Genomic DNA, 90,635 nt, shown 5'->3' with positions numbered 1-90,635 from the left:
CCTATGTGTATAAGAGTCAGGAGCCCCCCTGGAGATACGGGACATCGTGCTGCCCGAACCCGGCCCCGGCCAGGTCCGGGTGCGGCTCGCCGCCGCCGGGGTCTGCCACTCCGACCTCTCCCTCACCAACGGCACCATGCGGGTCCCCGTACCCGCCGTCCTCGGCCACGAGGGCGCGGGTACGGTCCTCGCCGTCGGGGAAGGAGTCACCCATGTCGCCCCCGGCGACGGGGTGGTGCTCAACTGGGCCCCGTCCTGCGGGCAGTGCCACCACTGCTCGATCGGAGAGGTCTGGCTCTGCGCCAAGGCGCTCACCGGGGTCGGGGCCGTGTACGCCCACGACGCCCAGGGCGCCGAACTGCACCCCGGGCTGAACGTGGCCGCCTTCGCGGAGGAGACGGTCGTCGCGGCCAACTGCGTCCTGCCCGCCCCCGCCGGGATCCCGCTCGCCGAGGCCGCGCTGCTCGGCTGCGCGGTCCTCACCGGCTACGGAGCCGTCCACCACAGCGCCCAGGTCCGCCCCGGCGAGTCGGTGGCCGTCTTCGGAGTCGGCGGCGTGGGTCTGGCCGCCCTCCAGGCGGCCCGGATCGCGATGGCGGGCCCGATCGTGGCCGTGGACGTCTCCCCGGACAAGGAGGAACTGGCCCGGGCGGCCGGGGCCACGGAGTTCCTGCTCGCCTCCGAGACCACCGCCAAGGACATCCGCGCACTCACCGGCGGCCACGGCGCCGACGTGGCCGTCGAGTGCGCGGGCCGGGCCGCGAGCATCCGCGGCGCCTGGGAGTCCACCCGGCGCGGCGGCCGCACGACGGTCGTCGGCATCGGGGGCAAGGAGCAGCAGGTCACCTTCAACGCCCTGGAGATCTTCCACTTCGCACGCACCCTCACCGGCTGCGTCTACGGCAACAGCGACCCCGCCCGCGACCTCCCGGTGATCGCCGCCCACGTCCGCGCGGGCCGCCTCGACCTCGGAGCCCTCGTCACGGACCGCATCACCCTCGACGGCATCCCGGCGGCCTTCGGCGCGATGCTGGCCGGCAAGGGCGGCCGCTCGCTGGTGGTCTTCTAGGGCCCGCCCCGCCCCGTCCGGGAGGCCCGCCCTGGGCCTCCCGGTCAGGCGCCGCCAGGCGTCGGCAGGCACGGCCAGGCGCCGCCGTCAGGCGGTCTCCCGCAGCGCCGCGTACTGGAGGGCCAGGCCGTCCAGCAGTGCCGCCAGGCCCGTCTCGAAGGCGCCCTCGTCCACCTCGCGCTGGCGTTCCGCCAGCAGGTGGGCCTGGCCGAGGTGCGGGTAGTCCGACGGGTCGTATGCCGTCTCGTCGTCCACGAAACCCCGGGCGAAGGAACCCACCGCCGAGCCGAGGATGAAGTACCGCATCAGCGCACCGATCCGGGTCGCCTGCGCCGGCGGCCAGCCGGCCGCGGTCATCGCCCCGAAGACGGCGTCCGCCACCCGCAGTCCGGCCGGCCTGCGGCCCGGTCCGCGGGCCAGTACCGGCACGATGTTCGGATGGTCGGACAGGGCGGCCCGGTACGAGTGCGCCCAGTCGCGCAGCGCGACCTGCCACTCCCGGCCGTCCCCGGGCTCGAACATCGACAGGTCGACCCGCGCGCTCACCGCGTCCGCGACCGCGTCCAGGATCTCGTCCTTCGTGCGGAAGTGGTTGTACAGCGAGGGCCCGCTGACTCCCAGCGCCGCCGCCAGCCGCCGCGTCGAGACGGCCTCCAGCCCCTCGCCGTCCACCAGGACACCCGCCGCCTCGACGATGCGGGATCTGCTGAGGAGGGGCTTGCGCGGTCTGGCCATGCGCCACATAGTAAGGCCTGCCGCATTTAAACTAGCGGTGGTAATTAATGGCGCAGGCCAATGCCCGCTCACGTCCCCGCCCGATCCCGTATCGCCCGGAGGTGCCCGGTGAACCTGGAGCTCAGCGAGGAGTAGTCCGCCGTCCGTGATCTCGCCCGTGCGTTCACCGAGCGCGAGATCGCCCCGTACGCCGCCGAGTGGGACCGGGCCGAGAGCGTGGACCGGGCCGTCGTGAAGAAGCTCGGCTCCGTCGGCTTCCTCGGCCTGACCGTCCCGGAGGAGTACGGCGGCTCCGGCGGGGACCACCTCTCCTACGTCCTGGTCACCGAGGAACTGGGCCGCGGGGACTCCGCCGTGCGCGGCATCGTCTCCGTCTCCCTGGGCCTGGTCGCCAAGACCGTCGCCGCCTGGGGGAGCGAGGAGCAGAAGCGCTCCTGGCTGCCCCGCCTGTGCTCGGGTGAAGCCCTCGGCTGCTTCGGGCTCACCGAGCCCGGCACCGGCTCCGACGCCGCCGCCCTCACCACCCGCGCCCGGCGCGAGGGCGACTCGTACGTGATCGGCGGCAGCAAGATGTTCATCACCAACGGCACCTGGGCCGACGTGGTCCTGCTCTTCGCCCGCACGAACGAGGACCCCGGCCACCGCGGAATCTCCGCGTTCCTCGTGCCTGCCGACACCCCGGGCCTGACCCGCCGCGAGATCCACGGCAAGCTGGGCCTGCGCGGCCAGGCCACCGCCGAACTCGCCCTCGACGGCGTGCGCGTGCCCGCCTCCGCGATGCTCGGCCCCGAGGGGAAGGGCTTCTCCGTGGCCATGTCGGCCCTCGCCAAGGGCCGGATGTCCGTCGCCGCGGGCTGCGTCGGCATCGCCCAGGCCGCACTGGACGCGGCCGTCTCCTACGCCGCCCAGCGCGAGCAGTTCGGCAAGCCGATCGCCCACCACCAGCTGGTCCAGGAGCTGATCGCCGACATCTCCGTCGACGTGGACGCGGCCCGCCTGCTGACCTGGCGGGTGGCCGACCTGATCGACCGCGGGCTGCCCTTCGCCACCGAGTCCTCCACGGCCAAGCTCTTCGCCTCCGAGGCCGCCGTGCGCGCCGCGAGCAACGCCCTCCAGGTGCACGGCGGTTACGGCTACATTGACGAGTACCCGGCCGGCAAGCTGCTGCGCGACGCCCGCGTGATGACCCTGTACGAGGGCACCAGCCAGATCCAGAAACTCCTCATCGGCCGTGCCCGCACGGGGGTTTCCGCCTTCTGAGCACCTGAAGTTCCTGAGTACGTACGTGAGTACGCGCACGGATGTGCCGCGGCCCGGCCCGCCCGAAGCTGGACCCATGAACGAGACACAGGTCAAGCAGCAGAACACGGGGGCGTACTACGGCCAGGCCGTCGCCTCCTTCGGCATCGCCATCGGCGCGGTGTCCCTGGGGATCTACAACATGGAGGCCGACGGCTGGGTCCGCGCCTTCCTCGGCATCGCGGTCCTCTACCTGACCACCTCGGCCTTCACCCTCGCCAAGGTGATCCGCGACCGCCAGGAGGTCACCCAGATCGTCAGCCGGGTCGACCAGGCCCGGATGGAGAAGATCATGACGAGCTACGACCCCTTCGCCACCCCGAAGCAGCCCACGCCCCAGGATCGCTAAGCGCTTGCTCACCGCCCTCCGGTAAGCTGTTCATTCCTACAGGCCGAAGAGGGTGAGCGAGCGATGGACAGCGTGGAGGAGATCGGCGGCTACCGGCCGTGGTCGGAGGTCACTCCCGACGCGGCGCGGCGGCTGCTCGTCGCCGCCGTGGAGGCCTTCGCGGAGCGCGGGTACCACGCCACCACCACACGGGACATCGCGGGGCGGGCCGGCATGAGCCCGGCCGCGCTCTACATCCACTACAAGACCAAGGAAGAGCTGCTCCACCGGATCAGCCGGATCGGCCACGACAAGGCCCTGGAGATCCTGGACACCGCGGCCGCCGGCCCCGGCAGCGCCGCCGAGCGGCTCGACGCGGCCGTACGGTCCTTCGTGCGATGGCACGCCGCACATCACACCACCGCGCGCGTGGTCCAGTACGAGCTCGATGCTCTCGCTCCGGAGCACCGCTCCGACATCGTGGCCCTGCGCCGGCAGAGCGACGCGGCCATCCGCCGCATCCTCGCCGACGGCGTCGCGGCCGGGGAGTTCTTCGTCCCCGACGTCCCCGGCACCACCCTCGCCGTGCTGTCGCTCTGCATCGACGTCGCCCGCTGGTTCAGCGCGGACGGCCGCCGCACGCCCGACGAGGTCGGCGCGCTCTACGCCGGCCTCGTGCTCCGCATGGTCGGCGCGGCCTCGGGCGCGGCTCAGAAGTAGTAGCGGGACACCGACTCCGCCACGCACACGGGCTTCTCGCCGCCCTCGATCTCGACGGTCACGGTCGCCGACACCTGGACTCCGCCGCCCGCCTCCACGACCTCGGTGATCAGCGCGGTCGCGCGCAGCCGCGACCCGACCGGCACCGGCGCCGGGAAGCGCACCTTGTTCACCCCGTAGTTGATGCCCATCCGCATGCCCTCGACGCGCATGATCTGCGGCACCAGGCTCGGCAGCAGCGACAGGGTGAGGTATCCGTGCGCGATGGTGGAGCCGAAGGGTCCGGACGCGGCCCGCTCCGGGTCCACGTGGATCCACTGGTGGTCCCCGGTGGCGTCCGCGAAGAGGTCGATCCGCTTCTGGTCCACCTCCAGCCAGTCGCTCGGGCCGAGCGGTGCGCCGATCCCGGCGGTGAGCTCCTCGGCGGACGTGAAGATCCTCGGCTCGGACATACCCGTACCTCTCCCTGGCGAATAAGCGCTTGCTCAGCATGCTGGGGCCGTCATGGATCTGTCAACGACGTACCTGACACCGAATCCCGGCCCGGCCGATTACCCTCGGTGGTGTGCCGCAGATTCCCGAGAAGGTCCATGAACTCACCGTCGGCCAGCTGTCCGCCCGCAGCGGCGCGGCCGTCTCCGCACTGCACTTCTACGAGGCCAAGGGCCTGATCAGCAGCAGCCGAACCTCCGGCAACCAGCGCCGCTACACCCGAGACGCGCTGCGCCGCGTGGCGTTCGTGCGGGCCGCCCAGCGCGTGGGCATCCCCCTCGCCAGCATTCGCGACGCGCTCGCCCAACTCCCCGAAGGCCGCACCCCCAACCGCGAGGACTGGGCCCGGCTCTCCGAGAGCTGGCGCGCCGAGCTCGATCAGCGCATAGCCCAACTCGGCCGCCTGCGTGACCATTTGACGGACTGCATCGGCTGCGGATGCCTCTCTCTGGAGACCTGCGCGCTCTCCAACCCGGACGACGTCTTCGGCGAACGCATCACCGGTTCCCGGCTGCTGTGACCTCCTGAGCACGGGCCGCCGCGACCAGTTCGGCGTTGGACCGCGCCACCCGCCCGTCCGGCAGGTGCAGCACGTCTCCTACGCCGATCCGCGCCCCGGTGCCGTACCGCGCGGCCAGCCGCAGCACCGGCCAGGCCGCCGCCTCCCGCCCGAACAGCAGCACCGGCACCGGCGGCAGCCGCCGCAGCAGCTCGGCGACCGGCCCCGGGTCGGCGGAGCCCAGCTCCACCACCAGCCGGACCCGCGCGGGGTCCCGTACCGGCCACGCGAGGAACCGCGCCAGCGGGCCGGGGGGCCCGCCCACCGGGTCCTTGGCGTGCACTGGGTCCTCCGGGTGGGTCGGGTCCTTGGCGTCCACGGGGGCTTCCGGGTGGGTCGGGTCCTTGGCGTCCACGGGGGCTTCCGGGTGGGCCGGGTCCTTGGCGTCTGCCGGGGCTTCCGGGTGGGTCGGGTCCTTGGCGTCTGCCGGGGCTTCCGGGTGGGTCGGGTCCTTGGCGTCTGCCGGGGCTTCCGGGTGGGCCGGGTCCTTGGCGTCCGCCGGGGCTTCCGGGCCCGCCGTGCCCACCGGGTCCTTCGCGTCCACCGGGGCCTCCGGGCGGGCCGAGCACTCCGAGTCCACCGAGCACTCCGAGTCCACGGTGACCTTCGAGCCCACCGGGACCTTCGAGTCCACCGGGACCTCGGCGCCGACCGGGACCTCGGCGCCGACCGGGACCTCGGCGTCCACCGCCACCCCGCGCTCCAGCAAGGCCTCGGCGAGCTCGCGTGCTCCCGGCTCCGCGAACCGCACCACCGCCCGGTCCGGCAGCACCGTCCAGCTCCGCACCCGCGCCAACCGCTCCGCGTGATCCGGCTCGGCCCCCGCGCTCACGGCCACCGAGACCGCCACCCCGCCGCCAAGGCCCGCGCCGCGCAGGGCCTCCAGCAGCGGCCCGACCACGCGGGGCGAGAGGCTCTCGCGGCCGCACGGGGTGCGTGCATGGACCAGTACCTCCCGGGCCCCGGCGGCAACCGCCGCCAGTGCGGCATCCACCAGGTCTTCGGGGCTCATCGGGACGGCCGTGCCGTCGGCGGCGCCCCGGGAGCCGTTCAGCGACACCACGAGAGTCGGCTCCGGGCGCCCCGGCCCCCGCGACACGCACTCCGGCCCCGACCGCGGTTGCCCGGACCACGCCGGGCTCTGCCCGGCACGCACGGGCTCCGTCGGCGCCGGGTCAGGTGCCTCCGTCGGCCCCGATCCCGTCCCCGCCCGGCTCACGCCGCGCCCGCCAGATCGGCCCCTTGGAGCGCCGTGTCCGCGAGCGCCGGTCTCGGCACCACGATTCCGCAGCCCGCGCACACCGGCCCGTCCCACGCCCACCCGGCGCCGGCCGAAGCCCCGGCAGGCCCGCCCCCGGCTCCGCCGATCCCACCGACCCCATCGCCACCCGTACCGCCACCCGCACGCCCGCCGCCGCCCGGCCCGACCGCCGAAGCCCGCGCGCCCGCGGACGGCGCCGGCCAGTGCAACTCCCGCGCCCCGCACACCGGACACCCCGTCCCCGGCTCCGACTCCAGCGCCTCCACCAGCCGTCTCAGCACCTCGCCCAGCGCCCCCTGCGGCCGCACGCCCGGATCGGCGCACCGCACCACCGCGTCCCCGCTGCCGCTCCACGCCCACTCGGGCCGGCGCAGCCCGTCGTGCTTCTCGCGCCGCCGGCGCTCCGCGAACTGGCGTTCGTACTCCAGCCAGACCGCCCGCGCCTCCTCCAGCTCCTCCAGCGCGGCCACCAGCCGCGACGGGTCCGCCGCCCGGTCCTCGGGGCCGATCCCGTGCCGGTCGCACAGGTGCCACCAGGTCGCGCGGTGCCCGTACGGGGCGAACCGCTCCAGGCAGCGGCGCAGCGAATGGCGCCGCAGGGCCCCGTCGTTGCGTGCGTCGCGCACCTGATGGGCCAGACTCCGGAAACCCGCCATCACACCTTCACCTCCGCCGAGCGCCCAGCACCGGGCGCCGTGCCCGCCGCGCTGTGTTCCCCACAGGACCGGCGCCGTGTGCCCAACATGCCCGGCCCGGTGCGGGCGCATGCGGGGGCGGTCGAGGCGTGCGGGTGGCACATGGCCGGAACTCAGCGCCCCATGCGCCCCGCGGCCACCACCAGCCGGGCCAGCTCCTCGTGGCAGATGTCGCTGTGCGCCCCCGAGGGGGCCCCGCCGCGCCGGACCACGGAGCCCGCGTCCACGCTCACGCAGCCCGCGGCGGGCAGGCCGTCGCGCAGTGCCGCGTCCAGGGTCAGCCGCGGGGTTCCCGGCACCCCCCGCACCCCGTCGTGCCCGATCGCGCCCCACCGCTCGTCGAAACCCAGCAGACCGGCCGAATCGCCGGCCATCCGGGAGGCCAGCGGATAGAACACCTTGAGGGAGGAGTCGTAGGGCGAGTGGCAGGCCGTCAGCGGACCGTCGACCCTGCCCTGCAGTCCGTGCAGGGCGCCTCCGCGCCCCCGGTCGTGCGGCAGGCTGTCGGCGAACGCGTAGTGGGAGAAGGCCCCTTGGAGGATGGTCAGGGACTTCACGTTCCGCGCGCCGGACGGCAGCCCGCGCAGCGAGAAGGAGACCAGCCGGCCGCCGAAGCTGTGCCCGATGAGGTGCACCCGCAGGGCCGGGCGGCGGCCGGCCAGCTCCGCCAGCAGCGGCCCGAGGCCGTGTTCGCCGACCACCCCGGCCCGCGCCTTCATCTGGTAGTACGTGGCCTGGCGCAGCACCTCCTTGGCGCCGTTCCACAGCGTTCGCGTCCCGCCGCCGACCGCGAAGCCGGCGTCGGTGCCGACGCCGACGCCGGGGGAGTCTCCGTCGCCCGCCCCGTCCCCGGGGAACGTGGCGCCCGCCTCGGACAGGGCCTCGGTGAACTCCCGGCACACCCGCAGGACGTCCCCGCTGAGGAAGTCCGGCACCTCGGGCGGGGCGAAGGCCGCCGCCAGATCGTCGCCGGTGCCCACCCCGTCCACCCCGGCCAGCTCCCGTACCAGGGCGCCGAACTCGGTGAAATCGCCCTCCCGCGTGGGCCGTTCCTCCAGCAGCTCGGCGATCCGGTCCAGCTCCGCCGCCCGCCCCGGCCAGAAGCCGCCGAGGGCCTGCCGGGTGGCCGGGTCCAGGGCCGTCCCGTGGCCCGGCCGACCGGCACCCCCCGGCGCGGCGCCACGGGCGTCGAAGTCGGGTATCGGCTCGTCCGAGAACCGGATCGAGGGCCACACCACTCCCACGTACCCCAGCCGCACCCCGGTCCCCACCAGATCCGCGAAGGGGGCGTAGAAGCGGTCGAAGAGCCGGATCGCCGTGGACCGGTCGGAGTTCCATCCGTGGGCGAAGACCAGCAGGTCCGTGGCCTCGATCCCGAAGACCGCCTCGCGCGCGCCCGGGCCCGCGTCGCCCTGAGCGTCGAAGGTCAGCTCCACGTACGGACGGGCCCCGATCGCCGCCGCCGCTCCCGCCGCCATCCCCGTGGCCCCCGCAGGCACCGTCCCGCCGATGTGCACCATGACGCCCCCCTCCACGCCGTGTACCTGCCCGCAGCATCCTGCGGAACAGGCCGCCCGGCCAGCCCCTGCGCACCCACCGGTTCACGGATACAGCAGGTACTCCTCCCGCACTGCCGCGAACCCCGCCAGCCCCGCCGCCCAGTCGCCCGCGACCTCGTCCACGCCCGCCCCCGCGTCGATCATCCGCCGGACCCGGTCCGAGCCCGTCAGCCGGTCGATCCACTGGTCGGAGCGCCACGCGAAGCCGCTCCACGCCCGCCGCGCCGTGACCAGCAGTCCGATCCCGGCCCGTACCGGATCGAAGGCCTCCCGGTCGTGGACGAGCAGCCGGACCCCGCCGCAGGTCTTGCCCGCGTGCTTGGAGAAGGAAGGCGTGAAATAGGCCTCCCGGAACCACACCCCGGGCATCTCCAGCGCGTTCGCCGCCTCCGCCCACCGCCGGTCCACGCCCTCCGCCCCGACCAGCTCGAAGGGGGTGGTGGTACCGCGCCCCTCCGACAGGTTCGTCCCCTCGAACAGGCAGGTCCCGGCGTACGCCAGGGCCGTGCCCGGCGTCGGCATGTTCGGGCTCGGCGGCACCCAGGGCAGCCCGGTCTCCTCGAAGAAGGACTCCCGCCGCCACCCGGCCATCCGCACCACCCGCAGCCGCGGGGCGGGGCCGACGGAACCCCGGAGGAACTCGCCCGCGAAGAGTCCGGCCAGCTCGCCCGCCGTCATCCCGTGCGCCAGCGCGATCGGCTCCCGGCCCACGAAGCTCGCGTACGGGCGCTGCAGGACGGGCCCGGCCGCCCGCCGGGCGCCGACCGGGTTGGGGCGGTCCAGCACCACCACCGCCTTGCCGGCGAGCGCGGCCGCGCGCATGCAGTCGTAGAGGGTCCAGATGTAGGTGTAGAAGCGGGCGCCGACGTCCTGGATGTCGAAGACGACGGTGTCGACGCCGGCCGCCGTGAAGACGTCCGCGAGCCGCTGCCCGCTCTTGTCGTACGTGTCGTACACGGGCAGCCCGGTCGCCGGATCCCGCCCGGCCCCCTCCGAACCGCCCGCCTGGGCCGTGCCCCGGAAACCGTGCTCGGGGCCGAACACCGCGACCAGGTCCACGCGTGCGTCGGCGTGCAGTACGTCGACCAGGTGGCGGGCGTCCGCGGTGATCCCCGTCGGGTTGGTGACCACCCCGACCCGCTGCCCGGCCAGCTCGGCGTACCCGCCCGCGGCGAGCCGCTCGAACCCGGTCCGCACCCGGCCGGCGGCCGCGCCCGCCGCCTCCGCCCCGCGGGCCCCCGCCCCCAGGGCGCCCGCGGCACCCGCCGCCCCGGCCAGACCCAGCAACCCGCGTCGCGACAGCGTCATCGCGCCAAATTAGGGCTCCGCACCCTTCCACCCGGACATACCGACTGGTTAGTCTGCCCGTGATCCGGCCGGCGCGGGCAGGCACGGCCAGGCGCAGGCAGCATCGGCAGCCCGCGCGGTCACCAAGACGGCAAGCAGCCACCAAGGCGCCACCACACGAAGGGCGGACACGTGAACGCGTTCCAGGACCAGCGAGTCGTCGTCACCGGCGCGGGCGGCGGCATCGGAGCCGCCCTCGCCCACCGCTTCGCCGCCGAGGGGGCGACCGTCGCGGTCAACGACCTCGACCCCGCCAAGGCCGCCGCCGTCGCGGACGCGATCGGCGCCCGGGCCGTCGCCGTGCCCGGCGACGCCTCGGCCGTGGTCGCGCAGGCCCGCGAGGCGCTCGGCGGCACCGTGGACGTCTACTGCGCCAACGCGGGCCTCGCCTCCGGCGGAGACGCCTTCGCCGACGAGGCCGTCTGGGAGGCGGCCTGGGACACCAACGTCATGGCCCACGTGCGCGCCGCCCGGCTGCTGCTGCCCGACTGGCTGGAGCGCGGGAGCGGCCGGTTCGTGTCCACCGTCTCGGCCGCCGGACTGCTGACCATGATCGGAGCGGCCCCGTACAGTGTCACCAAGCACGGCGCGCTCGCCTTCGCGGAATGGCTCTCGCTGACCTACCGCCACCGCGGGCTCCAGGTCCACGCCATCTGCCCGCAGGGGGTCCGGACCGACATGCTCACCGCCGCCGGATCGGCGGGCGAGCTGGTCCTCGCGCCGACCGCGATCGAGCCGGAAGCGGTCGCGGACGCACTGTTCGACGGCATGGAGAAGGGCCGGTTCTTGATCCTCCCGCACCCCGAGGTCGCGGACTTCTACGCGTCCCGCGCCACCGACCCGGACCGCTGGCTGAGCGGCATGAACCACCTCCAGCGCAAGTGGGAAACCCGATGACCGCACCCACCACGCCAGCCACCACGCGGCCGGACCCGTCCGCATCGGAATCCCAGGCCCCGGCCGCCCCCGCCCCGCCCGCCCGCTACGCCGCCAAGCCCTGGCTCGGCCTCCTCAGCCCGGTCCAGCGGGCCCCGATCACGCCCCCGCCCAGCGTCCTGCACGCCTTCCGCGCCGCCGTCGGCCGAGCCCCCGGACGCACCGCGCTCGCCTACTTCGACGGCCGCCTCACCTACGCCGAAGCCGACGCGCTCTCCGACTCCCTCGCCGGCCACCTCGCCGCCCACGGCACCCGCCGCGGGGACCGGGTCGCGGTCATGCTCCAGAACACCCCGCACTTCGTGCTCGCCGTCCTGGCCGCCTGGAAGGCCGGGGCCGTCGTGGTCCCGCTCAACCCCATGTACAAGTCCGGCGAGGTCGGCCACATCCTGCGCGACTCCGGGGCCACCGCCCTGGTCTGCGAGGCCCGCGCCTGGTCCGCGTACCTGCGCGGGGCCGCGCACGGGACAGCCGTACGCACCGTCCTGACCGCCTGCGACCTGGACTTCCAGACCCGCGACGACGTACGGGTCCTCCCGCCGGGCCGCCCGGAGCAGGCGGCCGACGCCGCCGATCTCCACGCCGTGGCCCGCCGGGGCCATCCCGCCCCGCCCGACCCGGACCTGACGGCCGCCGACACCGCCCTCATCAGCTACACCTCCGGCACCAGCGGCACCCCCAAGGGCGCCATGAACCCCCACGGCGCGCTCACCCACAACGCCGTGCGCCAGGTGACAGGCCACCCCCTCCCGGAGGGCGCCGGCTACTTCGCGCTCGCCCCGCTCTTCCACATCACCGGCATGGTGTGCGAGCTCGCCGCCTGCTTCACCAACGCCGGCACCCTGGTCCTCGCGCACCGCTTCGACGCCGGAGCCGTCCTCGACGCCTTCCTCGAACACCGCCCCGCCTACACCGTGGGCCCGGCCACCGCCTTCATGGCGCTCGCCGCCCAACCCGGCGTCACCCCCGACCACTTCGCCTCGTTCCAGGTGATCTCCTCCGGCGGCGCCCCGCTCCCGCCGGCCCTGGTCGAACGCCTCCGCGCCGCCCTCGGCTTCTACCTGCGCAACGGCTACGGCCTCACCGAGTGCACCGCCCCCTGCGCCTCCGTGCCCGTGCACCGCGAAGCCCCCGTCGACCCGGCCTCGGGCACCCTCTCCGTGGGCGTGCCCGGCGCCGACACCCTCGTACGGATCCTCGACGAGAGCGGCGCCGAGGTCCCCTTCGGCGAGACCGGGGAGATCGCCGTACGCGGCCCCCAGGTGGTCCCCGGCTACTGGGGTCTGCCCGCCGACACCGCCAAGGCCTTCCCCGGCGGCGAACTGCGCACCGGAGACGTCGGGTTCATGGACCCCGAGGGCTGGCTCTACGTGGTCGACCGCAAGAAGGACATGATCAACGCCTCCGGCTTCAAGGTCTGGCCGCGCGAGGTGGAGGACGTGCTCTACACCCACCCCGCCGTCCGCGAGGCGGCCGTCGTCGGCATCCCGGACCCCTACCGCGGGGAGAGCGTGAAGGCCTACGTCAGCCTGCGCCCCGGTGCCGATGCCGACCCGGCGGAACTGTCCGCGTACTGCGCCGAGCGCCTCGCCGCGTACAAATACCCGCGCCGGGTGGAGATCCTGCCTGTCCTTCCGAAGACGACGAGTGGCAAGATCCTGCGACGGGAACTGCGCGAACGCGACCACGGCTGAAAACGGCCGCACCGCGTCCGCACGGGCCGCACACGCCAGGACCACGAAAGGGAGGCGACAGCCATGGCCGCCAAGACCACGACGGAGACCGTCGGGGCGCACGAGGCGCCGGTACCGCGCCGGCTGCTCGCCGTCGCGACCAGGCTGTTCGCCGAGCGCGGCTACGACCGGACCTCGGTCCAGGAGATCGTCGAGGCGGCCGGGGTCACCAAGGGCGCGCTCTACCACTACTTCGGATCCAAGGACGATCTGCTGCACGAGGTGTACGCGCGCATGCTGCGGCTCCAGCAGCAGCGGCTCGACGCGGTGGCCGATTCCGACGCGCCGGTGGAGGAGCGGCTGCGCGCCGCGGCTGCCGACGTGGTGGTCACCACGATCGAGAACCTGGACGACGCGGCGATCTTCTTCCGCTCCATGCACCAGCTCAGCCCGGAGAAGTTCAAGCAGGTCCGGGCGGAGCGCCGGCGCTACCACGAGCGCTTCCGCGCGCTGGTCGAGGAGGGGCAGGCCGCCGGGGTCTTCTCCGACGCCACCCCGGCCGACCTGGTGGTGGACTACCACTTCGGCTCCGTCCACCACCTGTCGACCTGGTACCGCGAGGACGGCCCGCTCACGCCGCAGCAGGTAGCCGACCACCTCGCGGACCTGCTGCTACGGGCCCTGCGTCCGTAGCGAGCACGGGGTAGTCGGTGTAGCCCTCCGGCCCGGACACGTACATCAGGAACTCCGGCCGGAGCTCGTTGAGCGGGGCGCCGGTGCGCAGCCGCTCCACGAAGTCGGGGTTGGCGAGGAACCCCCGCCCGAGCGCGACCAGGTCGGCGCCGCCGGCCAGGAGCGCCGCGGCCCGCGGCCCGCCGCCGTCGGAGGCGACCTCCTCGTGGGACAGCCGGGGGTTGGCGATCAGGGCGCCGGGCCAGGCCGCGCGGATCTTCCGGAAGAGGGGCTGGTCCGGGTCGGCGTGGACCAGGTGCAGGTAGACGGGCCCGACCTCCGCCAGGGCCTCGACCAGCGCCGGGTAGATCTCCTCGGTGTCGCCCTCCTCGACGCCGTTGACGTTCACCCCGGGGGAGATCCGTACGCCGACCCGCTCGGGGCCGATCGCCTCGGCCACGGCCCGCACCACCTCGGTGGTGAACCGGATCCGGCCCGCCACCGACCCGCCCCACCCGTCGGTGCGCAGGTTGGTGTTCCGCGCCAGGAACTGGTGGAGCAGGTGCCCGTTGGCGGAATGCACCTCCACCCCGGCAAAGCCCGCCTCGACGGCATTGCGGGCGGCGGTCGCGAAGTCCGCGATGGTCGCCTCGATGTCCTCGGGCGTCATCTCCCGCGGGTCGACGGCGTCCTGGAGCCCGCCGGGGGTCTGCAGCGGTTCCGGGAACCGCACCGCCGAGGGGGCGAGCGGGACGTGCCCGCTGGTGTCGGGGTGCCCGACCCGGCCGCCGTGCTGCAGCTGGAGGAACATCCGCCCGCCGGCGGCGTGCACGGCGTCGGTGACGCGGCGCCAGCCGGCGATCTGGGCCGCGCTGTGGATGCCGGGGATGTTCGGGTAGGTCTGCCCGACGGCGCTCGGGGTGGTGCCCTCGGCGATGATCAGACCGGCCGAGGCGCGCTGGGCGTAGTAGGCGGCCATGAGGGCCCCGGGGACCCCGTCGGCCCCTGCCCGGTTGCGGGTCAGCGGCGCCATGACCAGGCGGCTGGGGAGCTCCAGGCCGCCGAGGCGGGCGGATTCGAAGAGACGGGATGTGGCGGGGACCTGCTGTGTCTGCGTCATGCCGGTACCGTAAAACCTGACGCTGATGTCAGGTTCAAGTCGGGACTCGGGACGGAGTGCACATGCGGATCGGTGAGTTGGCGGCGCGCACCGGGGTCAGCGAGCGTTCGCTGAGGTACTACGAGACCCAGGGACTGCTGGTCTCCGACCGGACGCCGGGCGGCCACCGCGACTACACGGAGCGGGCCGTGGACCGGGTCATCCGGATCCAGGAGCTCTACGCGGCCGGGCTGCACAGCGCGAAGATCGGGCAGATCCTGCCCTGCATGCGCGATGCGGACGGTGGGCCGAACGTACGGGCCACGCCCGCGCTCGTCGCCGAGCTGACAACGGAACGGGACCGGATCGACCGGCTGATCGCCGATCTGCTCCGGTCCCGCGAGGTGCTGGACGAGGTCATCGAGGCGGCGGCGGGCCACCCCGGTACCGGCACCGCCGCCGCCGCGCCGATGGCCGCGGAGACCTCCTAGTGCTGTGACCGGAAAGGTTCACCGTGTCACGGCGCCCGGCACGGCACCTCGCCGCGTTGTCGGTCCACGACAGTACGTCCAGTACGAGTCGCGGTCCTCCGCCTTGCGATGCACCGCACCGGACACCGCGACCCGGCAAACCTTTCCGGCCACAGCACTAGCCGAGCGGCGCCACCTCGCGGCCCCAGGTCTCCTTGGCGACGACGGCGAAGGAGATGTACCAGGCGACGCCCGCGGTGAAGAGGCCGAGGAAGCCGCCGGTGTGGCCCAGCGCCGTGCTCTGCGCCAGGTCGCCGAGGGCGAGGAACAGGAAGGTCAGCGCCAGCGAGACGAACAGCACGCGGTGCGCGACGTCCAGCTTCATGGCGGCGATCGACATGTACGCGGTGAAGATGAACCAGGCCACGAGGAACCAGCCGGTCGCCACGTGCGCCTGGTCCGCCGGCAGCGTCGGGACGACGAACTTCACGTAGCCGGCGAAGGACATCCAGAACGCGCCATACGAGACGAACGCCGTGGTCCCGAAGGTGTTGCCGCGGCGGAACTCCATGATGCCCGCGACGAACTGCGCGAGGCCGCCGTAGAACAGCGCCAGCGGCAGGACGACGGCGCTGAGCGCGGCGTTCGAGATCAGCCCCGAGTTGAAGAGGCTGAGCACGAAGGTCGTGAGGGCGAACGCCGCCAGGCCGAGCGGGCCGGGGTTGGCGACCTTTGCCGCCGGAGCCGCGGACGCGGTGACGGGGGAGGCCGTGGCGTGCGGCGCGGCGGCGGGGGCCAGGGTGGAGCTGGGCATGGCGGAGGGCACTTTCACTGGGGGAAATACCGAATATATCGGACTTCCCGAGTGGTCTGGACCATTAAAGGTCCGCTCCCGCGGGACCGAAGTCCCCCGCCACGCCCGCCGGACGCCACCGGTACCGCTTCAGGTACCGGTACCGGTACCGCTTCGGCTACCGGTACCGCTTCAGCTCCCGGTGCGCGAGCGAGCGCTGGTGCACCTCGTCCGGCCCGTCCGCCAGCCGCAGCGTCCGCGCCGCCGCCCACAGCTCGGCCAGCGGGAAGTCCTGGCTCACCCCGCCCGCACCGTGCAGCTGCACCGCGTCGTCCAGGATCCGCACCACCGCCCGCGGGGTCGCGATCTTGATGGCCTGGATCTCGTTGTGCGCGCCCCGGTTGCCGACGGTGTCCATCAGCCAGGCCGTCTTCAGCACCAGCAGCCGCAGCTGCTCCACGGTGACCCGGGCGTCCGCGATCCAGTTCTGTACGACGCCCTGCGCGGCCAGCTCCTTGCCGAAGGCGGTACGGCCCACCGCGCGCCGGCACATCAGCTCGATGGCCCGCTCCGCCATGCCGATGAGCCGCATGCAGTGGTGGATCCGCCCCGGCCCGAGGCGGGCCTGGGCGATGGCGAAGCCGCCGCCCTCCTCGCCGATCAGGTTCCCCGCCGGGACCCGGGCCCCGTCGAAGACGACCTCCGCGTGGCCGCCGTGGTCGTGGTCCTCGTACCCGTACACCGTCATCGCGCGCCGGATCTCGACCCCCGGAGTGTCCCGGGGCACCAGGATCATGGACTGCTGGCGGCGCGGTTCGGCGCCCCCGGGGTCGGTCTTCCCCATGACGATGAAGACCTTGCAGTCCGGGTTCATGGCCCCGGAGATGAACCACTTGCGGCCCGTGATCACGTACTCGTCGCCGCTCGCGGAACGCTCGATCCGGGTCTCGATGTTAGTGGCGTCCGAGGAGGCCACCTCCGGCTCGGTCATCGCGAACGCGGACCGGATCTCCCCGGCCAGCAGCGGCCCCAGCCACTGCTTCTTCTGCTCCTCGTTCCCGAACTGCGCGAGCAGCTCCATGTTCCCGGTGTCCGGAGCCGCGCAGTTCGTCGCCGTCGGCGCCAGGTGCGGGCTGCGACCGGTGATCTCGGCGAGCGGGGCGTACTGGAGGTTGGTCAGCCCGGCGCCGAACTCCGCGTTCGGCAGGCTGTGCTCGTTTACAAAGAAGAGGTTCCACAGTCCCTGACGGCGCGCCTCGGCCTTCAGTTCACCGAACACGGCCGGGGTGTCCCACGGCGAGGCCAGCCGCGCGCGCTGCTCGGCGGCGACGGGTTCCGCCGGGTAGACGTACTCCTCCATGAACGCGAGGAGCCGTCCGCGGAGTTCCTCGGTGCGGGCGTCGAATGCGAAGTCCATCGGGGGTTCCTCAGCCTTCCTGGAGGGTGGTCAGACCGTGCTCGATGAAGACCGGAACCAGCTCGCCGATCCGGTCGAAGCCCGAGCCGACGGTCTGCCCGAGCGTGAAGCGGTAGTGGATGCCCTCGAGGATCACCGCGAGCTTGAACCAGGCGAAGGCCGTGTACCAGGCGACCTGCGAGGCGTCCCGGCCCGAGCGGGCCGCGTACCGCTCGATCAGCTCGGCGGGCGCCGGATGGCCGGGCGCCCCGCTGGTCGTGCTGACCGGGGAGTCGGTCAGCCCCAGGTCGGAGCTGTACATCACCAGCAGCCCGAGGTCCGTCAGCGGATCGCCGAGCGTGGACATCTCCCAGTCCAGCACCGCCCGGATCCGGTCCGTGCCATCGCCGGGGTCGCCGATGAGCACGTTGTCCAGCCGGAAGTCCCCGTGCACCACCGTGGGCGCGGGGGAGTCGGGCAGGGCGCGCCCGAGGGAGCCGTGCAGTTCGTCGATCCCGGCGAGCTCCCGCCCCCGGGAGGCCGCGAGCTGCTTGCCCCAGCGGCGCAGCTGCCGGTCCAGGAAACCCTCGGGCCGCCCGAAGTCGCCCAGGCCCACCGCCTCCGGGTCCACCGCGTGCAGGTCGACCAGGGTGTCCACCAGGCCCAGCACCGCCCGCCGGGTCCGCTCGGGGCCGAGGGCGGCGAGCTCGCCGGCCGTCCGGAACGGCACCCCGTCCACATACTCCATCACGTAGAACGGCGCTCCGAGCACGGCCTCGTCCTCGCACAGCAGCAGCGGCTCGGGCACCGGCACCGCGGTGCCGTGCAGCGCCCGGATGACCCGGTGCTCGCGCCGCATGTCGTGCGCGGTGGCCAGTACGTGCCCCAGCGGCGGCCGGCGCACCACCCACCGGGAGCTCCCGTCGCCCACCTCGTACGTGAGGTTCGAGCGGCCGCCTTCGATCAGCCGGCCGGTCAGCGGCCCGGCCGCGAGGCCCGGCCGGACCTGGTCGAGATGGGCGCGCAGCCGCTCCAGATCGAGGCCTCGCGGGCCGGAGGGGGCCGCGGAGGGGGCCGCGGAGGGATCCGGGGATGGAGCCGGGCCCGGGGCTGAGGTCATGGTGCGCGCCTCCGTACGGAGTTGACGACGGAACGATCGAGACCCATGATGCCGACCAGTCGGTATGTCGTCCAGTGTGTGAGCCGAAGGGACCTCAACCTCCCGCCCCGCCCGCCCGCCAGGTCAGGCGTGGCAGAGGATCGGCGTCCCGCCGTTCATCACCGTCATGTCCCGCAGCACCGCGAGGATGTCCAGCGGGACCCCCTCGGGCTCCCCGGCCAGTTCCGCGTAGGCCCGGTGCAGGTTGGCCACGAGCCGCTCGCTCTCCCGCCAGGCGGCGAACTCCCCGAGATCGGCCTGCCGGGCCGTCTCCAGCGGGGTCAGCCCCTTCGCACGGCCCTCCCGGGCCAGCTCGGCCACGTACCGCAGATACCCCTCGGTGGCCTCGTACGCACCGGGATCCGTCAGCGGCCCGTGTCCCGGTACAACCGTCTCCGCACCGAGCGAGCGCAGCAGCTCCAGCGCCCGCAGCGAACCGGCCAGCGAACCCATCGCCAGGAACGGCGTGCCCTCCGCGAAGACCAGGTCGCCGGTGAACACGATCCGCTGCTCGGGCAGCCACACGACGGAATCGCCCGTGGTGTGCGCGACGCCCGGGTGGAGGACCCGCACCTCGGTCTCCCCGACGTGCAGCGTCATCCGGTCGCCGTACGTCAGATCGGGCGCGGTGATGGCCGGCGAGCCGAAGTCGGTCTCCGGCCAGATCCGCTCCAGCTGGCGCCCGGCGGCGAGCTGCTCGGAACGCGCGTTCTCGTGCCCCAGGACCAGCGCCTCCGGGGCGAACACGCCGTTGCCGTAGGTGTGGTCGCCGTGGTGGTGGGTGTTGACCACCGTGCGGGGGAGCGGAGCCCCGGCGGCCAGGACCGCCGCGCGCAGGGCCAGCGCCCGCCGCTCGGTGGCCGCCGTGTCGACGAGCAGAGTGCGGCCGCCGCCGGTCACGAAGCCGGCGTTGTTGAGGCACCAGCCGCCGTCCGGCTGCACGTAGGCGTACACCCCGGGCGCGGGCTGGACGAGGTACGGCTCTTCGGCGGGCATCCGCGCTCTCCCCGGTTCGACGTGACGGGCCTTCGGCATCCTGCCAGTCGCGGCGTCCCGGGGGAGGGGGAACTCCGTCAGCGCCCGTCGGCGCCCGTCAGCGCCTGTCAGTGGTCGTCGTAGTGTCCGTCGTGCTCCGCGTGCCGGTGCCCGTCGTGCAGGTAGTCGACGTGGTCCCCGTGCCGGACCGAGTCGTGACCGCAGTCCGTGCCGTGGGCGTGCTCGTGGGCGGTGTGCGGGGCGTGCCCCGCGGGCTCGCATTCGTCCCAGTGCCCGGAGTGCTCGCGGTGCAGATGGCCGTCGTGCGCGTAGTCGACGTGGTCGCCGTGCTCGACCACCCGGTGGCCGCAGTCGGGACCGTGGGCGTGGGCGTGCTCCTGGGCGGGGTGTTCCTGGTGCAGAGTCGTCATGAAGCCGACGCTAGTGCGGAACGACCCGGATCGCCCCTTGTGTCCGCTGCGCGCCCGGGTGGCGTCACAACGCGGACCATCGGTTCGTCGGCTCACACGATGAGCGCCATCGCGAACACCGCCAGGCCCACCGTGCACGCCGTCGCGGCCAGCGCCGCACCCGCCGTGAGCCCGGCCGGCCGCGCCGCCGCCAGCTCCCGCACCCGCCGGTGCGCCACCCACATGAACGCCAGCCAGAGCAGCGCGATCACCGCGACCCCGGCGACCGCCACCAGGGAGCCGCCCGCCGCGTTCAGCGCCTGGCGCAGCGCCAGTACCGCCACCACCGCGCACGACAGCGTCGTACGCCGCCACGCGAGCCGGGTCCGCTCGGGCTGCAGGCCCGCGTCGCGGCCGCCGGGGCCCTCGCGGTCGGCGGCGTCGGCCGGGGCGCTCACCGCCCCTTCGTCCAGCCCAGCAGTACGACCACCACCATCGCCACCGCGACCAGCCCCACCCCCAGGCTCAGCACCACCGGGAACCGGGACATCGGCAGGTCCCCGCCGCGCCGCATGGCCAGCTCGCACCGCACCCAGTGGTTCACCGCGCGCAGCGCGCAGGCCGCGCCGACCGCGAGCAGCGCGATGGCCATCCCCACGCGCACCGCCCACCGCAGGTCGGGCAGGAACTGGTCCACGGCGAAACCGCCGCCGATCAGGGCCAGGGCGGTCCTGATCCAGGCCAGGAAGGTCCGCTCGTTGGCCAGCGAGAAGCGGTAGTCGGGGGTCTCGCCCTCGTCCCTCACCCGAGCCGGCGCGAACCACAGCCGCACGTCCTTGACGAAGTCGATCACCCGCCCAATCTACTGGCGTCCCGTCCTACCGGCGCCCGGAGCGGATCTACCGGCGCCCGGAGCGGAACTCCAGCAGCCTGCGGTACGCCTCCAGCCCGTCCGGCACCCACGGCCAGGAGCCGTCCGAGACCCGCCGCGCCACTTCCTCCTCGGGGAGCCACGCGTGCCAGGCCACCTCCGAGGCCTGCGGCACGACCGGCAGCTCGCAGCGGACCTCGTGCACGTAGCTCCACCAGGCCCCGCCCGGGCCCTCGTGCAGGAACTTGAACAGCGGCTCGGGCTGCTCCAGCCCGGTCACCCCCAGCTCCTCCTCCGCCTCCCGCAGGGCCGCCTCCGCGTAGCTCTCGCCCGCGCCGACCACCCCGCCCACGAACATGTCGTAGTTCGAGGGGAAGACCAGCTTCGAATCCGTCCGCCGGTGCGTGAAGATCCGCCCCTGCCCGTCCCGGGCCAGCACGAACACGCAGCGGTGGATCAGCCCGGCCGCGTACACCTCGCCCCGCGGGGCGCGCCCCGTCACCCGGTCCTCCCGGTCCACCACGTCCAGTACCTCGTCGGCCGCGCTCATGCCGTGATCTCTCCGCTCCTGTTGACTGGTTACCGCTCCGTAGCAAAGGATCGCCCCACCACCGACGGAGGACGGGTTCGCAATGACGTACGACGCAGACGTGATCGTGATCGGGGCCGGGCTCGCGGGCCTCGTGGCCACCGCCGAGCTCGTCGACGCCGGCCGCAAGGTCATCCTGCTCGACCAGGAGCCCGAACAGTCCCTCGGGGGCCAGGCCCACTGGTCCTTCGGCGGCCTGTTCTTCGTCGACTCGCCCGAGCAGCGCCGCATGCGGATCAAGGACACCCGCGAGCTGGCCCTCCAGGACTGGTCCGGCACCGCCGGCTTCGACCGCGAGGAGGACGCCTGGCCGCGCCGCTGGGCCGAGGCCTACGTGGACTTCGCGGCCGGCGAGAAGCGCCCCTGGCTGCACGCCCAGGGCGTCCGCTTCTTCCCCGTCGTCGGCTGGGCGGAGCGCGGCGGCTACGACGCGAACGGCCACGGCAACTCCGTCCCCCGCTTCCACATCACCTGGGGCACCGGCCCCGGCCTCGTGGAGCCCTTCGAGCGCCGGGTACGGGCCGGGGTGGCCCGCGGGCTGGTCCAGCTGAAGTTCCGCCACCGGGTCACCGGGCTCTCCCGTACGGCCGGCACCCTCGACACCGTGACCGGCGAGGTCCTGGCCCCCTCCGACGCCGTGCGCGGCACCGCGAGCGGCCGCGAGGCCACCGGCGGTTTCTCCCTGCGCGCCCAGGCCGTGATCGTGACCAGCGGCGGCATCGGCGGCAACCACGACCTCGTACGGGCCCAGTGGCCGACCCGCCTCGGCACCCCGCCCGCACGGCTGCTCTCCGGGGTCCCGGCCCACGTGGACGGCCTGATGCTGGGCATCGCGGAGGGCGCGGGCGCCAGCCACATCAACAAGGACCGGATGTGGCACTACACCGAGGGCATCGAGAACTGGAACCCGATCTGGGCCAGGCACGGCATCCGCATCCTGCCCGGCCCGTCCTCGCTCTGGCTGGACGCCACCGGCAAGCGGCTGCCCGTACCCCTCTTCCCGGGCTTCGACACCCTCGGCACGCTCGACCACATCATGAAGACCGGCCACGACCACACCTGGTTCGTCCTCAACCAGCGCATCATCGGCAAGGAGTTCGGGCTCTCCGGCTCCGAGCAGAACCCGGACCTGACCGGCAAGTCGGTCCGCGGGGTCATCGACCGCGCGCGCCAGGCCGTCCCCGGACCGGTGAAGGCCTTCATGGACAACGGCGCCGACTTCGTCGTCGAGAAGGACCTCTCCGCGCTGGTCCGCGGCATGAACGCGATCACCAAGGACGGACTCCTCGACGAGGAGACGGTCCGCCGCGAAATCGTCGCCCGCGACCGCGAGATCGCCAACCCCTTCACCAAGGACCTCCAGGTCACCGCGATCCACAGTGCCCGCAAGTACCTCGGCGACAAGCTGATCCGCACCGCCGCCCCGCACCGGATCCTGGACCCCGCGGCGGGCCCGCTGATCGCCGTCCGGCTCTCGATCCTGACCCGCAAGTCCCTGGGCGGCCTGGAGACCGACCTCTCCTCCCGCGTCCTGACCGCCACGGGAGAACCCCTCCCGGGCCTCTACGCGGCGGGCGAGGCGGCCGGCTTCGGCGGTGGCGGCGTCCACGGCTACCGGGCCCTGGAGGGCACCTTCCTCGGCGGCTGCATCTTCTCGGGCCGCGCGGCCGGCCGCGCGGCGGCCGAGGCCGTCTCCTGATCCCGGCCCGACCCGAAGGGCACGCCTAAGGCAGGGGCAGGCGGGTCACCAGGCGGAACCGCTCCGCCACGACCGGGGTGTCGTCGTCGACCGTGAAGTGCGGGTCGCCGATGGCCTCCCGCATCTGCGGGCCGTGCCAGAACTCCTCGTGGCCGGAGCGCCATTCGGCCACTGACGTGAACCCCTCGCCCTCGTCCAGCGCGTGCTGGAGCCCCACGTCCGCCAGGCGCAGGACCCGTACGTCCGTCACCTCCAGGACACCCACCGGACGCTCGGCGGAGTCCACGATCACCATCATCTCGCCCGCCACCGGCAGCGGGTCCCCCGCCGCCTCGTAGTCGGCGAGGACTCCCGTGGTCGTGGTCTTGGCCCCGCTCAGAACCGCCGCCACCAGCAGGTCGCGCAGCGGCCCGGGGGAAGCGAACTCGATGGGCGGAAGATCTTCGTAGGCCGTCATGGATCCCACCCTACGGTCCTCCGCGCGATCCGGCCCGAACAGCGGCGCGCCCTGCCGACAACCTGCCACGAACCGGAACAACCGCATCAACTCAACGGCCCGGAACACCAGTTGAAACGAGCCACGCGGTGGACTGGACCTTGACGCGGAGCTGTGCGTACCGCTTTGCTGTGCGTGATCTTCCGGCCACACCGTCCAACCGCCCGCGTCCTGGAGGGAATCCCGCGGATGTCGCCCCCTCCGCCGCCCCTCGGCCGCACCCGCAAGCGGGACGCCCAGCTCTTCGACCCCGCCCTCTGTGACACGGAACTCGTCGACGTCCGCGCCCAGTTCACCCAGGGCCGGTGGGCCAAGGCCCGCACCCTCCTCGTCGCCACCGGCGACGACTGGGACCGCCGCGGGCACCGCTTCGTCGTCCTCGCCGAAACCCCGGCCGCCACCGCCTGGGCCCGCGAGTGGCTCCTCGCCGAACCGGAGAGCGCCGACGCCGTCACCCTCCTCGCCTGCGCGGCCGTCTTCGGCGCCCTGCGCCGCAAGGGCACCCCCGAGGCCGCCGAGGAGGCCTGCCGCCGCGCCGCGGCCCTGCTCCCGGCCGACCCCACCCCCTGGCTCGGCCTGCTGCTCCTCACCCGCGCCTTCGGCACCGAGGAGGAGTTCAGCCGCCACTTCGACCAGGTCCGGGCCCGCCACCGCGAACACCACCACGCCCACCACCTGATGGTGTCCCGACTGGCCGAGCGGGCCCCCGCCGCCGGCCGCGACCCCCTCCACGAGGTGTATGACTTCGCCGCCTGGGCCGCCGAGGAGTCCCCGGCCGACTCCCCGCTCGCCGTCCTCCCCGTCATCGCCCACGCCGAGCGCTACCGCGTCCTCGCCGCCGCGCAGGGCCACGGCCCGGACGCCGGAGCCGAGCACTGGTCCGGCCGCCGCGCCCGCCAGGTGCTGCGCTCCGCCTTCGACTGGTGGCTGGAGTGGGAGCGCGAGGACCACCCCCGCAACCGGGTGGACCTCAACTTCCTCGCCCACGCCAAGCTCTGCGAGGGCCGCCCCGCCGAGGCGGCCGCCCTCTTCCAGCGCATCGGCAGCCACGCCACCCGGGCCCCGTGGTCCTACCCCGACCTCGACCCGCACAAGGCCTTCCTCGCCGCACGCCGCGCCGCACTCGGCACCGCCTGACCCCGGCCCAGCCGGACCCGCCCCGCACGTACCGCTCAGCCGGCAACGCCCAGCCGGACCCGCCCAGCACCTACCACCCAGCACGTACCGCCCAGCACGTACCGCCCAGCACGTACCGCCCAGCACCTACCACCCAGCACCTACCACCCAGCACGTACCGCTCAGTCCCCGCCCCGAAAGGACACCCCCGCCATGCCGACGGGCAGATCCACCACGCTCACCGACCCGGCCGGCCAGGCCGAGATCCGTACGTACAAGGGCCAGGACCGCGCCCTGCGCGCCGACCGCCTCGGCACCGCCGGCCTGCTGCTCTCCGTGCTCGCCGCGAGCGCGCCCCTGATGGTCGTCGCGGGTGTCATGCCCACCACTTACGGGGTCATGGGCATCGTCGGACAGCCCCTGCTGTTCGTGATCCTCGGCGCCGTCCTCGCCCTCTTCAGCATCGGCTACGCCGAGATGAGCCGGCACGTCCACAACGCCGGAGCCTTCTACGCCTACATCGCACGCGGACTCGGCCCCACTGCCGGCGCCGGCGCCTCGCTCGTCGCCCTCGTCGCCTACAGCGCCATGCAGGTCGGCGTCTACGGCATCCTCGGCTTCGAGATCTCAGGCCTGTTCGCCACCTACCTCGACACCGAACTCGCCTGGTGGATACCGGCCCTGGCCGCCGTCGCCCTCACCGGTGCGCTCGGCTGGCTCAAGATCGACCTCAACGCCAAGGTCCTCGGCGTCCTCCTGCTCATCGAGGTGCTCCTCGTCGTCGTCTTCGACGTCGCCGCCCTCGGCAAGCCCGGCCCCGAGGGCCTCTCGCTGCACGCCTTCAACCCCGAGACCCTCACGGGCGCGGGCCTCGGCACCGCCCTGTGCTTCTGCATCGCCGCCTTCGTCGGCTTCGAGCAGTCCCCGGTGTACGCCGAGGAGACCAGCAAGCCGCACATCGTCGTCTCCCGGGTGATGTTCCTCGCCGTCGGGTTCGTCGCCCTCTTCTTCGCCCTCAGCGCCTGGGCCATCAGCGTCGCCACCGGCCCCGGCGAGGTGGTCAAGGCCTCCACCGAGGCCGGCCCCGGCCTGCTCTTCCAGCTCACCGAGAGCCGCCTGGGCGCCACCTTCACCGACGTCCTGCACATCCTGTTCGTGACCGGCATGTTCGCGGCGATGCTCAGCTTCCACAACGTCGTCTCCCGCTACGCCTTCGCCATGGGCCGCGAAGGCCTGCTCCCCGCCGCCTTCGGCCGCACCAACGCGGGCACCGGAGCCCCCGCCACCGGCTCGCTCCTGCAGACCGTGATCTCCGTCCTGGTCGTCCTGGCCTTCGCCCTCACCGACGACACGCCGACGGGCGACCCCACTGTGCCCGTCCTGCACCTGTTCACCTGGATGGGCAGCGTCGGCGCCCTCGGCGTGACCCTCCTCATGGCCACCGCCTCCTTCGCGGTCATCGCCTTCTTCGTCCGCCGCGGCACCGCCGGCGCCCAGCTCTGGCGGCTCGGCGCGGCGGGCGTCGCCGGCCTCGCACTGCTCGCCATCGCCGTGTACACCGTCAAGGACTTCGGTGTCCTGGTCGGCGCCGAGGAGGGCTCCGCGCTGAGCTGGGCCCTGCCCGGCATCATCGCCGCCGCCGCGGTCGCGGGCCTGGCGTACGGGCTCTTCCTGCGCTCCGCCCGTCCCGCGGTGCACGCCCGCATCGGCCTGGGCAACGAGGCCTTCCGCCTCGACCAGGCGGCGGAGTCGGAGTCGGCCGAGGCCGCGGTCCCGGCCCCGCGCGGCTGACCCGTACCGGACGTACGACGAAGGGGCCCCGCCGCAGCGGGGCCCCTTCGTCGTACGTCCTTCGTGCGTGAAAGCGGCGCTCAGGCGCTCAGGCCTTCTTGACCACGCTGGACTTCAGCTGCATGGCCCCGAAGCCGTCGATCTTGCAGTCGATGTCGTGCCCGTCGACCCCGTCGATGAGCCGGATGTTGCGCACCTTGGTGCCGGCCTTGATCCCCGAGGGGCTGCCCTTGACCTTGAGCGCCTTGACGACGGTCACGGTGTCGCCGTCGTTCAGCACGTTCCCGACGGCATCCTTCACGACCTGCTCGCCGGCGTCCCCGCCGGTCTCGGCGTCGCTCTCGGCGGGCACCCACTCGTGACCGCACTCGGGGCACACCACGAGCGCGTTCATCTCGTAGGTGTACTCACAGGAGCATTTCGGACACGCGGGAAGGTTCTCGTTCACCGGCCCAGAATATCCCGAACCCGCCCTGCACGGTTCGCCGCGCGATGTTCCCCAAACGCAGAAAACCCCACGTGAAGTGGGGTTTTCGCTTGGTGTCCGAGGGGGGACTTGAACCCCCACGCCCGATAAAGGGCACTAGCACCTCAAGCTAGCGCGTCTGCCATTCCGCCACCCGGACAAGGTGTCTGTCTCGCGTCCCTCGCGGGCCGTTCTGACGTGGAAAACATTACCAAACATTCCGGGGTCCTCGATCACACCCCCCGGCGGCCGGGGATCGCCCTTGGGGGAAGCGGCCCGGGGCGCGAGGATGGAGTCAGTTCGGTACTGATCAGTGGGAGGAAGCAGCGTGAGCGAATCGGGCGCGGGCAGGACCGTCTCCGGCGAGGACGAGGTCGTCGACCTCTGCCGGGACCTCATCCGGATCGACACCAGCAACTACGGGGACCACTCCGGGCCCGGCGAGCGCAAGGCGGCCGAGTGGGTCGCCGAGCAGCTCGCCGAGGTCGGGCTGGAGCCGCAGATCTTCGAATCGCACAAGGGGCGCGCCTCGACCGTGGCGCGGATCGAGGGCGAGGACCCCTCGCGGCCGGCGCTGCTGATCCACGGGCACACCGACGTGGTCCCGGCCAACGCCGCCGACTGGACCTACGACCCCTTCGCCGGCGAGATCGCCGACGGCTGCGTGTGGGGCCGCGGCGCGGTCGACATGAAGGACATGGACGCGATGACGCTGGCCGTCGTGCGCGACCGCATGCGCAGCGGCCGCAAGCCCCCGCGCGACATCGTGCTGGCCTTCCTCGCCGACGAGGAGGCGGGCGGTACCTACGGCGCCCGGTACCTGGTCGACAAGCACCCCGGCCTCTTCGAGGGGGTGACGGAGGCGATCGGCGAGGTCGGCGGCTTCTCCTTCACCGTCAACGAGAACCTGCGGCTGTATTTGGTGGAGACCGCCCAGAAGGGCATGCACTGGATGCGGCTCACGGTCGAGGGCACCGCCGGCCACGGGTCCATGACCAACAACGACAACGCCATCACCGAGCTCTGCGAGGCCGTGGGGCGCCTGGGCCGCCACACGTGGCCCGTACGCGTCACCAAGACCGTCCGGCACTTTCTGGACGAGCTCTCGGACGCGCTGGGCACCCCGCTCGACCCGGACGACATGGACGCCACGCTGGCCAAGCTCGGCGGCATCGCCAAGATGGTCGGCGCGACCCTGCGCAACTCCGCCGCCCCGACCATGCTCGGCGCCGGCTACAAGGTCAACGTCATCCCCGGCCAGGCCACCGCCCACGTGGACGGCCGCTTCCTGCCGGGCTACGAGGACGAGTTCTTCGCCGACCTCGACCGGATCCTCGGCCCGCGCGTGAAGCGGGAGGACGTCCACGCGGACAAGGCACTGGAGACGGACTTCGACGGCAAGCTCGTGGACGCCATGCAGACCGCCCTGAAGGCGCACGACCCGATCGCGCGCGCGGTCCCGTACATGCTCTCCGGCGGTACGGACGCCAAGTCCTTCGACGACCTCGGCATCCGCTGCTTCGGCTTCGCTCCGCTCCAGCTTCCGCCGGAGCTGGACTTCGCCGGGATGTTCCACGGCGTGGACGAGCGGGTGCCGGTGGAGGGCCTGAAGTTCGGCGTACGGGTGCTCGACCGGTTCATCGACGAGTCCTGAGTCGCGTGGACGACGGAGTAGGGCGTAGCTAACGCCCGGAAATCGGGAAGGTGTGCGGAATCCACTGAGAAGAGTGAATGCGCTCATACGCTCGTAGCCCCGGTGATCCCTCCTCGTTACAGGTGGTGCGGTCCGCGGCTGGGACCGCGCTTGCCTACTAGGAGGAACAATGCTCAAGAAGGTTGCCGCCGCTGCGGCTGTCACCGGTGGTCTGGTTCTCGCGGGTGCGGGTCTGGCTGTCGCCGACGCGGGTGCTCAGGGTGCGGCCATCGGCTCCCCCGGTGTCGCGTCCGGCAACGTCATCCAGGTTCCGGTTCACGTTCCCGTGAACGTCTGCGGTAACACGGTCTCCGTGATCGGCCTGCTGAACCCGGCTTTCGGCAACACCTGCGTCAACGCCTGACGTTTCTGAAGTTCTCGGCCCCGGAGCGCATTCCAGCGCTCCGGGGCTGCCGGGCTTTACGGGCCCGATGACGATCTTTCGGCGTACCGGGCGGGGGAGCCTGTGCGGCCAGTGCGCCGACCGGGCGTGCACGTGCGTGCGCGTGCACGACGCACACACCAGGGGACGAAGTACAGATGCGACGACAGGTACAGGTCACCGGCAAGAAGACCTTGATCACCATGGCGGCCGCGGGGGGTCTGCTCGCGCTCGGAGGGGGTTACGCACACGCGGACTCCGGCTCATCCGGCCGCGCCGCGCACTCACCGGGACTGCTGTCCGGGAACGCCCTCGAGGCACCCGTGGACGCACCGCTGAACGCCTGCGGGAACACCGTGACGGTGGTGGGGGCCCTGAACCCGGCCTTCGGGAACCGCTGCGCGAACCTCCCGGGCCGCGCCGGACACCCGCAACATGCCGAGCACCCGCAGCACCCGAACCACCCCGAACACCCGGGCAACCCGCACGAACCGTGCGACGAGGACACCGGCCCGGGGCATCCGGAACACCCGGGCGGGCCCGGGGATCACGACGACCCGGGCGGGCCCGGGGGTTATGAGAACCCCGGCGACCACGGGAACCCGGGTGGTCCCGGCGATGACGGCAACCCCGGCGGTCCCGGGGGCGACGGGAACCCGGGCGGTCCTGAAGACGGCGGCAACCCCGGTGGTCCCGGCGACGGCGGCAACCCGGGCGGCCCCGACGACCACGGCACCCCCGGCGGTCCGGGGACCGGGCAGCAGCCCGGGACTCCCACCGGCCCCGGGTCCGGTACCGGTACGGGACCCGGCACCGGATCGGTGACCCCCGTGACGCACCCCGCCCAGGGGACCGGTACCGGTACCGCTTCGACCCCGGCCGGGGGACTCGCCGCTACGGGCTCCGGTGACGTCCTCACCGCCGGGGTGCCCCTGGCCGCGGGCATGCTGCTGGCCGGCGCCGTGCTCTACCGCCGGGCGCGCGGCGCGGCCTGACGGTTCCTCACGATGCGGGTCCCGCCACGGGGACCCGCATCACCAGGTCGCGCGGACCTGGCGGATGATCCGGCGGCGCAGTCGCACGCGGCGACTGCCGTCCCGAAGCAGGGTCAGCCGGTCGAGCTCCCAATGCCCGTACTCGGCGTGTTCGGTCAGCAGGCGGGTCGTTTCCTGACGTGGAACCCCACGGGGCACGTACAAGTCGACAAATTCGTATTCCGGCATCGCATCTATTGTGCCGCGAGAGCCCCGCTACGGATAGCGTCTGCACTATGTCTGATGCCGCTCTGCCCACTGTTGCCGAGGTACGCGCCGCCGCCGAGGCGGTCAAGGCCGCGCTCGACCGTCACCTCGCCGCGGTCGAGAGCAGGATCGGGGACGATGATCCGGACGTCTACGCCGCGTTCAACGAACTCGCCGCCGCCGCCGAGGAGTACGACGAGCTCCTCTACGACCGCTACGACGAGGTCACCCCGTTCGAGATTCCCACGCCCGAGGACGGCCTCCCGTACACCGGGCCCGCCGAACCCGCCGCCTTCAGCGTGCTCATCCGCCGCGACTACGCCGTCGTCGAGCCCGCGCGCCTGATTGCCCAGGCCGAACGTGTCGTCGCGCACGACCGCGAGGCCGAACTCGCCCACGACGGCGGCACCGCCGACGCGCTCGGCGTTCTCTTCGGCGAGTACGAGCCGGATGAAATCGCCTCCCGGGCCAAGGACTTCGGGCTGGAGGAGGGCGATTCCACGCTGTGGATCGCCGCTTCGGAGGAGGTCGCGGAACCGGGGGAGTGGCTCGGTACGCCCTTCGCGCACATCGATCCGCAGGACGTGATGCACCGGTTCGACGTCAGCTCGGTCTTCGACGAGGACGACGAGGGTGACGACGAGGAGGACGCCGAGGACGGCCGGCCGGCCGAGCGGGGTCTGACCCCGGCCTGAACCGGCCCCGCGCGACGCCCCGTACGGAAACGCACCGCGGCCCCCGTCCCACCCGGGACGGGGGCCGCGGCGCGTCCGCTACTGGGGCTGCGCCGACGCCGAGGCCACGAGCGCCCGCAGCAGACCCGCCAGCCGGGTCGTACGGGGCTTCGCCGGGACCTCCGCGACCGCGTGCGGGAGCGCCTGGTCCACCCCGTGCACCACCGACAGGTGCCGCTCGGCCCGCCCGAACGCCGTGTACACCCAGTCACGCGACAGGGCCTGGGCCGCGTCCCCGGGCAGGACGACGACGGCCGCGGGCCAGCGCGAGCCGACGGCCTGGTGCGCCGTCACGGCCCAGCCGTGCCGCACCTGCGACTCCACCCGCTCCTTCGGTACGACGATCCGCGCGCCCGCGGCTCCGGCCAGGTGCAGCCCCTGGGCGTCGGCCGACACGACCCGGGCCGACAGCGCCCGCCCGGCGGCGGGCACGTGGACCACCCGGTCACCGGGGTCGAAGCCGCCGAACCGGCCGGGGCCCGGGTTCAGCCGCTCTTTGAGGGCCGCGTTGAGCGCGCGGGTGCCCGCCGGGCCGCCGTGGCCCGGGGTGATCACCTGGACGGCGTCCGCCGGGATCCCGAAGGCGCGGGGCACCGACTCGGCCACCAGCTGGACGGTGCGGTGCACCGCCTCCCCGGCGTCGCGGACCGGGACGATGACGACCTCCTTGCCGGGGGCGTCGACCTGGTTCAGCTCCCCGGCCCCGACTCCCGAGACCAGCTCGCCGATCGGGCCCGGGTCCGGGATCCGGGAGACGAGCTGCGGGCAGGCACGGGCGGCGAGCACATCGGCGAAGACCCGGCCGGGACCGGCGGAGCCCAGCACCGCGGGGTCGCCGGACAGCACCAGGCGGGCCCCGTCGGGGACGGACTCCACCAGCGCGGCGGCCGTCTCCACGTCCAACTGCGGGGCGTCCAGGACGATGAGCAGGTCCAGCGCGAACTGCCCGTCCGCGTCCCGGCCCGGGCCCTCGGCGCCGGCCAGCAGGCCCGCCACGGTGACGGCGTCCTCGGCCGGGGCGTGCGCGGCCAGGCAGGCCCGCAGGCCGAACTCCCGGGCGGCGGCGAGCAGTGCGCGGGGTTCGGCGCGGGCGGCCTCGCCGCCGGTGTGGGTGAGCAGCCCGTGCCCGGCGGCGGCGCGGATCAGCTCGGCGCCGGGGCCGGTGGCGGCCTTGTCCCAGTCGGCAGGGTCCGTGAAGGTGTTGGCGAGCCGGGCCAGACCCTCGGCGAGGCTCTCCTCGGCCATGGCGGAGCCCTCCAGGCCCACCAGGGTCCGTACGAGCTGCTCTTCCCCCTCGGCGGACTCCGCGACGGGCGGCCCGACCGGCTCCTCGAAGGCCAGCGCGGCACCGTCGCCGACGGCCGCCTCCAGGGCCTCCGCGGGGTCCGGCACGCCGTACTGGGCGAGTGCGGACTCCAGGGTGGGGGCCTCCAGCACGGTGTGGCCCTTGGCCGCGGCCTGCGCCAGCAGCCAGCCCACCAGGGCGGCGGCCCGCCGCTCGTCGCCGGGGCCGGTCGCCTCGGCGCCGAGCAGGGCGCGGGCGAAACCGTCGGCCTGGGTCGGGCGGACCCCGGCGACGGCCAGCAGCCGCCAGGGGGACTCGACGAGCTGCTCGGCCGCGTCCTCGCCGAGGGCGGCGGCGGTCTGCGGGGCGAGGGCCTCGGGGGCTCCGCCCCTGGCCAGCACGGCGCGGATCGCCTGGACGGCGTCGGGGGAGGGGGCGTCCGCCTGCGGCGCGGGCGCGGGCGCGGGGGTGCGCGCCGGGGCGGGCGCTGGAGCGGGCTCCGGCCGGCGGGGCGCCGGGGGCGCGTCGAACCGGGCCGGGGGCGTGCCGCCGCCCTCCACGGCCCGTACGGCGGCCAGCAGGTCGGCGGCCGTGCCGCTGAGCTTGGCGCCGGCCTCCACGGGGGCTTCGCGCTCCGCCTTGCGGCGGGCGATGCGCTCCCGCTCGATCTTCTGCGCGGCCAGTTCCGCCGCGGCTTCGCTGAGCTGGGGCTTGGCCTCGGCGGCCCCGTCCGCGGCGGCGTCCCCACCGGTCCCGCCGGCCGCTTCCGGGTCTGAGCCCGCTTCCGCATCCGCTTCCGCTTCCGGGTCGCCGGTGGTGGGCCCTGCGGGGCTTTCCCCCACCCCGCCCCTTCCCGCAGTGCCGATATGCGGCTCCGCCGCGTGGCGGGGCTCCGCCCCCGGACCCCCGTCCGGCCCGGCGGCTTCGCCGGGGCCGTCCAGCAGGGCTTCGCCCTCGGCGGCCTCGGGCTCGGCCTCGGGCGCGGGTCCGGGCCCGGCCTCGCCGGATCCGTCCGGCCGGACGGCCGGCTCCGGCTCCGCCGCCGAGGGCCCGGCTTCGCCGGAAGGGTCACTGTCGGCCGGGTGCTCCGTGACGGCTGCGGGGGCCGCCAGGTCTTCCGGGGCGGGGGCAGCGGCGGGCGCCGGGTCCTCCGCGGCAGCGGCGTCGGCGGCGGTGTCGCTCACAAGGTGCTCCAGTCCTGATCGGGGTAGCGGTGGACGGGCGCCGAGACGTCGTCCAACGCTTGGCGGATCTCCTCCGGAAGACTAAGGGCCTCCACCGACAGGGCCGCCCCGAGCTGCGCCGACGTACGCGCGCCGACGATCGGCGCGGCCACCCCGGGGCGGTCCCGGACCCAGGCCAGGGCCACCTGGAGCGGGGTGACCGCCAGGCCGTGGGCGGCCGTCGCCACCGCGTCCACGATCCGGCTCGCCGGCTCGTCCAGGTACGGGTCCACGAACGCGGCCAGGGTCTCCGAGGCGCCCCGGGAGTCCGCCGGGGTGCCCGCCCGGTACTTGCCCGTCAGGACGCCCCGGCCCAGCGGGGAGGAGGGCAGGAGGGAGACCCCCAGGTCCAGCGCGGCCGGGACCACCTCCCGTTCCACCCCGCGCTGGAGCAGGGAGTACTCCATCTGTGTGGACGCCAGCCGGGTCCGTACCCCGGGCGCCGCGAGCTGCCAGGTCGCCGCCTTCGCGAGCTGCCAGCCGCTGAAGTTCGACACGCCCGCGTACCGCGCCCGGCCGCTGCTCACCGCGATGTCCAGCGCCTGGAGGGTCTCCTCCAGCGGGGTCCAGGGGTCGAAGGCGTGGACCTGCCAGAGGTCGACGTAATCCGTGTCCAGACGGGCCAGGGAGTCGTCCAGGGCGGCGAGGAGGTGGCCGCGCGAGGCGTCGAAGCGGCGGTCCGGGTCCGCGACGCCGCCGGCCTTCGTCGCGATCACCAGGTCCCGCCGCGGGACGACGGAACCGATCAACTGCCCGAGGAGGTACTCCGCCTCCCCGCCCCCGTACACGTCGGCGGTGTCCACGAGCGTGCCGCCCGCGTTCCAGAACGTCTTCAACTGCGCGGCCGCTTCCGCCTCGTCCGGTCCGTCCGCCGACCGGCCCCAGGTCAGTGTGCCGAGACCGATCCGGGAGACGCGCAGTCCGGTGCGGCCGAGATGCCTCTGCTCCATGAGGGCTGAGACTACTGCGGCGCTGACGCGGGGCACCCGGGCGCGCTACAGTCCCCGCAGACCCACGTTACTGATCGGTAAACAGGCAAGGGGACCACACATGCGGCTCGGCATCAATCTCGGCTACTGGGGCGCTGGCATGGACGCCGACAACCTGGCCGTCGCGCAGGAGGCCGACCGCCTCGGCTACGACGTCTGCTGGGCCGCGGAGGCCTACGGATCCGACGCCCCGACCGTGCTCGCCTGGGTCGCCGCCCAGACCGAGCGCATCGACGTGGGCTCCGCCATCCTGCAGATCCCGGCCCGCCAGCCCGCAATGACGGCCATGACGGCCGCCACCCTCGACTCCCTCACCAAGGGCCGCTTCCGGCTCGGCCTCGGGGTCTCCGGACCCCAGGTCTCCGAGGGCTGGTACGGCGTCAAGTTCGACAAGCCGCTCGCGCGGACCCGCGAGTACGTGGAGATCGTCCGCAAGGCGATGACCCGCGAGCGGCTGTCCTACGAGGGCGAGCACTGGACCCTGCCGCTGCCCGGCGGGCCGGGCAAGCCGCTCAAGCTGACCGTGCACCCCGAGCGCGAGCACATCCCGCTCTACATCGCCGCCATCGGGCCCAAGAACCTTGAGCAGACCGGCGAGATCGCCGACGGCGCCCTGCTGATCTTCCCGGCCGCCGAGCACCTGGAGGCGACCGCCCTCACGCACATCCGGGCGGGCCGCGAGAAGGCCGGGCTGACGATGGACGGCTTCGACGTCTGCCCGACCGTGCCGCTCGCCCTCGGCGAGGACGTGGCCGGGCTCGCGGACATGTTCCGCCCGTACACCGCCCTGTACGTGGGCGGCATGGGCAGCCGCAAGCAGAACTTCTACAACCAGCTCGCCCAGCGCATGGGCTACGAGAAGGAAGCCGCCGAGATCCAGGACAAGTACCTGGCCGGCGACAAGCAGGGCGCGGCCGCCGCGGTCCCGCACTCGCTGATCGACTCCACCACCCTGCTGGGCCCGGTGGAGCGCATCGCCGACGGGATGCGGGCCTACGCCGAGGCCGGGGTCACCACCCTGACGCTCGCCCCGGCCGGCTTCACCCTGGAGGAGCGGACCGCCGCCCTGCGCGCCGGCGTCGAGGCCATGGAGCTGGCCGGCCTGGCCTGACCGCCGCCGGACGGAGTCCGGCGCGGCCGCCCCAAGCCGGCGAAACCGTGCGAGGGCGGTGTGGAGAAGGAGAAGCCTGCGGCCGTGGTGGGGGCTCGGGGGGTCTTCCCCGCCACGGCCGACACAGCCAACAACGCGCCGGGCGGCCCGCGGGTTACGCGCCGCGGGCCATCTCGGGGCATCGTTCATTCGGACGAGTAGCGCGCCCCGCGGGTTGCCCGCCCGGGCGGGCGGAGTTTGACTCGGAACATGCTCTCTGCCCGCAGCCTGTTCCAGGAGATCGTCGAGAACGACGACTCCTTCCAGCTGTTCTGCTCCATCGCCGCCAGCGGGGAGTCCCAGGGCGGCTGGGAGAACGCCCGGATCGCGGCCCTGGTCCCCGACGGCATGCGCGACCTCGCGCCCAAGATCACCCGGCACGGCGCCGACGAGGACAAACACGGCCGGATCTTCAACGCCCTGCTGCGCAAGCGCGGCCTGCCGCCCGTCCCGGTCCCGCCCGAGACCGACTACACGATGCTGCTGGAGCGGCGCGGCATCGGCCTCGCGCACGAGAAGCTCCGCCGCGACGAGCCCCTGACCGAGGAGGACATCGTCGTCTACCTGGCGCACAGCCGGGTCACCGAACAGCGCGCCGCCGATCAGATGGACATGCTGGTCAAGTACTTCGGCGACCACCCCGAGGTCGGCCGGGCCATCCGCATGATCAGCCACGACGAGGACAACCACCTCGCCTACTGCCACGAGGAGTTGCTGCGCCTCGCCCGCGAGGGCCACGGGCCGGTCATCCACCGGGTCCTGCGCGAGAGCGCACTCGCGGAGATCGCCGTCTACCGCGACGTCAGCCTCGCCGTCATGGACCACATGGGCCGGCTGCTGCGCTGGCCCGCCCCGAAGGCGGCCCTGCTCGCCACCGGGATCCGCGGGATGTACGCGTACGAGCGCTTCAGCGGCTGGCACCGGATGATCGACCTGCGCGTGCCGGAGCGCCGCGACGCCCTCGGCGGCGCCGCAACACCCGAATTCGCCTGAGCCCGGCCCGGGCCGCCTAGTGCTGTGGCCGGAAAGGTTCACCGTGTCACGGCGCCCGGCACGGCACCTCGCCGCGTTGTCGGACCACGACGGTACGTCCAGTACGAGTCGGGGTCCTCCGCCTTGCGATGCACCGCACCGGACACCGCGACCCGGCAAACCTTTCCGGCCACAGCACTAGAGCCAGCCGCGGCGCTTGAACATCCGGTGCAGGCTCACGCACAGGGTCACCATCACCAGCACCACCAGCGGATAGCCCCAGGGCTGCTTGAGCTCCGGCATGTGCTCGAAGTTCATCCCGTAGATCCCCGCCACCATGGTGGGGACCGCGGCCATGGCCGCCCAGGCGGAGATCTTGCGCATGTCGTCGTTCTGCCGGACGCCCATCTGCGCCAGGTGCGCGGCCAGCGCGTCCGAGAGCAGCCGGTCCAGGCCCTCGATGTACTCGTTCGCCTTCGTCAGGTGGTCCGCGACGTCGCGGAAGAACGGCTGGGCGCGCTCGTGCACGAAGGGCACGTTCCCGAAGGCGAGCCGGTCCATCGGCTGGAGCAGCGGGCTCGTGGCCCGGCGGAACTCCAGGACCTGCCGTTTGAACCCGTAGATCCGGGCGGCGGTGTTCTTGCTGTCCGCGGGATTCGGCGAGAAGACCTCCGCCTCCAGCTCCTCCAGATCCGCCTGGAGCTCGGAGGCCACCTCGATGTAGTGGTCCACCACGGCGTCCGCGACCGCGTACAGCACCGCCGTGGGGCCGTGCTTGAGCACCTCGGGGTCCTGCTCCAGCCGGTGGCGCACGGCGGCCAGCGCGGCCCCCTCGCCGTGCCGCACCGTGACCACGAAGGAGTCGCCGATGAACACCATCAGCTCGCCCGTGGTCACCGTGTCCGAGGCATCGTCGTACATCACCGGCTTGAGGACCACGAACAGCGAATCGTCGTAGACCTCCATCTTCGGCCGCTGGTGCGCGGTCAGCGCGTCCTCCACCGCCAGCGGGTGCAGTCCGAACTCCTGGCTGACGTGCTCGAACTCCTTCTCCGTCGGCTCGTGCATGCCCACCCAGAGGAAGGCGTCACCGGTGGCCCGCGCCTCGTCGAGGGCGTCGGAGAAGTCGTCGGGCGCCTCGGAGCGGCGGCCGTCGCGGTACATGGCGCAGTCCACAATCACTCGCGCATTGTTCCCTGCCCGGGCCCCGTCCGCACGCCGGCGGCACCGCATACCCTTCTGCCATGGCCACGCTGATCCTCGTACGACACGGGCGGTCCACCGCCAACACCGCAGGGCTGCTCGCCGGATGGACCCCGGGGGTGACCCTCGACGAGCACGGAGCCGCACAGGCCGCCGCGCTGCCCGGGCGGCTCGCCGCGGTGCCCCTCGCCGCCGCCGTCACGAGCCCGCTGGAGCGGTGCGCCGAGACCCTCGCGCCGCTGCTGGCGGCCCGGCCCGGTCTTGCGCTGCACACCGACGAGCGGATCGGCGAGTGCCACTACGGCGACTGGTCGGGCCGCAAACTCTCCGAGCTGTCCGAAGAACCGCTGATGCGCATCGTCCAGCAGCACCCCTCGGCCGCCGCCTTCCCCGGCGGCGAGTCCATGCGGGCCATGCAGGCCCGCGCCGTGGACGCCGTCCGCGACTGGAACGCGCGGATCGAGGAGGAACACGGCACGGACGCCGTGTTCCTGATGTGCTCGCACGGCGACATCATCAAGTCCCTTGTCGCGGACGCCCTCGGCATGCACCTGGACCTCTTCCAGCGGATCCACGTCGACCCCTGTTCGGTCACCGCGATCCGCTACACGCCGACCCGGCCCTTCCTGCTCCGGCTCGGCGACACCGGCGACTTCGCCTCCTTCGCACCCCGCGAACCGGCCTCGCCGGACGCCGCGGCGGCCCAGGACGCCGCGGAAGCGGGCGGCGAGGCGGTCGTAGGGGGCGGTGCGGGCGCGGTGTGATCGAACGGCGCAGTAGGGTGGACGGGCCAACCCATGGGCGCAGCCCTGCCCCTGCCGCCGACGCTTGGAGACTGGACGTGCCCCGTCAGGTGTTCCTCTACGACCCACCGGACCGTTTCGTGGCCGGCACGGTCGGCCTGCCTGGACGCCGTACGTTCTTCCTGCAGGCCTCCACCGGTCCCCGCGTCACCTCCGTCTCCCTGGAGAAGACCCAGGTGGCGGCGCTCGCGGAGCGGATGGAAGAGCTGCTGGACGAGGTCGTACGGCGCACCGGGGGCAATGCCCCCGTCCCGGCCGTGGCCCCCGCCGAGGCGACCGACACCGCACCCCTGGACGTCCCCGTCGAGGAGGAGTTCCGCGTCGGCACCATGGCCCTGGCCTGGGACGGCGAGGACCAGCGCATGATCGTCGAGGCGCAGGCCCTGGTGGAACTCGACGCCGACTCGGAGGAGGACCTCGCCGAGGCGGAGGAGCGGCTGCTCCAGGACGAGGAGAACGGGCCGCCGATGCTGCGCGTCCGCCTCACCGGCGCCCAGGCCCGGGCCTTCACCAAGCGGGCCCTGGACGTGGTCAACGCGGGCCGGCCGCCCTGCCCGCTGTGCAGCCTCCCGCTGGACCCCGAAGGGCACGTCTGCCCGCGCCAGAACGGCTACCGGCGCCAGGCGTGAACGCCACGGGGGAGCTGGAAGAACTGCTGGCCCACGGGGAACTCACCGTCGTCGGCCGGATCCGGGAGGCGTCCAACGCCGTCCTGCTGTGCACGGTCACGCACGGGGGCGTGAGCACCGACTGCGTGTACAAGCCGGTCAAGGGCGAGCGCCCGCTGTGGGACTTCCCCGATGGCAACCTCGCCCAGCGCGAGGTCGCCGCGTACCTGGTCTCCGAGGCCACCGGCTGGGGGCTGGTGCCCCCGACCGTGCTGCGCGACGGACCGTACGGCGAGGGCATGGTCCAGCAGTGGATCGAGACGGGGGAGTCCCCGGAGGCGGAACTGCTCGCGCTCGTGGAAGGCGAGGAGGCCGGGGAGGGCTGGAAGCCGGTCGCCTTCGCCGAGGTCGGCGAGGGCCGCACCGCGCTCCTCGTGCACGCCGACGACGAACGGCTGCGCCGGATGTCCGTCCTCGACGCGGTGATCAACAACGGCGACCGCAAGGGCGGCCACCTGCTGCCCGCCCCCGACGGACGGCTCTACGGCATCGACCACGGAGTGACCTTCCACACCGAGGACAAGCTGCGCACCCTCCTGTGGGGCTGGGCCGGGGAGCCGCTGACCGGGGAAGCGGGGTCCGTCCTGACCGCCCTGGAGGCCGCACTGGCCGCCGGGCAGCCCCTCGCCACCCGACTGGCCGAACTGGTCACCACCGCCGAGCTGGCCGCCGTACGGGCCCGCGTGGCCCTGCTGCTGCGCACCGGGAGGCATCCGCAGCCCTCGGGGCAGTGGCCCGCGATCCCGTGGCCGCCCGTCTGACCGGGCCGCGGCCCGCGACACGACGAACGCACAGAACCAGCCGTGGCGCAAGAGTGCCGATCCGGACAACAGTGCAGGTCCGGTTCGTTTGAGGAACACTCGTCCGGTTAGTCTCGAGTCATGCATGCCTGGCCCGCTTCTGAGGTCCCCGCCCTGCCTGGCAAGGGCCGCGACCTCCAGATCCACGACACCGCGACCCAAGGGACGATCACCCTCGCCCCCGGTCCCGTCGCCCGTATCTACGTCTGCGGGATCACCCCGTACGACGCGACGCACATCGGTCACGCGGCGACCTACAACGCGTTCGACCTCGTGCAGCGCGTGTGGCTCGACACCAAGCGGCAGGTCATCTACGTCCAGAACGTCACGGACGTCGACGATCCACTGCTGGAGCGTGCGCTGCGCGACAACCAGGACTGGACCGAGCTCGCCGAACGCGAGACGGCTCTCTTCCGCGAGGACATGACCGCCCTGCGGATGCTGCCTCCGCAGCACTACATCGGCGCCGTCGAGGCCATACCGGGCATCGTGCCGCTGGTCGAGCGGCTGCGGGACGCGGGCGCCGCCTACGAGCTGGACGGCGACGTCTACTTCTCGGTGGAGTCCGACCCGAACTTCGGCAAGGTGTCCAACCTGGACGCCGAGGCGATGCGGCTGCTGTCGGCGGAACGGGGCGGCGATCCGGACCGGGCGGGCAAGAAGAACCCGCTCGACCCGATGCTGTGGATGGCGGCCCGCCCGGGCGAGCCGAGCTGGGACGGCGGGTCGCTGGGCCGCGGCCGGCCCGGCTGGCACATCGAGTGCGTGGCCATCGCCCTGGACCACCTGGGGATGACCTTCGACATCCAGGGCGGCGGCTCCGACCTGGCCTTCCCGCACCACGAGATGGGCGCTTCGCACGCCCAGGTGCTGACGGGCGAGTTCCCGATGGCCAAGGCGTACGTACACGCCGGGATGGTCGCGCTGCACGGCGAGAAGATGTCGAAGTCCAAGGGCAACCTGGTCTTCGTATCGGCCCTGCGGCGGGCGGGCGTGGACCCGGCGGCGATCCGCCTGGCCCTGCTCTCGCACCACTACCGCGCCGACTGGGAGTGGACCGACGCGGTCCTCGCGGAGGCGGTGGCCCGCCTGGAGCGCTGGCGCGCGGCCGTCTCCCGGCCCGACGGCATCGCGGCGGACGACCTGGTCGAGGAGGTCCGCGAGGCGCTCGCCAACGACCTGGACGCCCCTGCTGCTCTCGCAGCGGTGGATCGCTGGGTCGAGCTCCAGATCGCCACGGACGGCGACGACGAGTCCGCGCCGGGTCTCGTGTCCCGCACGGTCGACGCACTCTTGGGCGTGGCCCTGTAGCACCTGCGGCGCCGTTGCCGGGGGCTCTGCCCCCGGACCCCCGCGCCTCAAACGCCGGCGTGGCTGGATTTTGCCCGGCGAGGCTGGAATTTCCCCGGCAACGCCGGAGGGGCTGGGTTGCCCGTAGGGCAATTCCAGCCCCTCCGGCGTTTGAGGAGCGGGGTCCGGGGCGGAGCCCCGGGAAACGGCGAAAGGGCGGGGCGGGGAGAAATCTCCCTGCCCCGCCCCCACCACCGGGCTACGCCTCCGGAGGCGTCTCGTCCTCGTCCGGCGAGGCCGCCGGAGGGGCCGGGGGTTCGTCCCCCGACGGATCCGGCTTGCGCTTCGGCGGCCGCGGCAGGCCACCGGAGGTGTCCCGCAAATACGACCCGTCACCCGGCTCCGCACCGGCGGACGGATCACGCCGCCGCAGGTACCGCTCGAACTCCCGGGCGATCGCGTCCCCGGAGGCCTCCGGCAGGTCGGCGGTGTCCCGCGCCTCCTCCAGCGTCTGGACGTACTCCGCCACCTCGCTGTCCTCGGCCGCCAGTTGGTCCACGCCGAGCTGCCACGCCCGCGCGTCCTCGGGGAGTTCGCCCAGCGGGATCCGGATGTCGATCAGATCCTCCAGCCGGTTGAGCAGCGCGAGGGTCGCCTTCGGGTTCGGCGGCTGGGACACGTAGTGCGGCACCGCCGCCCACAGGGACACCGCCGGCACCCCGGCATGGGTGCAGGCCTCCTGGAGGATGCCCACGATCCCGGTCGGGCCCTCGTACTTGGTCTCCTCCAGATCCATCGTCCGCGCCAGATCGGCGTCCGAGGTCACCCCGCTGACCGGCACCGGGCGGGTGTGCGGGGTATCGCCCAGCAGCGCCCCCAGGATGACGACCATCTCCACGCCCAGCTCATGGGCGAAGCCCAGGATCTCGTTGCAGAACGAACGCCACCGCATGGACGGTTCGATGCCCCGCACCAGTACCAGGTCGCGCGGTTTGGTCCCGCCGATCCGGACCACCGACAGCCGGGTCGTCGGCCACGTGATCTTGCGGACCCCGTTGTCCAGCCACACCGTCGGCCGGTTGACCTGGAAGTCGTAGTAGTCCTCGGCGTCCAGAGCCGCGAAGACCTCGCCCTTCCACTCCCGGTCCAGGTGTGCGACCGCACCGGAGGCCGCGTCACCCGCGTCGTTCCAGCCCTCGAACGCGGCCACCATGACCGGGTCGATCAGCTCGGGCACGCCCTCAAGCTCGATCACCCAGGTCTCCTTCCGAAGTTCCCTTGTGTACGTGGGTCAGCCTAAGCCTTGATGAGGCACCGGCCACAGCCCACGACAGAGGGGCGGTTCCCCCTGGAACCGCCCCTCTGCCCGTTCACGCCACCGCTTATGCCTTGTGGGCCAGCATCTCCTCGACCCGGCCGCGCACTTCGGCGTTGTCCAGACCGCGGACCGTCACCGTCGTACGGCGGCGCAGCACGTCGTCCGCCGTCTCCGCCCACTCGTTGTCCCGGGCGTAGGCGACCTGCGCCCAGATCTCCGGACCGTCCGGGTGGATCCGCTCGGCCAGCGCCGGGTCCTCGTTCGCGAGCCGCGCGATGTCGAAGGCCAGCGAGCCGTAGTGCGAGGCCAGGTGCCGGGCGGTCAGCGGGGCCATCCGGGAGCCCGGCTCGCGGTCCACGAGCAGCCGGTGCGCCACCGCGTTCGGGTTGGCGACACCGGGCAGCGCGATCCGTCGTACGAGGGACTTCACCGGCTCCATGTCCTCGGTCAGCGGGCTGCCCGGAAGCTTGGCCAGCTTGTCCATGACCACGCGGCCGATGTGCCGGTACGTGGTCCACTTGCCGCCGGCCACCGACAGCATCCCGCCCGCGCCCTCGGAGACGACCGTCTCGCGCTTGGCCTTCTCCACCCCGCCCGGGCCGCCGGGCAGCACGCGCAGGCCCGCGAAGGCGTACGTCATCAGCGAGCGGTCCAGATCAGCGTCCTTCACCGAGAAGGCCGCCTCGTCCAGGATCTGCTGGATGTCGCCCTCGGTGGCGCGCACGTCCGCCGGGTCGCCCTCGTACACCTCGTCCGTGGTGCCCAGCAGGAGCTGGTCCTCCCACGGCAGCGCGAAGGTGATGCGGTACTTGTCGATCGGGGTGGCCATGGCGGCCTTCCACGGCGACTTGCGCTTCATCACGATGTGCGCGCCCTTGGAGAGGCGGATCGACGGCATCGAGTGCTTGTCCTCCATGCGCCGCAGGTGGTCCACCCACGGGCCGGTGGCGTTCAGCACGACACGGGCGTCCACCCCGAACTCGGTGCCGTCCAGGCGGTCCTTGAGCTCCGCGCCCGAAACCCGGCCGCGCGTCATGCGCAGCCCGGTGACCTCGGCGTGGTTCAGGACGACCGCGCCCGACTCGACGGCCGCGCGGACCGTCATGACGGCGACGCGCGAGTCGTTCATCTGGTGGTCGTAGTAGACCGCCACGGCCTTCAGGTTGTCCGTCTTGAGACCCGGGTTGTCGGCGGCGGCACGGGCCGGAGAAATGATCTTGCCCATGCCGTCGCCGAAGCCCGACAGAGCCGAGTACGCGAACACGCCCGCGCCCAGCTTCGCCGCGCCCACCGGACCGCCCTTGTACACGGGGAGGTAGAAGGTGAGCGGGTTGACCAGGTGCGGGGCCACGTCCTTGGCCAGCACCCGGCGCTCGTGGTGGTTCTCGGCGACCAGCTTGACCGAACCGGTCTGCAGGTAGCGCAGGCCGCCGTGGACGAGCTTGGAGGAGGCCGAGGAGGTGGCGCCGGCGAAGTCGCCGGCGTCCACCATGGCGACCCGCAGACCCGACTGCGCGGCGTGCCAGGCCACCGAGGTGCCCAGGATGCCACCGCCGATGACCAGCAGGTCGTACGTGGCCTTCGCCAGCTGCTCACGGGTCTCGGCGCGGCTCGCGTTCGAGCCGGCGGTCGGGTGCGTACCCAGGGTGGGAACGCTCTGCAGGGTGCTCATGTCCGTTGACTCCTACTTGCTCGTCGATTAAGCCGCTGTGCGGTCAGCTGGCGTCTTCGTCATCGACCCAGCCCATGGACCGCTCCACGGCCTTGAGCCAGCTCTTGTACTCGCGATCCCGCTGCTCGGCGGGCATCCGCGGGGTCCACTCCGCCGCGCGGCGCCAGTTGGCGCGCAGGGCGTCGGTGTCGGGCCAGAAGCCGACGGCCAGGCCGGCGGCGTAGGCGGCGCCGAGGCAGGTGGTCTCGGCGACCATCGGGCGCACCACGGGGGCGTCCACGAAGTCGGAGAGGGTCTGCATCAGCAGGTTGTTGGAGGTCATGCCGCCGTCGACCTTGAGGGCGGCGAGCTCGACGCCCGAGTCCTTGGTCATGGCGTCGGTGATCTCGCGGGTCTGCCAGGCGGTGGCCTCCAGGACGGCACGGGCGATGTGCGCCTTGGTGACGTACCGGGTGAGGCCGGCGATCACACCGCGGGCGTCGGAGCGCCAGTACGGGGCGAACAGGCCGGAGAAGGCGGGCACGAAGTACGCGCCGCCGTTGTCCTCGACGGAGGAGGCCAGGGTCTCGATCTCGGCCGCGGTCTTGATCATGCCCATCTGGTCGCGCATCCACTGGACGAGCGAGCCGGTGACGGCGATGGAGCCCTCCAGCGCGTAGACCGGCTTCTGGTCGCCGATCTGGTAGCCGACCGTGGTCAGCAGGCCGCTGTAGGAGTTGATGATCTTGTCGCCGGTGTTCATGAGCATGAACGTTCCGGTGCCGTACGTGGACTTCGCCTCGCCCTCGGCGAAACAGGTCTGGCCGAACAGCGCGGCCTGCTGGTCGCCGAGCGCCGAGGCGACCGGGACACCGGCGAGGACGCCCTCCTTGACGTGGCCGTAGACCTCGGCGGAGGACTTGATCTCCGGGAGGACGTTGAGGGGCACGTCCATGGACTCGGCGATCTTCTCGTCCCAGGCCAGGGTGTGCAGGTTCATCAGCATGGTGCGCGAGGCGTTGGTGACGTCGGTGACGTGCACACCGCCCTGGGCGCCGCCGGTGAGGTTCCAGATGACCCAGGAGTCCATGGTGCCGAAGAGGATGTCCCCGGCCGCGGCGCGCTCGCGCAGGCCCTCGACGTTGTCGAGCAGCCAGCGCACCTTGGGGCCGGCGAAGTAGCTCGCCAGCGGCAGGCCGGTCTCGCGGCGGAAACGGTCCTGGCCGACGTTGCGGCCGAGCTCCTTGCACAGGGCGTCGGTGCGGGTGTCCTGCCAGACCAGCGCGTTGTGGACCGGCTCGCCGGTGTGGCGGTCCCACAGCAGGGTGGTCTCGCGCTGGTTGGTGATGCCGACGGCCTTGACGTCCGCGGACGTGAAGCCCGGAATGCCTTGGGCGGCCTTGGCCATGGCCCCGGCGACGACCTCCTGGACGTTGGTCCAGATCTCGGCGGCGTCGTGCTCGACCCAGCCCGGCTTCGGGAAGATCTGCTCGTGCTCCTTCTGATCGACGGCGACGATGCGCCCGTCACGGTCGAAGACGATGCAGCGGGAGGAGGTGGTGCCCTGGTCGATCGCGGCGATGAAGGGGCCGGTGCTCGTGGTCATGGTGGCTGCTCCTGGCAGGTGTCGAAGTAGGCGGAATCAGAATGGCGGTGCGGATGGTGCCGTGGTGCCGATTGCTGATCAGGCGAACGCGATGTTGTACAGACCGCCGGCGAGCGCGGCGCCCGCGAGGGGGCCGAGGACCGGGATCCAGGAGTAGCTCCAGTCCGAGCCGCCCTTGTTGGGCAGGGGCAGCAGGGAGTGGACGATGCGCGGGCCGAGGTCGCGCACCGGGTTGATGGCGTAGCCGGTCGGGCCGCCGAGCGAGAGGCCGATGCCGACCACCACGAGCGAGGTGATCAGGACGCCGATGACGCCGAGGCCCTTGCCGTCGTCCTGCAGGCCCTGGGTCAGGATGGCCAGGACCAGGACGGCCGTGCCGATGATCTCGGTCGTCAGGTTCTGGACGACGTTGCGGATCTCGGGGCCCGTGGCGAAGATCCCGAGCACCGGGCCGGCCACGTCGTGCGGGTGCGGGTCCTCGGGACCGAGCTTGGCGTCGCGGATGTGCTCCGGGTCGGACAGGTGCGCCCGGAACTGGCCGTAGTAGGCGAGCCACATCAGGACCGCGCCGATCATGGCGCCGAGCAGCTGGCCGGCGAAGTAGACCGGTACGTCGCCCCAGGCGCCTTCCTTGATCGCGATGCCGACGGTGACCGCCGGGTTGAGGTGCGCACCGGAGAGCGGCGCGGAGACGTAGGCGGCGATCAAGACGGCGAAACCCCAGCCGAAGGTGATCGCGAGCCAGCCGGCGCCCCGGGCCTTGGAGCTCTTGAGCGTCAGGGCGGCGCACACGCCGCCACCGAGCAAGGTGAGCAGGGCGGTACCGATGGTCTCGCCGATGAAGATGTCGGAGCTGGACACCCGCGACTCCTTTGTCGTTCAGGGGTGGTGGCCGCCGGGTCCCTCCGGCGGTCCACGCACTCGGTGAGTGCTGCACCGGTCCTTGGCCTTGCCACACCCTAACGCGTATTGCCGGTAGGTGTTCGGCAATGCCGACCGATGAACGGCAGTTTTCCGCCCAGGTGAAGCGGGCGTCAAGGGTTGACCAGGCCAATGAGCCGGATTGTTACCGGTCGGTGTGATCGAACAAATCGCGCCAATAAGTGATCATCAAACGCCAAAAACCACCCAAATGCCACTTTGGCGTGGCTCTTGGGTGGTCAAGGCAGAGTGATGGGCGTCAGGCCAAGGTCAGAACCGGCCCGCCCCGAGATCGCGCGAAACCGCCCGCGCGCAGTCCCGTACGGACGCCACCAGGGTAGCCCGCGGCTCCCCGGACTCCCCGCACACCCGCTCCACGGCGCCCGCGACGGCCACCGCGCCGACCGGCATCCTGCGCCGGTCGTGGATGGGCGCCGCGATCGAGGCGATCCCCTCCCAGGTCTCCTCGACATCGTCCGCCCAGCCCCGGGCCCGGATCAGACCCAGCACCTCCTCGAAGGCGGCGCCGTCGGTGACCGTGCGGGGGGTGAAGGCCTCCCGCTCCACCTCCATGACCTGCGTGTGCGCCACCGGGTCGTACGCGGACAGCACCTTGCCCAGGGCCGTGGAGTGCAGCGGCTGCATGGCGCCCACCTCCAGCACCTGACGGCTGTCGTCGGGCCGGAACACGTGGTGCATGATCAGCACCCCGCTCTTGTGCAGCACCCCCACGTACACGCTCTCCCCGCTCGCGCGGGCCAGATCGTCCGTCCACACCAGGGCGCGCGCCCGCAGCTCGTGGACGTCCAGATAGCTGTTTCCCAGGCGCAGCAGCTCCGCGCCGAGCTGGTAGCGGCCCGAAGCCGGGTCCTGCTCCACGAACCCCTCGGCCTGCAGCGTGCGCAGGATCCCGTGCGCCGTGCCCTTGGCCAGGCCGAGGGAGGAGGCCACGTCCGAGAGCCCCAGCCGGCGCTCGCCGCCCGCCAGGAGCCGCAGCATCGCAGCGGCTCGTTCGAGCGACTGGATGTTCCGTGCCATCGCGCAGCCTCCTGCTGACGTAGTTCGACAATGCTGAACACTATCGGTCGATGCCGACTTCGTGCATGGCGAGGGCGAGTCTCCGCAGCCGAGTCGTCCAAGACACCCCGGCCGAAAGCCGCCACCCCCGGGCACAGAATGCAGTCCGCAACGTGGGACGCCCTCACCGGGGCCGGGTCGGCACCGTTACCCTGGCCGCGTGCACCCTTGACACAGAGGGGGTGTAAAGCCGACAGCCGTCGCATCCCAGGGAGCTCAACCATGGCCTCGTTGTCGAACCAGCCCGCTGACACACAGACCCGGGCCGATGCCCTCCGCCAGGCACTGGCGACCCGCGTGGTCGTCGCGGACGGAGCCATGGGGACGATGCTCCAGGCGCAGGACCCCACGATGGAAGACTTCGAGCAGCTCGAGGGCTGTAACGAGATCCTCAACGTGACGCGTCCCGACATCGTGGCCAACGTGCACCGCGAGTATTTCGAGGCGGGTGTGGACTGCGTCGAGACGAATACGTTCGGCACGAACTACGCCGCCCTCGCCGAGTACGACATCGCGGACCGCAACCACGAGCTGTCGCTCGCCGGCGCCCGCATCGCCCGTGAGGTCGCCGACGAGTTCACCGCTTCCACCGGGCAGCAGCGCTGGGTCCTCGGCTCGATGGGCCCCGGCACCAAGCTGCCGACCCTGGGCCACATCGGCTACGGCACCATCCGCGACGCCTACCAGATCAACGCCGAAGGCCTGATCAGCGGCGGCGCCGACGCGCTTTTGGTGGAGACCACCCAGGACCTGCTGCAGACCAAGTCCTCGATCGTCGGTGCCCGCCGCGCGATGGAAGCCCTCGGCGTGTCCGTCCCGCTGATCTGCTCGGTGACGGTGGAAACCACCGGCACGATGCTGCTCGGCTCGGAGATCGGCGCCGCGCTGACCGCGCTGGAGCCCCTGGGCATCGACATGATCGGCCTGAACTGCGCGACCGGGCCCGCCGAGATGAGCGAGCACCTGCGCTACCTCGCACGCAACTCGCGTATCCCGCTGTCCTGCATGCCCAACGCGGGCCTGCCGGTCCTGGGCAAGAACGGCGCGCACTACCCGCTGTCCGCGGGCGAGCTGGCCGATGCGCAGGAGACTTTCGTCCGCGAGTACGGGCTCTCCCTGGTCGGTGGCTGCTGCGGCACCACCCCGGAGCACTTGCGTCAGGTCGTCGAGCGGGTCCGCGGCCTGAGCCCCGCCGCCCGCGAGCCCCGCCCCGAGCCCGGCGCGTCCTCCCTCTACCAGACGGTCCCGTTCCGCCAGGACATCTCCTACATGGCGATCGGCGAGCGCACCAACGCCAACGGGTCGAAGAAGTTCCGCGACGCGATGCTCGAAGCCCGCTGGGACGACTGTGTGGAGATGGTCCGCGACCAGATCCGCGAGGGCGCGCACATGCTCGACCTGTGCGTGGACTACGTCGGCCGTGACGGCGTCGCCGACATGCAGGAGCTCGCCGGACGCTTCGCGACCGCCTCCACCCTGCCGATCGTCCTGGACTCCACCGAGGTCCCCGTCCTGCAGGCCGGCCTGGAGAAGCTCGGCGGCCGCGCCGTGATCAACTCGGTGAACTACGAGGACGGTGACGGCCCCGAGTCCCGCTTCGCGAAGGTCACCCGCCTCGCCCGGGAGCACGGTGCCGCGCTGATCGCGCTGACCATCGACGAGGAGGGCCAGGCCCGTACCGTCGAGCACAAGGTCGCCATCGCCGAGCGGCTCATCGACGATCTGACCGGGAACTGGGGGATCCTCGAGTCGGACATCCTCATCGACACGCTCACTTTCACGATCTGCACCGGCCAGGAGGAGTCCCGGAAGGATGGCATCGCGACGATCGAGTCGATCCGCGAGCTCAAGCGCCGCCACCCCGACGTCCAGACCACCCTGGGCCTCTCCAACATCTCCTTCGGCCTCAACCCGGCCGCCCGCGTCCTTTTGAACTCCGTGTTCCTCGACGAGTGCGTCAAGGCCGGCCTCGACTCCGCGATCGTCCACGCCTCGAAGATCCTGCCCATCGCCCGGTTCGACGACGAGCAGGTCGGCACTGCGCTGGACCTGATCTACGACCGGCGTGCCGAGGGCTACGACCCGCTGCAGAAGCTGATGGCCCTCTTCGAGGGCGTCAACACCAAGTCGATGAAGGCCGGCCGCGCCGAGGAACTCCTCGCCCTGCCGCTGGACGAGCGCCTGCAGCGCCGCATCATCGACGGCGAGAAGAACGGTCTGGACGCCGACCTCGACGAGGCACTCCAGACCCGCCCCGCCCTCGACATCGTCAACGACACCCTCCTGGAGGGCATGAAGGTCGTCGGTGAACTGTTCGGCTCCGGGCAGATGCAGCTGCCCTTCGTGCTCCAGTCCGCCGAGGTCATGAAGACCGCGGTGGCCCACCTGGAACCCCACATGGAGAAGAGCGACGACGAGGGCAAGGGCACCATCGTGCTCGCCACCGTCCGCGGCGACGTCCACGACATCGGCAAGAACCTCGTCGACATCATCTTGACCAACAACGGCTACAACGTCGTCAACATCGGCATCAAGCAGCCGGTCTCCGCGATCCTCGAAGCCGCGCAGGAACACAGGGCCGACGTCATCGGCATGTCGGGCCTGCTGGTGAAGTCCACGGTGATCATGAAGGAGAACCTGGAGGAGCTCAACCAGCGCAAGCTGGCAGCCGACTACCCCGTCATCCTCGGCGGCGCCGCCCTGACCCGCGCCTACGTGGAACAGGACCTCCACGAAATCTACGAGGGCGAGGTCCGCTACGCCCGCGACGCCTTCGAGGGCCTGCGCCTCATGGACGCCCTCATCGCCGTCAAGCGCGGAGTCCCCGGCGCCTCCCTCCCCGAACTCAAGCAGCGCCGCGTCGCCAAGCGCGCCACCCCGGCCCTCATCGAGGAGACCGAAGAGCCCGGTGGCCGCTCCGACACCTCCACCGACAACCCGGTCCCCACCCCGCCGTTCTGGGGCACCCGCGTCGTCAAGGGCATCCCGCTCAAGGACTACGCCTCCTGGCTCGACGAAGGCGCCCTCTTCAAGGGCCAGTGGGGCCTCAAGCAGGCCCGCGCCGGCGGAGCGACCTACGAGGAGCTCGTCGAGAGCGAGGGCCGCCCCCGCCTGCGCGGCCTCCTCGACAAGCTCCACACCGAGAACCTCCTCGAAGCCGCCGTCGTCTACGGCTACTTCCCCTGCGTCTCCAAGGGCGAGGACCTGATCATCCTCGACGACGCCGGCAACGAGCGGACCCGCTTCACCTTCCCGCGCCAGCGCCGCGGCCGCCGCCTGTGCCTCGCCGACTTCTTCCGCCCCGAAGAGTCAGGCGAAACCGACGTCGTCGGCCTCCAGGTCGTCACCGTCGGCTCCAAGATCGGCGAAGCCACCGCCAAACTCTTCGAGTCCGACTCCTACCGCGACTACCTCGAGCTCCACGGCCTCTCCGTCCAGCTCGCCGAGGCCATGGCTGAGTACTGGCACGCCCGCGTCCGCGCCGAGCTCGGCTTCGGCGGCGAGGACCCCGCCCAGGTCGAGGACATGTTCGACCTGAAGTACCGCGGCGCCCGCTTCTCCCTCGGCTACGGAGCCTGCCCCGACCTTGAGGACCGCGCCAAGATCGCCGACCTCCTCCAGCCCGAACGCATCGGCGTCCACCTCTCCGAGGAATTCCAGCTCCACCCCGAACAGTCCACCGACGCCATCGTCATCCACCACCCCGAAGCCAAGTACTTCAACGCACGCTGAGACGTAATTCAACGCACGCCGCCACGGACCGGCGTACACTAGTCGGTCCCATACAGGCCGGTCACCTGTTCCCCCGGGCACGCCCCCGGAGGTGAGGTGACCGGCCTTCTCGTCCCCAACGGACCCCCGGAAAGGTGCGCGCATGACGAGCACAGTCCCCGCCCCCGTCGCCCGTACGGCCGACGGACACGCCCTGCAGGCGGTGCTGCTCGACATGGACGGCACCCTCGTCGACACCGAGGGGTTCTGGTGGGAGATCGAAGTCGGCGTCTTCGGCGAACTCGGCCACCGCCTCGAAGAATCCTGGCGGGACATCGTCGTCGGCGGCCCCATGACCCGCAGCGCCGGCTTCCTCATCGAATCCACCGGCGCCGACATCGGCCTCGCCGAGCTCACCGTCCTGCTCAACGAGCGCTTCGAAGCCCGCATCGCCGACCGCGTCCCCCTCATGCCCGGCGCCGAACGCCTCCTGAGCGAACTGGCCCGGCACAACGTCCCCACCGCCCTGGTCTCCGCCTCCCACCGGCGCGTCATCGACCAGGTCCTGCTCACCCTCGGCCGCGACCGCTTCACCATGACCGTCGCCGGCGACGAGGTCCCGCGCACCAAGCCACACCCCGACCCCTACCTCCTCGCCGCCCACACCCTCGGCGCCCACCCCTCCCGCTGCGCCGTCATCGAGGACACCGCCACCGGCGTCGCCGCCGCCGAAGCCGCCGGCTGCCGGGTCGTCGCCATCCCCTCCGTGGGCCGGATCGCACCCGCCCCGGGCCGCACCATCGTCGGCTCCCTCGAAGACGTCGACCTGCCCTTCCTGCGCTCCCTCATCACTCCGCTGAACTGACCGGGCACGCTCCGTACCGGACGATCCGCCCCAGGACCAAGCTCCCGCGGGCGGATCTCCCGCGCCCTTCCCCGGAGGCCGAAATTCCATCCCTCCCGGGGCAGTTGCCCCAGGTGACCTTTGTCACCCGCAAAGCCCCCTTCGCACCACTGCGCCCCCTCCCGCACCACCCCTTGTGTCCCCATTGATCAGCACCTGACCGAATCTGCGCACGGCCCCGCGCACACCCCCGGTCAACTCCCGCAACGGAGCGACAACACCCCCGCTCCACACGGTTCAAGCCACCCCTCCGCAGGCCACTAATGTCGATCCGGGCACTGCGCCGCACCTCAGCCGTCCCGGACACACACCCCTGTTCCGGAACCGCGTGGACCGATCGTCACAACACCGGCCCGATCGTTCCGCCCAGAACGGGCGACCGTCGCGATGCCCTCAACGCCAGCTTTGAACAAGTGCCGGGTCGAGGGAGTACTTCCAGCATGAACCGCAAGACCATGGCGCTGACGGCAGCCGCCGGACTGCTCACCCCCGCGCTGACCGCCTGCGGCAGCACCAGCGGCGCAGGAGCGGGATCCGGAGCGATCGTCGTCGGCACCACCGACCGGTTCGAGGCAGCCGAATACGCCCCCGCCCCGCTCGACCCCGCCTACGCCTACGACGCCGGCACCTGGAACATCCTCCGCCAGACCGTCCAGACGCTGATGCACACCCCGCGCGGCGGCGGCAAGCCCGTCCCCGAAGCAGCCTCCGACTGCCGCTTCACCGACACCGGCAACGAGAGCTACCGCTGCATCCTGCGCCCCGGCCTCACCTTCGCCGGCGGAGACCCGCTCACGGCCCAGGACGTCAAGTTCTCCATCGAGCGCGTCCTCGCCATCAAGGACGAGAACGGCCCCTCCTCGCTGCTCTCCACCATCGACACCGTCGAAACCAAGGGCGCCGACACCATCGTCTTCCACCTGAAGACCGCCGACGCCACCTTCCCGTACAAACTCTCCACCCCCGCCGCCGGCATCGTCAGCTCCAAGAAGTACGACGCCAAGAAGCTCCGCGCGGGCTTCGCCGTCGACGGCTCCGGCCCCTACACGATGAAGGCCGAAGTCAAGGACAACCGCCTCGTCCGCGCCGTCTTCAGCAAGAACCCGAACTACCGCGGCGATCTGAAGATGCAGAACGACAAGGCCGAACTGCGCGCCTTCGACGACTCCGACGCCATGGGCAAGGCCCTGGAGCGCGGCACCGTCCACATGGTCTCCCGCACCCTGTCGCCCGCCCAGATCACCGAACTCTCCGCCAAGCCCCCCAAGGGCATCAAGCTCGTCCCCATGCCCGGCCTGGAGATCCGCTACCTCGGCTTCAACACCGAGGCCCCCGGAACCAAGGACAAGGCCGTACGCCAGGCCCTCGCCGCCGCCGTCGACCGCAATGCCCTCATCGCCAAGGTCTACGGCAAGTCCGCGCAGCCCCTGTACTCACTGGTCCCCACCAGCGTGAGCGGCCACGTCAACTCCTTCTTCAACAAGTACGGCGAAGCCAACACCGCCAAGGCCGCCGACCTCCTGAAGGCCGCCGGGATCAAAACCCCGGTCAAGCTGACGCTCAACTACACCAACGACCACTACGGCGACGGCACCGCGGCCGAGTTCGAAGCCCTCAAGACCCAGCTGAACTCCACCCAGCTCTTCGACATCACCGTCCAGGGAGCCGACTGGGCCGCCTTCAGGCCCGCCCAGAAGAAGGGCGAATACGCCGCCTACGGGCTCGGCTGGTTCCCCGACTACCCCGACGCCGACAACTTCCTCGCACCCTTCCTGGAGCAGGACAACTTCCTGGGCACGCCGTACGCCAACACCACGGTGCGCACCAAGCTCATCCCCGAATCGCGCCGAGCCGTCGACCGAGCCGCCGCCGGCCCGGCGATCGCGGAGATGCAGGACATCGTCGCCGAGGACGTACCCGTCCTGCCCCTGTGGCAGGGCAGGCAGTACGTCGCCGCCCGCGACGGCATCACCGGAGTGGAGTGGTCGGTCAACTCCATCGCCGACCTCCAGCTGTGGGAACTCGGCCGCGGCGTCAGCGGCTGACACCCCGACAGCCGGCCCCCCGGCACCAGGCCCCCGGGCCCAGGCCCCACCCCCCGACCCGCGACCACACCGCGGACCGGAACACGATCCAGACAGAACCAGACGAGCCAGTGAGACTGAGAAGGACGTTCGCGTGAAGACACGGAACCAGTGGTTGGCCGCCCCGCTCGGAGCGGCCACCGCCGCCGCGCTGCTGAGCGGTTGCGGTGCGACGGACGGCTCCAACGCCGGCAGCGGCAAGGGCGTCGTCATGGGCATATCCGACAAGGTGAAGGCCACCGACCCCGCCTCGGGCTACGACCCCGGCTCCTGGCTGCTCTTCAACAACGTCTTCCAGTCCCTGCTCAGCTTCCCCAAGGGCGCCACCACCCCCGAACCCGACGCCGCGCAGTCCTGCGGCTTCGAAGGCGGCGAGAGCAAGACCTACGTCTGCACCCTGCGCGGCGGCCTGAAGTTCAGCAACGGCAACAGCCTCACCGCCAAGGACGTCAAGTACTCCTTCGAGCGCACCCTCAAGATCAACGACGAGAACGGCCCCGCCGTCATGCTCGCGTCGATCGGCACCATCGACACCCCCGACGACAAGACCGTCGTCTTCCACCTCAAGTCCCCCGACGCGACCTTCCCCAGCAAGATCGCATCCGGCGCCGGCTCCATCGTCGACCACACCCAGTACCCCGCGGACAAGCTCCGCACCGACGGCAAGGCCTTCGGCTCCGGCGTCTACAAACTGGACTCCATCAACGACAAGAGCGCCGCCTTCTCCGTCAACGACAGCTACAGCGGCAAGGCCAAGCCGAAGAACAGCGGCGTCACCATGAAGTTCTTCAACGAGGACCAGGCCGCCCTCAAGAAGGTCCTCGAAAGCGGAGACGTCGACTTCGCCTTCCGCGGCCTCGCCGCCAAGGACATCGCCGGCCTCGCCTCCCAGACCGGCGACCAGAAGGTCGAAGTCGTCCAGGGCGCCGGCGCCGAAGTCGAACACCTCGTCTTCAACACGAACGACCCCGTCGCAGGAAAGCTCCCCGTCCGCAAGGCCATCGCCTACCTCGTGGACCGCGAAGCCCTCGTCAAGGAGGTCTACGACGGCACCGCCACCCCCCTCTACTCGATCGTCCCGGCCGGCATCGCCTCCCACACCACCGCCTTCTTCGACCGCTACGGCGGCACCCCCCAGCCCGAGAAGGCCAAGGCCGTCCTGCGCGCAGCCGGCATCAAGGACAAGGTGAAGCTCACCCTGTACTCGACGCCCAGCCGCTACGGCCCCTCGACCGACGAGGAATTCCGGCTCATCGCCAAGCAGCTCAACGACAGCGGCCTCTTCGAAGCCGACGTCAAATCCGTCGAGTTCGAGCAGTACGAGAAGGACATCCAGGAAGGCAAGTACGGCGTCTACGTCAAGGGCTGGGTCCCCGACTACCCCGACGCCGACAACTTCACGCAGCCCTTCTTCGGCCCCGACAACGTCCTGCACAACAACTACGACAACAAGGAGATCACCGGGACGATCATCCCGTCGACCTCCGCGAAGTCCGACCGCGGCTCCGCCAGCAACGACTACGCCCGCCTCCAGGACATCGTCGCCGACGAGATCCCGATCCTCCCGCTGTGGCAGGGCAAGCAGTACGCCGTCACCCGCCCGAACGTGACCGGCCTGCAGTGGTCCCTGGACGCCTCCACCGTCTTCCGCTTCTGGGAGATCAGCAAGGGCTGACCCACCCCCCTCCCCCCACGGCAACGGGCCCGCCTCCGCACCACGCGGAAGCGGGCCCGAACCCGTATGCACCCGTACCCGCTGCCCGTACCCCCGGGACAGCGACCCGAGCCGCCTACTGACCGGCCCCCGGACGCACCAGACCACTCTCGTACGCGTACACCGCCGCCTGCACCCGGTCCCGCAGACCCAGCTTCGTCAGCACATGACCCACATGCGTCTTCACCGTCGTCTCGCTCACGAACAGATCCGCCGCGATCTCCGCGTTCGACAACCCGCGCGCCACCAGCTTCAGCACCTCGACCTCACGCTCGGTCAACGAACCGATCATGTCCGGAACACGGTCCTCACCCGACGGCAGATGCCCCGCGTACTTGTCCAGCAGCCGCCGCGTGATGCTCGGCGCCAGCATCGCCTCGCCACCCGCCACCACCCGGATCGCCTGCACCAACTCCGCCGCCGGCGCATCCTTCAGCAAGAACCCACTGGCCCCCGCCCGCAGCGCCTCCACCACGTACTCGTCCAGATCGAACGTCGTCAGCACCAGCACCTTCGCCGGACCGTCCCGCCCCGGACCCGTGATCTGCCGCGTCGCCTCCACCCCGTCCATCCGCGGCATCCGGATGTCCATCAGCACCACATCGGGCTGCAACGCCCGCACCTGGTCCAACGCCTGCAGACCGTCCCCGGCCTCACCGACCACCGCCAAATCCTGCTCGGCCTCCAGAATCATCCGGAAACCGGTGCGCAGCAGCGGCTGATCGTCGACCAGCAGTACGCGGATCGCCACGGGGTCTACCTCGTATTCGTCGGACGGCAACGGAGAACCCCGCCCATTCTGCCCTGGCCCGAAGATCAGGATTCGCCCCGGCCCGCGGACGGCAGCGCCAGCGGATACACCGGGGGAGTCCCACCGAACTCCGGACACACCGCCTGATGATCACACCAGCCGCACAGCTTCGACTGCCGCGGCCGCCAGTCACCCGTCTCCGTCGCCTCCCGGATCGCCTCCCACAGCGCCAGCAGCTTGCGCTCCATCCGCTCCAGATCCTCGATCACCGGGTCGTACGTCACCACGTCCCCACTGCCCAGATACACGAGCTGCAGCCGCCGCGGCACCACCCGCTTCAGCCGCCACACCACCAACGCGTAGAACTTCATCTGGAACAGCGCACCCTCGGCATACTCCGGCCGCGGCGCCTTCCCCGTCTTGTAGTCGACGATCCGCACCTCACCCGTCGGCGCCACGTCCACCCGGTCGATGATCCCGCGCAGCCGAAGCCCCGACTCCAGCTCCGTCTCCACGAAGAACTCCCGCTCCACCGGCTCCAGCCGCGTCGGGTCCTCCAACGTGAACCACCGGTCCACCAACGCCTCGGCCTCCGTCAGCCAGCGCGCCAGCCCCGCCCCCTCGTCACCCCCCGGGAACAGCTCCAACAACTCCGGCTTCGACTCCACCAGCCGATCCCACTGCCCCGGAATCAACGCCTTCGCCCGCGGCGCCGTCCGCTCCGGCGCCGGATGATCGAAAAGCCGCTCCAGCACCGCGTGCACCAACGTCCCCCGCGTCGCCGCCGCACTCGGCTTCTCCGGCAACTTGTCGATCACCCGGAACCGGTACAACAACGGACACCGCATGAAATCACTCGCCCGCGAAGGCGACAGCGAAGAAGGCGCCACGGCCACGGCCACCGCCTGCGCGGGCACGGGACCGGGCACGGGACCGCTCACGGGACCGCTCACTGCATCGTCCGGACCGCTGCCGGGGCTCGTCGTCATAGACAAAACCCTACGACCCGCCACCGACAGCACGCGCATACCATCGACGCCGACCCCCCTCGCACTGCATGATCGGAGCATCACACCGCGCAACGGCGCACCCCGACACCACGGGAAAAAGACACCAGAACCACCGGCGCACCACCGCACCGGACAGCAGCGAACGAAGGACAACCGTGGCAGACACCGACGAAACCGGCGAGCGCGCGGGCCGGCGCTCAGGACCGGGCGGCGGACTCCTCATGGGCCGCCCCTTCGGCGTGCCCGTCTACGTCTCGCCCAGCTGGTTCCTCGTCGCCGCCCTCATCACCTGGGTCTTCGGCGACCAGCTCGACCGGATCCTCCCCGACCTCGGCACCCTGCGCTACCTCGTGGCACTCTTCTTCGCCGTCGCCTTCTACGCCTCGGTCCTCGTCCACGAACTCGCCCACACCATCGCCGCCCTCCGCTTCAAACTCCCCGTACGACGCATCCAGCTCCAATTCTTCGGCGGCGTCTCCGAAATCGAGAAGGAATCCGAAACCCCCGGCCGCGAATTCGTCCTCGCCTTCGTCGGCCCCCTCCTCTCCCTCCTCCTCGCCGGCGCCTTCTACCTCGGCATGAAAACCGTCGAACCCGCCAGCGTCCCCGGCGTCCTCCTCGCCGGCCTCATGATCTCCAACCTCCTCGTCGCCGCCTTCAACCTCCTCCCCGGCCTCCCCCTCGACGGCGGCCGCATGCTCCGCGCCGTCATCTGGGGCATCACCGGCAAACCCATGACCGGCACCATCGCCGCCGCCTGGGCCGGCCGCGCCCTCGCCGTCGCCGTCCTCCTCGGCCTGCCCCTCCTGAACTACACCGGGACCCTCGGCAACCCCACCGACGACATCGGCGGCATGGACACCGTCATGGACGCCCTGCTCGCCGCCATCCTCGCCGCCATCATCTGGACCGGCGCCGGCAACAGCCTCCGCGTCGCCCGCCTGCGCGAACACCTCCCGGAACTCCACGCCCGCAAACTCACCCGCCGTGCCATCCCCGTCGAGAACGCCACCCCCCTCTCCGAAGCCCTGCGCCGCGCCAACGAAGCCGGCGCCCGCGCCCTCGTCATCGTCGACGGACTCGGAGACCCCACCGGCATCGTCCGCGAGAGCGCCATCGCCTCCGTCCCCGAACACCGCCGCCCCTGGGTCGCCGCCGGCACCCTCGCCCAAGACCTCACCGACGGCATGAAGGTCTCAGCGGACCTCACCGGCGAAGAACTCCTCGACCACCTCCGCACCACCCCCGCCTCCGAATACCTCGTCCTCCAGCCCGACGGCGCGATCTACGGAGTCCTCTCCACCCTCGACGTCGAAAAGGCCTTCGTGAAGGCCATGGCGCGGCCCCAGTCCTGAAGCCAATACACTGGTCACATGTCCGAACCGACCGGTGCCGCCCGCCGACGCGGGCCCTTCGAGGTCGGGGACCAGGTACAGCTCACCGACCCCAAGGGCCGCCACTACACGTTCACGCTCGAAGCCGGGAAGAATTTCCACACCCACAAGGGTTCCTTCCCGCACGACGAGCTGATCGGCTCCCCCGAGGGAAGCGTTGTCCGTACCACGGGCAACGTCGCCTACCTCGCGCTGCGTCCCCTGCTCCCCGACTATGTCCTGTCCATGCCCCGCGGTGCCGCCGTGGTCTACCCCAAGGACGCAGGCCAGATCCTGGCCTTCGCCGACATCTTCCCCGGCGCCCGCGTCGTCGAAGCAGGCGTCGGCTCCGGCTCCCTGAGCAGCTTCCTGCTGCGCGCCATCGGCGACCAGGGCATGCTCCACAGCTACGAGCGCCGCGCCGACTTCGCCGAGATCGCCACGGCCAACGTCGAGCGCTACTTCGGCGGCCCGCACCCCGCGTGGCAGCTGACCGTCGGCGACCTCCAGGACAACCTGTCCGACACGGACGTCGACCGCGTCATCCTCGACATGCTCGCCCCCTGGGAATGCCTGGAGGCCGTCTCCAAGGCACTGGTCCCCGGCGGCATCCTCTGCTGCTACGTGGCCACCACCACCCAGCTCTCCCGGACCGTCGAATCCATCCGCGAGTTCGGCTGCTACGCCGAACCGCAGCCCTGGGAATCGATGATCCGCAACTGGCACGTCGAGGGCCTGGCCGTCCGCCCCGACCACCGGATGATCGGCCACACCGGCTTCCTCGTCACCGCCCGCCGCCTCGCGGACGGCGTCGAGCCGCCCATGCGCCGCCGCCGCCCCTCCAAGGGCGCCTACGGCGAGGACTACGACGGCCCCGGCCGGGGGCCCCTCCCAGCGGTAGCTGGGGGACAGTCCGCCGCCAAGACCGCCGACACGGCCGAGAGCGCGGAGACCGCCGACCGCGGCTGAGCCGACGAGGACCGGCCCGCCACCCGGCGGGCCGCCCCGCCCCACCAACAAACAGACGCTGTGGCGCAGTTCCCCCGAACATCCGGGAACTGCGCCACAGCGTCTTTTCGTTGCCCTACGGGCCGGCCCCCGCGCGAGCACCCCGGCCGGCCCGGACCCACCCGTTCCACCCCGATCTGAGGTGTGGCACGATGCTGGCTCCCCGTCACCCTTCGCACAGGAGACACCCCGCGTGCCGCACAGCCCCGCCGAGCCGGCGCCGAGCACTCCCACCCCGGCGCACTACCGGGCCCGGCCCGTCCACTGGCTCGCCACCGCCTCGGCCATGGCCGCCGTCATAGCCGGCGCCGGACTCCTGCAGCCCGACCGGGCCACCGGAGCCTCCGCGGACCCGGTACGACCCGCCGCTCCGACGAGCCCCACGAGCCCCGAGAACGGCCCCGAGGCGGCCGCTCCCGACGCGCACGCCGTCACGTACCCCCTGGACTGCAAGGGCGCCCCACAAGCCGTCACGGCCACCGCCGAAGGCGACCTCGACGGCGACGGCCGCCCCGAAACCGTCGCGGCCGTCCGCTGCGACGCCGGCTCCGGCACCCCGCCCCACGCGATCTACGTCCTCGCCCGGGACCCGGCGAAAACCGCGAACCCCCGCGTCGTCGCCACACTCCTCGAAGCCGCCCGCAAGCAGACCGCGACCGATCTCACCGTCCGCGACGGACTCGTCACCGCGAGCCTCCTCGGGTACTCCTCGCCCGAAGTGCCCCGCTACAGCCCCGACACCGAGCAGCTCGCCAAGTGGCGCTGGACCGGCGGAAAATTCCGCCAGGAGCTTACGGACTCGACCGCCACAGGTGTTTGAACCGTCACTCCGCGTCTGGACCGAAGACTTCCACCCTGTCCGAAACCCGCCTTACATGGATGCAATCCCCGGGACATTCCTTCGCGGAATCCACCACGTCCTGAAGCAGCACCAGCGGAACCGGAGTGGTCGCCCCCGCCTCCACGAGCAACTCGTCGGCAGGGCTCTTCACGTACGCCAGACCATCGATGTCCAGCTCGAACACCTCCGGCGCGTACTGCACGCAGATGCCGTCGCCAGTGCAGAGGTCCTGGTCGATCCAGACCTCGAGCGGCTCTCCGGCCATGCCGGACCCCCCCGCGGAAGCCTCCTGCTGCACGGTCATATCTCCTGCCGTTCCCTGCCTCGAGTGATCCATCCCGGTCAGATACTCGCGGCAAGTCGCACGAGCTCGGACGGGTGTTGAACAGTTCGACCTTACAACCGGCCGCTTCCCGAGTTTGATGGGTGGGTATTTCCTTGACGGGAGGGAGTACGCAAGGGTGAAGATCGGACACACCCCTACCGTCTTTGTGATCTAGGGGTTTCAATCACCACCAGCCCAGGTAGGGTCAGAAAGCGTCCAGCTCCCCTTGGAGGAGGTGAGGACCGTGGCAGCCCACGACGACGACATCAACCGCGGCATCCGGCCCGGGCGAGGGTCTGAGGACCCCGCCGGCCAGGTTGCCTATCTCGAGCAGGAAATCGCCGTCCTGCGACGTAAGCTCGCCGACTCTCCGCGACACACGAGGATTCTCGAAGAGCGGATCGTCGAGCTCCAGACAAACCTGGCAGGCGTCTCCGCACAGAACGAGCGGCTGGCGAACACCCTGCGCGAGGCCCGCGACCAGATCGTGGCCCTCAAGGAAGAAGTCGACCGGCTCGCACAGCCGCCGGCCGGCTTCGGAGTCTTCCTGCAATCCAACGAAGACGGAACCGTCGACATCTTCACCGGCGGCCGAAAGCTCCGAGTGAACGTGAGCCCCAGCGTCGAACCGGAAGACCTCCGGCGCGGCCAGGAGGTCATGCTCAACGAGGCCCTCAACGTGGTCGAGGCCATGGCGTACGAGCGGGCCGGGGACATCGTCACCCTCAAGGAAATCCTCGAGGACGGCGAGCGCGCCCTGGTGGTCGGGCACACCGACGAGGAAAGGGTGGTGAGGCTCGCCGAGCCGCTCCTGGACGTCACCATCCGCCCCGGCGACTCCCTGCTGCTCGAACCCCGCTCCGGCTACGTCTACGAGATCGTCCCCAAGAGCGAAGTCGAAGACCTCGTCCTCGAAGAGGTCCCGGACATCGACTACGACAAGATCGGCGGCCTGGGCGACCAGATCGAGCTGATCCGCGACGCCGTCGAGCTCCCCTACCTCTACCCCGACCTCTTCAAGGAACACGAACTGCGGCCCCCGAAGGGCATCCTGCTCTACGGCCCTCCCGGCTGTGGCAAGACGCTCATCGCCAAGGCCGTGGCCAACTCCCTTGCCAAGAAGGTCGCCGAGGTCACCGGCCAGCCCACCGGGAAGTCCTACTTCCTCAACATCAAGGGCCCCGAACTCCTCAACAAGTACGTCGGCGAGACCGAGCGGCACATCCGCCTCGTCTTCCAGCGTGCGAGGGAGAAGGCGAGCGAGGGCACCCCCGTCATCGTCTTCTTCGACGAGATGGAATCCCTCTTCCGCACCCGCGGATCCGGAGTCAGCTCGGACGTGGAGAACACCATCGTCCCCCAGCTGCTCGCCGAGATCGACGGCGTGGAAGGCCTGGAGAACGTCATCGTCATCGGCGCCTCCAACCGCGAGGACATGATCGACCCGGCCATCCTGCGCCCCGGCCGGCTCGACGTGAAGATCAAGATCGAGCGCCCCGGCGCCGAGGCCGCCAAGGACATCTTCGCCAAGTACCTCAAGGCCACCCTGCCCCTGCACACCGACGACCTCGGCGAGCACCAGGGCTCCACCGCCGAAACCGTCCACAGCATGATCCAGACCGTCGTCGAGCAGATGTACGCCGAAACCGAGGAAAACCGCTTCCTCGAGGTCACGTACGCCAACGGCGACAAGGAAGTCCTCTACTTCAAGGACTTCAACTCGGGCGCGATGATCCAGAACATCGTGGACCGTGCGAAGAAGATGGCCATCAAGGCCTTCCTCGAGCACAACCAGAAGGGCCTTCGCGTCGCCCATCTCCTCCAGGCTTGCGTGGACGAGTTCAAGGAGAACGAAGACCTGCCCAACACCACCAACCCCGACGACTGGGCCCGAATCTCCGGAAAGAAGGGCGAGCGGATCGTATTCATCCGAACCCTCGTCACCGGAAAGCAAGGCGCGGACACCGGACGCTCCATCGACACGGTGGCCAACACCGGTCAGTACCTCTGACAAAGCGGGCCGGCTGCGGGTGCCCGGCAAGGGCACCCGCAGCCGACTGCTTTACCGACTGCTCTTTTCAGCCGGTGACAGGGCAAAGTCAATGACTGAAATGATCTCCCCACCAGCGCGGAGTGGTTCTAGGCTCTTCCATACCGCAGGTCGCGCAGTGCGGGGACGGGCACCGCACACGACGCACCGGAGCACCAGCGGTACTTGAGCGCCGCTCCCGAACGGGAGCGCCGCCGGGCAAGGAGGGCCGCATGACCGTACGGCGAGTAATGGGGATCGAGACGGAGTACGGGATCTCCGTCCCGGGGCACCCGAACGCCAATGCCATGCTCACCTCGTCCCAGATCGTCAACGCCTACGCGGCGGCGATGCACCGGGCGCGACGCGCCCGCTGGGACTTCGAGGAAGAGAACCCGCTGCGGGACGCCCGCGGCTTCGACCTCGCCCGCGAGGCCGCCGACAACAGCCAGCTCACCGACGAGGACATCGGCCTCGCCAACGTCATCCTCACCAACGGCGCACGCCTCTACGTGGACCACGCACACCCCGAATACAGCTCCCCGGAGATCACCAACCCGCTCGACGCCGTCCTCTGGGACAAGGCCGGCGAGCGCATCATGGCCGAGGCCGCCGTCCGGGCCGCCCAGCTCCCCGGGGCCCAGCCCATCCACCTCTACAAGAACAACACCGACAACAAGGGCGCCTCCTACGGCACGCACGAGAACTACCTGATGAAGCGGGAAACCCCCTTCTCCGACATCGTGCGCCACCTCACCCCCTTCTTCGTCTCCCGCCTCGTCTTCACCGGCGCCGGCCGCGTCGGCATCGGCCAGGACGGCCGCGAACACGGCTTCCAGATCAGCCAGCGCGCCGACTACTTCGAAGTCGAGGTCGGCCTGGAGACCACCCTCAAGCGCCCCATCATCAACACGAGGGATGAGCCGCACTCGGACGCGGAGAAATACCGTCGCCTCCACGTGATCATCGGCGACGCCAACCTCTCCGAGATCTCCACCTACCTCAAGCTCGGCACCACCGCACTCGTCCTGTCCATGATCGAAGACGGCTACATCAACGTCGACCTCGCCGTGGACCAGCCCGTACGCACCCTCCACCAGGTCTCCCACGACCCCGACCTGCGCCACCTGATCACGCTGCGCAGTGGTCGGACACTGACCGCCATCCAACTCCAGATGGAGTACTACGAGCTGGCCAGGAAGTACGTGGAGGAGCGTTTCGGCTCCGACGCGGACGAGCAGACCAAGGATGTGCTGGCCCGCTGGGAGGACGTACTGGGCCGGCTGGAGACCGACCCGATGAGCCTGTCGGGAGAGCTCGACTGGATTGCGAAGCGGGAGATCCTGGAGGGCTACCGGCGCCGGGACGGCCTCGGCTGGGACGCCGCCCGGCTCCACCTGGTGGACCTGCAGTATGCGGACGTACGGCCCGAGAAGGGGCTGTACAACCGCCTGGTGGCCCGCGGAAAGATGAAGCGGCTGCTTGACGAGACGGCGGTGGAGCGGGCGCAGAGCAAGCCGCCGGAGGACACCCGGGCGTACTTCCGGGGGCGGTGCCTGGAGCAGTACGCGGACGACGTGGCGGCGGCCTCGTGGGACTCGGTGATCTTCGACCTGCCGGGCCACGACTCCCTCCAGCGCGTCCCGACCCTGGAACCCCTGCGGGGCACCCGTGCCCACGTGAAGGAGCTCCTGGACCGCTGCCGCACGGCGGAGGACCTGGTCCGGGTGCTCTCGGGACGGTAAGCCCTTTCCGGTACCCGGGGCGGGGGCTGAAAGGCCCCCGGCCCGGGAATCATGAAGACAGCCGGACGTTATGAAAGTACCGGGACGGATGTCGGGCCCTCCTTGTAGGGTCCGACGTAGAGTCTGATCTTGAGGGATCCCGAATTCGCGGGGTCTTTCACGTGAGCGTGCGAACCGAGCGGGGTGAGCTAGACATGGCGACCAAGGACACCGGCGGCGGACAGCAGAAGGCGCAGCGCTCGACCGAGGAGGTCGAGGAGGCGGCGGTCGAGGAGGCCACTGACCTGAAGGAACGTCAGGAAAAGCTCTCCGACGACGTCGACTCTGTACTTGACGAGATTGACGATGTACTCGAAGAGAACGCTGAGGATTTTGTTCGAAGCTTCGTTCAAAAGGGTGGTCAGTAGGGCATTTTTGCCTTCGAATCGAAGGTGATGTGCTGGGGTGGGGGTCATGTCTACGGGAACCAAGTGGTGTCGTGGTTGTGGCCGGGATCTCCCCAGGAGCGGGTTTGCCGCGGATCGCAATCGTGGGGACGGTCTCCAGCCCAGATGCCGTGACTGTGTGGCGGAGTACGGTGCCGAGCGTTACCGGCTCCGCCGCGCAGCTGAGGGCAAGAGTGTCCGGGAAAAGGTCGAAATCCAGGCTGGTTGGAAACGCTGCACGCCGTGCGGGGAGATTAAGCCGCACGGTGAATGGCATAAGAACGCGAGCGCGTCCGACGGGCTGGCCACTTGCTGCAAGGCATGCAAGGCGCAGCGCGGTCGGGCGGGGCACCTCAAGCGTTCATACGGCATGACCGAGGCGCAGCGCGACGAAATGATTGCAGCTCAAGGTGGGCTCTGCTGTATCTGTCTGAAGGCTCCGGCCGTACATGTGGATCACTGCCACCAGACGGGTAAGGTCCGAGGCGTACTGTGCTTCAACTGCAATACGGCCATCGGCAAGTTGGGTGACGATCCCGACGGCTCGTCGGGTCGTCTCATACTTGGAGGGACACGCGTGGAAGCCAACAATCGTGGCACAGGGCGTCTACCGGCAGCCTTCCTGACGCCGGGGTCGTCGTCCTTCATGGACTTCTTGGGCGCGCACCAGCCCGAGATGCTCCCGGGCAACCGGAAGCTGCCCGACGGGGTCATCGAGGCGCCGCACGGGACGACCATCGTGGCCGCCACCTTCCCCGGCGGGGTCGTGCTCGCCGGTGACCGGCGGGCGACCATGGGGAACATGATCGCGCAGCGGGACATCGAGAAGGTGTTCCCGGCGGACGAGTACTCCGCCGTCGGCATCGCCGGCACCGCCGGTCTGGCCGTGGAGATGGTGAAGCTGTTCCAGCTGGAGCTGGAGCACTTCGAGAAGGTGGAGGGGGCGACCCTGAGCCTTGAAGGTAAGGCGAACCGGCTCTCCACCATGATCCGGAGCAATCTCGGCATGGCGATGCAGGGGCTGGCCGTCGTGCCGCTCTTCGCGGGGTACGACGAGGCCAAGGAGAGGGGCCGGATCTTCTCCTACGACGTGACCGGCGGCCGCTCGGAGGAGCACGGCTACGCCGCGACCGGGTCCGGCTCGATCTTCGCGCGCGGCTCGATGAAGAAGCTGTACCACTCCAAGCTGACGGAGGAGGAGGCCACGACGCTCGTCGTGCAGGCGTTGTACGACGCCGCCGACGACGACTCGGCCACCGGCGGCCCGGACCTCTACCGCCACATTTACCCCATCGTCACCGTCATGACCGACGAGGGATTCCGCAGGCTGACCGACGAGGAGTCCTCGGAGCTGGCCCGCAAGATCACGAACCGTCGGCTGGAGCAGCCCGACGGTCCGCGCGCCGCCCTGCTCTGACCCTCTGACCTCCTCGTCGTCCAGAAGAAAGGGACGGAAAGCCGGTGTCGACTCCGTTCTATGTGTCACCCCAGCAGGCCATGGCCGACCGGGCGGAATACGCCCGCAAGGGCATCGCCCGCGGTCGGAGCCTTGTTGTGATCCAGTACGCCGACGGCATCGTGTTCGTCGGTGAGAACCCGTCCCGCGCGCTGCACAAGTTCAGCGAGATCTACGACCGGATCGGCTTCGCGGCCGCCGGCAAGTACAACGAGTACGAGAACCTGCGCATCGGCGGTGTGCGGTACGCCGATCTGCGTGGATACACCTACGACCGTGACGATGTGACGGCCCGTGGGCTGGCGAACGTCTACGCGCAGACGCTCGGCACGATCTTCTCGAGTGCGGGGGAGAAGCCGTACGAGGTGGAGCTGGTGGTGGCGGAGGTCGGTGCGACCGCTGCTAGTGACCAGATCTACCGGCTGCCGCACGACGGGTCGATCGTCGACGAGCACGGTTCGGTGGCGGTCGGCGGGAACGCCGAGCAGATCAGCACCTATCTGGATCAGCGGCACCAGGACGGGATGACCCTGTCCGAGGCGCTGAAGCTGGCGGTGCAGGCGCTGTCGAGCCAGGCGAACGGTACGGACAAGTCGATTCCGGCGGAGCGGCTGGAGGTGGCGGTGCTGGACCGTACGCGGGCCCAGCAGCGCAAGTTCAAGCGGATCCGCGGTCGGCAGCTGTCGCGGCTGCTGGAGGCGGACGTTCCGGCGGCCGCTCAGGCGGATGCCGTCTCGAACGACGAGGCTCCCGAAGAGGAAGCTGAGTAGAGCAAGCACGTAGTGCGTGTGAGCGCCCCTGGCCATCGGCCGGGGGCGCTTTCGCGTACCCGGGGGCTCAGGTGGTCGGGGCCGGCCCGGTGGAGTCGCGGACGACGAGGTGGACCGGGATGTCGACGGGGGTCCAGGGGGTGTCTTCGAGGACGGCGAGGAGGGCGGTCATGCCCTGTTCGCCGACGCGTTCGGCGGGGAGGTGGACGGTGGTGAGTTCCGGTTCGACGGCGGTGGCGAGGGCGAGGTCGTCGAAGCCGGTGACGGAGAGGTCCTCGGGGATGCGCAGGCCGAGGCGGCGGGCGGCTTTGCAGGCGCCGGCGGCGAGGACGTCGTCGTCGCAGACGACGGCGGTGGGGCGGCGGTCCGCGGGGGTGTCCAGGGCGGTCTCCATGGCCGTACGGGCGGCTTCCACGCTGAGGTGGGCCCGTACGGTGCGCAGCTCGGCGGGGGGTGGCAGGAGGGTGGCGAGGGCGTTGGCTCGGACGTCGAAGGTCCAGGAGTCGATGGCGGAGGCGAGGTGGAGGAAGCGGTGGTGGCCGTGGGTGAGGAGGTGTTCGGCGGTTTGGCGCATGCCGTCGGCGATGGCGAGGTTGACGTGGGCGTGGGCGGTGTCGGCGGTGGGGTCGCTGTCGAGCATGACGAGGGGGAGTCCGTCGCCGCCGAGGGCGTGGAGGGCGTCGGCGGCCATGGAGGAGGCGATGACTCCGTCGAGGGCGGCGCGGGCGGAGGCGAAGGGGTCGCGGGCGGGGCCGGTGCCGTCGGGGGAGGGGTAGAGGACGACGCCGAAGCCGTGTCGGGCGGCGATGCGGGCGGCGCCGGTGTAGACGCGGGCGAAGAATTCGTTGGTGAGGGCGGGGACGACGAGGAGGGCGGTGCGGGTGGAGCCGAGGCGGAGGTTGCGGGCGGCGAGGTTGGGGCGGTAGCCGAGTTCGGTGGCGGTGTGGCGGACGTGGTCGGCGGTGCGTTCGGAGACGCGGCCGCGCCATTTGTCGCCGAGGACGAGGGAGACGGTGGCCTGGGAGACTCCGGCGGCGGTGGCCACGTCGCGGCTGGTGGGTCTCGTCACACGGTGCTCCTGTAGTGCGAGGTCGCGGGGGGTGTGGGTGTCGGGTGGGTGGACCGTCCGACTGTGGTCATGGTACGTATGACCCGTCACGTTATACGTATTACTTGGTGGACTCCCGGCTGGTTCCGGGCGGAAGGGGGCGGACATGGCCGCGGGTTACGCGGAGCTGCTCAGGACCCGGCATGCCGCGAGGCTGCTGGTGGGCACGCTCGTAGGCCGGCTGCCGAACGGGACGGGGCCGATCGCGATCGTGCTGTTCACCCGGGCAGAGGGCGGCAGCTACAGCCTGGCGGGGGCCCTCGCCGCCGCGTACGGCGTGTCGAACGCGGTGGGGCAGCCGCTGCTGGGGCGGGCGGTGGACCTGTTCGGGCAGCCGCGGGTGCAGTTGCCGGCGGCGGTGGTGTCGGCGCTGGGCATGGTGTGGCTGGCGCTGGCCGGTACCGGGTCGGTGGCGGTGGCGTACGCGGCGGTGGTGGTCGCGGGGCTGTTCACGCCGCCGCTGGAGGGCGGGCTGCGGGCGCTGTGGCCGGGCGTGCTGGGTGGCAAGGAGGAGCGGGTCCATGCGGCGTACGCGATGGACGCGGTGGCCCAGGAGGTCATGTTCACGGTGGGGCCGCTGCTGGTGACCTTGTGCGTGGCGCTGTGGGATCCGGCGGTGGCGCTGCTGGTGCTCAACGGGATCGGGGTGCTGGGGGCGCTGTCGGTCGTGGTGTCGGAGCCTTCGCGTACGTGGCGTTCGGCGCCGCGGGAGGCGCACTGGCTGGGGGCGCTGCGGTCGCGGGGTCTGCTGGCGTTGCTGGGGGCGTTCTTCTTCGTGGGGACGGCTCTGGGTTCGATCACGGTGGCGGGCGTGGCGTACGCGGACGAGCACGGGGGTCAGGCGGTGTACGGCTGGCTGATGGCGGCGCTGGGTCTGGGCGCGCTGTTCGGTGGTGTGCTGTACGGGGCGCGGCAGTGGGCGGGGGCGCCGGAGCGGCGGCTCTGGGTGCTGCTGGCGTTGCTGGCGGTGTGTTATCTGCCGTTGATGCTGGTGCCGGGTGTGGTGGCGATGACGGGGTTCGCGGCGCTGGCGGGGGTGTTCCTGGCTCCGGCTCTGGCGTGTGCGTTCATCGTGGTGGACCGGCATGCTCCGGCGGGCACGGTGACGGAGGCGTTCTCGTGGCTGGTGACGTTCTTCGGGGTGGGTGCGGCGATCGGTACGGCGGCGGCGGGTCCTTCGGTGGAGGCGGGGGGTGTGGCGGCGGGTTTCGCGGTGGCGAGTGTGGCGGGGTTCGCGGCGCTGCTGGTGTTGACGGTCACTCAGCGGGTGCTGGCGCGTCCGGGTGCGAGCCGTGCGGTGGCGGGTTCGGTGCAGGCTTCGGCGCAGGGGTCGGTGGCCGGGCAGTCGGCGGCAGGTTCGGCGGGGCCGTTGGAGGGCTCTGCGGAGGCCTCTGTGACGGGGTCTTAGGCGGGTCCGTGGTCGGTCCGTGGTCGGTCGGTGGGCGGGTGCCGGGGCGGGTGCCGGGGTGGGCTCTCGGGAAAATGATCGAAACGGCGCCTGCGAACTCGGTTTCAGAACAGAGCAGAAGGCGTAATGTTCAGTCATGGACCGCCGCATTTTCGGGCTGGAGAACGAGTACGGCGTCACGTGCACGTTCAGGGGACAGCGCCGACTGTCTCCTGACGAAGTGGCGCGCTACCTCTTCCGCCGTGTTGTGTCATGGGGCCGCAGCAGCAATGTCTTCCTGCGGAACGGCGCCCGCCTCTACCTCGACGTGGGTTCGCATCCGGAGTATGCAACTCCCGAATGCGACAACCTGATCGAACTGGTCACCCACGACAAGGCCGGCGAGCGCATTCTCGAAGGCCTGCTCGTCGACGCCGAACGCCGCCTGCACGAGGAGGGAATCGCGGGCGACGTCTATCTGTTCAAGAACAACACCGACTCGGCGGGAAACTCGTACGGCTGCCATGAGAACTACCTGGTGGCCCGGCACGGGGAATTCTCCCGGCTGGCGGACATTCTGATCCCGTTCCTCGTCACGCGGCAGCTGATCTGTGGTGCGGGCAAGGTGCTGCAGACGCCCCGGGGCGCGGTCTACTGCGTGAGTCAGCGGGCCGAGCACATCTGGGAGGGCGTCAGTTCCGCCACGACGCGTTCGCGGCCGATCATCAACACGCGGGACGAGCCGCACGCGGACGCGGAGCGGTACCGGCGTCTGCACGTGATCGTGGGCGACTCGAACATGTCCGAGACGACCATGCTGCTGAAGGTCGGGGCGACCGATCTGGTGCTGCGCATGATCGAGGCGGGCACGGTGATGCGGGACCTGACGCTGGAGAACCCGATCCGGGCGATCCGCGAGGTCAGTCACGACATCACGGGTCAGCGCAAGGTGCGGCTGGCGAGCGGTCGGGAGGCCTCGGCGCTGGAGATCCAGCGGGAGTACTACGACAAGGCGGTGGACTTCGCGGAGCGCCGGGGCATCCGTACGGGTGTCGTGGACCAGGTGCTGGAGCTGTGGGGCCGGACGCTGGACGCGATCGACGCGGAGGACCTGGACCGGATCGGTACCGAGATCGACTGGGTGATGAAGTACCAGCTGATCGAGCGGTACCGGGCGAAGCACAACATGACGATGTCGAATCCGCGGGTGGCTCAGATAGACCTCGCGTATCACGACATCCACCGCAGGCGCGGGCTGTACTACTTGCTGGAGCGCAAGGGGCAGGCGGCGCGGATCTGCAACGACCTCAAGATCTTCGAGGGGAAGTCGGTGCCTCCGCAGACGACGAGGGCGAGGCTGCGGGGTGACTTCATCCGTCGTGCGCAGGAGCAGCGGCGGGACTTCACGGTCGACTGGGTGCATTTGAAGCTGAACGACCAGGCGCAGCGCACGGTGCTGTGCAAGGACCCGTTCCGGTCGGTGGACGACCGGGTGGAGAAGCTGATCGCGGGGATGTAGGGCGCCGCGTGGCGTCGTGTGACATCGCACTGATCTTGGCCAGGGCCCCGTACGGATCTCGTACGGGGCCCTGTCCACGCCTTAGAGTGGCGACGACCTATGTGCCGTCTGAGATCTGAGGAACACGTGCGCCGACTTGCCGGCCTGCTTGTCGTACCCCTTCTGCTGCTGTCGACAGCGGCCTGTGGCGACAGCGGCTCCGACTCCGCCGAGATGAAGAACGGGGCGCCCGCGATCACCAAGGGTGCCAAGTTCGGTGAGACCCCCACCCTGGCGAAGGGGTCGGGTACCCCGCCGAAGGAACTGAAGGTGGTGACCGTCAGCGAGGGTGACGGCCCGGTGCTGAAGAAGGGCGACATCGCCCAGGTCAACTACCTCGGCCAGGTCTGGGACGGCAAGGAGCCGTTCGACCAGAGCTTCGGCAAGGGCAAGCCGTTCGACGTGACCATCGGCGCGGGCCAGGTCATCAAGGGCTGGGACCAGGGCCTCGAGGGCAAGAAGGTCGGCAGCCGGCTGGAGCTCGTGATTCCGCCGAACCTCGGTTACGGCGAGCAGGGCTCGGGCGACAAGATCAAGCCGAACGCCACGCTGGTCTTCGTCGTGGACATCGTCAAGGCCACCACCGTCCCGGTTTCGGCCACGGGCAAGGAGGTCCCGCAGACGGACGCCGCCCTGCCGAAGGTCGGTACGAACACGGACGGCAAGGAAGTCTCCGTGACCGTCCCGAAGGACGGGGCGGCGCCGACCAAGCTCGTCTCGAACTACGTCCTGGAGAGCGGCGAGGGCGCGGCCGTGAAGGACACCGACAGCGTGGTGGTCAAGTTCCACGGCAAGACGTGGAAGGACGACAAGACCTTCGAGAGCACCTACACCTCCGACCAGTCGGTGACGTGGCCGCTGGCGGAGCTCTCGGTCAAGGGTCTGAAGGACGGGATCGTCGGCAAGAAGGTCGGCAGCCGCATCCTGCTGGTCATCCCGCCGGACCAGGGTTTCGGTGACAAGGAGCAGGGGACCATCCCGGCCAACTCGACGCTGGTCTTCAGCCTCGACATCCTGGCCGTGGTGTAAAACTGTCCGGGTTGTACCCCTGTTCGTAAGTTTTTGAGGAGCAGTTCCGTGAGCAACAAGCCCGAGAAGATCGAGAAGCCCGAGATCGACTTCCCCGAGGGCCCGGTCCCGGCCGACCTCGTCATCGAGGACATCTGGGAGGGCGACGGAGCCGAGGCCAAGGCCGGTTCCCGCGTCTCCGTCCACTACGTGGGCGTGGCCTTCTCCTCCGGTGAGGAGTTCGACGCCTCCTGGGGCCGCGGCGCGCCGCTGCAGTTCCAGCTCGGTGTCGGCCAGGTCATCTCCGGATGGGACAAGGGCGTCCAGGGCATGAAGGTCGGCGGCCGCCGCAAGCTGACGATCCCGGCCCACCTGGCGTACGGCGACCGTGGCGCCGGCGGTGCCATCAAGCCGGGCGAGACGCTGATCTTCGTGTGCGACCTGATGGGCGCCTGATCAGTCCGCTGTGAAGCGACGCTGCGAAGCGTGCGGGGCCCCTGCCGTGAAGGCGGGGGCCCTCGCTTTTGCCCAGGACCGTCGGGGCGGTACGGTCAGCGGTCACGAGGGTGTACCGGGGACACGACTCGAAGGTCTGGAAGGGCGGATGGGCGTCGATGGCGATTGCCAAGGCCGAGCGGCTGATGAATCTGGCGCTGTGTCTGCTGGGGACGCGCCGGCCGCTCAGCAAGCGGGAACTGCGCGGTTCCATCGAGGCCTACATGGAAGCCGGGAACGACGAGTCCTTCAACCGCATGTTCGAGCGGGACAAGGATGATCTGCGGGAGCTCGGGCTGGTCATCGAGACCGTCGAGAACCTGGACGGCGACACCGGCTATCTGGCCCGCCGTGATTCCAACCGGCTGCCGCCCGTGGCGCTGGACGCCGAGGAGGCCGCGGCCCTGGGGCTCGCCGCCAAGGTCTGGCAGCAGGCCCGGCTGGCCGGGGCGGCCAGTGGCGCCCTGCAGAAGCTGCGCGCCGGCGGAATGCCGGAGGCCTCGGACCCGTACGAGGGCCAGCACAGTGCCATCGAGCCGCGGATCCCGGTGCACGAGGCTGCCTTCGAGCCGCTGATGCTCGCCTGCCGCGACCGCCGCCCCGTCGTCTTCGACTACCGCAAGTCCACCGCGGCCCGCCCCGAGACCCGGCAGGTCGAGCCGTGGGCCCTGGAGTGCTGGCGCGGCCACTGGTACCTGGCGGGCTTCGACCGCGACCGCGGGGCGGAGCGCGTGTTCCGGCTCTCCCGGATCACGGGCAAGGTCCGCTCGCGGGCGGCCAAGTACACCGCCGAGGTCCCGGACGTGGTGACCGTACGGGAGACCGTGGCGAGCTGGGCCGGGGAGAGCGCTAAGCGCTCCGCGCTGATCCGGCTGCGCGCGGGGGCGGGCTATCCGCTGCGGGCCAAGGCCACGGCGGTGCGCGAGGGGGCCGGCGGCGGGGGCTGGGACGAGCTGGAGATCCCGTACGGGCACGGGCTGGACGCCTGGCTGGTGGAGTTCGGCCCCGATGTCGTGGTGCTGGAGCCGGCCGACCTGCGGGCCGACGTGGTGGACCGGCTGCGGGCCGTGGCCAAGGGCTGACCCGGCCGCGCGGAGACGCGCGGGAGCGGGTGGACCGGGCAAGATCAGTGAGCAACGCCCTGAGGGGGAGACGTACCAGCATGGCTGCCAACGCCATCGACCAGACGCGCCGGATGCTGTCCCTGGTGACGTACCTGCGCGAGCGCCCGGGGGCGCACGTCGCGGACGTGGCCCGGGCCTTCGGGATCACCGAGGACGAGCTGATCTCGGACCTCGACGTGCTGCCCATGTGCGGGACCAGCTTCCGGGGCGGTGACCTGCTCGACATCGACACCGACGGGGAGCGCATCTGGTGGCGCAACCCCGATGCCTCGGGGGAGTCGACCGCGGAGCCGCTGCGGCTGGCCGCCGACGAGGCGACGGCGCTGCTGGTGGCCGCGCGGGCCGTGGCCACGCTGCCCGGGCTGCGCGAGGGCGACCGCCAGGCCCTGCTGCGGGCCACCGCCAAGCTGGAGGCGGCCGCGGGCGAGGCCGCCGGGGCCAGCTCCCGGCTCTCGGTGACGTTCGAGTCCGAGGGCGGGGTCTTCGCCGACGTGGACCGGGCCATCGCCGAGCAGCGCCGGCTGTGGCTGCGCTACTACTCGCCCGCGCGCGACGAGCTGACCGAGCGCAAGGTCGACCCGATCCGGCTGTTCGCCGTCGGGCACACCTACATGGAGGGGTGGTGCCACCTCTCCGAGGCCCGGCGCACCTTCCGCCTGGACCGGGTGGCGGAGATCCGGCTGCTCGACGAGCGGGCCGATCCGCCCGCCATCGAGCCCCGCGACCTGTCCGAGGGGCTGGTCCAGCCGGCCGCCGAGGACCCGGAGGTCGTGGTGGAGGTCGGTCCCGGCGGTCGCTGGGTGGCCGAGTACTACCCGCACGACAGTGCCGAGGAACTGCCCGAGGGGGGTCTGCGGATCACCCTGCGCACCCCTGACCCGGGCTCGCTGCGGCGCCTCGCGCTGCGGCTGGGCCGGGAGGGGCGGATCGTGGCCCCGGTGGAGCTGGCGGACAGCGCCCGCCGGGCGGCCCGGGAGGCGCTCGCCGCGTACGAGGGCGACGTGGCCGGGGACGTGGCCGTCGAGCGCGGCGCGGCCGGGGAACAGGGCTGAGGGGCCGAGGGGGGATCCGCGCGATGTCGGTCGCGTTCAAGGCGTCCTGTCCCGACTGCCGGGCCCGCTTCGAGCTGGACGCGGGCTCCCTGCGCCTGGCCATCGGCGGCAGCCGGCGTACGACGTTCTACTCCTTCACCTGTCCCGAGTGCGGGGCTCCGGTGCGCAAACCGGCCGGTGAGCGCATCGTGGAACTGCTGACCGGTGGCGGCGTGAGCACCCTGCGCAGCGTGTGAGCCGGCCGGTGGCCTAGGCTCGTCGCATGCTGTGGCCGATGTTCGCAATCGCTCTGGGCTTCCTCGGGTTCGCCGTCCTCGCCGTCCTCGCCGTGCGGGTCTTCGTGGAGGTGCGCCGGCTCTCCGTCCAGGTCGCGGACGCCGGGCGCCGGATCGCGGACGCCTCCGCGGATCTGGAGCAGGCCGCGACGGGCCTGGCCAGGGCCGGGCGCTCCGTGCGGCCATAGCCATCCTCCGGCAACCGTCGTACTGTCTGACCACGCAATCGGTGATGCCCCAGGGGATTGCCCGGCGTTAACCCCCGGGGGTTACGATCGATGTCAGGACGGCTTACCGATCTCGGTCAGGGCCGTCCCGACTACCACAACCAGCCGTTTCGGTGAGAAGGAAGACACACATGATCGGCAACCTGAAGCCCCTCGAGATCCTCCTGATCGTCGCCGTGATCTTCCTGCTGTTCGGTGCCAAGAAGCTTCCCGACATGGCCCGCTCGCTCGGCAAGTCCGCCCGCATCCTCAAGAGCGAGGCGAAGGCGATGAAGAAGGAGGGGGAGGCGGAGGACGCCGCCACCGCCTCTTCCGTCGCCGACCCTGTGCCCCCGCAGCAGGCCACGGCCCCGCGCACGATCCAGGCCGCGCCCGGTGACGTCACCAGCGCCCGCCCCGTGAACGAGCCCAACCACACCAAGCAGGGCTGACGGCGGCCGCTCCAGCGGCCGCGCTCGCATCAGTCAACTGCAACGAGACAAGGAACGTGGGTTGCTCAAGTCTGCCCGCAAGCAGGAGAAGCAGGACCAGAAGGCAAAGGACGCCGAAGGGCGGATGCCTCTTGTCGAGCACCTGCGTGAGCTGAGAAACCGGCTGATGAAGGCGGTCCTCGGGGTCCTCGTGGTCACCATCGTGGCCGCGTTCTTCTACAAGGACCTCATCGACTTCATGATGAAGCCGATCCTGGACTCCGTCGGCTGTGCCAACGGCGTGGTCGCGCAGCGCAACGGGAATCCCTGCGCCGCCATGACGGTCAACGGCCTCATCGCGCCCTTCTCCATCGCCCTGAAGGTCTCGCTGACCGCCGGTCTCGTGCTCTCCGCACCGGTGTGGCTGTACCAGCTGTGGGCCTTCGTGGCCCCGGGGCTGCACAACAACGAGAAGAAGTACGCCGTGGCCTTCGTGGCGGTCGGCGCGCCGCTGTTCGGCGCCGGCGCGGTCCTCGCGTACAACGTCCTGCCGCAGACCGCGGTGATCCTGCTGGAGTTCACCCCCGACAACGCGAGCAACCTGCTGCCGGTCGACGACTACCTCGACCTGGTCACGCGCATGGTCGTGGTCTTCGGCCTGGCCTTCGAGCTGCCGCTGCTGCTGATCCTGCTCAACGTCACCGGGGTGCTGACCGCGAAGCGGCTCGCGAGCTGGTGGCGGGCCATGGTGCTGGGCATCACCCTCTTCTCCGCGTTCGCGACGCCCACCGGTGACCCGCTGACGATGCTGGCGCTGGCCATGCCGATCGTCGCCCTGTACTTCGTCGCGCTCCTGTTCTGTTACCTCAACGACCGCAGGCGGGCACGGAACAACCCCGACGCGGGCCTCGACGACGACGAGGCCTCCGAGGTGGACCTGACCCCGGCGGAGGTGGGTGCGGTCGAGGCCGTGGCCGCCCCGGGCACCCTGCCCGAACAGGCCGACGGCGGACGCCGGCGGATCAACGGCTACGACGACGCCACCTGATCGACGCCGGTCAGACCTGGCAGGTACATTCCCGTGGGTGAGTGCTGAGATCACCCTCTTCGTCAATCCCACCGCCGGAAGCGGCCGGGCCGCGCACGCCGCGCAGCCGGCCGCTTCCGCGCTTCGCGAGGCCGGTTTCTCGGTGCGGACCGTGGTCGGCGCCGATGCCCCCGACGCCCTGGCCCGGCTGCGCACCGCGGTGCGCGAGGGCACCGGAGCGGTGATCGCGGTCGGCGGTGACGGGATGGTCTCCCTCGCGCTACAGGCGCTCGCGGGCACCGCGGTGCCGCTCGGGGTGGTCGCGGTGGGCACCGGGAACGATTTCGCGCGCGCGATGGGACTGCCCGTACGGGAACCCGCGCGGGCGGGCCGGCTGGCCGCCGGGGCGCTCAAGGAGGGCCGGGTCCGCGAGATCGACCTCGGCCGGGTCCGCGGGGCGGGCGGGCCGGGCGGAGGCACCTGGTACGGGACCGTGCTGTGCTCCGGCTTCGACTCGCGGGTCAACGACCGGGGCAACCGGATGCGGCTGCCGGCCGGCCGGTTCAAGTACGACCTGGCGATGGCTCTGGAACTGGCCGCGTTCCGGCCCTTCCCGTACCGGATCACCCTGGACGGCGGCCCGGTCCTGGAGACCGAGGCCACGCTGGTGGCCGTCGGCAACGGCTCCTCCTACGGCGGCGGCATGCGCATCTGCGCGGACGCGGTCCCCGACGACGGGCTCTTCGACGTCACCGTCGTCGGCGACTGCAGCCGCGCCACCCTGCTGAAGGTCTTCCCGCGGGTGTACAAGGGCACCCACCTCGACCATCCGAAGGTCACCGTCCACCGGGCCGCGCAGGTGACGCTGGAGGCGGCCGGCATCACCGCCTACGCGGACGGCGAGCCGCTGGGTCCGCTCCCGGTGAGCGCGGAGTGCGTCCCGGCGGCCCTGCGGCTCCTGGCGTAGGACGTCCGGGCCCGCGCAAAAGATCGCGACTGTTGTCAGGGGTGGCGGGTAGGCTCGAAGACAAGATGACCGAAGAACTTTCTCCCGCCGAGCGGTACGCCGCTGCCCGGATCCGCGCCGCCGAAGAGGCCACGGCCCTGTGGCCCTTCCGTGAGATGTACGAATTCGACCTGGATCCCTACCAGATCGAGGCCTGCAAGGCACTGGAGGCCGGCAAGGGCGTCCTCGTCGCCGCGCCGACCGGTTCGGGCAAGACGATCGTCGGCGAGTTCGCCGTGCACCTGGCCCTCCAGCAGGGCCGCAAGTGCTTCTACACCACGCCCATCAAGGCCCTGTCGAACCAGAAGTACGCCGACCTCGCCAAGCGCTACGGCGCCGACAAGGTCGGCCTGCTCACCGGTGACAACAGCGTCAACGCCAATGCTCCGGTGGTCGTCATGACCACCGAGGTGCTCCGCAACATGCTGTACGCGGGCTCGCAGGCGCTGAACGGTCTGGGCTACGTGGTGATGGACGAGGTGCACTACCTCTCCGACCGGTTCCGCGGAGCCGTCTGGGAGGAAGTGATCATCCACCTCCCCGAGTCGGTGACCCTGGTCTCGCTCTCCGCCACCGTCTCCAACGCCGAGGAGTTCGGCGACTGGCTCGACACCGTGCGCGGCGACACCCGGGTCATCGTTTCCGAGGAGCGGCCCGTACCGCTGTGGCAGCACGTCATGGCCGGCCGGCGGATCTACGACCTGTTCGAGGAGGGGTCCGACCACGGCGGCCGCGGCTCCGCGCGCCGCGAGGTCAACCCCGACCTGCTGCGGATGGCGCGGGAGGAGAACAGCAGCCGGTACAACCCGAAGGACCGGCGGCGCGGAAAGATGGTCCGCGAGGCCGACCGCGAGCGCGAGCGGCGCTCGCGCGGCCGGATCTGGACCCCTTCGCGTCCCGAGGTCATCGCCCGGCTGGACGGCGACGGGCTGCTGCCCGCCATCAACTTCATCTTCAGCCGGGCCGGCTGCGAGGCCGCCGTCCAGCAGTGCCTGTATGCGGGGCTGCGGCTCAACGACGACACCGCGCGCCTGAAGGTGCGCGAGATCGTGGAGGAGCGGACCGCGTCCATCCCCACCGAGGACCTGCACGTCCTGGGCTACTACGAATGGCTCGAAGGCCTGGAGCGGGGCATCGCCGCGCACCACGCGGGCATGCTGCCCACCTTCAAGGAGGTCGTCGAGGAGCTGTTCGTACGGGGCCTGGTGAAGGCGGTGTTCGCCACCGAGACCCTGGCGCTGGGCATCAACATGCCGGCGCGCACGGTCATCCTGGAGAAGCTCGTCAAGTGGAACGGCGAGCAGCACGCCGACATCACCCCCGGCGAGTACACGCAGCTCACCGGCCGGGCCGGGCGGCGCGGGATCGACGTCGAGGGCCACGCGGTGGTGCTGTGGCAGCGGGGCATGGACCCGGCGGGCCTGGCCGGGCTCGCGGGTACCCGCACGTATCCGCTGCGCTCCAGCTTCAAGCCCTCGTACAACATGGCCGTCAACCTGGTCCAGCAGTTCGGGCGGCACCGGTCGCGCGAGCTGCTGGAGACCTCCTTCGCGCAGTTCCAGGCCGACCGCTCGGTCGTCGGGATCTCCCGGCAGGTGCAGCGCAACGAGGAGGGCCTGGACGGCTACCGCGAGGGCATGACCTGCCACCTCGGTGATTTCGAGGAGTACGCGCGGCTGCGCCGGGACCTCAAGGACCGCGAGAACGACCTGGCCAAGCAGGGTGCTTCCCAGCGGCGGGCGCAGGCTGCCGCGTCGCTGGAGAAGCTCAAGCCGGGCGACATCATCCACGTGCCGACGGGCAAGTTCGCCGGGCTGGCCCTGGTGCTGGACCCGGGGGTCCCGGCCGGGCGGTCCAACGGGCACCGCGGGCACGAGTACACCGAGGGTCCGCGCCCGCTGGTGCTCACCGTGGAGCGGCAGGTCAAGCGGCTCGCCGGGATCGACTTCCCGGTCCCCGTCGAGGCCATCGAGCGGATGCGGATCCCCAAGACGTTCAACGCCCGCTCCCCGCAGTCCCGTCGGGACCTGGCCTCGCAGCTGCGGAGCAAGGCCGGGCACCTCACGGTGGAGCGCCACGCGCGCGGGCGGGCGGCCGCGGCCGACGACCGGGAGATCACGCGGCTGCGCACCGCGCTGCGGGCACACCCGTGCCACGGCTGCGACGAGCGCGAGGACCACGCCCGTTGGGCGGAGCGCTACCACCGGCTCCAGCGGGACACGCGACAGCTGGAGCAGCGCATCGAGGGCCGGACGAACACCATCGCCCGCACCTTCGACCGGATCCACGCGCTGCTGACGGATCTGGACTACCTGCGCGAGGACGAGGTGACCCCGCACGGGCGGCGGCTCGCCCGGCTCTACGGAGAGCTCGACCTGCTGGCGTCGGAATGCCTGCGGGCCGGCGTCTGGGAGGGGCTGAGCCCGGCCGAACTGGCCGCCTGCGTCTCGGCGCTGGTCTTCGAGGCGCGGCAGTCCGACGACGCGGTCGCGCCGAAGGTGCCGGGGGGCGCGGCGAAGGCCGCGCTCGGTGAGATGGTCCACATCTGGGGCCGGCTCGACGCGCTGGAGGAGGAGCACGGCATCAACCAGGCGGAGGGCGTGGGCCAGCGTGAGCCGGACCTCGGCTTCGCGTGGGCGGTGTACCAGTGGGCCTCCGACAAGAGCCTGGACGAGGTGCTGCGCGAGGCGGAGATGCCGGCCGGCGACTTCGTGCGCTGGTGCAAGCAGGTCATCGACGTGCTGGGGCAGGTGGCCGCCGCGGCGCCCTCCTCCTCCGCGCCCGGCTCCTCGGATTCCCCGGGGGGTGGCAGCACCGTGGCCCGCAACGCCCGCAAGGCGGTGGACGCGCTGCTGCGCGGTGTGGTGGCCTACAGCTCGGTGGGATAACCGGATTTGGAGGTTCCTCCAGAAGTGGTCATGGCCGGATCTCATCTCTTGCCATGATCGCTTCGACGTGTCCTGTGGGAAAATCGGGCCATGACTGGTGGAACGGACGATGGGCCGAGACGGGTCGGTCGGCCACGCGCCGATCAGCTGAGACCGGCGAGCGGGCGGCCGCCGCGCGAGGAACTCCTCTACGCGGCGGCCGAGTTGTTCACGGTGAAGGGGTACGCGGCCACCACCACGCGGGCCGTGGCCGAACGGGCCGGAATGCGCCAGGCCACGATGTACCACTACTTCGGCGGCAAGGAGGAACTCCTCGCCGAACTCCTGGAGTCCACGGTCGCCCCCTCCCTGGAGCTGGCCCGCCGGCTGGTCCGGGAGGCGGGCCGGCCGGCCGGCCGCCGGCTCTGGGAGCTGTGCCGCTCGGACGTGATGCTGCTCTGCGGGGGGCCGTACAACCTGGGCGCGCTCTACCTGTTGCCCGAGGTCTCCGGTGCGCGCTTCGCACGCTTCCGCCGGATGCGCCAGGAACTCAAGGACATCTACCGGGAGTTGCTCAACGGTACCCGCGTCGGAACCGAACTCGCCGGTGACCTGGCCGGGTTGGTGCTCCGCAATGACCTCGTCTTCGGTCTCATCGAAGGCGTGATGCTGATCCACCGCTCCGATCCGGCCCGCCCGGTGGCCGCCTTCGCGGAGGCCACCGCCGACGCGGCGCTGCGGATCGCGGACGTCGGCCGCTAGGCCGTGCCTTAGGCGTCGTCCCAGGATCCCTCTTCCCACCCGGGCCGGTCCTCCCAGGCCCGCAGGGTGCGGCCGCTCTCGATCCGGTGCGCGATCCCGGTGACCGGATCGGTGAACTCCAGGGTGCGGGCCAGGAGCTGGAGCGGCCGCCGGTAGTCGTCGGACGCCGGATCGCTGACCACCGGATAGACCGGGTCGCCCAGGATCGGCAGGCCCAGGCTGTTCATGTGCACCCGAAGCTGGTGGGTGCGGCCGGTGTGCGGGGTCAGCCGGTAGCGTCCGGTGTCCCCCCTGACCGCGAGGAGTTCGGCCAGGGTCTCGGCATTGGGCTCGGCGCCCGCGACCTCCGTCGCCGCGATGACCCCGCGGACCTTCTCGATGTGGCTGCGCAGGGTCCGGGGGAACTCCACCGCCGGGTCGTGGGGGGCGAGCGCCTCGTACTCCTTGCGGATCCGCCGCTCCTGGAACATCAGCTGGTAGGCGCCCCGGTCCTCGGGGCGGATGCTGAACAGCACCAGCCCGGCGGTCATCCGGTCCAGCCGGTGCGCGGGGCTCAGCGCGGGCAGGCCGAGTTCCACCCGGAGCCGGGCCAGGGCCGTCTGGAAGACGTGGCTGCCGCGCGGGGTGGTGGCCAGGAAGTGCGGTTTGTCGGCCACCAGCAGGTGCTCGTCGCGGTAGACGACCCCGATGGGGAAGGGCACCACGGGCTCGGGCGGCATGTCCCGGTGGAACCACAGGAAGCCGCCGGGCTCGTACGGGTCCTGCGGCCGCAGCACCCGGCCGCCGGCGCCCAGCACCCGGCCGTCCCGCAGTAGGCGGGCCATGGACTCGGCCCCGCGCGTGCCCTCGTAGCGTGCCGTGAGGTAGGAGCCGAGGTCAGGCCAGGTCCCGTCCGGGTCGGGGGGCAGCCGCATGCGGACCGGGTCGATGCCGGAGACCTGGGGCAGGGGCGCGTCGGGGATGTGGGATCTGCGCTTCACCGGGTACAGGCTATGCGCCCTACCGGCCGGTGAAAGTGCCCAGGTGGTCGGCGTCCAGGTACTCGATGCGGACCGTGCGGTCGGAGGGGGAGAAGAACACCCCGGTGCGGCCGACCGCGTTCTCCCCGGCGGTCTCGTAGCTGAAGGTGTTCCCGTCGTAGTGGGTGAGGGGGAAGACCATCGGTTCCGGGCCGAGGGACAGGGTCAGCTTGCCCTCGCTCGTGGCCGCCACGGTGGCCTTGCCGTAGTAGGGGTTCTCGTACGCGCCGGTGTACGCGGAGTCCTCCGCGGCCGGCTTCGCCCCGGTGGGCGGGCGGGCGTAGTCGGTGGGGGAGCGGCCCTCCGCGTTGATCTGGGCGTAGAGGGCGCCGATCAGGGCCAGCCAGTCGGTGGTGGCCTTCCCGTGTTCGGCGGTGTCGAAGAAGTCGGCGGCGATGGCGTCGGGGAGGCCGACGGGGGCGCCGTTGGTGAGGACGACGATGCCGAGCTTCTCCAGCGGGAGCATGCTGACGCTGGTGTTGGCGCCGAGTTCGAAGGCGCCGGAGTGGCTCAGGCGCAGGCGGCCCGCGTCGTCGTAGTTGACGTTCCAGCCCAGCCCGTAGAAGCCGGTGCGGCCGGTGGGGGAGGCGGGCGGCTGCGACACGATCTCGGGCAGGTGGGTGCGGGCGAGGGTGTCGGCGGGGATGATCCGCTTGCCGTCGAGGGTGCCGCCGGAGAGCTGGAGGCGCAGCCAGCGGGACATGTCGCGGGCCGTGCTGCTCACTCCGCCGGCCGGGGCCTGGGCGTCGGGATCGCGGACGTAGCGCGGGATCCACGTGTCGTTGCCCTTCTCGCCGTCGGGCGCAGCCTTCACGTGGGTGGCGGCGTGGTCGGGGGCGTCGACGAAGGCCTGGAACTCGGTGCTGGTGTGCGTCATGCCGGCGGGCTTGAAGAGGGTGTCGGCGCTGAGCTTCTGCCAGGTGGTGCCCTGGGAGCGGGCGATCGCCTCGGCGGCGGCGGTGAACCCGTAGTTGGTGTAGGCGTAGCTCGCGCGGAAGGGGGTCAGCGGCGCCAGGCGCAGGTGGTCGAGGATGTACGCCTGGTCGTAGCCGAGGTCTTCGAGGAGGTCGCCGGCGTGGTCGGGCAGGCCGCTGCGGTGGGAGAGCAGGTCGGCGGTGGTGACGTGGGAGGTCACCCACGGGTCCTTGAGGGCGAAGCCGGGGAGTTCGGTGTGCCGGTCGAAGTCGGCGGGGTTCTTGAGGACCCCGGCGGCGATGGTGGAGGAGATCGGCTTGGAGAGCGAGGCGACCTGGAAGACGGTGTCGGGGCCCACCGCGGCCGGGTCGCCGACGCGGCGCAGGCCGAAGCCCTTGAGGTAGACCACCTTGTCGTCGTGGACGACGGCGACGGAGACGCCGGGGACTCCCGTGCGGCGCATCATCTCGGCGACGGTCGCGTCGAGGCGCCGCACCGCCGTGTCGACTTGGGCGTCGGTGAGCTGGGCGGTGGGCGCGGGCGGCGGGCTCGGCGCGGCGGTCGCCGTCCCGGCGGTGGCCAGGAGGGCGGCTGCTCCGGCTGCCGTGAATGCGCGGAGCGTACGCATGGGCTCATTGTCCCGCCGACCGGGTGACCCCGCCTTACGAGGCCGTTCCGTACCGGTGACCCCGCCTTACGAGGCCGCTCGCCGCGGGATTCCGTGCGGGCGGGGTGTCATGGGCGGGCGGGGCCCCCGGGTGTCGGCGTCAGGACGCGGCGGTGGCCAGGGTGCGTTCCTGCTCGGCTTCGACGTCCGCGTTCCAGTCCCGCTTGATCGCGCGCCAGCCCTCGTCCGTCTCTCCCAGGCGCCAGTAGCCCGAGATGGACAGGCGTTCGCGCGGGATGCCGCGGTCGATGCGCAGGTGGCGGCGCAGGGCTCTGACGAAGCCGGCCTCGCCGTGCACGAAAGCGTGTACGTCGGGGGAGGGGAAGGCCATCACCTGGACGGCCTCGGTCAGCGCCTTCCCGACCGGGCGGGAGCCGCGGTGGATCCAGATCGGGACGATGCCGTCGGGGGTGGCGAGATCCTGCTCGTCGTCCGGGCCCTGGACCTCCACGAGCGCGTGGACCCGCGCCCCGGCGGGCATCCGCTCCATCGCCGCGCCGATCGCCGGCAGGGCGCTCTCGTCGCCGACGAGCAGGTGCCAGCCGGAGGCCGGGTCCGGGGCGTAGGCGCCGCCCGGACCGAGGAAGCGTACGAGTTCACCCGGCTGGACGCGGGCCGCCCAGGGGCCGGCCAGCCCCTCGTCGCCGTGGACCACGAAGTCGAGCGTCAGCTCCAGGTGGGCCGGGTCCCAGGCGCGCACGGTGTACGCGCGCTGGCGCGGCCATTCCTCGCGGGGGTGGGCCGCCCGGATCCGGTCCAGGTCCCAGGGGGTGGTGTAGGTGACCCCGGCGGGTGCGAAGAGCAGTTTCACGTAGTGGTCGGTGTACCTGCCCGCGCCGAATCCGGCCAGCCCCGCACCGCCCAGCACGATCCGCACCATGTGCGGACCCAACCGCTCGGTCCGCACGACCACTGCGGTGCCGACCTTGCGGGCGCGTCCTTCTGCCACGACGTCTCCCTGACTTTCCGACCCTGACTCCGTGAAGCTTAGGATTACCTAAGTTAGCACCTCAGGTGCGCAGTGCGCTGCCCAGGCGGTCAACAGCGCCACTCAGGCCCCACCTGTGTGCGAGCGCCGCGACGAGATCCGGCTGGGCGGGAACGGCCGGGAGCGCCGGGTCGAACGGCGGAAGAGGAACGTCCGAAGCGACCTGGACCACCTTCGGGGCAACCGCCAGATACGGCCTGGATTCGTCCAGCCGCTTGCGCTGGGTGGGGGTCAGCTTCGACGTCGGGTCCTCGATCGCCGCGATGATTCCGGCCAGGTCCCCGTAGGCGTCCAGGAGCTTCGCCGCGGTCTTCTCGCCGATGCCGGGTACGCCCGGCAGGCCGTCGCTCGGGTCCCCGCGCAGCAGCGCCAGGTCCGCGTAGCCGGGGCCGTCCACCCCGTACTTCTCGCGGAGCCAGGCCTCGTCGGTCACCTGGAGGGTGCCCACGCCCTTCAGCGGGTACAGGACCCGGCGCTGCTTGGCGTCGTCGACCAGCTGGTACAGGTCGCGGTCGCCCGTGACGATGTCCACCGGGCCGGTGGCGCGGCCGGTCAGGGTGCCGATCACGTCGTCGGCCTCGTACCCGGCGACCCCCACCCGGGCGATGCCGAAGGCGTCCAGGGCCGCCTCGATGATCGGGACCTGCGGGGCCAGGGTGTCCGGGGTCTCCTCGACGTCCGGACCGCTCGCGGTCTCCTGCGCGACCCGGTGGGCCTTGTAGGACGGGATGAGCTCCACCCGCCAGTGGGGGCGCCAGTCGGCGTCCATGCACGCCACCAGGTCGTCGGGCCGGTGGTCCTGCACGAGGCGGCCGATGAAGTCGAGCAGGCCGCGGACGGCGTTGACCGGAGTGCCGTCGGGGGCCTTCACGGAGTCCGGCACGCCGAAGTACGCGCGGTAGTAGAGGGAAGCGGTGTCCAGGAGCATCAGGCGTCGTGTCGTCGTCACGGTCACGATGATGCACTGAGGGCAAACGGAAAGTGGCGCGGGTACGGCCTCCTCCGCTCTTGGGCGCGAAACCGGGGCCGGTTGCTGCGTAAGGTGCTTACAGCACACCGACGTGCGATGTGCGATGGACCGGACCACCCGGAACAAGGGGAGGGCAGCCCCGCCATGGACGACAGGGACGGCACCGACGGCAAGAACGGACGCGAAGTGACGACCGGCGCGGACGACAAGGAACGGGATCGGGACAAGGACTCCAAGGAACCGCTCCGGGTGGGCGTGGCCGTGCGCAAGAGACGCCGGGCCCTGCACCTGACCCTCGCAGCCGTGTCCGCGCGCAGCGGACTGTCGGTTCCCTTCCTGAGCCAGATAGAGAACGAGCGGGCCCGGCCCAGCATGCGGTCCCTGGAGCGGGTCGCCGACGCGCTGGAGACCACGGCCGTCGATCTGCTGGCCGCCTCCGACACCGCGCGCACCGTGGACCTCGTACGAGCCGGCGACGAGTCCGGGCTGACCCCCGTCCCCGGCGTACGGCCCCTGGTGCGCGGGCACCACCAGTTGCACGCGCTGGAGTTCACCGGGGACCAGGACGCGGGCCGCGAGTACCAGCACCGCAACGACGAGCTGATGTACGTGGTCTCGGGCGCCTGCCAGGTGGAGGCCGAAGGGCGGGCGTACCGGCTGGAGAACGGCGACGCGCTGTTCCTGTCCGGCGGGGTGCGCCACCGCTGGCGGGCCGTCACCGAGGACACCCGGATCCTGATCGTCGCGGTCGGCGAGCACATCCACGCGACCTCCGAACCGCCCTCGCCGGGACACTGACCGGGATGGGGGCCATGCGGGTCGTTTCGCTGGTGCCGTCCCTGACCGAGGCGGTGGCCGTGAGCGCGCCCGGGGCGCTGGCCGGGGTGACCGACTGGTGCACGCACCCGGCCGGTCTGGGGGACGTGGCGCGCATCGGGGGGACGAAGAACCCCGACGTACGGGCGATCGCGGAGCTGCGCCCGGATCTGGTCCTCGCCAACGAGGAGGAGAACCGGGCTCCGGACCTGGCGGCGCTGCGGGCGGCCGGGCTGGAGGTCCTGGTCACCGAGGTACGGGACCTCCCGCAGGCGTTCTCCGAACTGGACCGGGTGCTGGTGGGGGCCATGGGGCTGGAGCGGCCCCGGTGGCTGGCGGAGGCGGAGGCCGCGTGGGCCCGCGCGGAGCCGGCCGGGCCGCCGCGGACGGCCTTCGTGCCGGTCTGGCGGCGGCCCTGGATGGTGCTGGGCCGCGACACCTTCGCAGGGGACCTGCTGGCCCGTCTCGGCGTGCGCAACGCCTACGCCGGGCACGCGGAGCGGTACCCGAGGATCCCGGCGGCCGAGCTGGCCGCGGCCGGCTGCGAGCTCGTGGTGTTCCCGGACGAGCCGTACCGCTTCACCGCCGGGGACGGGCCCGAGGCCTTCCCCGGTATCCCGGCCGCGTTCGTCGACGGCCGCCACCTGACCTGGTACGGCCCCTCGCTGGCCGAGGCCCCGGCGGTGCTGGGGGCTGCCCTGCGCGCCTCGCGTTAGCGGGCGTCGCTCCAGCGGGCGTCGCTCCAGCGGGCGTCGCTCCAGCGGGCGTCGCCCGCTAGCGGGGCGCCGCCAGCAGGCGGCCGGTGGTGAGGCCGCGCAGGGTGTTCGCGGCGGCCAGGAGCCAGGCGGTCAGCAGGGCCAGGAAGAGGGCCGCGGCCAGCCAGGAGAAGGCGGTGAGGCCGGTGTGCCGGGCCAGTCCGGCGGCGCCGGTGACACAGGTGCCGACGGGGAAGGTCAGCGCCCACCAGGTCATGGCGAACCCCATGCCGTTCCGGGCGGCCCGCAGCAGCATCGCCGCGGCCAGCGCCAGCCACAGCAGGGCGAATCCCATCACGGGGACCCCGTAGACGACCGCGAAGGCGGAGAAGGCGCCGGAGTAGGGGCCGGCCATCGACTGGGGAGCCATGTCCGCGAGGGAGTTCACCGCGGTGGTGGACTGGCCGAGGGGGCCCAGCACCAGGAACAGGGTGGGGGTCAGGGCCAGCGGGAGGGGGCCGCTGACGATCAGCCGGCCGAAGATCAGGGGGAGCAGCAGCAGGGTGGCGAGCAGGCTGAGGCCGAACATCGCGTAGCAGCCGAGCAGCATGGCCTCGCGGGCCTGGCCGGCGGGGAGATGGGGGATGAGCAGGGGGCCGAGCGCGGCGGAGACCATGGGGGCGACCACGGGGAGCAGCCAGACGGGGGTGGCCTGGTGGGCCTCGACCTTGTGGCGGACCACCATCAGGTAGGGGACGGCGACGGCCGCGAGGAGGCCTATCGCGGTGCCCGCGGTGAACAGGACCGCGTCCACGGCGACGGCGGCGGGGACCCCGATGAGGTCCTTGCCGACGATGAGGGTGCCGCCGCCGACGGCCAGCAGGGCCATCGAGAGGCAGCCGTAGAAGGGGGCCACGGCGGGGTCCAGGAGGTGGGCGCGGGCCTGGTCGCGGTGGTGGAGCCAGTGGCCGGCCCGGGCGGTCAGCAGGACCGCGAGGGCGGCGGCGGCCAGCACCCAGAAGATCTGGCAGACCACGCGCTGGCCCGGGAGCTGGTACGGGAGGGTCGCGCCGGCATTGGCGATGATCGCCGTGCCCATGACGGAGGCGTACCAGTTGGGGCCGAGGTGCCGCAGGGAGGGAGCCTTGTGGTGCCCCGTGCGGAGGGCTGCGACGGTCCCGGGGGTGATGGGACGGGGGTGTACGAGGGTGGTGGCCATGGGTCCAGCGTCCCGCCGGGCCGGGACGGACGGCAGAGGGTCTCTTCCTATGAGGGCATAAAGTGAAGTTATGGGGAATGGGTACGGAAACGAGGACTGGACCGAAGGGCAGCTTCCGCTGGCACACCGGGTCCCGGACCTGGGCGCCATGGAACTGCTGCTCGCGGTCGCGCGCGTGGGCAGTCTGAGCGCCGCCGCGCGGCGGCTCGGGATCACCCAGCCCGCCGCCAGCAGCCGGATCCGGGCGATGGAGACCCGGCTCGGGGTCGCGCTCGTGGACCGTTCCCCGCGCGGGTCGACGCTGACCGCGGAGGGCGCGCTGGTCACGGACTGGGCCCGGCGGGTGGTGGAGGCGGCCGAGGCCTTCGACGCGGGCGCGCAGGCGCTACGGGGCCGCCGCGACTCCCGGCTGCGGGTCGCGGCCAGCATGACCATCGCGGAGTACCTGCTGCCCGGCTGGCTGATCGCGCTGCGCGGGCAGCGTCCCGACACGGCAGTGTCGCTGCACGCGGGGAACTCCGCGGTGGTGGCGGAGCGGGTGCTGGCGCACGAGGCGGACCTCGGGTTCGTGGAGGGGCTGAGGGTGCCGGAGGGACTGGACTCGGTGGTCATCGCGCAGGACCGCCTCGTGGTGGCGGTGGCTCCCGGGCACCCGTGGGCGCGGCGCTCGCGCGGGGTGGAGCCGGCGGAGCTGGCGGCGACCCCGCTGATCCTGCGGGAACGGGGGTCGGGGACCCGGCAGGTCCTGGACGCGGCGCTGGCCGGGTGCGGGGGGCTGGCGGAGCCGCTGCTGGAGCTGGCCTCCACCACCGCGGTGAAGGCGGCGGCGGTGAGCGGGGCCGGGCCGTGCGTGCTGTCGGAACTGGCGGTCGGGGACGAGTTGGCGGGGCGGCGGCTGGTGTGCGTGCCGGTGCTCGGGGCGGGGCTGGAGCGGGAGCTCCGGGCGGTGTGGCCGGCGGGGGCGCGGCCGGCGGGGCCCGCGCGGGACCTGCTTTCGCTGACCCGGCGCTGATCCGGTGGGCCCGGCGGGAGGCGGGGTCGGCCCGGCGGACCCGGTGCGGATGCGGGGTCGGTCCGGTGTGGGCCCGGAGGGCCCGGAACTGGTCCGGGGCGGACGTGGCGCTGACGCGGAGTTGGTCGGGGGCGGGCCCCTGCGGGAGTCCGCACCCGGGGGGTCCGGGGCGGAGCCCCGGGGAACGGTGGAAGGGCGGGG

84 protein-coding genes, 1 tRNA gene and 2 pseudogenes are annotated in these 90,635 nt (G+C 71.6%); 51 read left to right on the top strand and 36 right to left on the bottom strand.

What is annotated here, in order from left to right; genetic code table 11:
* The first annotated feature begins 43 nt into the window (after window positions 1-43).
* Window positions 44-1,069, top strand: a complete 1,026-nt coding sequence (locus tag AC061S_RS24390; protein ID WP_478688048.1) for a zinc-binding dehydrogenase — start codon at window positions 44-46, stop codon at window positions 1,067-1,069.
* 87 nt (window positions 1,070-1,156) lie between these two features.
* On the opposite strand, the gene AC061S_RS24385 is transcribed toward AC061S_RS24390, so the two are convergent.
* Window positions 1,157-1,804, bottom strand: a complete 648-nt coding sequence (locus AC061S_RS24385) for a TetR/AcrR family transcriptional regulator (RefSeq protein WP_478688043.1) — start codon at window positions 1,802-1,804, stop codon at window positions 1,157-1,159.
* A 108-nt stretch (window positions 1,805-1,912) separates the two neighbouring features.
* Between AC061S_RS24385 and AC061S_RS24380 the strand changes: the two are divergent.
* The 3 genes and pseudogenes from AC061S_RS24380 (at window position 1,913) to AC061S_RS24370 (ending at window position 4,151) form a co-directional block, all read left to right on the top strand.
* Window positions 1,913-3,064: pseudogene (locus AC061S_RS24380) on the top strand (acyl-CoA dehydrogenase family protein).
* 76 nt (window positions 3,065-3,140) lie between these two features.
* Complete coding sequence (locus tag AC061S_RS24375) at window positions 3,141-3,452, top strand: YiaA/YiaB family inner membrane protein (RefSeq protein ID WP_478688042.1); 312 nt, start codon at window positions 3,141-3,143, stop codon at window positions 3,450-3,452.
* Between the two features lie 63 nt (window positions 3,453-3,515).
* Entirely contained in the window at window positions 3,516-4,151 is a 636-nt protein-coding gene (locus tag AC061S_RS24370) for a TetR/AcrR family transcriptional regulator (protein ID WP_478688041.1), read from the top strand.
* Here AC061S_RS24370 and AC061S_RS24365 read toward each other — a convergent pair.
* Complete coding sequence (locus AC061S_RS24365; RefSeq protein ID WP_478688040.1) at window positions 4,142-4,603, bottom strand: MaoC family dehydratase; 462 nt, start codon at window positions 4,601-4,603, stop codon at window positions 4,142-4,144. The genes AC061S_RS24370 and AC061S_RS24365 overlap by 10 nt on opposite strands.
* Before the next feature lie 113 nt (window positions 4,604-4,716).
* Between AC061S_RS24365 and soxR the strand changes: the two genes are divergently transcribed.
* Entirely contained in the window at window positions 4,717-5,163 is a 447-nt protein-coding gene (gene soxR / locus AC061S_RS24360) for a redox-sensitive transcriptional activator SoxR (protein WP_478688039.1), read from the top strand.
* On the opposite strand, the gene AC061S_RS24355 is transcribed toward soxR, so the two are convergent.
* The 4 genes from AC061S_RS24355 to AC061S_RS24340 form a co-directional block, all read right to left on the bottom strand.
* The gene (locus AC061S_RS24355) at window positions 5,141-6,265 is read right to left on the bottom strand and encodes a 3-keto-5-aminohexanoate cleavage protein (protein WP_478688038.1); all 1,125 of its coding nucleotides are present in this window, start codon (window positions 6,263-6,265) and stop codon (window positions 5,141-5,143) included. The genes soxR and AC061S_RS24355 overlap by 23 nt on opposite strands.
* 152 nt (window positions 6,266-6,417) lie before the next feature.
* Window positions 6,418-7,119 (bottom strand): hypothetical protein, encoded by a 702-nt coding sequence (locus tag AC061S_RS24350; protein WP_478688037.1) that lies wholly within the window; start codon window positions 7,117-7,119, stop codon window positions 6,418-6,420.
* Between the two features lie 152 nt (window positions 7,120-7,271).
* Complete coding sequence (locus tag AC061S_RS24345; RefSeq protein ID WP_478688036.1) at window positions 7,272-8,678, bottom strand: serine-threonine protein kinase; 1,407 nt, start codon at window positions 8,676-8,678, stop codon at window positions 7,272-7,274.
* Window positions 8,679-8,759: 81 nt separating this feature from the next.
* On the bottom strand, window positions 8,760-10,025 hold the full coding sequence (locus AC061S_RS24340) for an exo-beta-N-acetylmuramidase NamZ family protein (RefSeq protein WP_478688035.1): 1,266 nt from the start codon (window positions 10,023-10,025) through the stop codon (window positions 8,760-8,762).
* A gap of 171 nt (window positions 10,026-10,196) precedes the next feature.
* On the opposite strand from AC061S_RS24340, the gene AC061S_RS24335 reads away from it, so the two are divergent.
* The 3 genes from AC061S_RS24335 to AC061S_RS24325 all read left to right on the top strand — a co-directional run bounded on the left by AC061S_RS24335 (window position 10,197) and on the right by AC061S_RS24325 (window position 13,366).
* A complete protein-coding gene (locus tag AC061S_RS24335) occupies window positions 10,197-10,961 on the top strand; it encodes an SDR family oxidoreductase (protein WP_478688034.1) in 765 nt (254 codons plus the stop codon).
* The gene (locus AC061S_RS24330) at window positions 10,958-12,694 is read left to right on the top strand and encodes a class I adenylate-forming enzyme family protein (protein WP_478688033.1); all 1,737 of its coding nucleotides are present in this window, start codon (window positions 10,958-10,960) and stop codon (window positions 12,692-12,694) included. The genes AC061S_RS24335 and AC061S_RS24330 overlap by 4 nt, the downstream gene beginning before the upstream one ends.
* Before the next feature lie 63 nt (window positions 12,695-12,757).
* Entirely contained in the window at window positions 12,758-13,366 is a 609-nt protein-coding gene (locus AC061S_RS24325; RefSeq protein WP_478688032.1) for a TetR/AcrR family transcriptional regulator, read from the top strand.
* Here the strand turns inward: AC061S_RS24325 and AC061S_RS24320 are convergent.
* Complete coding sequence (locus AC061S_RS24320; protein ID WP_478688031.1) at window positions 13,305-14,465, bottom strand: alkene reductase; 1,161 nt, start codon at window positions 14,463-14,465, stop codon at window positions 13,305-13,307. The two genes, AC061S_RS24325 and AC061S_RS24320, sit on opposite strands and share 62 nt — an antisense overlap.
* 62 nt (window positions 14,466-14,527) lie before the next feature.
* Here AC061S_RS24320 and AC061S_RS24315 point away from each other — a divergent pair, with 62 nt between their 5' ends.
* Complete coding sequence (locus tag AC061S_RS24315; RefSeq protein WP_478688030.1) at window positions 14,528-14,935, top strand: MerR family transcriptional regulator; 408 nt, start codon at window positions 14,528-14,530, stop codon at window positions 14,933-14,935.
* Window positions 14,936-15,092: 157 nt separating this feature from the next.
* On the opposite strand, the gene AC061S_RS24310 is transcribed toward AC061S_RS24315, so the two are convergent.
* The 8 genes from AC061S_RS24310 to AC061S_RS24275 form a co-directional block, all read right to left on the bottom strand.
* Window positions 15,093-15,728, bottom strand: coding sequence for an acetate uptake transporter (locus AC061S_RS24310; RefSeq protein WP_478688029.1), 636 nt, complete (start codon window positions 15,726-15,728; stop codon window positions 15,093-15,095).
* Window positions 15,729-15,885: 157 nt separating this feature from the next.
* Complete coding sequence (locus AC061S_RS24305; protein ID WP_478688028.1) at window positions 15,886-17,124, bottom strand: acyl-CoA dehydrogenase family protein; 1,239 nt, start codon at window positions 17,122-17,124, stop codon at window positions 15,886-15,888.
* A gap of 10 nt (window positions 17,125-17,134) precedes the next feature.
* A complete protein-coding gene (locus AC061S_RS24300; RefSeq protein WP_478688027.1) occupies window positions 17,135-18,223 on the bottom strand; it encodes a phosphotransferase family protein in 1,089 nt (362 codons plus the stop codon).
* A 123-nt stretch (window positions 18,224-18,346) separates the two neighbouring features.
* The gene (locus tag AC061S_RS24295; protein WP_478688026.1) at window positions 18,347-19,258 is read right to left on the bottom strand and encodes an MBL fold metallo-hydrolase; all 912 of its coding nucleotides are present in this window, start codon (window positions 19,256-19,258) and stop codon (window positions 18,347-18,349) included.
* Window positions 19,259-19,365: 107 nt separating this feature from the next.
* Entirely contained in the window at window positions 19,366-19,668 is a 303-nt protein-coding gene (locus tag AC061S_RS24290; RefSeq protein ID WP_478688025.1) for a hypothetical protein, read from the bottom strand.
* Between the two features lie 92 nt (window positions 19,669-19,760).
* Entirely contained in the window at window positions 19,761-20,105 is a 345-nt protein-coding gene (locus AC061S_RS24285; protein ID WP_478688024.1) for a DUF202 domain-containing protein, read from the bottom strand.
* Entirely contained in the window at window positions 20,102-20,500 is a 399-nt protein-coding gene (locus AC061S_RS24280) for a YidH family protein (protein WP_478688023.1), read from the bottom strand. Before AC061S_RS24280 ends, AC061S_RS24285 begins: the two co-directional genes overlap by 4 nt.
* Before the next feature lie 46 nt (window positions 20,501-20,546).
* Window positions 20,547-21,068: an NUDIX domain-containing protein gene (locus tag AC061S_RS24275; protein ID WP_478688022.1), complete on the bottom strand. Its 522-nt coding sequence runs from the start codon at window positions 21,066-21,068 to the stop codon at window positions 20,547-20,549.
* 82 nt (window positions 21,069-21,150) lie between these two features.
* Here AC061S_RS24275 and AC061S_RS24270 point away from each other — a divergent pair, with 82 nt between their 5' ends.
* Window positions 21,151-22,806, top strand: a complete 1,656-nt coding sequence (locus tag AC061S_RS24270) for an FAD-binding dehydrogenase (protein ID WP_478688021.1) — start codon at window positions 21,151-21,153, stop codon at window positions 22,804-22,806.
* 25 nt (window positions 22,807-22,831) lie between these two features.
* On the opposite strand, the gene AC061S_RS24265 is transcribed toward AC061S_RS24270, so the two are convergent.
* Window positions 22,832-23,263 (bottom strand): ASCH domain-containing protein, encoded by a 432-nt coding sequence (locus tag AC061S_RS24265; RefSeq protein ID WP_478688020.1) that lies wholly within the window; start codon window positions 23,261-23,263, stop codon window positions 22,832-22,834.
* A 228-nt stretch (window positions 23,264-23,491) separates the two neighbouring features.
* Here AC061S_RS24265 and AC061S_RS24260 point away from each other — a divergent pair, with 228 nt between their 5' ends.
* Together AC061S_RS24260 and AC061S_RS24255 are read left to right on the top strand one after the other, a co-directional pair.
* Complete coding sequence (locus tag AC061S_RS24260) at window positions 23,492-24,439, top strand: hypothetical protein (RefSeq protein WP_478688019.1); 948 nt, start codon at window positions 23,492-23,494, stop codon at window positions 24,437-24,439.
* 192 nt (window positions 24,440-24,631) lie between these two features.
* The gene (locus AC061S_RS24255) at window positions 24,632-26,209 is read left to right on the top strand and encodes an APC family permease (protein ID WP_478688018.1); all 1,578 of its coding nucleotides are present in this window, start codon (window positions 24,632-24,634) and stop codon (window positions 26,207-26,209) included.
* Window positions 26,210-26,297: 88 nt separating this feature from the next.
* Here the strand turns inward: AC061S_RS24255 and AC061S_RS24250 are convergent, their stop codons facing one another.
* Entirely contained in the window at window positions 26,298-26,657 is a 360-nt protein-coding gene (locus AC061S_RS24250; RefSeq protein WP_478688017.1) for a zinc ribbon domain-containing protein YjdM, read from the bottom strand.
* A gap of 90 nt (window positions 26,658-26,747) precedes the next feature.
* Window positions 26,748-26,835, bottom strand: a tRNA-Leu gene (locus AC061S_RS24245).
* Between the two features lie 168 nt (window positions 26,836-27,003).
* On the opposite strand from AC061S_RS24245, the gene AC061S_RS24240 reads away from it, so the two are divergent.
* The 3 genes from AC061S_RS24240 (at window position 27,004) to AC061S_RS24230 (ending at window position 29,745) form a co-directional block, all read left to right on the top strand.
* Window positions 27,004-28,329 (top strand): M20/M25/M40 family metallo-hydrolase, encoded by a 1,326-nt coding sequence (locus AC061S_RS24240; RefSeq protein ID WP_478688016.1) that lies wholly within the window; start codon window positions 27,004-27,006, stop codon window positions 28,327-28,329.
* 169 nt (window positions 28,330-28,498) lie between these two features.
* Window positions 28,499-28,732: a chaplin ChpH gene (chpH, locus tag AC061S_RS24235; RefSeq protein ID WP_478688015.1), complete on the top strand. Its 234-nt coding sequence runs from the start codon at window positions 28,499-28,501 to the stop codon at window positions 28,730-28,732.
* Window positions 28,733-28,908: 176 nt separating this feature from the next.
* Window positions 28,909-29,745 carry a chaplin gene (locus tag AC061S_RS24230; protein ID WP_478688014.1) on the top strand — a complete coding sequence of 279 codons (837 nt, stop codon included), beginning with the start codon at window positions 28,909-28,911 and terminating at the stop codon, window positions 29,743-29,745.
* Window positions 29,746-29,784: 39 nt separating this feature from the next.
* Here AC061S_RS24230 and AC061S_RS24225 read toward each other — a convergent pair whose 3' ends face one another.
* Complete coding sequence (locus AC061S_RS24225; RefSeq protein WP_243333977.1) at window positions 29,785-29,973, bottom strand: DUF5703 family protein; 189 nt, start codon at window positions 29,971-29,973, stop codon at window positions 29,785-29,787.
* Between the two features lie 47 nt (window positions 29,974-30,020).
* On the opposite strand from AC061S_RS24225, the gene AC061S_RS24220 reads away from it, so the two are divergent.
* On the top strand, window positions 30,021-30,686 hold the full coding sequence (locus tag AC061S_RS24220; RefSeq protein WP_478688013.1) for a hypothetical protein: 666 nt from the start codon (window positions 30,021-30,023) through the stop codon (window positions 30,684-30,686).
* Window positions 30,687-30,764: 78 nt separating this feature from the next.
* Here AC061S_RS24220 and AC061S_RS24215 read toward each other — a convergent pair whose 3' ends face one another.
* Both AC061S_RS24215 and AC061S_RS24210 read right to left on the bottom strand, forming a co-directional pair.
* Complete coding sequence (locus AC061S_RS24215) at window positions 30,765-33,194, bottom strand: helix-hairpin-helix domain-containing protein (protein ID WP_478688012.1); 2,430 nt, start codon at window positions 33,192-33,194, stop codon at window positions 30,765-30,767.
* Window positions 33,191-34,183, bottom strand: coding sequence for an aldo/keto reductase (locus AC061S_RS24210; RefSeq protein ID WP_478688011.1), 993 nt, complete (start codon window positions 34,181-34,183; stop codon window positions 33,191-33,193). The genes AC061S_RS24215 and AC061S_RS24210 overlap by 4 nt, the downstream gene beginning before the upstream one ends.
* A gap of 100 nt (window positions 34,184-34,283) precedes the next feature.
* On the opposite strand from AC061S_RS24210, the gene AC061S_RS24205 reads away from it, so the two are divergent.
* Both AC061S_RS24205 and AC061S_RS24200 read left to right on the top strand, forming a co-directional pair.
* Window positions 34,284-35,333 carry an LLM class F420-dependent oxidoreductase gene (locus AC061S_RS24205; protein ID WP_243333982.1) on the top strand — a complete coding sequence of 350 codons (1,050 nt, stop codon included), beginning with the start codon at window positions 34,284-34,286 and terminating at the stop codon, window positions 35,331-35,333.
* Window positions 35,334-35,582: 249 nt separating this feature from the next.
* Window positions 35,583-36,365, top strand: a complete 783-nt coding sequence (locus AC061S_RS24200) for a ferritin-like domain-containing protein (protein ID WP_478688010.1) — start codon at window positions 35,583-35,585, stop codon at window positions 36,363-36,365.
* 177 nt (window positions 36,366-36,542) lie between these two features.
* Here the strand turns inward: AC061S_RS24200 and corA are convergent, their stop codons facing one another.
* A complete protein-coding gene (corA, locus tag AC061S_RS24195; protein WP_478688009.1) occupies window positions 36,543-37,526 on the bottom strand; it encodes a magnesium/cobalt transporter CorA in 984 nt (327 codons plus the stop codon).
* Between the two features lie 62 nt (window positions 37,527-37,588).
* Between corA and AC061S_RS24190 the strand changes: the two genes are divergently transcribed.
* The 4 genes from AC061S_RS24190 (at window position 37,589) to mshC (ending at window position 41,129) form a co-directional block, all read left to right on the top strand.
* Window positions 37,589-38,311 carry a histidine phosphatase family protein gene (locus AC061S_RS24190; protein WP_478688008.1) on the top strand — a complete coding sequence of 241 codons (723 nt, stop codon included), beginning with the start codon at window positions 37,589-37,591 and terminating at the stop codon, window positions 38,309-38,311.
* A 77-nt stretch (window positions 38,312-38,388) separates the two neighbouring features.
* Window positions 38,389-38,979 (top strand): DUF3090 domain-containing protein, encoded by a 591-nt coding sequence (locus AC061S_RS24185; RefSeq protein ID WP_243333987.1) that lies wholly within the window; start codon window positions 38,389-38,391, stop codon window positions 38,977-38,979.
* Entirely contained in the window at window positions 38,943-39,779 is an 837-nt protein-coding gene (locus tag AC061S_RS24180) for an SCO1664 family protein (protein ID WP_478688047.1), read from the top strand. The genes AC061S_RS24185 and AC061S_RS24180 overlap by 37 nt, the downstream gene beginning before the upstream one ends.
* 120 nt (window positions 39,780-39,899) lie before the next feature.
* Window positions 39,900-41,129 (top strand): cysteine--1-D-myo-inosityl 2-amino-2-deoxy-alpha-D-glucopyranoside ligase, encoded by a 1,230-nt coding sequence (mshC, locus tag AC061S_RS24175; protein WP_478688007.1) that lies wholly within the window; start codon window positions 39,900-39,902, stop codon window positions 41,127-41,129.
* A gap of 238 nt (window positions 41,130-41,367) precedes the next feature.
* On the opposite strand, the gene AC061S_RS24170 is transcribed toward mshC, so the two are convergent.
* The 5 genes from AC061S_RS24170 to AC061S_RS24150 form a co-directional block, all read right to left on the bottom strand.
* Entirely contained in the window at window positions 41,368-42,363 is a 996-nt protein-coding gene (locus tag AC061S_RS24170) for a PAC2 family protein (protein ID WP_478688006.1), read from the bottom strand.
* Between the two features lie 127 nt (window positions 42,364-42,490).
* Window positions 42,491-44,098 (bottom strand): glycerol-3-phosphate dehydrogenase/oxidase, encoded by a 1,608-nt coding sequence (locus tag AC061S_RS24165; RefSeq protein ID WP_478688005.1) that lies wholly within the window; start codon window positions 44,096-44,098, stop codon window positions 42,491-42,493.
* Window positions 44,099-44,141: 43 nt separating this feature from the next.
* Window positions 44,142-45,683, bottom strand: coding sequence for a glycerol kinase GlpK (glpK, locus tag AC061S_RS24160; RefSeq protein ID WP_478688004.1), 1,542 nt, complete (start codon window positions 45,681-45,683; stop codon window positions 44,142-44,144).
* A 78-nt stretch (window positions 45,684-45,761) separates the two neighbouring features.
* The gene (locus AC061S_RS24155; RefSeq protein ID WP_478688003.1) at window positions 45,762-46,544 is read right to left on the bottom strand and encodes an MIP/aquaporin family protein; all 783 of its coding nucleotides are present in this window, start codon (window positions 46,542-46,544) and stop codon (window positions 45,762-45,764) included.
* Between the two features lie 330 nt (window positions 46,545-46,874).
* Window positions 46,875-47,642, bottom strand: a complete 768-nt coding sequence (locus AC061S_RS24150; protein ID WP_478688002.1) for an IclR family transcriptional regulator — start codon at window positions 47,640-47,642, stop codon at window positions 46,875-46,877.
* A gap of 261 nt (window positions 47,643-47,903) precedes the next feature.
* Here AC061S_RS24150 and metH point away from each other — a divergent pair, with 261 nt between their 5' ends.
* The 4 genes from metH to AC061S_RS24130 all read left to right on the top strand — a co-directional run bounded on the left by metH (window position 47,904) and on the right by AC061S_RS24130 (window position 56,055).
* Window positions 47,904-51,413: a methionine synthase gene (gene metH / locus AC061S_RS24145; RefSeq protein WP_478688001.1), complete on the top strand. Its 3,510-nt coding sequence runs from the start codon at window positions 47,904-47,906 to the stop codon at window positions 51,411-51,413.
* Window positions 51,414-51,555: 142 nt separating this feature from the next.
* On the top strand, window positions 51,556-52,257 hold the full coding sequence (locus tag AC061S_RS24140) for an HAD family hydrolase (RefSeq protein WP_478688000.1): 702 nt from the start codon (window positions 51,556-51,558) through the stop codon (window positions 52,255-52,257).
* Between the two features lie 479 nt (window positions 52,258-52,736).
* Window positions 52,737-54,341, top strand: coding sequence for an ABC transporter substrate-binding protein (locus tag AC061S_RS24135; RefSeq protein ID WP_478687999.1), 1,605 nt, complete (start codon window positions 52,737-52,739; stop codon window positions 54,339-54,341).
* Window positions 54,342-54,474: 133 nt separating this feature from the next.
* A complete protein-coding gene (locus AC061S_RS24130) occupies window positions 54,475-56,055 on the top strand; it encodes an ABC transporter substrate-binding protein (RefSeq protein ID WP_478687998.1) in 1,581 nt (526 codons plus the stop codon).
* 115 nt (window positions 56,056-56,170) lie between these two features.
* Here AC061S_RS24130 and AC061S_RS24125 read toward each other — a convergent pair whose 3' ends face one another.
* Window positions 56,171-56,845 carry a response regulator gene (locus tag AC061S_RS24125; RefSeq protein ID WP_478687997.1) on the bottom strand — a complete coding sequence of 225 codons (675 nt, stop codon included), beginning with the start codon at window positions 56,843-56,845 and terminating at the stop codon, window positions 56,171-56,173.
* 65 nt (window positions 56,846-56,910) lie between these two features.
* Window positions 56,911-57,834 carry a RecB family exonuclease gene (locus tag AC061S_RS24120; RefSeq protein ID WP_478687996.1) on the bottom strand — a complete coding sequence of 308 codons (924 nt, stop codon included), beginning with the start codon at window positions 57,832-57,834 and terminating at the stop codon, window positions 56,911-56,913.
* Between the two features lie 176 nt (window positions 57,835-58,010).
* On the opposite strand from AC061S_RS24120, the gene AC061S_RS24115 reads away from it, so the two are divergent.
* The 3 genes from AC061S_RS24115 (at window position 58,011) to AC061S_RS24105 (ending at window position 61,056) form a co-directional block, all read left to right on the top strand.
* A complete protein-coding gene (locus AC061S_RS24115; RefSeq protein WP_478687995.1) occupies window positions 58,011-59,210 on the top strand; it encodes a site-2 protease family protein in 1,200 nt (399 codons plus the stop codon).
* Window positions 59,211-59,228: 18 nt separating this feature from the next.
* A complete protein-coding gene (locus AC061S_RS24110; RefSeq protein WP_478687994.1) occupies window positions 59,229-60,197 on the top strand; it encodes a tRNA (adenine-N1)-methyltransferase in 969 nt (322 codons plus the stop codon).
* Between the two features lie 232 nt (window positions 60,198-60,429).
* Complete coding sequence (locus AC061S_RS24105; RefSeq protein ID WP_478687993.1) at window positions 60,430-61,056, top strand: hypothetical protein; 627 nt, start codon at window positions 60,430-60,432, stop codon at window positions 61,054-61,056.
* 4 nt (window positions 61,057-61,060) lie between these two features.
* On the opposite strand, the gene AC061S_RS24100 is transcribed toward AC061S_RS24105, so the two are convergent.
* Window positions 61,061-61,381, bottom strand: coding sequence for a ferredoxin (locus tag AC061S_RS24100; protein WP_478687992.1), 321 nt, complete (start codon window positions 61,379-61,381; stop codon window positions 61,061-61,063).
* A 265-nt stretch (window positions 61,382-61,646) separates the two neighbouring features.
* Here AC061S_RS24100 and arc point away from each other — a divergent pair, with 265 nt between their 5' ends.
* The 6 genes and pseudogenes from arc (at window position 61,647) to prcA (ending at window position 67,827) form a co-directional block, all read left to right on the top strand.
* Window positions 61,647-63,413, top strand: coding sequence for a proteasome ATPase (arc, locus tag AC061S_RS24095; RefSeq protein ID WP_243334020.1), 1,767 nt, complete (start codon window positions 61,647-61,649; stop codon window positions 63,411-63,413).
* Window positions 63,414-63,664: 251 nt separating this feature from the next.
* Window positions 63,665-65,176 (top strand): depupylase/deamidase Dop, encoded by a 1,512-nt coding sequence (gene dop / locus AC061S_RS24090; protein ID WP_478687991.1) that lies wholly within the window; start codon window positions 63,665-63,667, stop codon window positions 65,174-65,176.
* Between the two features lie 194 nt (window positions 65,177-65,370).
* Entirely contained in the window at window positions 65,371-65,583 is a 213-nt protein-coding gene (locus AC061S_RS24085) for a ubiquitin-like protein Pup (protein ID WP_478687990.1), read from the top strand.
* Window positions 65,584-65,629: 46 nt separating this feature from the next.
* Window positions 65,630-66,082, top strand: a pseudogene (locus AC061S_RS24080) (endonuclease domain-containing protein); the annotation flags it as partial.
* Window positions 66,083-66,178: 96 nt separating this feature from the next.
* A complete protein-coding gene (gene prcB / locus AC061S_RS24075; protein ID WP_478688046.1) occupies window positions 66,179-67,018 on the top strand; it encodes a proteasome subunit beta in 840 nt (279 codons plus the stop codon).
* A 44-nt stretch (window positions 67,019-67,062) separates the two neighbouring features.
* Window positions 67,063-67,827 carry a proteasome subunit alpha gene (gene prcA, locus AC061S_RS24070; protein WP_450908394.1) on the top strand — a complete coding sequence of 255 codons (765 nt, stop codon included), beginning with the start codon at window positions 67,063-67,065 and terminating at the stop codon, window positions 67,825-67,827.
* 67 nt (window positions 67,828-67,894) lie between these two features.
* Here prcA and AC061S_RS24065 read toward each other — a convergent pair whose 3' ends face one another.
* Window positions 67,895-68,896, bottom strand: coding sequence for a LacI family DNA-binding transcriptional regulator (locus tag AC061S_RS24065; RefSeq protein ID WP_478687989.1), 1,002 nt, complete (start codon window positions 68,894-68,896; stop codon window positions 67,895-67,897).
* Between the two features lie 145 nt (window positions 68,897-69,041).
* On the opposite strand from AC061S_RS24065, the gene AC061S_RS24060 reads away from it, so the two are divergent.
* The 13 genes from AC061S_RS24060 to AC061S_RS24000 all read left to right on the top strand — a co-directional run bounded on the left by AC061S_RS24060 (window position 69,042) and on the right by AC061S_RS24000 (window position 82,133).
* A complete protein-coding gene (locus tag AC061S_RS24060; RefSeq protein ID WP_478687988.1) occupies window positions 69,042-70,343 on the top strand; it encodes an MFS transporter in 1,302 nt (433 codons plus the stop codon).
* Window positions 70,344-70,479: 136 nt separating this feature from the next.
* The gene (gene pafA, locus AC061S_RS24055; RefSeq protein ID WP_053678744.1) at window positions 70,480-71,841 is read left to right on the top strand and encodes a Pup--protein ligase; all 1,362 of its coding nucleotides are present in this window, start codon (window positions 70,480-70,482) and stop codon (window positions 71,839-71,841) included.
* Window positions 71,842-71,967: 126 nt separating this feature from the next.
* Window positions 71,968-72,909, top strand: a complete 942-nt coding sequence (locus tag AC061S_RS24050) for an FKBP-type peptidyl-prolyl cis-trans isomerase (protein ID WP_478687987.1) — start codon at window positions 71,968-71,970, stop codon at window positions 72,907-72,909.
* Window positions 72,910-72,957: 48 nt separating this feature from the next.
* Entirely contained in the window at window positions 72,958-73,344 is a 387-nt protein-coding gene (locus tag AC061S_RS24045; protein ID WP_478687986.1) for an FKBP-type peptidyl-prolyl cis-trans isomerase, read from the top strand.
* Between the two features lie 158 nt (window positions 73,345-73,502).
* The gene (locus AC061S_RS24040) at window positions 73,503-74,465 is read left to right on the top strand and encodes a helix-turn-helix transcriptional regulator (RefSeq protein ID WP_478687985.1); all 963 of its coding nucleotides are present in this window, start codon (window positions 73,503-73,505) and stop codon (window positions 74,463-74,465) included.
* 80 nt (window positions 74,466-74,545) lie between these two features.
* Complete coding sequence (locus tag AC061S_RS24035) at window positions 74,546-75,559, top strand: helix-turn-helix transcriptional regulator (RefSeq protein WP_478687984.1); 1,014 nt, start codon at window positions 74,546-74,548, stop codon at window positions 75,557-75,559.
* Window positions 75,560-75,582: 23 nt separating this feature from the next.
* The gene (locus AC061S_RS24030) at window positions 75,583-75,795 is read left to right on the top strand and encodes a CpXC domain-containing protein (RefSeq protein ID WP_243334037.1); all 213 of its coding nucleotides are present in this window, start codon (window positions 75,583-75,585) and stop codon (window positions 75,793-75,795) included.
* Between the two features lie 26 nt (window positions 75,796-75,821).
* Window positions 75,822-76,022 (top strand): hypothetical protein, encoded by a 201-nt coding sequence (locus AC061S_RS24025; protein WP_478687983.1) that lies wholly within the window; start codon window positions 75,822-75,824, stop codon window positions 76,020-76,022.
* A 170-nt stretch (window positions 76,023-76,192) separates the two neighbouring features.
* Window positions 76,193-76,492: a Sec-independent protein translocase subunit TatA gene (gene tatA, locus AC061S_RS24020; RefSeq protein ID WP_478687982.1), complete on the top strand. Its 300-nt coding sequence runs from the start codon at window positions 76,193-76,195 to the stop codon at window positions 76,490-76,492.
* 61 nt (window positions 76,493-76,553) lie between these two features.
* The gene (gene tatC / locus AC061S_RS24015) at window positions 76,554-77,519 is read left to right on the top strand and encodes a twin-arginine translocase subunit TatC (RefSeq protein WP_478687981.1); all 966 of its coding nucleotides are present in this window, start codon (window positions 76,554-76,556) and stop codon (window positions 77,517-77,519) included.
* 37 nt (window positions 77,520-77,556) lie between these two features.
* Entirely contained in the window at window positions 77,557-78,465 is a 909-nt protein-coding gene (locus tag AC061S_RS24010; protein ID WP_478687980.1) for a diacylglycerol kinase, read from the top strand.
* A gap of 65 nt (window positions 78,466-78,530) precedes the next feature.
* Window positions 78,531-81,392, top strand: coding sequence for a DEAD/DEAH box helicase (locus AC061S_RS24005; protein ID WP_478687979.1), 2,862 nt, complete (start codon window positions 78,531-78,533; stop codon window positions 81,390-81,392).
* Window positions 81,393-81,482: 90 nt separating this feature from the next.
* Complete coding sequence (locus AC061S_RS24000; protein ID WP_478687978.1) at window positions 81,483-82,133, top strand: helix-turn-helix domain-containing protein; 651 nt, start codon at window positions 81,483-81,485, stop codon at window positions 82,131-82,133.
* A gap of 8 nt (window positions 82,134-82,141) precedes the next feature.
* On the opposite strand, the gene AC061S_RS23995 is transcribed toward AC061S_RS24000, so the two are convergent.
* The 4 genes from AC061S_RS23995 to AC061S_RS23980 all read right to left on the bottom strand — a co-directional run bounded on the left by AC061S_RS23995 (window position 82,142) and on the right by AC061S_RS23980 (window position 86,650).
* The gene (locus AC061S_RS23995) at window positions 82,142-83,113 is read right to left on the bottom strand and encodes an RluA family pseudouridine synthase (protein ID WP_478687977.1); all 972 of its coding nucleotides are present in this window, start codon (window positions 83,111-83,113) and stop codon (window positions 82,142-82,144) included.
* Window positions 83,114-83,132: 19 nt separating this feature from the next.
* Entirely contained in the window at window positions 83,133-84,695 is a 1,563-nt protein-coding gene (locus tag AC061S_RS23990) for a serine hydrolase (RefSeq protein ID WP_478687976.1), read from the bottom strand.
* Window positions 84,696-84,834: 139 nt separating this feature from the next.
* On the bottom strand, window positions 84,835-85,683 hold the full coding sequence (locus AC061S_RS23985; RefSeq protein ID WP_478687975.1) for a siderophore-interacting protein: 849 nt from the start codon (window positions 85,681-85,683) through the stop codon (window positions 84,835-84,837).
* A gap of 61 nt (window positions 85,684-85,744) precedes the next feature.
* Window positions 85,745-86,650 (bottom strand): 5'-3' exonuclease, encoded by a 906-nt coding sequence (locus AC061S_RS23980; RefSeq protein ID WP_478688045.1) that lies wholly within the window; start codon window positions 86,648-86,650, stop codon window positions 85,745-85,747.
* Between the two features lie 186 nt (window positions 86,651-86,836).
* Between AC061S_RS23980 and AC061S_RS23975 the strand changes: the two genes are divergently transcribed.
* Both AC061S_RS23975 and AC061S_RS23970 read left to right on the top strand, forming a co-directional pair.
* Window positions 86,837-87,490 (top strand): helix-turn-helix domain-containing protein, encoded by a 654-nt coding sequence (locus tag AC061S_RS23975; protein ID WP_478687974.1) that lies wholly within the window; start codon window positions 86,837-86,839, stop codon window positions 87,488-87,490.
* Between the two features lie 14 nt (window positions 87,491-87,504).
* Window positions 87,505-88,224 carry a helical backbone metal receptor gene (locus AC061S_RS23970; protein WP_478688044.1) on the top strand — a complete coding sequence of 240 codons (720 nt, stop codon included), beginning with the start codon at window positions 87,505-87,507 and terminating at the stop codon, window positions 88,222-88,224.
* A gap of 58 nt (window positions 88,225-88,282) precedes the next feature.
* Here the strand turns inward: AC061S_RS23970 and AC061S_RS23965 are convergent, their stop codons facing one another.
* Window positions 88,283-89,422, bottom strand: a complete 1,140-nt coding sequence (locus tag AC061S_RS23965) for a TDT family transporter (RefSeq protein WP_478687973.1) — start codon at window positions 89,420-89,422, stop codon at window positions 88,283-88,285.
* 70 nt (window positions 89,423-89,492) lie between these two features.
* Here AC061S_RS23965 and AC061S_RS23960 point away from each other — a divergent pair, with 70 nt between their 5' ends.
* Window positions 89,493-90,434, top strand: a complete 942-nt coding sequence (locus tag AC061S_RS23960; protein WP_478687972.1) for a LysR family transcriptional regulator — start codon at window positions 89,493-89,495, stop codon at window positions 90,432-90,434.
* The last annotated feature ends 201 nt before the right edge of the window (window positions 90,435-90,635 follow it).

The organism is Streptomyces sp. CA189, assembly GCF_056428985.1.
The sequence above is the reverse complement of the archived record's forward strand: the minus strand, read 5'-3'. Positions and strand labels throughout refer to the sequence as shown.

Bases quoted from the DNA above. Each gene is read 5' to 3' on its own strand.
- AC061S_RS24345 (WP_478688036.1), bottom strand. From the start codon at position 8,678: ATGGTGCACATCGGCGGGACGGTGCCTGCGGGGGCCACGGGGATGGCG.
- AC061S_RS24135 (WP_478687999.1), top strand. From the start codon at position 52,737: ATGAACCGCAAGACCATGGCGCTGACGGCAGCCGCCGGACTGCTCACC.
- AC061S_RS23980 (WP_478688045.1), bottom strand. From the start codon at position 86,650: ATGCTCCTGGACACCGCTTCCCTCTACTACCGCGCGTACTTCGGCGTG.
- AC061S_RS24210 (WP_478688011.1), bottom strand. From the start codon at position 34,183: ATGGAGCAGAGGCATCTCGGCCGCACCGGACTGCGCGTCTCCCGGATC.
- AC061S_RS24310 (WP_478688029.1), bottom strand. From the start codon at position 15,728: ATGCCCAGCTCCACCCTGGCCCCCGCCGCCGCGCCGCACGCCACGGCC.
- AC061S_RS24085 (WP_478687990.1), top strand. From the start codon at position 65,371: ATGGCGACCAAGGACACCGGCGGCGGACAGCAGAAGGCGCAGCGCTCG.
- AC061S_RS24255 (WP_478688018.1), top strand. From the start codon at position 24,632: ATGCCGACGGGCAGATCCACCACGCTCACCGACCCGGCCGGCCAGGCC.
- AC061S_RS24325 (WP_478688032.1), top strand. From the start codon at position 12,758: ATGGCCGCCAAGACCACGACGGAGACCGTCGGGGCGCACGAGGCGCCG.
- AC061S_RS24365 (WP_478688040.1), bottom strand. From the start codon at position 4,603: ATGTCCGAGCCGAGGATCTTCACGTCCGCCGAGGAGCTCACCGCCGGG.
- AC061S_RS24315 (WP_478688030.1), top strand. From the start codon at position 14,528: ATGCGGATCGGTGAGTTGGCGGCGCGCACCGGGGTCAGCGAGCGTTCG.
- chpH (WP_478688015.1), top strand. From the start codon at position 28,499: ATGCTCAAGAAGGTTGCCGCCGCTGCGGCTGTCACCGGTGGTCTGGTT.
- AC061S_RS24370 (WP_478688041.1), top strand. From the start codon at position 3,516: ATGGACAGCGTGGAGGAGATCGGCGGCTACCGGCCGTGGTCGGAGGTC.
- AC061S_RS24295 (WP_478688026.1), bottom strand. From the start codon at position 19,258: ATGCCCGCCGAAGAGCCGTACCTCGTCCAGCCCGCGCCCGGGGTGTAC.
- AC061S_RS24225 (WP_243333977.1), bottom strand. From the start codon at position 29,973: ATGCCGGAATACGAATTTGTCGACTTGTACGTGCCCCGTGGGGTTCCA.
- AC061S_RS23960 (WP_478687972.1), top strand. From the start codon at position 89,493: ATGGGGAATGGGTACGGAAACGAGGACTGGACCGAAGGGCAGCTTCCG.
- AC061S_RS24200 (WP_478688010.1), top strand. From the start codon at position 35,583: ATGCTCTCTGCCCGCAGCCTGTTCCAGGAGATCGTCGAGAACGACGAC.
- AC061S_RS24320 (WP_478688031.1), bottom strand. From the start codon at position 14,465: ATGACGCAGACACAGCAGGTCCCCGCCACATCCCGTCTCTTCGAATCC.
- AC061S_RS23965 (WP_478687973.1), bottom strand. From the start codon at position 89,422: ATGGCCACCACCCTCGTACACCCCCGTCCCATCACCCCCGGGACCGTC.
- AC061S_RS24120 (WP_478687996.1), bottom strand. From the start codon at position 57,834: ATGACGACGAGCCCCGGCAGCGGTCCGGACGATGCAGTGAGCGGTCCC.
- AC061S_RS24060 (WP_478687988.1), top strand. From the start codon at position 69,042: ATGGCCGCGGGTTACGCGGAGCTGCTCAGGACCCGGCATGCCGCGAGG.
- AC061S_RS24300 (WP_478688027.1), bottom strand. From the start codon at position 18,223: ATGACCTCAGCCCCGGGCCCGGCTCCATCCCCGGATCCCTCCGCGGCC.
- AC061S_RS24330 (WP_478688033.1), top strand. From the start codon at position 10,958: ATGACCGCACCCACCACGCCAGCCACCACGCGGCCGGACCCGTCCGCA.
- AC061S_RS24110 (WP_478687994.1), top strand. From the start codon at position 59,229: ATGTCCGAACCGACCGGTGCCGCCCGCCGACGCGGGCCCTTCGAGGTC.
- AC061S_RS23990 (WP_478687976.1), bottom strand. From the start codon at position 84,695: ATGCGTACGCTCCGCGCATTCACGGCAGCCGGAGCAGCCGCCCTCCTG.
- AC061S_RS24100 (WP_478687992.1), bottom strand. From the start codon at position 61,381: ATGACCGTGCAGCAGGAGGCTTCCGCGGGGGGGTCCGGCATGGCCGGA.
- AC061S_RS24190 (WP_478688008.1), top strand. From the start codon at position 37,589: ATGGCCACGCTGATCCTCGTACGACACGGGCGGTCCACCGCCAACACC.
- AC061S_RS24005 (WP_478687979.1), top strand. From the start codon at position 78,531: ATGACCGAAGAACTTTCTCCCGCCGAGCGGTACGCCGCTGCCCGGATC.
- AC061S_RS24165 (WP_478688005.1), bottom strand. From the start codon at position 44,098: ATGAGCACCCTGCAGAGCGTTCCCACCCTGGGTACGCACCCGACCGCC.
- AC061S_RS24040 (WP_478687985.1), top strand. From the start codon at position 73,503: ATGGCGATTGCCAAGGCCGAGCGGCTGATGAATCTGGCGCTGTGTCTG.
- AC061S_RS24265 (WP_478688020.1), bottom strand. From the start codon at position 23,263: ATGACGGCCTACGAAGATCTTCCGCCCATCGAGTTCGCTTCCCCCGGG.
- AC061S_RS24260 (WP_478688019.1), top strand. From the start codon at position 23,492: ATGTCGCCCCCTCCGCCGCCCCTCGGCCGCACCCGCAAGCGGGACGCC.
- AC061S_RS24385 (WP_478688043.1), bottom strand. From the start codon at position 1,804: ATGGCCAGACCGCGCAAGCCCCTCCTCAGCAGATCCCGCATCGTCGAG.
- glpK (WP_478688004.1), bottom strand. From the start codon at position 45,683: ATGACCACGAGCACCGGCCCCTTCATCGCCGCGATCGACCAGGGCACC.
- AC061S_RS24025 (WP_478687983.1), top strand. From the start codon at position 75,822: ATGCTGTGGCCGATGTTCGCAATCGCTCTGGGCTTCCTCGGGTTCGCC.
- AC061S_RS24000 (WP_478687978.1), top strand. From the start codon at position 81,483: ATGACTGGTGGAACGGACGATGGGCCGAGACGGGTCGGTCGGCCACGC.
- AC061S_RS24140 (WP_478688000.1), top strand. From the start codon at position 51,556: ATGACGAGCACAGTCCCCGCCCCCGTCGCCCGTACGGCCGACGGACAC.
- dop (WP_478687991.1), top strand. From the start codon at position 63,665: ATGACCGTACGGCGAGTAATGGGGATCGAGACGGAGTACGGGATCTCC.
- AC061S_RS24305 (WP_478688028.1), bottom strand. From the start codon at position 17,124: ATGGACTTCGCATTCGACGCCCGCACCGAGGAACTCCGCGGACGGCTC.
- metH (WP_478688001.1), top strand. From the start codon at position 47,904: ATGGCCTCGTTGTCGAACCAGCCCGCTGACACACAGACCCGGGCCGAT.
- AC061S_RS24035 (WP_478687984.1), top strand. From the start codon at position 74,546: ATGGCTGCCAACGCCATCGACCAGACGCGCCGGATGCTGTCCCTGGTG.
- AC061S_RS24230 (WP_478688014.1), top strand. From the start codon at position 28,909: ATGCGACGACAGGTACAGGTCACCGGCAAGAAGACCTTGATCACCATG.
- AC061S_RS24150 (WP_478688002.1), bottom strand. From the start codon at position 47,642: ATGGCACGGAACATCCAGTCGCTCGAACGAGCCGCTGCGATGCTGCGG.
- AC061S_RS23970 (WP_478688044.1), top strand. From the start codon at position 87,505: ATGCGGGTCGTTTCGCTGGTGCCGTCCCTGACCGAGGCGGTGGCCGTG.
- AC061S_RS24340 (WP_478688035.1), bottom strand. From the start codon at position 10,025: ATGACGCTGTCGCGACGCGGGTTGCTGGGTCTGGCCGGGGCGGCGGGT.
- tatA (WP_478687982.1), top strand. From the start codon at position 76,193: ATGATCGGCAACCTGAAGCCCCTCGAGATCCTCCTGATCGTCGCCGTG.
- pafA (WP_053678744.1), top strand. From the start codon at position 70,480: ATGGACCGCCGCATTTTCGGGCTGGAGAACGAGTACGGCGTCACGTGC.
- AC061S_RS24350 (WP_478688037.1), bottom strand. From the start codon at position 7,119: ATGGCGGGTTTCCGGAGTCTGGCCCATCAGGTGCGCGACGCACGCAAC.
- AC061S_RS24270 (WP_478688021.1), top strand. From the start codon at position 21,151: ATGACGTACGACGCAGACGTGATCGTGATCGGGGCCGGGCTCGCGGGC.
- AC061S_RS24375 (WP_478688042.1), top strand. From the start codon at position 3,141: ATGAACGAGACACAGGTCAAGCAGCAGAACACGGGGGCGTACTACGGC.
- AC061S_RS24030 (WP_243334037.1), top strand. From the start codon at position 75,583: ATGTCGGTCGCGTTCAAGGCGTCCTGTCCCGACTGCCGGGCCCGCTTC.
- AC061S_RS24290 (WP_478688025.1), bottom strand. From the start codon at position 19,668: ATGACGACTCTGCACCAGGAACACCCCGCCCAGGAGCACGCCCACGCC.
- mshC (WP_478688007.1), top strand. From the start codon at position 39,900: ATGCATGCCTGGCCCGCTTCTGAGGTCCCCGCCCTGCCTGGCAAGGGC.
- AC061S_RS24220 (WP_478688013.1), top strand. From the start codon at position 30,021: ATGTCTGATGCCGCTCTGCCCACTGTTGCCGAGGTACGCGCCGCCGCC.
- AC061S_RS24205 (WP_243333982.1), top strand. From the start codon at position 34,284: ATGCGGCTCGGCATCAATCTCGGCTACTGGGGCGCTGGCATGGACGCC.
- AC061S_RS23975 (WP_478687974.1), top strand. From the start codon at position 86,837: ATGGACGACAGGGACGGCACCGACGGCAAGAACGGACGCGAAGTGACG.
- AC061S_RS24275 (WP_478688022.1), bottom strand. From the start codon at position 21,068: ATGAGCGCGGCCGACGAGGTACTGGACGTGGTGGACCGGGAGGACCGG.